This is a genomic window from Paraburkholderia sp. BR10936 (assembly GCF_040965735.1).
Classification (GTDB): domain Bacteria; phylum Pseudomonadota; class Gammaproteobacteria; order Burkholderiales; family Burkholderiaceae; genus Paraburkholderia; species Paraburkholderia nodosa_A.
This window is the reverse complement of record NZ_JBFRCM010000002.1, coordinates 113,334-227,866: the sequence shown is the minus strand read 5'-3', so window position 1 is coordinate 227,866 and position 114,533 is coordinate 113,334. Positions and strand designations below refer to the sequence as shown.

Genomic DNA, 114,533 nt, shown 5'->3' with positions numbered 1-114,533 from the left:
ACCACGCTCGTGCGTCCGTCGATGCTCACCGGCACTTCGCCGCGCACGGTCGCGCGCCGGACGACGCGGCGCGCGTCGCCGTAGTCGTTGATCGCATAGTGTTGCGTGGCGCGGTTGTCCCAGATCGCGACGTCGCCTTCCTGCCAGTTCCAGCGCACCGTGTTTTCGAGCCGCGTGACGTGCTCGTGGAACACCTGCAGCAGATGCGCCGAATCGGACGACGAGAGACCTTTGAGCCGCTGCACGAAGTGGCCGAGCACGAGCGTGCGTTCGCCCGTTTCCGGATGCACGCGCACCACGGGATGTTCGGTTTCGTACACCTTCGACGTGAAGACTTCGCGGTAACGCTTGAGCTGCGCGCTGTCCGCGTTCGTGTGCGTGGACGCGTAGTCGTAGGCGTTGGTGTGGAGCGCCCAGAGCGTATCGGCCAGCGCGCGCAGCGGCTCGGGCAGTTGCGCGTAAGCGGTGGCCGTATTGGCCCACACCGTGTCGCCGCCAAATGGCGGAATCACCACGGCGCGCAGGATCGAGACTTTCGGGTAGGCGTCGACGAAGGTGACGTCGGTGTGCCACGAGTTGGCGCGCGCGCCGTGCAGCGAATCGAGTTCCAGCAGGCTGCCGCCTTCCACCGAGGGCACCGTAGGGTGCGCGACCGTTTCGCCGAAGCGCCGCGCGAAGGCTTCCTGCGCGGTATCGTCGAGATGCTGCTGGCCACGGAAGAACAGCACCTTGTGGCGCAGCAGGGCGGCGTTGATCGCGTCGAACGTGGCGCTGTCGAGATCGGCATGAAGACGCACACCGTCGATGCGCGCGCCAATGCGGCCCGCGACCTGATGGAGGTCTAGCGTGGTACCGGCGTGTTGCTGCGTGGAGGAATGCAGATGCGCAGACGGAACGGAAACGGCGGGGCGCTGCGTGTGAACGTCGGACATCGAAAGTCTCCTCGGCTGGACGTGGAACGTCCATTCAAGCAGGCTTGCGCCGCGAGAAGAACTGACGATTTCTGCGAAGCTATGCGAGCGTTAGTGCGCTATGGATAGCTGCGTGTGTGATTAGCGCGCACCAAAAGAAAATGACGCAGACCCGCGAGGGAATGCGTCATTCACAAGATGCTGCAAGGTACAGCTTCTTTACTGCATGTTCGTTGGTAGGCTCGATTGGATTCGAACCAACGACCCCCACCATGTCAAGGTGGTGCTCTAACCAACTGAGCTACGAGCCTGTCGAGGCGCGAATTATAGAGACACTCGCGCGCGCTTGCAAGCGCTTTTCTCGAATCGGGTGAAACGCCGTGTTTTCGGGTGTGCGCCTAGGCGAATTCGCGCGCCAGATTGCGCAGGTTATGCGTGGGATCGGCGAGCGTTTCGCGGGCGATGCGCGCGCGCTTGCCGATCAGCGCTTTGGCGCTGCGCATGTCGCGACCCTGATTCACGGTGATCGCGCCAACCAGCGCGCCTTCGCCGTCGAGGCCGAACAGAACGCAGGGCGGCGCTTGCAGCGAACCACGCGTGAGCCATTCAGGCGCAGTCATGTCGCCCGCGAACTGGATGTTGAGGCCGCATTGATCAGTCCAGAACCAGGCCGCTTCCCAGGCTTCGGGTTCGAGGCCGAGCATCGCGCGCGCCGCCGTTTGCGCCTGACGGTTCGCGTTCTCCCACGTTTCGCGGCGCTGGTGGTGGCCGCTTGCCTCGTCCCACTGGCTGGCGGCGTCGCCGGCTGCGTAGATGTGCGCGTGCGAGGTGCGACACCGCGCGTCGATCACGATGCCGTTGTCGATTTGCAGGCCTGCTTTGCGAGCGAGCGTGGTTTCGGGTTCGACGCCGATGCCGTAGATCACCGCGTCGCCGGTAATGCGTGTGCCGTTTTCGAGCGTCAGCACGAGTTCGCCGTTCTCGCGAGTGGCTGACGCGAGCGGCGAGCCCAGATGCAGTGTCACCCCCCGCGCGCGATGCACGTCGCACAGATGCTCGGTAAGCAGCGGCGGAGCGCAACGCGCCATCGCACGCGGCGCCTGTTCGATCACGGTGACTTCCGCGCCGAGATCGACCGCGCTCGAAGCGAGTTCGAGACCGATCACGCCCGCGCCCACCAGCAGCACGCGCTTGCGCGCTTGAAGCACGGGTATAAGGCGTTGCGCGTCCTCCAGCGTGCGCAGCGTGTAGACGTTCTCGCCCAGCGCGTCGAGCATCGGCAAGCGTCGCACGCGCGCGCCCGTGGCGAGCAGCAGTTCGTCGAAGGCGATCGATTCGCCGTTCGCGAGCGTGACGATGCGCGCCTGTGCGTCGAGCGCGGTCACGGCCACGCCGAGCTTCAACTCGATGTTCCGCTCCGCGTAGTAGCCCTCGCCGTGAATCGCGCAGCGCGCCGTTTGCGGTTGCAGCAGCACGTCCTTCGAAAGCGGCGGCCGTTCATAAGGCGCGTGCGCTTCCTCGCCGATCAGTACGACGCGGCCCGCATAGCCTTGCTGGCGCAATTCGGCGGCGGCGAGCGCGCCCGCCTGGCCCGCACCGACGATGACGATAGTCGAGACGTTCATGATCTGTTTCCCGTTACAGATGCAGGCCGCCCGCCGCGTGACGGATGCCGCGAATGCCGAGGCCGGCGTCCGCATTGATCATCACGCCGCTCAGCACGCGATTGTTCGCGCGCGAAGCGAGCATCACGTAGGGCCCGGTGAAATCCGCAGGCTGCGGGAAGAACTGCAGCGGCAGGATCCCCGCAATCGCTTCGGGCGAACGCGAATCCATGATGCGCAAGTCCTGCTGGCCGAGCGAAGCGGGGCCGCGCAAATCGCTCGCCATGCCGCAAGGGCCGACGCCGTTCACACGCACCTTGGGCGCGAGTTCGTAGGCCAGCTGGCGGATGATGCCCACGGCCGCATGCTTGCTCGCCGTGTACAGGGGACCGCCGCCGCCCGGATAGAACGAAGAGTTCGAGAGCGTGAAGATCATGCTGCCTTCGCTCGCGATGAGCGCGCGAGCCGCCGCTTTCGCGCCGAGCAGATAGCCCTTCACATTGATCGAAAAAAGCTCTTCATAACCGCTGTCGAGCTGCGCCGGCGAGAGATCGACGAGGCTCGAAGCATGATCCCAGATCGCTGCGTTGCCGATGAAGATGTCGAGCTTGCCGAACGCTTCGACGGCGGCGCTCACGGCGCGCTCGTTGTCGGCGTACGAGGTCACGTCGCCCTGCACGGCGACGACGTTTTGCGCACTGAAGCGCGCTTGCAGCGCCGCGACTTTCTCTGCCGAACGTTCGAGCACCGCCACGCGCGCGCCTTCTTCGAGAAAGCGTTCGACGAGTGCAAGGCCGAGTCCCGAGCCGCCGCCCGTGATCAGCGCGACTTCGTTATCGAGCCAACCCATTACGCGGCCTCCGGAACGTCGACGAAAACCGCGCCGTCAACGCACGTGACAGGGAACGTCTTGAGCGCTTCGGTCGCAGGCTGGCACAGGGCCGTGCCGGTCTTCAGACAAAAGCGTGCGGCATGCAGCGGACATTCGACGGTGCCGTCGTCTTCGATATAGCCTTCGGACATCGAGGCATTGCCATGCGAGCAGCGGTCGTTCAGCGCGAAAAGCTCGCCGTTCACCTTGAATACGGCGATCGCGGCGGACGGGCCGTCCACCTTGATCGCTTCGCCATCGGACAACGCGTCGTCCTGGCAGACAAAAATATGGGCCATGATCAGAAAAGCACACTCAGGTTATGGGAAGTGAGCACCGCCTGGTCCAGCGTGATCTCACGGTTGCACACCTGCCAGCCTGGCGCGCCCTCCACGCGGCGCACGCGGTCGATGCGGCGGCCCACGTAGAACGTCTCGTCGCGTTCCTTCTGCGAGCGGTAGAGCGCGTAGTTCACGTATGCCTCGTATTCGCCGGGCGTTTCAGTGGTGAACGCTCGCAGGTTCGTCACCAGATGGCGGGTGCGCGAAGGCGGTTCTTCCGCCCACGCCATGCCGGTTTCGAGGCGCGCCACGCGGCGCTCGAGCTGGAAATGCGTGTCGTTGAAGATCCACGTGGTGGGCGGCTGCACGCCGCGCCGGCGGTCGCGCGTTTGCGCGTTGACGGTCGTGCGCATGGTGTAGCGAATGTCCTTCGCCATGAGATCGAGCCATGCGCGAAAGCGCCAGCCGTCGAGCAGCGCCGCTTCGTCAAAGAGGAATTGCTCGATTTCGTGATGCAGTTCGAGACCCACGCGCGCGGGCGTGAAAACCGGTTCGGCGACTTCGCTCATTTGAGCACCTCCGCTTCGTAGCGCGCGGTGCGCTCGTTCACTTCGTCCCACGTTTCGGCTATCAGCAGGTCCGCCCAGCGCCGATACATGCCGCGCGCCGCCGTCTCCGAAAAAATGTAGTTCGTCATGCCAGGTATGCCGTCTTCGCGTACGCGCTCGTTGCCGAGGCCCATTTCGAGGCATAGCTTCGTTTTGCGCGCGCGGCTGCCGCGCAGCACCTTCTGCACTTCGGCCCAGTTTTCCGAGTCGTCCTGTTCGAGAAAGCCTGCGGGCCCGAACGCGCGCGTCGCGCTGCGCTCGAAGGCGGCCTTGACTTCATCGGACGCTGCCTTGTCGGCAATACAGAACGCCCACACTTCCACCTGGTTCGGCCCGCGCGGGTGCCAGACGCGCAGCGTGGCCGTGCCGTTGAGCCACGAAAGCGTCGGGAACATGTTGTTGTGGCCCGCCAGACGCATTGCGCGCACCTTGCCCAGGCGCGCTTCGGCTTCGGCATAGGTGTCGCGGAAGTACTGCGAGACTTCGCCGTCCACCCACACGTTCGCGTCGGGCTGCTCGGTGAAGAAGAATCCGCTGCCATGGCCCGCCTGGCCATACTGCAGCGCGTCTTTCGCGGTCTCCCACACGGGGCGCGCCGTTTGACCCGCGCCCAGCGCCTTGTCGGCCGCGCCTTCCTTCGCGCCGAGCACTTCAATGGCGGACGCGTGTGTGAAGAGTGCGTGATACTGATCGCTCGCAAACTGCTCGGCCGGGAATTTCCAGTTGCAGTCGATCACCCACTTGTGCACGCCGCCCACGATTTCGGTCCCGCCTTCGCGTCGGTCGAGCACGCCGTCGAGATACCAGGCGATGTCGCCCATATAGGTTTCGAGGTCGGGCGCGTTCGCGTCCCAGTTGCCGAACACGAGGCCCTTGTACACGGCCACGCGCGTGACTTCCTGCAAGCCCCATTGCTCCTTGCACAGGCCCTGCGGATAGGCGCGCGATTCGAGCGGCACGTCGATGAGCGCGCCGTCCACGCCGTACGACCAGCCGTGATACGGACACGTGAACGCGCGTGTGTTGCCGCAATCGGCATGGCTCACGCGCATCGAGCGATGGCGGCACTGATTGAGGAAGGCCTTGATCGAGCCGTCCTTCTGGCGCACCACGACGATGGGGTCTTCGCCCATGTAGGTATTGAAAAAGTCGCCGGCTTTCGGTATTTGACTGACGTGGGCGAGAAAGAGCCAACAGCGGCCGAAAATGCGCTCGAGTTCGAGCGCGTAAATGTCGGGGTCGGTATAGATCGACGACGTGACGCGACCATTTTGCGCGTCGACGAGTGCATCGATGTCGATGATTGCGGACATGCGAGTCTCCTCCGTGGCAGCATTCCCCTTTTGGCGGAGAACGCAGACGGATGATCGTTGCTCGCTTTGCCGATGTGAAATATTTTGTTTGTTGCCACTAAGACTTCAAAACGATAAATCGAGCATGGAACTGAGACACCTGCGCTACTTCATTGCCGTTGCCGACGAGCTGAGCTTCACGCGCGCGGCGCAGCGCCTGCATACGGCGCAGCCATCGCTGAGCCAGCAGATCCGCAATCTGGAAGACGAAGTGGGCACGCCGCTCTTCGAGCGCACGCGCCGCAAGGTGGAATTGACCGACGCGGGCAAGGTGTTTCTCGCCGAGGCGCGTCTCGTGGTGGCGCAGGCCGACCGGGCAGTGGCGCGTGCACGCCAGGTGGGGCAGGGGCGCGCGACGGTGACGATCGGTTTCGTGCCCGCCGCGGAGATCCGGGTTTTCCCGGTGATTTTGCCGCGTTTGCGATTGCGCTTTCCCGAGGTCAATGTCGAGTTGCGCAGCCTGCCGACGGCCGAGCAGGAAGACGCGCTGCTGCGCGGCGATATCGACGTGGCGTTCATGCGGCGGCCCGTTTTGTCGCCTGAATTGCGCAGCGAAGTCGTGCTCACCGAGCCGCTCGTGGTGGTGCTGCCGAGCGGCCATCCGCTCGCGAAGCAAGCGCGCATCGCACCGGCGCAGCTGAGCGGCGAGCCGTTCATCAGCACGCATCCGCAGTTCTCGGGGCAGGTGCACAGCGTGGTCGAGGCGTATTGCGAGGCGCACGGAATCGAGCGCAAGGTGGCTCAGGTCGCGACCAATATTCTGCTCAATCTGAATCTCGTGGGGATGGGGCTCGGCTATGCGCTCCTGCCTGCGTATGTCTCGTCGCTTACGAGCAGCGCGATCTGCACGCGCCCGCTGGAAGGCGAGCCGCCCACCATTGACTTGCTGATGGTGTCACGCAAAGAACCGCATGCTGCGGAGCTTGAAGCGCTATTCGAACTCGTGCGCGAGAACGAAGCTTAACGCTTCGTGTGGTCCTCCTGCGCCTCGAGCGCCGTCACCATTTCCTGCGCGGCGCGCTGCAACTCGGGCACGAAGCGGCGCACGGCCTCTGCCGGATTGATGGCCTGCTCGAGGTAGATCACGTTCAGGCTCGCGAGCACGCGCCCGTGCGCCTCGATGGCCGTTGCGAGCGCACCGATCTTGCGCTGGTCGGCCCAGTCGCCGTGGTTCGAGCCGAAGCCGTCGGCGCGCGTCTGGCGCACGAGATTGCGGATATAGGCCGCGTCGCCGGCGAGTTTTTGCTGCTGCTCGCCGCCCGCCCCCGCGCGTAACAGTTCGAGAATGTCCTCGCGCTCGGCCTCGGGACACATCGCAAAGTACACGCGGCCAGCCGCCGTGAGCAGGATCGGCAGGCGGCGGCCCACCATCGCGCGGTGAAACGAAAGCGGGCTGAAGCGGTGCGTGGTCTCGCGGATCACCATGGAGTCGCCGTCGGGCGTCGTGAGATCCGATGGCCACACGGTGCGCTGGAGCATTTGCGCCATGATCGGCGGCGCGATGGTCGCGATCAGCTCGTCGTCGGTGAAGCCTTCGCTCAGGCCGCGCACGTTCATCGTCAGACGAAAGCTGTCGTCGGAAGCGCTGCGGCGCACGAACTTTTCCTCTACCAGGGTTTCCAGCAGGCGCCTCACCGTCGTGCGATGCAGGCCCGTTGCCTCGCTCAACTGCTGGCTCGTGGCGCGCCCGTTCTCCATGGCGTTGAGCGCCTGGAGGACCTGCAGGCCGCGCGCCAGTCCCCGCACGTTTGCATACTTCGTCATCAAAAACGCCTTAAAAATCAAGTGTGTGCATTCTATGCACATTTCTCTAAAAATGTTGAGCGCGCATCGGGCGGAACCTAGACTCGCTTCCATTCACCACACTGTGACAAAACGTCCACCCGGGTGATCCGTTTTCAGGCACCACCTGTCAGCATCCGCAGCGGCTCCATAAGCCGCGCGAGAAGGAGACACATGAACACCCCCCTCGCCCAGGAGGCGGATACCGTCCGCCCTCGCCAGATTGCCACCGACGTCGCCATCATCGGCGCGGGTCCGGTCGGCCTCATGATCGCCAATATTCTCGGCCTGCAAGGCGTGCGTGTCACGCTCGTCGAGAAGCTCGACCAGATCATCGACTACCCGCGCGCCATTGGTCTGGATGACGAAGCATTGCGCGTGTTCCAGTCCATTGGTCTTGCCGATGCGCTGCTGCCGCATACCACGCCCGACCACTGGATGCGCTTCGTCACGAAAGACGGCCATTGCTTCGCCTCGATCGAGCCGCGCACCGACGAATTCGGCTGGCCGCGCCGCAACGCGTTCATTCAGCCGCTCGCCGATCGCGTGCTGTATGAAGGGCTCGCGCGCTTCGAGCACGTGGATGTGTTGTTCGGCCACACGGTCAACGCATTCGAGCAGGACACGCAGGGCGTGACGATCGACGTGAGCGACGCGAACGGCGAGCGCCGCACGATCCGCGCAGCGTACCTGGTGGGCGCGGACGGCGGCAACAGCTTCGTGCGTCGCGCGCTGAACGTGCCTTTCGAAGGCCGGACGAAGCCGAATCAATGGATCGTGGTGGACGTGCGCAACGACCCCATCGGCTCGCCGCATATCTATATGCATTGCGATCATCAGCGCCCGTATGTGTCGGCTGCGCTGCCGCACGGCATTCGCCGCTTCGAATTCATGGTGATGCCGGGCGAGACGGAAGAAGAACTCTCGAAGCCCGAGAACATGGCCGCGCTGATCCGCAAGGTGGTGGCGGACCCCGACAAGGTCGACTACATCCGCAAGCGTGTGTACACGCACAACGCGCGTCTCGCCGAAACGTTCCGCGTGGACCGCGTGCTGCTCGCGGGCGACGCGGCGCACATCATGCCGGTGTGGCAGGGCCAAGGTTACAACAGCGGCATTCGCGACGCGAACAACCTGGGCTGGAAGCTCGCGATGGTCGCGAAGGGCCAGGCTGATGGGCGCCTGCTCGACAGCTATACGGTGGAGCGTCGCGCCCACGCGCGCTCGATGATCCACCTCTCCGAAGTGGCGGGCGATATCTTCGCCCCCACCACGCGCTTTGGCGCGCGCTTTCGCGACACGTTCGTGCGCTACATGAATGTGTTCCCTTCGGTGAAGCGTTACTTCGTGGAAATGCGCTTCAAGCCGATGCCGCGCTACGAAGCGGGCATCGTGCTGCTGCCGCCGCCGCAAAAGACGGGCGGCTGGTTCGCCAGCCTGCTGGAGCGCTCGGGCAACTCGGCGCCGGGCCGCCTGCTCGGCCTGATGAGTCAGAAGCGCGACTCGCTGATCGGCCGCCTCGCGTATGGCCGCGATCCGCTCGCGGCGTCGCCCGTGGGCCGCATGTTCATCCAGCCGCGCGTGCGTCTTGCCGATGGCCGCGTGGTGCGCCTCGACGACGCGATCGGCAACGGCTTCGCCGTGCTGGCCTGGGGCGCGGACCCGACCTTCGGCCTCACGCCGCAAGCCCGCGCATTGTGGGAGCGCCTGGGCGCACGCTTCATCTTCGCGAAGCCCGACGTGCAGCTCGAATACGCCGACGACGTGCCCGAGGGCGTGCTCGCGCTCGGCGACGTGCAGGGCCGCCTCAAAGAGTGGTTCAGCCGTCTGCCCGAATCTGTCGTGCTGTTGCGCCCGGACCGCTTCGTCGCGGGCGTCTGCACACCGCAGCAGGTCTCGGACGCGATCGTCGAACTCGCGGGCAAGCTCGGCATGGCCGAAGCCGCCTTGCATGGGGCGAGCGCCGCTGCCCCGCAAAACCGTCCCGTGCGCGGCGTGGCCGTTGCGCGCACAGCAGGAGCATGAGCATGCCGATTCATCTCGAATGTCTGTCGCATACGCCGTTGCATGGCTATTTTGATCCGCTGCCTGACGTGGTGGCGGAAGTCGAACGGGTCGGCCGCGCCGCGCGCGAACGCGTGGAAGCCTTCAACCCGGACGTGATCGTTGCGTTCGCACCGGATCACTTCAACGGTTTCTTCTACGACGTGATGCCGCCGTTCTGCATCGGCGCGCGCGCGGATGCGATCGGCGACTTCAAGAGCATGGCCGGTACGCTGCCGGTGCCCGAAGCGCTTGCGCACAAGCTCGCCGAAAGCGTGCTCGCCGCCGATATCGACGTGGCGCTCTCGTACCGCATGCAGGTCGATCACGGCTGCGCGCAGGCGCTGGAAGTGCTCACGGGCGCTCTCGACCGTTATCCGGTGATTCCGGTGTTCATCAACTCCGTGGCGCCGCCCATGGCGACGCTGCGCCGCGCGCGACTGCTCGGCGACGCGATTGGCCGCTTCTTCTCGCGAAGCGACACGCGCGTGCTCGTCGTGGGCTCGGGCGGCATTTCGCACGAGCCGCCGGTGCCGGAGCTGTTCGGCGCGACGCCGGAAGTGGCCGAACGTTTGATCGCGGGCCGCAATCCCTCGGCGGATTCGCGCGCGGCACGTCAGGCGCGCACCGTTGCCGCGGCGAAATCGTTCACGGCGGGCGACAGCCATCTGCATCCGCTCAATCCCGAATGGGACCGCGCGTTCCTCGCGCGCCTTGCATCGGGCGAGTTGACTTCCGTGGACGGCATGACGAACGCGGCTATCACGCGTGACGGCGGCAAGTCGGCGCACGAGATTCGCACATGGGTCGCGGCATTCGGCGTGCTGGCCGCTTACGGCCCGTATCGCGCTTCGCTCGACTACTACCGCGAAATTCCCGAGTGGATTGCGGGTTTCGCCACCATGCATGCCACGCCCGACGCGGCTTGATAGGACAGTACGGACTCCGGAGAATCAACATGTCAGAACCGAAACTCGTCGCGGCCCTGGCCGCGCGCCTCTACGAAGCCGAAGCCTCGCGCAAGGTGATCGAGCCGGTGCGCGGCGAGATCGCCCTGGACGATATCGCCACCGCCTACGCCGTCCAGCAAGCCAACGTCGATCTGCGCGTGGCGACCGGCGAGCGCATCGTGGGCCGCAAGATCGGTCTCACGTCGCTTGCGGTGCAAAAGCAGCTGGGTGTCGATCAGCCTGACTTCGGCGCGCTGTTCGCGTCGATGGCTTACGGCGACGCGCAAGCGATTCCACTCTCGCAACTGATCCAGCCGAAGGTGGAAGCGGAAATCGCGCTCGTGCTGGAGCACGACCTCACGTTCGAAAAGCACACCTTCGTCGATATCCTGCGCGCCAGCGCCTATGCGCTCGCAGCCATCGAGGTGGTGGACAGCCGCATCCAGAACTGGGACATCCGCTTCGTCGATACGGTGGCCGACAACGCCTCGAGCGCGCGCTTCGTGGTGGGCAGCCGCCCGGTGCCGCTCTCGCAGATCGACTTGACAGGGTGCGCGATGGAACTCTCGCGCGACGGCGAAGTGCTCTCGCGCGGCAACGGCGCCGCCTGTCTCGGCAACCCGCTCAACGCCGCCGTGTGGCTCGCCGACCGCATGGTGCAGCTCGGCACGCCGCTGCGTGCGGGCGACGTGGTGCTTACGGGTGCACTCGGACCCATGGTCGCCGTGAAGGAACCCGGCACGTACACCGCGCAGATCGAAGGCCTCGGCAGCGTTCGCGCGACTTTTTCCGCCTGATACAGGAATTCATATGGCTTCCGAAAAACTCAAGGTTGCGATCATCGGCTCCGGCAACATAGGCACGGATCTGATGATCAAGATCATGCGCAACAGCAAGCATCTGGAGATGGCGGCGATGGTCGGCATCGACCCGAACTCCGATGGTCTCGCGCGCGCCGCGCGGCTTGGCGTCGCGACCACGCATGAAGGTGTCGAAGGCCTTACGCGCCTGCCGGTGTTCAACGACATCTGCTTCGTGTTCGATGCGACTTCCGCCGGCGCGCATGTGAAGAACGACGCGCTGCTGCGCACGCTCAAGCCGTCGATCCGCATCATCGACCTGACGCCCGCAGCCATTGGCCCGTACTGCGTGCCGGTCGTGAACCTCGACGCACACATCGAAGCGACGAACGTCAACATGGTGACGTGCGGCGGCCAGGCCACGATTCCGATGGTTGCGGCCGTGTCGCGCGTCGCGAAGGTCCACTACGCGGAAATCGTCGCCTCGATCAGCAGCAAGTCGGCGGGCCCTGGCACGCGGGCCAACATCGACGAATTCACCGAGACGACGTCGAAGGCGATCGAAGTGGTTGGGGGCGCGGCGAAGGGCAAGGCCATCATCGTGCTGAATCCGGCCGAGCCGCCCGTCATGATGCGCGACACGGTTTATACGCTTTCTGAGGCGGCCGACCGCGAGAAGGTCGAGCAGTCCATCGAGGAGATGGCCGCGAAGGTGCACGCCTACGTGCCGGGCTATCGCCTGAAGCAGAAGGTGCAGTTCGACGAGATTCCCGCGAACGCGCCCCTGAATATTCCGGGCCTTGGCAAGTTCAGCGGTCTGAAGACCTCGGTGTTCCTCGAAGTGGAAGGCGCCGCGCACTATCTGCCCGCTTACGCAGGCAATCTCGACATCATGACTTCCGCCGCGCTCGCCACCGCCGAACGCATGGCGCAGACGCTTCTGAGCGTGGAGGGATAAGACCGTGAGCAAGAAACTCTATATCTCCGACGTGACGCTGCGCGACGGTAGCCACGCCATCCGCCATCAGTACTCGATCCAGAACGTGCAGGACATCGCCCGCGCGCTGGACAAGGCGAAAGTGGACAGCATCGAAGTCGCGCACGGCGACGGCCTGCAAGGCTCCAGCTTCAACTACGGCTTCGGCGCGCACAGCGACCTGGAATGGATCGAGGCGGTGGCCGACGTCGTCACGCACGCGCAGATCGCCACGCTGCTCCTGCCCGGCATCGGCACGATTCACGACCTGAAGGCCGCGTACAACGCGGGAGCGCGCATCGTGCGCGTGGCCACGCACTGCACGGAAGCCGACATTTCGAAGCAGCACATCGAATACGCACGCGAACTGGGAATGGACACGGTTGGCTTCCTGATGATGAGCCATATGACTACGCCGGAAAACCTCGCCGTCGAAGCGAAGAAGATGGAAAGCTACGGCGCGACCTGCATCTACGTGGTGGATTCGGGCGGCGCACTCACGATGAACGACGTGCGAGACCGTTTCCGCGCAGTGAAGGCCGTGCTCAAACCCGAAACGCAGACGGGCATGCACGCGCACCACAATCTCTCGCTGGGCGTGGCGAACTCGATCGTGGCGGTGGAGGAAGGCTGCGACCGCGTCGATGCCTCGCTCGCGGGCATGGGCGCAGGTGCAGGCAACGCGCCGCTCGAAGTGTTCATTGGCGCTGCGGAACGCATGGGCTGGAACCACGGCACCGACCTCTACACGCTGATGGATGCCGCCGACGACATCGTGCGCCCGCTGCAGGACCGCCCGGTTCGCGTGGACCGCGAAACGCTCGCGCTCGGCTATGCAGGCGTGTATTCGAGCTTCCTGCGCCACTCGGAAGTGGCCGCGAAGAAGTACGACCTGAAGACGGTGGATATTCTCGTCGAACTGGGCAAGCGCCGGATGGTGGGCGGCCAGGAAGACATGATCGTCGACGTGGCGCTCGATCTGAAGAAGCGCCAGCAAGCATTGCAGTCCTGATCAAGCACGCCGCGCATCGCCTTCGGGTGGTGCGCGGCGTTGCCACTTATAGCCGCCGGTAAGAGCGGCTCGCATATACCTATGGAGACTTTTTATGACGTCGCGAAACAGTAGTGCTGGAGGAAGTGGAACGAGCGGCAAGGCAACCATCGCCCTGTGTCTGGCGATTGCGCTGCTCGAAGGGTTGGATCTGCAATCGGCGGGCGTAGCAGGGCCGCGCATGGCGAAAGAGTTTCATCTCGCCGTCGCGCAAATGGGCTGGGCGTTCAGCGCGGGCGCGATCGGCCTGCTGCCGGGCGCGGCGCTGGGCGGGCGGCTTGCCGATCGCTTTGGCCGCAAGCGCGTGCTCATGTGGTCGGTGGCGCTGTTCGGGCTTTTCTCGCTCGCCACGACCATGGTGTGGAATTTCGAGAGCCTGCTCGTCGCGCGTCTGCTCACGGGTCTCGGTCTCGGTGCGGCCATGCCGAACCTGATCGCGCTGTGCTCGGAGGCGGCGGGTGAGCAGCAGCGCAGCACGGCAGTGGGCGCGATGTACTGCGGCATGCCATTCGGCGCGGCGATTGCCGCCGTCATCGGCATGCTCGGCACGGGCGACGCAAGCTGGCGCCACGTGTTCTACGTTGGCGGTCTCGGCCCGATCGTGATGGTGCCGCTGCTTGGCCTGTTCCTGCGCGAGTCGCAGCAGTTCGTCGCCGCGCAGGCTTCGAAGGTCGTGCAGGAAGGCGCGCCGAGCGTGTCCCAAGCGCTCTGGCAAGAAGGCCGCGCGCGTACCACCATCGCGCTGTGGATCAGCTACCTCGGCACCTTGATCGTGCTGTACTTCCTGATGAACTGGCTGCCCTCGATGGTGCTCGCACGCGGCCTCACGCGCGTGCAGTCGAATCTCGTGCTGATGCTGTTCAACATCGGCGGCGGCATCGGCGCCGTTGCGATCGCAACGATCATGGATCGCTTCGGCCGCCGCGGCACGGTGATCGGCATGTACATGGGCATCGTGGTGGCGCTCACGGTGCTCGCAAGCGCGGGCGGCGCAAGCTCGACGGCCGTAGGCGGCCTGCTGTGCGGCTTCTTTATCGTGGGCGGCCAGTCGGTGCTGTACGCACTCGCGGGCCATGCGTACCCCACTGAAGTGCGCGGCACGGGTGTGGGCGCGGCAGTGGCCGTGGGGCGTCTGGGGTCGATTCTCGGGCCGCTCGTGGCGGGTCAGCTGTTTGCACTCGGCCAGAGCCCGTCGATGCTGGTGGGCTCGAGCATTCCGCTCGTCCTGATCGCGGCGCTTGCCGCGCTCAGCGTGGTGGGTGCTTTCAGGCAGCGCAGCGCGTTGGGCGCACAGGGCGCATGAATGTGAAGGGGAGAAGGCATGCGCCTTCTTCCGCATGGGTTAATACGTTTTAAAGGATGGTCATCATGACGGATACGGCACAAGCAATCACCGAAGCCTCGACGAGCAAGTTCGCGCGCGTGAAGGACGGCGAGGTCGAGTTCCAGATTCACTACAACGACGCAGGCGCTGGCGCCGAAACCGTCGTGATGCTGCACGGCTCGGGTCCGGGCGCGAGCGGCTGGGCCAACTTCAACCGCAACGTCGAACCGCTCGTCGCGGCCGGCTACCGCGTGATCCTGATGGACTGCCCGGGCTGGAGCAAGAGCGACCCGATCGTCTGCACGAGCTCGCGCTCGGACCTGAACGGCCGCGTGCTCAAGGGCCTGCTCGATGTGCTCGACATCGAACGCGTGCATATTCTCGGCAATTCGATGGGCGGCCATAGCGCCGTTGCGTTCGCACTGGCGAACCCGCAACGCGTGGGCAAGCTCGTGCTGATGGGCGGCGGCACCGGCGGCCCGAGCAGCTTCATGCCGATGCCCACCGAAGGCATCAAGCTGCTGCAAGGTCTCTATCGCGATCCGACGATCGAGAACCTCAAGCGCATGATGAACGTGTTCGTGTACGACGCGAGCGCGCTCACCGACGAGCTGATGCAAACGCGCCTCGACAACATGCTCGCGCGCCGCGACCACCTGGAAAACTTCGTAAAGAGCCTCGCGGCCTTCCCGAAGCAGTTCAGTGACTACGGCCCGCGCCTTGGCGAAATCGCCGCGCCCACGCTCGTCATCTGGGGCCGCGACGACCGCTTCGTGCCGATGGACATCGGCTTGCGCCTGCTGGCGGGCATGCAGAACGCGCAACTGCACGTGTTCAATCGGTGCGGCCACTGGGCGCAATGGGAGCACGCGGAAGCCTTTAACCGCATGGTGATCGATTTCCTGAAGCACTAAGTCACAAAAGCCCTCACGGTAACGAAGCGGCACACCTCGCGGTGGGCCGCTTTTTTATTGGCGCGCGCACATTGCGTTTCGAACCGGCTTTTGTGTGACGAAAGCGTGAGCCGATGCGCCATCAACCGTGTCATGTAAAGACAAACCCGCATTAGCGTAAAACGAACCGATTCGCCATTGACAAATTAAACCTGCCCCACCTATGATCGGCGTCACTGCCTGGAAATTCGCGAACCACGTGTCCGGGCGAGCCGCGCAAGGCGCGCAAGACGCCGCGCATCGACGGTCTGCCCGGGCCCGCCCAGGTGAACCGGAGTCATGTTTGGAGACAGGCAGATGCCCCAATCGATTGCCCCGGACCGGCGGTCCGAAGCCGCGCGCGCGTACGCTACGTCCGCGCAGCATTCCTCGCAGCAAGAAGACGCGCTCTATCGCAAGGTCTCCGCGCGCGTCATTCCGTTCCTGTTCGTTTGCTACGTCGTCTCGTTCCTCGACCGCATCAACATCGGCTTCGCGCAGTTGCAGATGAAGCATGACCTGGGGTTCAGCGACGCGATGTACGGCCTCGGCGCCGCCGTGTTCTACGTGGGCTACGTGCTGTGCGAAGTGCCGAGCAACATGCTGCTTGCGCGCTTCGGCGCGCGTCGCACGTTCATGCGCATCATGCTGCTGTGGGGCATTGCCTCCACCAGCATGATGTTCGTGTCGAGCCCCGCGCAGTTCTATGCGCTGCGCTTTTTGCTGGGGGTATTCGAGGCGGGCTTCTTTCCCGGCATCGTGCTCTATCTCACGTACTGGTATCCGGCGCGGCGCCGCGCGGCCGTGTTCTCGATCTTCTTCGCGGGCGTGGCGGTGGCGGGCGTGCTGGGCGGCCTCATCTCGGGCTGGATCATGCGCGACATGGCCGGCGTGGCGGGCCTTGCCGGCTGGCGCTGGATGTTCCTGATCGAAGGGCTGCCGGCCGTGCTGCTCGGCCTCATGGCTGCGTTCTGGCTCGTGGACGGGCCCGAGAAGGCGCGCTGGCTGACCGATGCGGAAAAGGCCCACCTCCTCGCGCAACGCGACGGCGAAGGCGATCACGCGCATTCCACGCGTTCGTTCGGGGCGGCGCTGCGCAACCCGCGCGTGTATCTGTTCGCGTTTATCTACTTCTCGCTGACCTGTGCGTCGCTCACGCTGAACTTCTGGATGCCGCTCATGATTCGCGACTTCGGGGTGCATGACGTGCTGGCGATCAGCCTCTACACCGTCATTCCGAATGCGGTGGGCGCGGTGGGCCTCATGGTGATCGCGCGCCGCTCGGACCGGCGTGGCGAACGGCGCTGGCACTTCGCGGCTTGCACGATAGGCGGCGGCATTGCCTTGGCGCTGCTCACGCTGCATCTCGCGAGCTTCGCGGCGATGATGGCGATTCTTTCGATCGCTGCGGTGCTGATCTTTGCCGCGTTGCCGATTTTCTGGGCGGTACCTTCGGCGTATCTCACGGGCAAGGCCGCCGCTGCGGGCATCGCGCTCATCAGCAGTATCGGCATTACGAGCGGCATCGTGAGCCCGTGGGCAATCGGGCTCATCAAGACGCATACGGGCAGCATGGATAACGCGCTGTATCTGCTCGCGGCGTTGCTGGTAGCGAGCGGCGCGGCGCTGGTCGCGGGCGTGCCGGCGGTGAAGGCCGGTCGCTGAACTCATACACTTGCGCGTTGAAAACGTCGGCGGTGCGCCCGGCCGAGCGTCCGCCCAGCAGCATCGGCACGCGTATGCAGCGGCCCCGATGCAACCTTGACGTCACGACTGCCCGGAAAGCTCCTCCAGCAGCCAGTCGCGAAACGCCACCAGCACGGGGTGGCGCTGAGCACGCTCCGGGTAGACGAGGTAATACGAGCGTGAGCTCGGCACCGCTTCGAATGGGCTGAAAAGCCGGTTTTCCTTCAATTCGTCTTCCACCAGCATGCGCGGTACGAGGCCTACGCCGATACCGGCCACGACTGCCTGGATCAAATGCGAGGTCAGTTCGAAACTCGGGCCCGGCCGCAGCGCGTCGTGAGGCAAACCGAAATGCGCGCACCATTCGCGCCATGCGTCGGGAAAGCTGCGCACGCGCAGCAGCGTGAGTCCTTCGAGGGTTTCGATGGTTGGCGCGGCGGCCCTGCGCCTCGGTTTTCGCGCGAGGGGCAACGCGGCAGGGTTGCCGACCAGCACCAGCTCTTCCGCATAGAGCCGGTGTGCCGTCACCCCTGGCCAGCGGCCGTCGCCCACCACGATGGCAGCGTCGAGGTCCTGGGTCGAAAAATCGGCGGCCTCGATGCGCGAGTCGAGGTCGATCTGCAGATCGGGGTGCGCCTGATAGAAGCGGTGCAGGCGCGGCAGCAGCCACTTGGCGCCGAATGTCGGCAGCGTCGCGACGCGCAGCTGCGTTTTTGGCGCGTTCGAGGTGAGCGCCTGCAGCGTCGCGCTGCGGATCAGCATGAGCGCGTGCGAGATCTCGGCCATATAGGCGCGGCCGATGTCCGTCGGGATGATGCGCTTGCCCTCTCGCGTGAAGAGTGCAAGATCGAGCATCGCTTCGAGCGCCTGAACCTGACGGCTCACGGCGCTTTGCGTGAGCGACAGCTCCTCGGCGGCACGCGTGAAGCTCTCATGCCGCGCGGATGCCTCGAACGCGAGCAGCAGCGACATGGACGGCGTGAGCTTGCGGAAATTCATTCATAAACCTCATGATCAACCCAACGAATATACGTTTGCCCGGTGCCGGGGCGGGGCGCGACAATCCCTGCCAGAAAGGGAATAGTGCGCCTAAGGCGAGACTTCGAGAACGATATGACAATTGCCCCGCTTCCCATCGGCGAATTCAACCATCCGCTGATCCATCGATTTTTGCATGAATTGGAGAGGTCGGGTTTCGAAGGCGAGGTGGATGCGACTCACGCGACGCGCACGGTGCTGGCCACGGACAATTCGATCTATCAGCGTTATCCGCAAGCGGCGGTGTTTCCGCGCCACGCGGATGACGTCGCACGCCTCGCGAGCCTGCTCGGACGCGAGGCGTTTCGCGGCGTGGCGGTTGCGGCGCGCGGCGGCGGCACGGGCACGAACGGGCAGTCGCTGACCGAAGGCATCGTGGTCGATATGTCGCGCCATATGAACCGGATCCTCGACATCGATCCGGTTGCGCGCACGGCCAGAGTGGAAGCGGGTGTCGTCAAGGATCAGCTCAATGCCGAACTGAAACGGCACGGACTCTTTTTCGCGCCGGAACTGTCGACGTCGAACCGCGCGACCATCGGCGGCATGATCAGCACGGACGCGAGCGGGCAGGGCAGCTGCACCTATGGGAAAACGCGCGACCACGTGCTCGCGCTGGAAACGGTCCTGGTCGGCGGTGAGCGCCTGTCGAGCGCGCCGGTCGATGAGGCCACGCTCGTGGCGCTCTGTGCGCGCAAAGACAAGGTCGGCGAAGTGTTCCGCACCGCGCGAGACATCAGCGAGCGCGAAGCTGACCTGATACGCGAGCGCTTTCCCAAGCTGAACCGCTGCCTGACGGGTTACGACCTCGCCCATTTGCGTGACGGCGAAGAGCGCTTCGACATCAATAGCGTGCTGTGCGGCTCGGAGGGCACGCTCGGCTTTATCGTCGAGGCGACGCTGAACGTGCTGCCGGTTCCGACGCACGCCGCGCTCGTCAATATCCGCTACGAGAGTTTCATGGACGCCCTGCGCGACGCACGCGCGTTGATGGCCCATCGTCCGCTCTCGATCGAAACCGTGGACTCCACGGTGCTGCGGCTGGCGCGCGAAGATAGCGTCTGGCAAAGCGTGGCCGAATTCTTCCCCGACGACGAAGGCGTCGAAGGCGGGGCGAGCGGTATCAACATGGTCGAATTCAGCGGCGACGATGTGGACGAATTGCGCGCGCGCGTGGCCGCGTTCGCCGAGCACCTGGGCGCCGACGCGAGCGTCAAGCGCCTGGGACATACGATCGCCGAGGGCGAGGCGGCGATCCAGCGCGTCTATACGATGCGCAAGCGTGCGGTGGGCCTGCTGGGCAACGCCCGCGGCGCGAGCCGCCCGCAGCCCTTCGTGGAAGACACGGCCGTGCCGCCCGAAAATCTCGCCGACTACATTGCGGAGTTTCGGGCACTGCTAGACGGTTTTGGTTTGCGTTACGGCATGTTCGGCCACGTCGATGCCGGCGTGCTCCATGTGCGCCCTGCACTCGACATGCGCAATCCCGACGAGGTCGCACTCGTGCGCCCCATTTCGGATGCGGTGACCGCCTTGACGATGAAGTATGGCGGCCTGCTGTGGGGCGAGCATGGCAAGGGCGTGCGCTCGGAGTACGTGCCGGAGTATTTCGGGCCTTTGTATCCTGCTCTGCAGCGTCTCAAGGCGGCATTCGATACGCACAATCAGCTCAATCCCGGCAAGATCGCCACGCCGGCGGGGGCGAGTGCGGCGCTGTTGAAGATCGACGCGACGACGCTGCGCGGCGAACTGGACCGGCGCATAGACGAGCGCGTCTGGCAGGCCAATGCCGACGCCGTTCACTGCAACGGTAACGGCGCCTGCTACAACTTCGACCCGAACGACGCCATGTGTCCGTCGTGGAAAGCCACACGCGAGCGCGTGCATTCGCCGAAGGGCCGGGCTTCGCTGATGCGTGAATGGCTGCGTCGGCAACAGGATGCCGGAGCGGATCTCACGGCTGTGCCAACCGCGGCGGCGTTGCCGGTGCGCATGATCAATAGCCTGCGCAAACGCAAGGGCGAGCAAGACTTCTCGCATGAGGTGTATGACGCCATGGCGGGTTGCCTCTCGTGCAAGTCATGCGCGGGGCAGTGCCCTGTGAAAGTGAGCGTGCCCGAGTTCCGCGCCCGCTTTCTGGAGCTGTATCACACGCGCTATTTGCGGCCGCTGCGCGACTATTTGATCGGCGCGCTCGAATTCACGGTGCCGCGCGTAGCGGCGGTGCCTGGAGCGAGACCCGTCTACAACGCGGTGATGGGCGCGGGTCCCGTCAAGTCGTTGCTTGCGCGCTGTCTTGGCCTTGTCGATAGCCCGTTGTTGAGCCCGGTGTCATGGCGTGCCGCTCTGCGCGGCTCGGGAGCGGAGATCGCAACGCCCGAACGCCTCTCGCAGCTCGCCGTTGCCGAGCGCCAGCGCAGCGTGATCGTGGTGCAGGACGCGTTCACGCGCTACTTTGAAACGCCGGTCGCCGCCGCGTTTTTGGAACTCGCCGCGCGGCTCGGGTTCAAGGTCTTCGTCGCGCCTTATCTGCCGAACGGCAAGCCGCTGCACGTGCAGGGGTTTCTGCCGCAGTTTCGCCGGGCAGCGCAGCGCAATGCGGCGCAACTGACCGCGCTTGCCAGATCGGGTGTGCCGCTGGTGGGCATCGATCCGGCGATGACGCTCGTGTACCGCCAGGAGTACCGCAAGGTGGAAGGCATCGAAACTGTGCCCGACGTTCAGTTGCCGCAGGAATGGCTGATCGGCGCATTGCGCTCGTGCGCCACAACGCCGCGAGTGTCCGGCTCGTTCAGACTGCTGCCGCATTGCACTGAGCGCACCAACGCGAGCGCCGCTACGCTCCAGTGGAAAGACGTCTTCGCGGCGGCCGGCCTCGCGCTCGCGACGCCGGCCAGCGGCTGCTGCGGCATGTCGGGCACGTACGGCCACGAGGTGCGCAATCGCGCGACCTCGGAAACGATCTTCGAGCAATCGTGGGCGCGACATGTCGATGCGGCATTGACGTCGGCGCAGGGGGCGCAAGAGCTGCTCGCCACGGGTTATTCGTGCCGCTGCCAGGTGAAGCGCCTGCGCGGGCGCCAGCTGCGCCACCCCATTCAGGCGCTGCTGGACGCCCTTCGCTGACCCGGGTCAGTAGTTCCAACGGTCCCGGTCGTGCCATTCGCGTTCGCGCCACTGCCGCTCGCGCCATTCATGCTCACGCCGTTCGTGCTCGCGCCATTCGTGTTCCCGCCAACGCCGCGCGCGCCAGTCGTCGTCGCCCCGCCAGTCGGTCTGGACGGGAGCCGCCGCATAGGCCGCGCCTGGCACGCCAACGCCCACGGCCACATCCACCTGGGCCAATGCAGCGGTAGAAGCCGCCAACGCCGTTGCGCCCAGGACCAGGCCGAGAATCGTCCTCTTCATATCGCCACTCCTTCGCACGCTGCGTGCGTTTTTTGATGAGCACGGTTCCGAGTCTAGGCGCCCCCCTCTGACACAGGTGCAACGGCGCTGCGAGATTGGTAACAACGAGTTAAGCACTTGCCGCGTTGTCGCGGAGCAAAGCACATTGCTCAGTACAACGAGGAAATTCGCGTGATGGAGCATGCGGGACTCCGACCCTGGCGTGAGATGGCGCGGGCGCTTGTCATAGGCGGAATCCGGGTACACTCGAAGGCGAATCGCGGTGCGGGTTCTGCCTGTGTCGCGCTCACTCTCCTGCCATTTTTTTGTGCCCGATGCCAAAACGAATCTTGCTGGTCGATGACAACCGCGACGTCGCAGATGCGCTCGCGGCGCTCGTCGAGTTCGAAGGTCATCAAGCCCGATGCGCCGCCGATGGACAAGAGGCCCTGCTCGTTGCCGGGTCGTTCCTTCCCGAGCTCGCTCTCGTGGACTGGAAGCTTCCCGACATGAGCGGCGGCGAACTGGTGGGGCAGCTTCGGCTCAACCCCGCTCTGTCACATACCCGGTACGTTCTGCTATCGGGACACGTCGACCCGGATATCACGGCCAGGGCGGCGGCAGCCGGTTTCGAAAAATGTCTGACGAAACCGGTGCGGCTCGAAGACTTGCTGGCCTGCCTGTGACGCCGCTCTGACCGACTGCCGCTTTGGCGCCGGCTACCCTTTGTGGCGGTCCAGGCTCCCGTCGGGAGCCGGAACAATAATTGCGCGCAGCGTCTGACTCGTGCGCAGCCTCGAATTTCCACGAGCCTCGCAGTTCCGATCTCCACCAGCGTCTCCTGGGAGCCGAGTCGCGTCATGAACAAGGAAGTTCCACCGCCAATCGCGCGCCCCTCGAACCGCTGGCCGGGCGAAATGGCCGAGCGCATCGCCGCATTCGACTGGAGCGACACGGCGCTCGGCCCTCGCGAAACGTGGTCGGCGAGCCTCGTCGCCGCGATCAATATGCTCCTCGCCTCGCCTTCTCCGCTCGTCATGCTTTGGGGACACGAAGGCACGATGGTCTATAACGACGCCTACGCGGTTTTCGCGGGCAGCCGGCATCCGTTCCTGCTCGGCAAACCGGTCGAAACCGGCTGGCCGGAGGTGGCGGCGTTCAACCGCAATGTCGTCGATACGTGCCTCGCCGGCGGAACGCTGGCCTTCCAGGACAAGCAACTCGTGCTGTATCGCGAGGGGCACGCCGAAGACGTCTGGATGGACCTGAGCTACAGCCCGGTTTTCGAAGATGACGAACGGCCGGCCGGCGTCATTGCGATCGTGTTCGAAACGACCGCGAAAATCCTGGCGGAGAGGCAGCGCAAGGTGGCCGAAGACGCGCTGCTGCAACTGACCCAGACACTCGAGCAGCGCGTCGCCGAGGAAGTGGGGGCGCGCGTGGCAATGGAGGAACGGCTGCGTCAGGCGCAAAAGCTGGAAGCGATCGGCAGTCTCACGGGCGGCGTGGCGCACGACTTCAACAACGTCCTGCAGGTCATCTCCGCCAATCTGCAGCTCATCGAGCTTTCGACGCGCGGCAACGCCGCGCTCGAGCGGCGCGTGGCGGCGGTCAGCAACGCTGTGTCGCGCGGCGCGAAACTCGCCGCGCAACTGCTGGCCTTTGCACGCAGACAACCGCTCGCGCCGGCCGTTCTGAATCCCGTCCGGCTGGTCGAAGGCATCGCCGAGATGCTTCACCGTACGTTGCCGGAGACGATCGAACTCGCCATCGTGCCTGCGCAGGAAAGCTGGAATATCTGCGCCGACCGAAGCCAGCTGGAAAGTGCGCTGTTGAATCTGGTCATCAACTCGCGCGATGCGATCGACGGACCCGGACGCATCTGCGTTTGTCTCGCAAACATCGATGCGGGCAACGACGAACTGGCGCTGCGCGATGGCGTCCCGGCGGGCGAATATGTACGCCTGCAAGTCTCCGACTCGGGAAGCGGTATGCCCGATCACGTGAAAGCGCGCGTGTTCGAGCCGTTCTTCACCACGAAGGCCGAGGGCCAGGGAACGGGACTGGGCTTGAGCATGGTGCACGGATTCGTGGCGCAGAGTTCCGGCCACGTCTTCATCGAAAGCGAAGAAGGCCAGGGCACGACCGTCAACCTCTATTTCCCGCGAAGCGAGGAAGCGGAATACGACGCTTACAAGCCGACCGTTGCGAGACAGGAGCGAGGCGGCGAGACGATTCTCGTCGTCGAAGACGATGCCGACGTTCGCATTGCCGCGATCGAAATGCTGGCCCAGCTCGGCTACAAGGTGGTCTCCGCGCAAGACGGCGAAAGCGCGCTCAAGCTGATCCAGAGCGGCCAGCGCTTCGACCTGCTGTTCACGGATGTCGTGACGCCGGGCACGGTGCGAAGCAGCGAATTAGCTCGTATCGCGAGCGGGCCGCCGTATTACGCCGAAGTCCTGTTTGCCTCCGGCTATACGCGCGACGTGATTTTCCACGACGGCAAGCTCGACGAAGGTGTCGCGCTCATCAGCAAGCCCTATCGATACGACGAGCTTGCCGTTGCGGTACGCAATGCGCTGAACAAGACCGATTGACCCATGGTCAGGGCTTCAGCCCGATCTGCACGCGTCCGAGCGGCGTCAGGTCTGCCACCGTCGCACGCCCGACGAAATCGACTTCGAAGTGATCCGTCGGGAAATCCGGCGGGCTCTTGCCTTCGAGGAAGTTCGGTAGCTGCCGCGCGAGATACGCGTCGTTCTTGGCGCAGGACGGCGCCGAAGCGATGTACATCACGTTGCTGTAGCCCTTGCCGCGGTGCGCGTCCTCCACGGCATGAATCACGTCGCTATGCCAGAACACGGTGTCGCCCGGTTGCATCAAGGGAATCGAAGAAAGCGCGTGGAAAAGCGGCGCATGATACTCCGGCTTGATCGAGAGCGCCCGGCCCGGCATCGCGCCGCACAGGTCGTCGTCGGGGATGTCGTCCTGCAGGGCGCGCAGCAGGATGTAGACCATCGCGTTCGCGATGGGCACGAGTTGCAGCGTGCCGTCGCCGGGCCCCTGCTGCGTGAGCGCCGTCCAGCCCTGAAACGTACGGAACATCGAACAAACAGCGGGTGACGGAATCTCCTCGACCGCGGTGCGCCACGCCGCATCGAACGCGTCATAGTCGCGCCAGTTTCCGGTGAACACGTGGCGGTAGACCTTGCGGAAGTTCGCTTCGATCCAGCGCTCGACTGAGCCGCCGTCGCAGTGCGCGGAAAGTCCCAGCGACCCGGAGCCGGGCGGCCGGCGGCGCAGCCGGTCTGCATAAACCGGCACGTGATCCGGGTCGAAATGCACGCGGCCTTCGCTCTCGGTACGCCACAGCCGGTTCAGGAACACGCGCGCCTGCGTGAGTTCCGGCGACTGGCGCGCCAGCACTTGCGGCTTCGACCAGTAGACGCCGTAGATCTGCGGCTTGCTCGAGGCCAACTGGCCGAAGTATTTGTCTTCGGCGCGATGCAGCAGCTTGCGGTCGAGATCGTTGCGCTCGACGTAGTCGGCAATGTCGTTGTCCCACCGCTCCACGAGCGAGCGGTCGAAGACCTTGCGGATGACGCACGCGCCGCGCGCCTTCACGTGCGCGATCTGCTCCGCGCTCACGCGGTTGCCGACGATGTCCGCGAACGCGATTTCGGGGATGACGGGCTCACCCCGGTCGCGAAGCTGGGCGATGCGATGCGCCTCTTCGTGCATGGCCGATTCGACCTCGGCGAACACGGCCTGATAGTTGGGCAGCATTTCCCGCAATTCCTGCTTGGCCTTGCGGATAGCCGCGGGCAGGTCGTCGATATGCAAAGCCATGTCGTTGTCTCCATCCTGGTGATTTCGAATGATGCGAGCGTACGCCGGCGCAGCTTTGGCCGGTGATATTATCAAGTCAATGTTTTTGTAGATTCGGCCATGAAAGCAGCGTACGAGCACGTCGACTTTGGTAGCCGCTGTTCGGTGCGGGTTTACCACCGGCGCTTGCCGCGCATTCCGTTCGAGTGGCATCACCACCCGGAATACGAACTCACGCTGACGATGAACAGCCAGGGCAAGCGCTATATCGGCGACTCGGTCACCGTTTATGGCGCCGACGATCTCGTCCTGGTCCCGCCGGACATGCCGCACACCTGGTCGTCCAATCGCTCGATCGACCCGGCGGACTCGCAGGTTGCCATCGTCATCTGGTTCGAAGGCGGCTGGGTTCAGCGCCTCGCCGACGTTTGCCCGGAATACGCGAACCTGCGCAACCTGCTGCGCCGCGCGGCCTGCGGACTGGTCTTCGAAGAAGGCGCCGGCGCGCAGATGCGCGGCTATCTGGACCGTCTTTTGTCTGCGGACCCGCGCGGGCGTCTGGCTGCCGTGCTGGAGATCCTCGTCTGGCTGACCGACGTGCCTGCCACCCAGCTGGCGACGCCCAGCGCGTTCGAAGGCCGCGTTGGCGCGTCGTCGGGCTACGAGCCCGAGCAGCTGAACCGGGTGCTTGCGCTGATCGAAACGCAGTTCGCGCAACCCTTGCGGCTGTCGACGCTCGCCAAAGCCGCGGGTCTTTCCGAACGCACGCTGACGAGGCATTTCGTGCAGCACACGGGCGAAAGCGTGGGGCAGTACATCGCGCGGGTGCGAATCGGCCATGCCTGCCGGTTGTTGACCGACACGCAGATGCCCATCTCGGTGATCGCCACCCGCTCGGGGTTTCCCAACGCCGCGAATTTCAACCGGCAGTTCAAGGCCACGAAAGCGTTGACGCCCGTGGCCTATCGACAGCAATTCAAGGGCGCAAAGCTCGACGACGATCATGCTGCGCCGGCGCTGACCGAGCGCTCGCCTTCTCTCGAGCCTGCGCGGCGGATGGCGGGCGGCAAGCCCCGGTTGCGCCGGGCCTGAGGTCCCGAACGCGCGCTTGAGCGATCGCCAACGGACCCAGGCTAACCGTAAGCCAGTCGCAATGACTCGCTATGCCGGCTCGCGTCAGCGATTTCCCTGGAGTGCTGTCATTAGCGTCTGGAATGTGGTGATATAGCGAAAAATCGCACGGTCGGACAGAAAATTCACGCTCGATAAGCAATGCCCAAACAAAGGAGACAGTCCATGAGGATGTTGCGCTCGTTGCTGGTTGGTGCGGTGGTATCGTCGGCGTTGTTAGCGGGGGCCGCGCAAGCGCAAACGGTCAAGATTGCCTTCATCGATCCGCTGTCAGGCTTGATGGCGTCGCTCGGAACGAATCAGCTGCATAGCTGGCAATACACGGCCGAATACGCCAACGAGCACAACTGGGCAAACGGCACGAAGTTCGAGGTGGTCGGATTCGACAACAAGCTCTCGCCGCAGGAGAGCCTGACCCTGCTGAACCAGGCCGCCGACCAGGGCATCCGCTATATCGTGCAGGGCAACGGCTCGTCGGTGGGCCTCGCGCTGGAGGATGCGGTCGCCAAGTACAACTCGCGCAATCCGGGCAAGGAAATCGTCTACCTGAACTACGCGGCGGTGGACCCGGCCATGACCAACGCGAAGTGCGACTATTGGCACTTCCGCTTCGACGCCAACGCCGACATGAAGATGGATGCGCTCACCACGTTCCTCGCGCGCGACAAGGACATCAAGAAGGTCTACCTCATCGATCAGGACTACTCGTTTGGCCACGACGTCTCGCGCGTGGCGCGCGAGGACCTGAAGAGCAAGCGCCCCGATATCGTGATCGTCGGCGACGATTTTCATCCGCTCGCGCGCGTGAAGGACTTCTCGCCTTACGCCACCAAGATCAAGGCGTCCGGCGCCGACACGGTGATCACGGGCAACTGGGGCAGCGACCTCGCATTGCTCGTGAAGGCGAGCAAGGACGCGGGCGTGACGGCCAACTTCTATACCTACTACGCGGGCACGACCGGCGTGCCGACCGCCATGGGCGCGTCCGGCGCCGACCACGTGAAGTACGTGGGCGTGTTCGGCCCGAACACGGCGAACAATCCGCCGGTGGTTGGGCAGATCATCGAGGGCTACAAGAAGAAGTACAACGACGACTACTACCTGGCCACGGCCTATGCCGGCATCGAAATGCTGAGCAAGGCGATCAACGCGACGAAGTCGACCGATCCCGTCAAGGTGGCCAAGGCCATGGAGGGCATGACGGTCGACGGCATGAACGGTCCGGTCGCGATGCGCGCCGCCGATCACCAGGCGCAGCAATCGCTCGTGATCGCGACATGGACCAAGGCGGACGGCAAAACGGTAAAGTACGACCAGGAGAACACCGGCTATGGCTGGCGCACCGACGTCCAGCTTGGGCCGACCGCGGCAACGCAGCCGACCACTTGCCAGATGAAGCGCCCGGGCTGAACGTGCTCTCGCTACGACACTTCACAAGGATCATCGGGCAGTGGAATTCCTGACCATCTCTCTGTTGAACGGCATCGGCTACGGGCTGCTGCTGTTCATGCTTTCCTCGGGCCTCACCTTGATCTTCAGCATGATGGGCGTGCTCAATTTCGCGCACGCCAGCTTTTACATGCTCGGGGCCTACTTCGCCTACACCATTGCCAGCAAGATCGGTTTCTGGCCCGCGCTCGTGGCGGCGCCGGTGCTCGTGGCGTGTGTCGGCGCGCTCGTCGAGCGTTTCGGCTTGCGCACCGTGCACAAGTTCGGGCACGTGGCGGAATTGCTGTTCACCTTCGGCCTGTCGTATCTGATCGTGGAGGGCGTCAAGCTGGTCTGGGGGCTGGCCGCGGTGCCGTACGCCATTCCGCCCGAACTGAACGGGGCGCTGTTCAAGGTGTACACGTCGGAGTTTCCGAAGTATCGCGCCTTCATGATGCTCATCTCGATCGCCATGCTCGTGGCGCTGTATCTGGTACTGACGCGCACGCGCATCGGCCTCGTCATTCAGGCGTCGCTCACGCACCCGGAAATGGTCGAGGCGCTCGGGCACAACGTGCAGCGCGTTTTCATGCTCGTGTTCGGCGGCGGCGCCGCGCTGGCGGGCCTCGCCGGCGTGATCGGCGGCAACGCGTTCGTCACGTCGCCTTCGATGGCCGAGTCGGTCGGCACCATCGTATTCGTGATCGCCGTGGTGGGTGGCATGGGCTCGCTGCCGGGCGCGTTCATCGCCTCGCTGCTGATCGGCATCATGCAGACCTTCGCCGTCACGATCGATGCCTCGCTCTCCGATCTGTTCTCACTCGTCGGCGTGACGGTCACGGACAGCACGACGCTCTCGTCGCTGTTGCGCATGCCGGTCTCGCAGGTCGCGCCGATTCTGCCTTATCTGCTCATGGTGCTCATGATGATCCTGCGACCGCGCGGGTTGCTCGGCAAGCGGGAGGGCTGACCGATGAAACCGCTCATTCAGGCCAGCGCCGGTTCGGCCATGCAACGCCACGGATGGCTGCAGTCCGCGCATTCGCTGCGCTGGATCATCTGGGGCGCCACGGTGCTCATCATGCTGGTGCTGCCGCTCGTGTTTTCCAGCGGCTTCGCGATCGCGCTCCTTTCGCAGATGGGCATCATGATCATCTTCGCGCTCTCGTACAACATGCTGCTCGGGCAGACCGGCATGCTCTCGTTCGGGCACGCGGTGTACTCCGGGCTCGGCGCATTCGTGGCGGCGCATGTGCTCAACCAGATCGGCGCGAACCATTTCCCGTTGCCCGTTTCGATGTTGCCGCTGGTCGGCGGACTCGGCGGCATGCTGTTCGGCGTGCTGTTCGGCTACGTGACCACGCGCAAGTCGGGCACCACCTTCGCGATGATCACGCTCGGTATCGGCGAAATGGTGGCGGCGAGTTCGCTCATGTTTCCCGGCTTTTTCGGCGGCGAAGGCGGGGTGCCGACCAATCGCACGGTTGGCCATGCGGTGCTCGGCATCACGTACGGCCCGGCGATCCAGGTGTACTACCTGATCGCGGTGTGGTGTCTCGTGTCGATGATCGCCATGTACGCATGGACGCAGACCCCGCTCGGCCGCATCGCCAACGCCGTGCGCGACAATCCCGAGCGTGCGGAATTCGTCGGCTACAACACGCAGCGCGTACGTTTTTTCGTGATGGTCCTCTCGGCGTTCTTCGCGGGCATTGCGGGCGGCCTCTCGGTGATCGACTTCGAAATCGTGACGGCGGAGAATGTCGGCGCCGCACAGTCCGGCGGCGTGCTGCTCGCGACGTTCATCGGCGGCGGGGCGTTCTTCTTCGGGCCGATCATCGGTTCGATCCTGTTCGTGCTGTTCGCAGTCGCGTTATCCAATCTCACGCCGGCATGGTTGCTGTACCTCGGCCTTTTCTTCGTGCTGGTGGTCATGTACGTGCCGGGCGGCGTGTCGAGCCTGCTGATGAAGCAGGTCCCTCTCATTGCGGCTCGCAAGCTGCATCGCATGCTGCCGTCCTATGCGGCGGCGCTGGGCGCCGGGATGATTCTGCTTGCGGCGCTCGTGCTGACGGTCGAACTCGTCTACAAGGTGCAGATCGATAGCGACAACGGCACGGCCATGGCGTTCTTCGGCCTGAACTTCGATGCGGCTTCGTGGAAGCCCTGGGCCGTCGCCGCGGTGCTGTGGGCCGTGGGCGCACAGGCGGGACGCCTCGCGGGCGCGCGGGTGCGCGACGCGTGGGAGGGCGTGCAACGAGAAATCGCGGGGAGCAACGTATGACGGCCGCACTGGAATTGCGTGACGTGCGCAAGAATTTCGGGCGTACCGAGATCATTCGCGGCGTCGACCTGAGTATCGCGCAGGGCGAGCGTCATGCGCTGATCGGTCCCAACGGCGCGGGCAAGTCGACCACGTTCAACCTGATTTCGGGGCGCATGGCGCCGAGTTCAGGCACGGTCAAACTCAACGGCGTCGAGATCGGCGGGCTGCCGCCGTACAAGATCAACCGCATGGGGCTCTCGCGCAGCTTTCAGGTGACGAACATTTTTCATCGCCTTTCGGTGTTCGAGAATGTGCGCTGCTCCGTGTTGTGGTCGCTCGGCTACCGGTATTCGTTCTGGCATCGGCTCGAGCAATTGCGCGACGCGCGCGAGCGCGCCGAAGAAGTGCTCGAACTGATCGGCCTGCAGGGCCGCCACGACACGCTTGCCGGACTGCTGACCTACGCCGAGCAGCGCGCCCTCGAAATCGGCATCACGATCGCGGGCGGCGCCGAAGTCATCCTGCTCGACGAACCCACGGCGGGCATGAGCCGCTCGGAGTCGGATCATGCGGTGGAGCTGATTCGCCGGGTCACCGTCGGCAAGACGCTGGTGATGGTCGAGCACGACATGAGCGTCGTCTTCGGCCTCGCCGACCGCATCTCGGTGCTCGTGTACGGCGAGGTGATCGCCACGGACACGCCACAAGCCATCCGTAACAACCGCCGCGTGAAGGAAGCCTATCTGGGCACCACGCTGGACGAACCCGCAGGTGCACATTGATGGCGACCGCGAATTCCATGCTTCAGGTGCGCGACCTGCATGCCTACTACGGCAAGAGCCATATCCTGCAGGGCGTCGAGATGCAGGTGGGCGAGGGCGAGATCGTCGCCTTGCTCGGCCGCAACGGCGTGGGCCGCTCGACGCTCGCCAAAGCCATCATGGGGCTCGTGCGGTGCGAGGGGCAGATTCTGCTGCGCGGCGAGGAAGTGCGCGGACTGCGCACCTTCGAGGTTGCGCACCGGGGCATCGGCTACGTGCCGGAGAACCGCGATATCTTCCCGACGCTCACCGTGCGCCAGAACCTGATGCTCGGCGAAAAGCGCAGCCGTTCGCGCCAGAAGCCGCGCTGGCAGTTCGACGACATGTACCGGATGTTCCCGCGCCTGAAGGAGCGCGAGGACACGCCAGCGGGCCTGCTGTCCGGCGGCGAGCAGCAGATGCTGACGCTGTGCCGCACGCTCATGGGCGACCCCGACCTCATCATCATCGACGAGCCGACCGAAGGGCTCGCGCCCCTCGTCGTCGCGCAGGTGGGCGAGTACCTGAAGACGCTGAAGGCGCGCGGCATTTCGGTGCTGCTCGTCGAGCAGAAGCAGGCCATCGCGCTCGATATCTCGCAGCGCGTGTACGTCATGGGGCACGGCCAGATCGTGTTCGAGGGGACGCCGCAGCAGTTGAAGGCCGATGTGCGCGTTCGCCAGGAATGGCTCGAAGTGTAGGGCGCGCTTCGAGCGTTCGGTCTGCGGAAGACATTGCGCTTAGCGTGCGGGCAAGTTACCCGGTGAGTAGTTGGGCTGCTGGCCGTTGGCTCCAAAAAGATCTTCGGGTTGACCGTTCATCCGCTGCCGTATGTTGTCGTTGACGACCATGCCTGCCGGGAATGCCCGCGGTCCCACTCCGGCGGCCAGCCAGGCACGGTCCTCTACCCATTCGCGGTGTCGCGGCCCCAAGGGGTTGGACTGCACGGCAACGGGCGGATGAAGGGCGAACTTCAATCCCACGTCAGTGTGCTGCAACCTGTCGACGATCCAGACTAGCGGGCCGTCGGAGAGGCCGTGATCGGGGTAGCCGCCGCCGACATCGCAATGACCGCCGGGAAAGAGCGCTTGCGTCACGTTCGGGTTGGGATTCCACAAGGTCGGTTCGAACGGTCTGCGTTGCTCGTCGAGCGAAACCGCGTGCACGCCGAGGCCAATGTCCGGGTTCAACGTCAGATCGCAGAACCGGAACAGATCGATGGCGGAACCCTCGTAGTAGATGGGAATGCCGAGCGAACCGACCGTATCCCAAACCGCCACGGCGGTGACTTTTGCGTTCACGAACGAGTTGGCGTCCAAAGGCTTCGGGTTGGAGAAGGCGCGATGGATCGTCAAGAACTCCGTCACGCCGTCTGCGATCTTCTGGAACGTCGTTTCGTGGCCGTGTCTCCATCGATACCACGCTGCCACCGCGGTGTCGTAACGTTTCTGATCGTCGATCGCGGCGAGATCCGGCCGAAGCAGACCCTGTCCCGCAATCAGTCCCGCAAGGGCTCGCGCAGTGTACGCGCCGCGGCTGAATCCGACGATCACGATGCCGTCGCCGGGCTCGAAATTGCGCGAAATATACGTATAGCCGCGCGCGATTCGAGCGACGACGCCGACCCCGAATGCGCCGCCAGCGACTTTATCGAGCAGTTGCTGGGAATTTCCGACGCCGTGAATGTATTTCGCGATCTGTACGGGTGTGCCGTTGGCGTCTGCAAGCGCCTTTTCCATCTCGAGGCCACCCCAGTTGCTTCCTTCGGGCATCAGGTTTCCATCGAGCCACGCGAAAAGCTTGCATACGTTGGTCAGTCCCGGCTGGCACCCTGCCGCGGCGTCAGGCGCGGCACCGTCGCCTTTTCCTGCCGGATCTTCGGGGCCGTTCCACGTGCCGTCTGCGCAAAAGACTATCGTTTTGGACATCGCCGGCTCCTCACAGGCAATTCAGTCGCTATCCACGGAACATTTGTTCGCTATCCTGATTATTGTCCGGTGCGTTAACTCAGCCGATGCGGCATGGCGTGCGATGCGCGTGCCGAACATCAGGTCTACAAATATAGCTTCTGCGTTCCGGATTGCGAGGTCAGGAATGTACGAAGGCGCACGTACGACAGGGGCGGCAGTGCTGAAGTGGGCCGCAGGGGCCCCGGCGGGTCAGCTGAACTGCTCTGAGGGCGCTTTCGCATGGGGGAAGCAAGCTTCCGCGCTTCGGGGGAGAATGCATGTCGACGCGCCCTCGCAGACGTGCGAAAGGCGGGAGCGCGGTTTTGGCGGCGAGCTTCGAAGGGCTGAGCAGCAGGCCTGTTCGAAGTCACTAGTCGGAAACGAATGCAGACGTTAGCAGATGTTCTGAACTGACCGACAGTCGCCGTACTCGGCGGCGGCACGAGTCCCCACAGAGTGCCTGGCGGCCGCCAGCGTAGCCGGCATTATCGCAATGCCATTCGCGGTAACCGGTAATCCGTGAGGCGCCGTTGACTGATCTCTCCCACTACGTCAGGACCTCGCCATCATGCAAGACGAATCGGAAGATGTTGTCGCTCGTCGCGACTTCATGAAGAAGGCCGTTGCGCTGGTCGGCGCAACATCCGCATTGGTCTCGCAAAGCGAGGCCGCAAATGCCCAAGGCGCCAATGCGCCGACCGCCGGGGGCCCGCAAGGGACGGGGACGGTTTATACCGGCGATGTGATCCAGGCAAAGAAGGTCATCAGCGCGCTCGACGTCGGCGACCTCGAGCGCGGCAAGACACACAAGTTCTACTTTCAGGGCGTGCAAATGCCGACGGGGCAGAACTGGTATGTGTCGGTGATCGTTGTCCACGGTGCGAAGCCGGGCAAGCGCGTCGCGCTGATCAGCGGGGTGCATGGCGATGAAATGAGCCCCGTGCATACCATCCACAGCGTGATAAGCCAGCTCGACCCCGCGCAGATGTCAGGCACCGTGCTGGCAGTGCTCGACGTATCGCGCCCCGCGCTCGAGGCCATGGAGCGCAGATGGCCCAATTCCGCACTTGGAATCGGCCTCATCGACATCAACCGCGAATGGCCGGGCAACGAGAATGGCGGCAGCGCGCCGAGCCGGCATGCGGGACTGCTGTTCAACCGGCTGTTGAGGCCGAACACCGACTACGCACTCGATTTTCATACGGCCACGACCGGCATGGATTTGACGTCCTTCAATCTGGCCAGAATGGAATTGCCGGAGGCGCGAGCCATGGCGGAGCTTTTTCCGATCAAGCAGATCTTCGACAACCCCGCCTATCCCACGCTGCTTGCCAATGCATTCATCAACGTGGGGATTCCCGCAATCACGCCCGAGATCGGTTCCGCGCGCGTTTTCGATTTCGACATGATTCCGTCGTTCGTCGAAGGCACGATGAACGTGCTCAAGCGCTACAACATCGTATCGGGTCCGATGGGGCGCACTGGGCGAGACGTCGGGACCTTCGTCGGCAACAGCGGCCACTCAGTCATGTCGACGCACGGTGGATTCGTCGAACTGCTGGTCAAAGTCAATGACAAGGTCAACGCGGGCCAGAAAGTGGCAATCCAGCGCAATACCTTTGGCGAAGTGGTCGCGGAGTATACGACCGAAGTCACGGGCGAGGTGACGGGACGACGAACCGACGCCACGGCAGAGCCCAGAATTCCGCTCGTGATGATTCTTTATCAGAGCGCGGCAAAGGAAATTCCGGAGGACTTTTCTGAATGAAATCGGGGCGGGCAGGGCGGCACGGGTTTGCCGCCCTTGTTTCAGAAGATATGGACACGCTGCAACTTGAGTTTCCGGAGAAAGAAATTCAAACAATCCCCGTCGCATAGTACACGGCGATGACGAAGAAGACGGCCAGCGTCTTGATCACCGTCACCGCAAAAATGTCCCGATACGACTCGCGGTGCGTGAGCCCCGTAACCGCGAGCAGCGTGATGACCGCGCCATTGTGCGGCAGCGTGTCCATGCCGCCGCTGGCCATGGCCACCACGCGGTGCAGCACTTCCATCGGAATATGCGCTGCCTGTGCGTTTTTGATGAAGAGATCCGACATGGCCGCGAGCGCGATGCTCATGCCGCCCGATGCCGACCCCGTGATACCCGCGAGCGCGCTCACCGAAACGGCGGCGTTCACGAGCGGATTCGGAATGCTCTTGAGCGCATCGCTCACGACGATGAATCCGGGCAGCGCCGCAATCACACCGCCGAAGCCGTATTCCGAGGCGGTATTCATCGAAGCCAGCAGCGCCCCGGCCACGGCCGCCTTCGTGCCGTTCGCGAAGCGGTCTTTCACGCGGCCGAACGCCGTGACGATCACGAGCACGATACCCGCGAGCAACGCGCCCTGAACCGCCCAGATCGCCACGACCTGCTTGACGGTGGCCGTGACCGGCGTATGAATGCCGGGCAGCACTTCGGGCGGCACGGTCACGGTGTCGCCGTACCAGACGGGAATCCAGTGCGTGAGCAGGAAGTTCGCCACGCCCACCAGCACGAGCGGCGCGACGGCGAGCAGCGGGTTGGGCAGGTGTTCGGTCTTGACGTGTTCCGGTTCGTTCAGGAGCGAGGTGCCGTAGCCTTCGCCTTTCGACATCGCGCTGCGGCGGCGCCATTCGAGGTACGAGAGGCCCACCACGACGATGAAGAGCGAACCGGTCACGCCGAGCGCAGGCGCGGCCCACGCGGTGGTCTTGAAGAACGTCGTGGGAATGATGTTCTGGATCTGCGGCGTGCCGGGCAGCGAATCCATCGTGAACGAAAAGGCGCCGAGTGCGATGGCACCCGGCATGAGGCGCTTCGGAATATCGCTCTGGCGATAGAGTTCGGCGGCGAACGGGTAGACGGCGAACACCACTACGAAGAGCGAAACGCCGCCGTACGTGAGCAGCGCGCAGACGGCGACGATCACGGCGTTGGCGCGCGAGCGGCCGATATAGCGGATGGCGGCGTGCACGATTGCCTCGGAAAATCCCGATAGTTCGATCACCTTGCCAAATACCGCGCCGAGCAGGAACACAGGAAAGTAGAGCTTCACGAAGCCCACCATCTTTTCCATGAAGATGCCCGAAAAGACGGGTGCAACAGCGGCGGGTTCGGTGAGGAGGACCGCGGCGAGCGCGGCGATGGGCGCGAAGAGAATCACGCTGTAGCCGCGGTACGCGGCAAGCATGAGGAACGCGAGGGCGGCGAGAACGATAACAAACGACATGGAGTCTCCTGCGGATCGATCGCGTTGCGCGATTCAGCTTGCTGCGTGTGTGATGGCTTTCGCTGCGTCCTTTCGTGCGGCGAGGCCGTGGTGCGTCGCAGCGATTGTAACGAAAGGATTTATCTCGTTATTGCGAGCGTGGCCGCTCGGTCCTATCGTTGCGCAGAAGAGCGAGCCGCAGAGGTGCCAGTCGATGAGTGCAATCGGTAATGGCGGGCCAGGTGCGTGGCGCGTGCGGGCGGTGCAGACAGCGCGGCTTGCGGCGGCGCTTGTTTGCGTGGGCGTTTTCGCGGGCATCTGGGCGGGCATTTGGGCGGGCGCAGCGTTCGCACGATCGCAAGCCGGCGCTTCCGCGCCCGGCTCAAAGGCCGAGAACACGACGAACGCGCCGGATACCCAGCGCAAGAACTGGTACAACGACCCGTTCTTCGCGCTGTCGAACGCGATCAGCGCCTGTCCGCAGCCGCTCGGCCCGCTGATGACGAAAGCCGAAGCCGACGACGACGCCCACTATCGCGTGGAGCGCGGCACGACCTGCTGGCTCGCGCACAAGTGCTCGAAGCCGAACTCGTATCTTTACGATGCGGACATTGCAGCGGCGATTCGCCAGCAACTGCAAGGCGATGCCCTGTTTGCGGGCACGAGCATCTGGATCACGGTGCAGCGCCGTTTCGTCTACGCGGAGGGCTGCGCGGGCCCCGGCTTCGACAGTGCGGCGCTCGAGCGCCGGCTCGCCGCGATTCCCGACGTCGAGCAGGTCTTCGTACGCGTGAGTTCGGACCCGCAGGGCGCGCTGCCGTACAAGACGCTCTCGACCGCGCCCTGAGCGCTTGCACGCGGCGCTCGCGGCGATGCATCGCACATGGCTCGCGGCGTGGCACAATCGCAACGTCGAAAAACTAGAAGCCCGTTGGGGTGCTCCAAATGACTCGTCCTGGTTCGTCGTTGTTCCGTTTGCACAGATTGCCGTTCGCGGCGTGTGCGTTGACCTTGATCGCAGGGCTGGCTGCGTGCAGCAGCGGCCCGCCGCTGTTCCTGTCGGACGGCCGTCCGACGATCCAGGTGCAATGCCCGGCCTCGGGCGATCGCGATTCCTGCGCGCAGCAGGCGCGTGCCCGCTGCGCCGGCGCAGGCTACGACACCGTCGCGACCTCGACCGACAACGGCAACTACACGCTCGTGTTCGCCTGCCGCAAGGCCCAATAAGCCTCTCGCGCCCCGCTCAGCCCTCGGCGGCGGCGCTCGGTCCGCGCGCCGGCAGGTTCAGCAAAAGGCGCAGCAGGTCGGGCTGGCGGCGCGTCGCCGTCTTCTGAAAGATCGATTGCAATTGTTTGCGCACGGTGTCGTGCTTCACGCCGACGTGCGCGGCGATTTCCTTTTGCGTGAGACCTTCCGCAAGCAGCAGCGCAATACGGCATTCGGCCGGCGAGAGATCGAAGGCCGTCGCGAGTACCCGCTCGTCGACCAGCGGCGCGGAGCGCGGGTGATAGAAGGTCAGCGCCGCGAAAGCGCGCAATTCCGCGGCCGAGGCGTCGTCGGCCGTCACCACGTTGTAGAACGCGTAGAGCACCTCCTGCTGGCTCGCCGAGGCCTGCGCGCGGCCCCGCCCATCATGGGTTTGGCCGTGCGGGTCCGTTGCGGCCGCAGCATCGGGCGCATCCGGCGCGAGCGTGCCGTCGGCGGCCCCTACGATACGCAACGCGCGAAAGCGCGCCGCCGCAGCCCGCGCGCCGCTCATGCGGTTGCGCAGGCGCGCCTCGCTCACGGCGATGTCCTCGAGCAGGCGCGCGTGATAGGGCGCCGCGAGCGTGATGCGCCGACCGCGCACCCGCACGAGCGAGGTCGCCTTCAGGAGCCGCTGGGCGGCCTCGTTGCTATGGAGCACCTCGCCCAGCGCGCTCACGAGCATGGCTGGCGGACGTGAGCGGTTTGCAAGCGTGTCGGCGTTCAAGGCAAAGCGGCGCAGGTACAGGCGCACCGCGCGCACGAGGTGCGGCGTGAGCCGCTCGAGCAGTTCGCGGTGCTCGCCCGGGAGCGGCCCGGCCTGGGCGTCCACGCGGCACGCGAGCATAACGGCGAGCCCGTTCTGTTCGATCAGCTTGCACAGCGCCGCGTAGCGATGGCCTGCCTCGAGCGGGCAGAGCTCGAACCCGGCTGAGCAGTCGCCGTCCGCGCAGTCGAGCTCGATGCCGCAAATCAGCCACTTGCCCGGCGGGTAAGCGCGCAGCCATGCCAGGCGCGCATCGTCGCGGTACAGCGGCCGGATGCGCTCCAGCGGTTCCGCGCCGGTGAGTGCGAAACCGTCGCTCCAGGAAAATAGATCGCGCTGCCGGTCAAAGGCATACAGATGAACTGACGCCACTCCAGTCGCTTCGCGCAATTGCGCGCAAAAATCCTTCCAGGCGCAAGGATTATCGAGGGTGTCGTAAATAAGGTGCAGCAGGCGATCGTATTGTGATTCGTTTGTTTTCACGCCATTCTCGTTGTTCGTATTGTGAAAGACTGATGGCAGCAAAATGCGCTCCGCATAGCGTTCCACAATTGAGGAATATACAGGCGCAATAGCCCCCGTTAATCTGCCTTTCGATATGGATGCGGATACAACCGCGAGCGTGGACGAGCGGCCTCTGGAATTCCGTGCGGTATCCAACGGATAGCCGGTCGCGCTGGCTTTATTCTGGTCTGACAGTACGAACAAAAGCAGTCAATCCGCTGCGGCGTGCATTTAGCACGGTCAGCCGGCGCGATTACCAAACCGACCGATTATCCGCGGCGTGCGGAAAAGCGGCGATGCGACGAAAGTGAGTGCGCGCTATTTGTGCGCGCTCGATAAAACTTGTCATTACCGGGGGCAGCGATGAATCATCACCAACTCGAAAAGGACATTGAGCATCTCGAACATATCATCGGGCGGCTCTCGGGGCGCGACCGTATTCCGCTCTCTTATTGGCGCGGCCGGCTCGAGTCGGTTTCCGGCGAGAACCTCGTGCCTTCGCAGGTGCAGCGCGTGAAGCGGCTCAACGAAGCGCTGCGCGCGCTCGAAAGCCGTCTGTCGCACGAATCGCTTGGGCAACGCGAACGGTAACGCCAACGTTTGCGATAGCGTTGTAAAAATGCGCGCCTGCATCGTCGCACGGGCTCCAAACCGGTCACAATGGCACTCTCTTGACCGAACTGGAGATGCGTTTTCATGCCGAGCTACAAGCAACTGACCGCCCAGCTGGAGAAGCTTCACAAGGAAGTGGCTGCGGCGCGTGAAAAGGAAATTGACCAGGCGATCGCCGAGATCAAGGAAAAAATCGCGGAGTACGACATCACCGCGGAAGAACTGGGCTTCACGAGCCGACGTGCAGGCCCCGCGCGCAAGAAGGCGCTGCCGGCCCGCTACATGAACCCGAAAACCGGCGAGACCTGGAGCGGCCGTGGCCGCGCGCCGGGCTGGCTGGCGGGCAAGAACCGCGAACGCTTCCTCATCAAGGAATAACGGGCCAATTCCTGCCAGGCCGTTGCACCAGGGGATGCGCAGCACCCGCCGAGACGGCCGCACCGTATCGAGTCCCGAAAAAGCTCACCTCAGGTCCCGCGCGGCGCGCAGCGGCATGCCGCAACGAGCGGGACCAGGACGCTCACGCAGCGCTTGCATGTCTGTGGCGAAAGGAAATTCTCGTGAAAACGGGGGCGTCTCGCGAGCGCGGCGGGTGCACGAAGCTGTCGACGGTGCGCTCGCATCGAGGTCCTGTAAAAGCTCACCTTTGCCAACGCGGCGCGAACCAGCGCGTCTAACCCGTTCGAACCCCATCAAACCTTTAGTCGGCGGGGCGAATGCCGTGTATCATTCGGTCCCGGCGCCTTTTCGCTTTTTTGCGCGGGCATCCGCGGGACATTCCCGATCGCTCGTGCTATTTGCCGTGCGTCGCAGGCAGCGCACTGCTCGCCGCACGCGCCGTAAGCGTTGCTTGAAAACGCGCCCGCAAGCGCCGCCGCGCTCGCCGCAACCCCCGCCGCGCGGCCCGGTTGCCCGAATTCATCTGTGATACCCGCCCTATCCATGTCAGTAGCCGAACTCAGACGCCGCCGCACGTTCGCGGTCATTTCTCACCCGGACGCGGGCAAGACCACGCTCACCGAAAAGTTGCTGCTGTTTTCGGGCGCGATCCAGATCGCGGGCACCGTGAAGGGCAAGAAGAGCGGCCGCTTCGCGACCTCCGACTGGATGGAGATCGAAAAGCAGCGTGGCATCTCGGTCGCCAGTTCGGTCATGCAGTTCGAGTACGGCGACGCGGTCATCAATCTGCTCGACACGCCGGGCCACGAGGACTTCTCGGAAGACACGTACCGCGTGCTCACGGCGGTCGACGCCGCCGTGATGGTGATCGACGGCGCGAACGGCGTGGAAGCGCAAACGCTCAAGCTGCTCGAAGTCTGCCGCAGCCGCAAGACGCCCATTCTCACCTTCATCAACAAGCTCGACCGCGAAGTGCGCGAGCCGCTCGACCTGCTCGACGAAATCGAGCAGCACCTGGGCGTGGCTGCCGTGCCGTTCACCTGGCCCATCGGCATGGGCAAGGAGTTCCAGGGCGTGTACGACATCCAGCGCGACCAGGTACGCGTGTTCCGCGCGGGTCAGGAGTCGCTGGGCGGCGCGGTGGAAACGCTGCAGCACATCAGCGACGCCGATGGCGAAGCGCGCTTCGGCTATCACTGGAAGCGCACCAAGGAAGAAGTCGAGCTGATCACGGGCGCGACGCCCACCTTCGATCGCGACGCCTTCCTCGCGGGCGAGCAGTCGCCGGTGCTGTTCGGCTCGGCGATCAACAACTTCGGCGTGAAGGAAATTCTCGACGCGCTGGTCGATCTCGCGCCGCCGCCGTCGCCGCGGATGGCCGTGCAGCGACCGGTCTCGCCAGAAGAGCCGAAGTTCACGGGCGTCGTGTTCAAGGTGCAGGCCAACATGGACCTCGCGCACCGCGACCGCGTGGCGTTCATCCGCGTGTGTTCGGGCCATTTCGAGCGCGGCATGCAGCTGAAGGTCACGCGCAACAACAAGACCTTCCGCGCGAACAACGTGGTGAGCTTCCTGTCGCAGCGCCGCGAGACCGTGGCCGAGGCGTACCCTGGCGACATCATCGGTATTCCTAACCACGGCACGCTGAGCCTCGGCGACACGCTCACCGAAGGCGAAGACCTGCAATTCACGGGTCTGCCGTTCTTCGCGCCGGAAATCTTCCAGACCATCGAAGTGGTCGATCCGATGCGCGCGAAGCAACTGGGCGAAGCGCTCAAGCAGCTTGGCGAAGAGGGCGCGATCCAGGTGTTCCGCCCGATCCACGGCGGCGCGACGATCCTGGGCGCGGTCGGCCAGCTGCAGTTCGAAGTGGTGTCGCACCGCCTCGCGGCCGAGTACAAGGTTGCCGTGCGCCTGATGCCCGCGCGCTATCGCCTCTCGCGCTGGGTGACCTGCGACGATCCCGCCGAGCTGCGCCGCTTCACCGATTCGTACGAGGCCCGCATGGCCTACGACGCGTCGAACGCGCCGACCTATCTCGCCTCGCACGTCTCCGAAATCGAGGTCGCGCAAAAGGCGTGGCCGAAGATCGTGTTCAACGAGCTGCGCGAGCATTCGGGCGCGCCGTTCCGCAAGTCGATGTAACACACACGGCGCGCTCGCGCCGCGTTCACAAACCAGGCAAAGTCCTTCTCGCGCATCGTGGTGCCACACGCCCAGGGCGGCGTGCGGCGCCATGCCGCCGCATCTGCGCTCATAGGCGCCGGGCGAAATACGCGCAGCGCCTGCGCGCTTGCCCTATCCTCTTCTCGTAACGGTAAAAGACGACAAACCGGCGTTCGCCTCTATGGCAAGCGCCTGTCCGACCGACGAGGAGTGCCTGTGACCGTACGCAATCTCGATGCAGTGTTCCAGCCGAAATCCGTGGCCGTGATCGGCGCTTCGCAGCGCCCCGGCAGCATCGGCAGCATGGTATGGCGGCGGCTGATCGAAGGCGGCTTCACGAGCCCGCTGTGGGCCGTCAATCCGCGCCATGCGGGCGACTTCGAAGCCTTCGACGGCCGGCCCGTGCTCGCCGACGCAAGCGACCTGCCCGAGGCGCCCGGCGTCGCGATCATCTGCACGCGGCCCGCCACGTGGCCTGCGCTCGTGCATCGCCTCGGCGGCATGGGTACGCGCGCGGCGATCATCGTCGGCGAGGCGAGCGACGAGGCCGATCAGGCCGACCTGCGCCACGCACTGGCGGCGGCGCGCCCGCATCTGCTGCGCATCGTCGGCCCCGGCAGTCTCGGCGCGCTCACCCCCGCGCTCAACGCGCAGCTGGGCGCGGCAGCGTCGATTGCGCGCAAGGGCGGCGTGGCCTGGGTGTCGCAGTCCAACGCGCTCACCAACGCGGTGCTGCGCTGGGCCGCGCCGCGCGGCCTGGGCTTTTCGCACGTGATCGCGCTCGGCGACGAAGCCGACGTCGACGTGGGCGACGTGCTCGACTACCTCGCGAGCGACCCGAGCACGCGCGCGATCCTGCTCGAAGTGGACACGATCCGCGCGGCGCGCAAGTTCATGTCGGCGGCGCGCGCGGCGGCGCGCAACAAGCCTGTGCTCGCGCTGAGAAGCGGCCGCGACGACAAGGGCGATGCGCTCTACACGGCGGCGTTCCGGCGCGCGGGTCTCGTGCGCGTCGACACGCTCGACGACCTGCTCGACGAAATCGAAACGCTCGGCGTGGGTCGCGTGGCCGCGAGCGACACGGCCACGCTCATCACGAGCGACCGCGGCGTGGCGACACTTGCGCGCGACGCCTTCATGAAAGCCGGCGACACGCTCGCCCGCTGGAACGACGAAGCGCTGGCGGCCGTCCAGGCCGCGCTGCCGCACGCGCAGGCCGGCAATCCGCTCGTGCTCGGCGACACCGCGAAGCCTGAGCACTTCGGCCTCGCGCTGCAAACGCTCGCCACGCACCGCTCGAGCGGCACGGCGTTCGTCGTGCACGCGCCCACCCACAGCGCGCCGGTGGACGCGGTGGCGCGCACGCTGATCGAGCAACAGCGTTTCGCGTATCGCGGCATGCTCGCGTGCTTCTTCGGCGGGGTGGACGAAACCACGCGCGACGAACTGCACGCGCACGGCATTCCGGTACACACCACGCCGCGGCGCCTGGCGCGCGCGTTCGCCCGTCTCGTCGATTACCGGCTGGGCCGCGAGCTCTTGATGCAGACGCCGGAGACGATGCCCGCGCAGGGCCCGGCTGCGATCGAGGCCGCGCAGGGCAAAGCGCGCGCGGCGCTGGCGGCCGGGCGCACGGAACTGAAAGGGGAGGAGGCGGGCAGACTGCTGGCCTTGTTCGGGCTTGTCACGCAGGCGCAGGACGAACCGGGTGTGAAGCCCGTGGTGGATGTGTCGGTCGAGTTTCGCGACGACGACAACTTCGGCCCGGTGTTCCGTTTCGCCGCGCCTTCGCCGGACGACTTTTCGCCGCCGCTGCGCGTGTACAGCCTGCCGCCACTGAACCCCGTGCTCTCGCGCGACATCGTCGCGCACTCGCCCTATGCGCGCTACGCGGCGCCCGAGCCGACGCTGGCCGCGCTCACCGAGCTATCGCAGTTCGTGTGCGAGGTGCGGGAAATCGTGGGCTTGCGTCTGACGCTGCGTGTGCTGCCCGAGGCGGTCGTGGTCGTCGCGCCCTGCCTGCAGCTCGCGGAAAAGCGCAGCCGCTTCGCGATCATGCCGTATCCGCGGCGGCTCGAAGAAACCATCGACTGGCACGGCGAGCGCCTCACGATCCGCCCGATCCGTCCCGAAGACGAGGAGATGCACCGCACGTTCGTCGAGTCGATGACACCCGACGACTTGCGCCTGCGCTTCTTCTCGGCGGTGCGCAGCTTCGATCACACGCAACTCGCACGCATGACGCAAATCGACTACGACCGCGAGATGGCGCTGATTGCGGTGGTGCATGGCGAGGACGGCCAGCCGCGCACGCTGGGTGTGGTGCGCGCCGTGGCCGATCCGGACAACGAGACCGCCGAGTTCGCGGTCGCGATTCTGTCGAATCTCAAGCGCGGCGGCCTTGGCCGCTTGCTGATGTCGCGCATCATCGAGTACGTGCGCTCGCGCGGCACGCACTGGTTGCTCGGCGAGGCGCTGCGCGAGAACGCGCCGATGATCGGCCTCGCGCGCGCCTGCGGCTTCACCGTCACGCCCACGGAAGACCCGGGCGTGGTCGGCTTTCGCATGCCGCTCGACTGAGCCGGCGCACCTCGCTGCTTAGGCGGCCAGCTTCGCGAGCGCGTCGTCGATCTGGCCGCGCGTGAGTGCGAGCTCTTCAAGCCAGGCCTCGCCGTACTGCGCGCCGGTTTCCTTCTCCAGCCGCGCGATGGTTGCAGCGCAGCGCGCGGCGTCCTTGGGCGTGGCGATGAACGCCTTCACCGACTGGCCGCCCTGGAACGCCTCGAACAGCGGCATGCGGATTTCGTCGGGCAGCGCGCGCGTGGTCCACTGATGCGTCTTGCCGTTGAAGGTGAGCGACGGCGGCAGCACGCGCTCCTTGCGCGTGGCCGGAATCAGGCCGAAATTGCGCGCGGCTTCGGCGATCTGCTCGGCCGTGAACAGCTCCTCGGGAGCGATCTCGAATTGCGCGATGGCGGTTTCGACGGTCTTCATCGCGTCGGCGCGGTCGTCGCGCTTTTTCTGCGCGCGCGCGACGATATCGCGCAACTCGTCGGCTTCGTCAGCCGAGATCGTGAAGCTCGCCTGTTTCTGCTGAAGCTCGGAAAAGCGCTGGAATTCTTGATCGGTCAGGAGTTTCGCCATGGGTTTCGAATGCGCGTGAGCCGCTTGCCCGCCGGTTTGCGGCAGCGCGCGCGGCGCACAGGTTTTTTTGAGAGGGCCGCCATTCTAACCGTTTTGCGTGGCCGGCTTGAGTCCACCGGGCGTCAGGCTGCGCCGTCCTCGCGGAACATCGACAAGGTCTGCACGGTCGCGCTCAGCATTTGCGTCGCCTCGTCGAGCGAGGGCGCGACATAGTCGTCGATGCGCTTGAGGAACGGGCAGGTGAGCGCCGCGATCGCCTGACCCGAAGGCCCGAGCACCGGAAACGTCACGTCGGTCACGCCGAAAATCTGCTGACTGTCCTTGCGCGAGAAGCCCGCCTCGCGCACCTGCTCGCACGCGGCTTCGAGCGCCGCGTGATCGATCGCCACCTCGCCCTTCACCTTCGTATGCTCCGCGAGCATGTGCGCGCGCTGCTCCGGCGTTTGCCAGGCGAGCAGCGTGCGGCCCGAACTCGTGTCGACGAGACCCACGCGCGAACCCAGCCGCACCGCGATGCCCCATGTGCCCGGCCCGTCCACCTGGGCGATCACGAGCAGGTTGCCGCGGTCGTAGACGGTGAGATGGCACGACTGCTCGGCTTCGTCGGCGAAGCGCTGCATGAGCGGCAGCGCTTCCGAGATCAGGCGCTCCATGGGCGGGTGACGATGCGCGAGCGCGAAGAGTTTCAGGCTCAACGCATAGCGGTCGCCGCCTTCCGAACGGATAACGTATTGCCGCGCGACGAGCCGCTCCAGCATGCGGTAGATCTCGCTCGCGTTGCGTCCCAGCGCCTTCGTGATCTCGGCGCGCGTGAGGCCGGCGCGCTGTTCCGCAAGCAGTTCGAGGATGTCGAGCCCCTTGTCCAGCGCGGGCGCGCGATAGCGATCGGCGTCGTCTTTCTCGTCGGCTTCCTCGGGCACGTTGTCCATCTGGCTCTTCTTCGTGTTCTTTTCCATTCGATCGTCCCCAGGGAAATCACGGACCCATGCTGCACTGCACATCGCTTGACCTTGGGATGTGCGTATATGAATAATGCATTCACTGGTGAATAAACGCCAGCGTCGTCAGGTTGGGAAAAGGCAGTTGCAACAGGTCGCGGGCGCGGCGGCATTTCGCTCGATGGCGACAAGGGCGCAGGATTAAACGCGGAGACGATCTGTGAACGGCAACGCACCCCATACCGATGCACGCCTGATTCTGCTCGCGCCCGAGGACAACTGCCTGATCGCGGCAGCGCGTCTGGCAGCGGGCGAAACGGTAGAGATAGAAGGCGAGCGTGTGACGCTCGCCAGGACGATCGAACTCGGTCACAAGGTGGCGCGCCGCGCGCTCGCACAAGATGAGAAGGTGCTGCGCTATGGCGCGCGCATCGGCCACGTAAGCGAGCCGGTGGCGCGCGGCGAGCATCTGCACACGCACAACCTGGAAAGCGATTACTTGCCGACCTACACGCACGACGCGGGGCACGAATTCGTGCCGCACAAGTAACGCCACCATGATGCGGCACGCGCCGCGAGCAGGATTCATGTTATGAGCGATAGCAACGTCACCCCTTCACGAGCCGCCGCGCCCATGCTCCAAGGCTGGCTGCGCAACGACGGACGCAAGGGCATACGCAACGTGGTTGCGGTGGCCTATCTCGTGGAATGCGCGCACCACGTGGCGCAGGAAATCGTCGCGCAGTTCCGCGAACCCCTTGGCGCGTTCGACGATCCGCCCGCGCTGCAGCAGCCAGAAGCGCCGCCGGTGCATCTGATCGGTTTTCCGGGCTGTTTCCCCAACAGCTACGCCGAGAAGATGATGAAGCAGCTCACCACGCATCCGAACGTGGGCGCGGTGCTGTTCGTTTCGCTCGGCTGCGAGAGCATGAACAAGCACTATCTCGTGGAGCAGGTGCGCGCGAGCGGCCGTCCGGTAGAAGTCCTGACGATCCAGGAAAAGGGCGGCACGCGCAGCACGATTCAGTACGGTCTCGACTGGGTGCGCGAAGCGCGTGCGCAACTCGCCGCGCAACAGAAAGTGCCGATGCGCCTCGATGAACTCGTGGTCGGCACGATTTGCGGCGGCTCGGACGGCACGAGCGGGATCACCGCCAACCCGGCTGTGGGCCGCGCCTTCGATCAGCTGATCGCAGCGGGTTCGGCCTGCATTTTCGAGGAAACCGGCGAGCTGGTGGGCTGCGAATTCCACATGAAAAGCCGTGCCGCAAGACCTGAACTGGGCGAGGCGATCGTCGCGTGCGTGGCCAAGGCGGCGCGCTATTACTCGATTCTGGGCCACGGTTCGTTCGCCGTCGGCAACGCGGACGGCGGCCTCACCACGCAGGAAGAGAAGTCGCTCGGCGCGTATGCAAAAAGCGGCGCCTCGCCGATCGTGGGCATCGTGAAGCCGGGCGACGTGCCGCCCACGGGCGGTCTCTATCTGCTCGACGTGGTGCCCGATGGCGAGCCGCGCTTCGGCTTTCCGAATATCAGCGACAATGCGGAAATCGCGGAGCTGATCGCGTGCGGCGCGCACCTGATCCTGTTTACGACAGGGCGCGGGTCGGTGGTGGGCTCTGCGCTTGCGCCGGTCATCAAGGTGTGCGCAAACCCGCTGACCTACCGCAACCTCGCCGGCGACATGGACGTGGACGCGGGCCGCATTCTCGAAGGGCGCGCGACGCTCGACGAAGTGGGGCGCGAAGTGTTCGACCGCACGCTGGCCGTAGCGGGCGGCGAGCGTTCGAAGTCGGAAACGCTCGGGCACCAGGAGTTTATCCTCACGTACAAGCGCTTCGAGCCCGTCGGCCCCGCATGCCTGCCCGCCAGTGCGCGCGTGCCGATCGTCGAAGCCGCGAACTGAACCGCGCAGTCGGATGATTTCGTTGTGGAAACAACCATCTCCAGGAGGAGACGAGCCATGGCGCAAGAACAGCATCCCAGGGTGGCGCGCAGGCGCCGTATCGGCCGCACGGCGCTCGAAGTCAGCGCATTGGGTCTAGGCACCGCGCCGCTCGGCGGCCTGTATCGCGACCTGTCCGAAGAAGAGGCGCAAGCCACCGTCGACGCCGCGTGGGAAGCCGGCATCCGCTTTTTCGATACCGCGCCGCACTACGGCCACACCAAGGCCGAGCACCGGCTGGGCGCGGCGCTGCGGCGCTATCCGCGCAACGAGTACGTGATTTCCACGAAAGTGGGCCGCCATTTCGTGCCGCGCACGCACGAGTACGACGGCAGCGAGGGCTGGCAAAACCCACTGCCCTTCGAAGCGATTTTCGACTACACGCGCGACGGCATTCTGCGTTCGTTCGAGGACAGCCAGCAGCGGCTCGGCTTAGTCGATATCGATATCCTGCTCGTGCACGATATCGGCCGCTACACGCACGGCGAGCGCAACGAGCACTACTGGCGGCAACTGCGCGACAGCGGCTTCAAGGCGCTCGACGAATTGCGCAAGGCGGGCGCGATCAAGGCGATCGGCTTCGGCGTGAACGAGCGCGAAGTGATACGCGAGGCGATGCAGGAATTCGACATCGACTGCGCTTTGCTGGCGGGCCGCTATACGCTGCTCGAACAGGCTCCGCTCGACGACCTGCTGCCCGAGTGCGAGAAGAAGGGCGTGAGCATTCTGCTGGGCGGCGCGTTCAACTCGGGCATTCTCGCGCACGGACTGCTCGGCGAACTCAAATTCAACTACGCCGACGCGCCGCAGGACGTGGTCGAACGCGTGGCGCGGCTCGATACGATCTGCCGGACCTACGACGCCCCGCTCGCGGCGGCGGCGCTGCAGTTTCCCTATGCGCACCCGGCCGTGGCGACGGTGCTCAACGGCGCACGCAGCCCGCAGGAGGTGCGCGAGAACGTCGCCTCGTTCGAGACGAATTTGCCCCGCGAGTTGTGGCTCGCGCTGCGCGACAAAGGTCTCCTCGATCCGCGCGCGCCGCTTCCGCAGGCTTGAGCCATGACTACCATCTCTACGATCGAACGGATCGACGCCCATCAGCACTATTGGGACCCGGCACGCGGCGACTACGGCTGGCTCACCCCTTCGATGACCGCGCTGTATCGCGCGTTCGGACCCGCCGATCTCGCGCCGCTGCGCGCGTCGTGCGGCGTGGCGCGCACGGTGGTCGTGCAGGCCGCGCCGACTATCGAGGAAACACGCTGGCTGCTCGATCTTGCACGCAACGAGCCGTCGATTGCGGGCGTGGTGGGCTGGGTCCCGCTGGACGATCCGCACGTCGCCACGCTGATCGCCGAACTCGCGCGCGAGCCCAAGCTGCGCGGCGTGCGCCCGATGCTGCAGGATCTGCCCGACGACGACTGGATCGCGAAAGCCGATACCGCGCGCGGCGTGCAAGCGCTCATCGCGCACGATCTCGCTTTCGACGCGCTCGTGTTCACGCGCCACGCGGATGCGCTCGCGACGTTCCTCGCGCGGCATCCCGCGCTGCGCGTGGTGATCGATCACGGCGCGAAGCCGCCGATCGCGGCGGGCGGCGAGAGCGGCTTTGCGGCGTGGGCGCACGCCATCACGCGCTTCGCGCAGTTTGCGCACGTGCACTGCAAGCTGTCGGGGCTCGCGACCGAAGCCGCGCCCGGCTGGGACGACGCTACGCTGGCGCCGTGGGTCGCGCATCTGCTTGCCGAGTTCGGGCCGCAACGCCTCATGTGGGGCAGCGACTGGCCGGTGCTGAACCTCAATGGCGATTACGCACGCTGGTACGCGAGTGCGCAGCAGCTTACACAAGCACTTTCCGCAGACGAGCGCGCCGCCGTTTTCGGCGGCAACGCTGCGGCTTTCTATCGGCTTGAATCCGGGCTCGGGGACCATCCAGCCGGTTAGAAAAGGTCCGTCGAACGCCACGAGGCGCGCCTGCGTCGCCATAATGGCCGTTTGCGTCATCCCAACTTCTTCCCGCGATTTCTTCGCTCGATCGCGGCATGGGGGCCTGCTGCAATACGGGGTATCGCCGTGCCGCGCTTCCAACTGGAGTGGCAGATGGTACAAAGACTGGCCGGCAAAACGGCCCTGATCACCGCGGCGGGCCAGGGCATCGGCTACGCGGCCGCCGAACTGTTCGCGCGCGAAGGCGCACGCGTGATCGCCACCGATCTGCGCATCGACGCGCTGGCAGCGCTGCCGGTCGAGGCGCGCAAGCTCGACGTGCTCGACGGCGCGGCCATCACGGCGCTCGCGCAGGAACTGGGCGCGATCGACGTGCTGTTCAACTGCGCGGGTTTCGTGCACGCGGGCTCGATCCTGGAAGCGAGCGAAGAAGACTGGGACTTCGCGTTCGATCTGAACGCGAAGGCGATGTACCGGACCATCCGCGCCTTCCTGCCGGGCATGCTGGCGAAGGGCGGCGGGTCGATCATCAACATGTCGTCGGCGGCGTCGAGCGTGAAGGGCGTGCCCAACCGCTTCGTGTACGGCGCCTCGAAAGCCGCTGTGATAGGGTTGACGAAGGCTGTGGCCGCGGACTTCGTGACGCGCGGCGTCCGCTGCAATGCGATTTGCCCGGGCACGGTGTCGTCGCCGTCGCTGGAGGAGCGCATCGCCGCGCAGGCGGCGGCGCAGGGCACGAGCGTGGACGCGGCGCGCGCCGCGTTCGTCGCGCGCCAGCCGATGGGGCGCGTGGGCAAGCCCGAGGAAATCGCGGCGCTCGCGCTCTACCTCGCTTCCGACGAATCCGGATTCACGACCGGCCAGGCGCATGTGATCGACGGCGGATGGTCGAACTAGTTAGCCCGAACCATCGCCCCAGGCGATTCTGACCGACTGCAACGCACAGACACACGAGGAACACAGACGATGAAACTGCTTCGCTACGGCCCGAAGGGCCACGAGAAACCGGGCCTGCTCGACGCCGAAGGCCGCATTCGCGCGCTCTCGGGCAACGTGGCCGACATTGCGGGCGACGTGCTCTCGGACGCCGGCCTCGCGCAACTGCGCACGATCGACCCGGAAACGCTGCCGCTCGTCGAAGGCAATCCGCGTATCGGGCCCTGCGTGGGCCACATCGGCAAGATGGTCTGCATCGGTCTGAACTATGCCGATCACGCCGCCGAGTCGGGCATGCCGGTGCCGAGCGAGCCGGTCGTCTTCAACAAGTGGACGAGCGCCATCGTCGGCCCGAACGACGACATCGAGATCCCGCGCGGCTCGAAGAAGACCGACTGGGAAGTGGAACTGGGCGTGGTGATCGGCAAGCACGCAAAGAACGTGAGCGAGGCCGATGCGCTCAACTACGTGGCGGGCTACTGCGTGATCAACGACGTGTCCGAGCGCGAATGGCAGATCGAGCGCGGCGGCCAGTGGGACAAGGGCAAGGGCTTCGACACCTTCGGCCCGACCGGCCCGTGGCTCGTCACGCGCGACGAAGTGGCCGATCCGCAGAACCTCTCCATGTGGCTCGAAGTCGACGGCCATCGCTACCAGAACGGCAGCACGCGCACGATGATCTTCACGGTCGCGAAGCTGGTTTCCTATCTCTCGGAGTGCATGAGCCTGCAGCCGGGCGACGTGATCTCCACCGGCACGCCGCCGGGCGTGGGCATGGGCGTGAAGCCGAATCCCGTGTTCCTGAAGGCGGGGCAGACGGTGCGCCTTGGCATCGAGGGCCTGGGCGAGCAGCAGCAGAAAACGCGCGCGGCAGAGTAAGCGCGCCTGACGCACGAAAAAGCGCGCGAGGGGAGGCGGGACAAACCCGCTTCACCTCGCGCGCTTTGTTTGCGGCGCAGACTTTTCAGTTCGTCGGACTTTTGTCTTCCGGCCCGCTGCCTTCCGCGAGCCGGTTCACCGTCCCCTGCGCCAGCGCCACGAGCTTTTCGTCGCCGTTTTCCATCACGTACACGCTGCACTGGCAGGTGGCCTGGTGGCGCCCCGCGTGCACTACACGGGCGCGCGCCATCAGCGTGCCCTTGAGCGCCGGGCGCAGATAGTTGATCTTGTATTCCCCCGTCACCACCCGCGGCCCAAGGGCCAGCGCGCCGGCAAAGGTCAGCGCGTTGTCGGCGAGATAGCTGATCACGCCGCCATGCACGTAGCCGTGCTGCTGCTTGAGGTCGTCGCGTACCGGCAGGCGCAGGGTCAGCTCGTCCGCTCCCACGTGTGTCAGTTCCGTTCCGAGCAGCACGCTGAACGGTTGGGCATGCAAAGCGCCGCGTGCGCGGTCCACAAGATCTGTCATCGTCGCATTCCCTGGGTCTATCCCCGAGTGGTTTCCTAACCACTCTAGGAAGCCTTAGCGTCGAGTCAAGGTGAATCGAATCGAGCTGCCAACTTACATTAGTTGCGTATACAAAAAGGGCTCAATTACGTATACGAACGACTCCCCTGTCAGCAAGCATTTGATTGCAAAATGTATACGGAACTAGCCCATTTGGCGCCATTTTCCCATCTTGGTCGTCAATTCTTTGCAAACACGGCGTGATTTTCGCTGGTCGTCAGGCCGTCAGCCCGTCAGCTCAAGCGCTGCCATCCTCCTTGCGAGGAACATGAAGCCCTGCGCCCCAACGCGCTAAGGTGTTGAAAGAGTGGAGACAAAAATGGGACCAGCCGACTTCGGCGCATTCGAGCACGAAGGTTGGGAACGTGTCGCGCAGGCCTATCAAACGTATTTCGGCGATTTGACTGCCCAGTCGAACCGCGCGATGCTCGAGACGCTTGGCGTGGGGCGTGGCACGCGCTTTCTCGACGTCGCATGCGGGCCTGGCTACCTCGCTGCCGCAGCCAGGCGCCGTGGTGCGGACGTCGCCGGCGTGGATTTCTCGGTCGCGATGGTCGACAGACGTATCGGCGCGATGCCGGGGAACTTCGGATTCCTGTGTGCTGTGTCTTGGCTTCCGCACTCAAGGCATAGGTGCAAGATTGTTTGCGGGAGGTCCGAGCGACAGCCCATCATCGTCCATCGAGGACGGGGCGCCTTACCGACACTGAGCATACTAGCGGCATGCAACTGCGAGACCGTCGAGTGGGCGAGTGCCATGCCCTCCCATTGACGCGCATAGTGGCTGCCCCCGCTCCATCGCGGACTGCTGACAGCGGCCCGGATAGCGTTGACGAAGATTCGGAAGACTTGCTCGTAGAGCGGCCAGACGCCAGCTCGCCGGCATGCCCGGCACGGGAACCCTGTCGCTCCGCTGTCGCGCTTGTGCGCCGCGGCGGGCGGCAGACCGTTTGCGCAGACAATTCAAGAGTATCAGTATCCTCTGCTTCCATTGTGCAATGGCCTCGATTCATCCTGGTTGATGACGACCCGAACATCCTTCCTCCGCTTCGGATACTCCTCGAGGCGGAGGGCTATCGTGTGCTCACGGCGCTGAACGGCCTCGCGGCCATGCCTGTCACGGCAGCCGGACGCCCGGACGTCATCGTCACCGACTGGATGATGCCGGCGGTCGATGGCGTTGCCTTCTGCCGGTGGCTGAAGGCCGACCCTGCGACGGCAACCATTCCCGTTGTGATGCTGTCGGCTGCGCTACCGCCCTGTCCGACAGGCAACCTATGGGACGTCCTCCAGATGAAGCACACGCCGATAGGGCGCCTGCTTCATGTCATCGGCCGGCTACTGGACGCGCACGGCACCGCGACCTGACGCCGACGCGCCCGCGATGGGCTAAGGTCCCGGTTACGCGCGGCGCCGGGCTTTTTCAACTTCTGCGTCTCAGCGAATCGATAACCGTCGCAGCCTGGCTATCTGCGCAGGATGTCGGCCAGCCGCCACCGGACGCACCGCGTCCACTGCCTGCGCTTCGCGGTGCCGGGCTCGTGCAGCTCAGCGCGCAGGGCGAAGTCATGCGCGTGACGACCGCCCCTCGTGCAGAGCCCGACGGGGTCGTGCTGCGCAAGGGTACCGTCATCAAGCTGGCGCCTGACCCGGCGCAGCAGTCCACGAGCCTGTTGCGCCTAGGCGCGAGCGTCGCCGCTATACGCCGCGAAACGTTCTTTTGAGCGCCGCAAGCGCTTGTCTGCACGGGCACACGCTACCCGTGCGAGTCCACCCACGCGCAAGCCTAAGCCAGTCCCGCCACCTGCGCGTCGTCTGGCGTGCCGAAGATGCCAAGTATGACGGAAGCCTCGACCGGTCTGTGCTCCCGAGTAATCGGGCCGCTTGCGGCATAACGCACCGGGGCAAGGAGTTCTGTTGCGCGATGGCGTGCCCCCATAGCACGTAACCTTTGTACTCTTCCTGCTCCATGTGCAAACGGCCTCGCCCGACGTGGTAACCCAACGCCGATTGTATGAGAACCTTCAGCACCGGCTGTCACGCTGCGCAGCTCGGCATACCATCCGCCTCCAATCCACGTCGTCGCGCGTTCGCAGGACTTCAAACACGCGTGCAAACGATTGTCTGCGTATTCGAGCAAGCTAGATGTCTACCGACGCCTCGTCAACTCCATCTGCCACGCAGGTGCAATTGCGACCTTGTCGTTTGGCGGCATAGAGCGCCCGGTCCGCTGCAGCCACCAGGAGCGTCGGGTCGTGACCATCGCTCGTGTGGAGGACGGCGACACCGAGGCTGATGGTAACAATCCCGGAATTGCTCCCCCGGTGCGGAAGACGGAGGCTTTCTACCGCCTGTCGGATTCGCTCGGCTACGACTAGTGCGCCATCCCGGTCGGTGTCGCGCAATATCAACGCAAATTCTTCGCCGCCATATCGCGCTACGGTGTCAGTAAAGCGCGCGGCCGACGATGCAATTGTTCCGGCAACGATGCGCAGGCATTCATCGCCGCGTTGATGGCCGTAGAAGTCGTTATAGCTCTTGTACGCGTCAACGTCCGTCATGATGACGGCCAGATATCCCCGCTTGTCGGCACGCGACTCCTGTTGCCAGTGATGCGCCAGCTCGCGGTCGAAATGGCGCCGATTGAACAGTCCAGTCAGTCCATCCCGGAAGGCGAGGCCGCGTAACTCGGCTCTTTCTTCAGCGGCACGTTTCTCCAATAGCGTTCGTTCAGTGATGTCTCTGACCGTAGCGGTCAGAGAATCGGGCTTTCCCGAGAACGGTTCGATTACGCAGCGCAGGTGGGCCTCCATCCATAGAACGCTACCGTTCATGTGTCGGAGGCGACTGGTTTCAGAAGCTTCGACCTCACCCGAGGCTGCTTTCGCTATGGCCGCTGCGAGCGCATCGCGGTCATCGGCTAACGCCAGGTCGGTCAGGTGTGTACCGGTGAGGTGCTCGGGCGAGTGCCCCAACAATGAGGTGATACGCGGGGACACGTAGGTCAGCCTGCCGTCCAACCCGAGACTCATGACGATATCAGTCGCGTTTTCGGCGAGCACCCGATATCGACGTTCGCCGTCACGCAGCATCATGAAGAGCCGGTTGCGCTGGGCCTGGGTGGCGGTGATGGGCAAAGCGATGCCCAATGCGGCGACGAGGAAAAGCTGCAGGCCGAAGATACGACCTTGCATCGTTTCATAGGGGAAGACCCATAGCGGGCCCGTTCCGCGCAGGGTGAAAGAGACGGCGATTGCGAGGCACAGAAGCAGGCCAACCATGACACCTGCGAGGTCTGCCTGAAATGCGAGCAGGACAATGGGCGGGAGCGCCCAATACAGGAGCGGAAAACGGCTTTGGCCGAACACGCCTACCGTGGCAATGCAAACCACCAGTAACAGGAACGCAGTCTTGCGGCGCTGGTCGGCGCGCAGCAAATGAGCCACGTCACCAGTCCAGAAAACAAGCGCGGCAGGCGTGAAGATGGCGAGACTCAGGGCATCCGAAATAAACCAGTTGGCGAGGTCAGGCAGCAGCCGCCCACTTAGTCGTCCATGCAGTAGCGTCATCGCAAGGACGCCCGACACCGCAGGCGCAAGCAGTACGCCGCCCGCCACAAATCTCGTCAGCGGCCTCGCCCGAACCATCTCGGAAACGGTCGAGATGCGTGGTGCAAAGGCAAGGGCGATAAGTACCTCAACGATGTCGGCAGACGAATAGGACGCAGATACGCCGAAACTCTCGCCCACGAAAAGATTGGCAGCCAGATTGCCAAGCACACCGCCGGCGAAAACCGAATACCGTCGCCGAGGCGGTGCAACCATCAGTTGTGACAGCAGCACCGCGTTGGTTAGCCATATTGGCGCGATTTCTCCCGCCATGGTTTTGAGCGCTCCGCTGGCGAGACAGGTGAGCGTTGTTACCATGAACGCTAGCAATAGGTGCCAGACGTCCGCAGGGTGGCTGGCAAGACTTGACGACCGCGAATCTGCTCGCAAATCGGGCGAGCGGCGAGCAGCCGAATTCCCCATCTTTATCTCTCTGTATTCTTGATCTTCGCTTGCATCCCGGATGGATGCGCGGCGCCCATGTGCATGTTAGGAAGGCACGTTAAGCAAGACGCCTTGCTGCCTCACGAATCCATTTATCGGCCAGGAACGGCGAAACTTTACGGGGCACCATGCTGGACGGCTCTAGTTCTGTGGACCGTCTGCGGAAAATACCTGTTTGTGCCGCCAATGCAGGCACCCCCGCAAGCGGACCGCGAGGAGAAGGCCACGGAAGTCCGTTCTGCTCAATCCGAACTCTTCCAAAACTGATTGCGAAAGTGTCTTGAACAATAGTCAGAGTGTATTACGTCACGCGTGCAACCGATGTAGTTGCGTGAACAACTATTAGGGATTTAATTCTAAAACTTGCACTCGACGACGTTGAGAAACATTTGCGTCCTGGTTCCCCCCGTATGAACGCAGTCTTCGCCGCTGCGCTGGTTCGCTGGGCCGTTTGTGTTCCTCGGTTTGGTGCCCGCGCAAGCATATCCCGCCCGGGGTGCGCGTCTTCGACACGATGAACGCTCGGTCGGAGAGCGTTTCTCACCTTGCTCAGGACACGAGCTTCATTTAAATGGCTTGCCGCCGTCAATTACACAAACTTACACTATTTGGACAAAACGGCCGGGCTCACGCCTGCAGTTGCACAGCTTGCGGTTAAAGTCTGCTGCCACGAGTCTAGGTGTCCACAAGCTCGTCGACCGCGTGAACTGCATGCGCTCTTCGCGTCACACACCCATTTTGGTCTTGAGCCTACTGGGGCGCGAAGCATGGCCCGAAACTATTGCTGCGGTGCCGACCATAAACCCGGTCATGATGACTCGGATGGCTGTGCCAGGACAGCGAGCCAGCAAACCGCGCCCCAAAGATGCTCGGTAGCCCATCAGAGTCGATAGACGCGCTCTGCATTGTCGTGGAACAGTGCACGACGCTCGGATTCAGAGAAGTCCTTCGTAATTGCCTTGAAGGCATCAAAGACCGCATCGTAACTGCTGAACAACTTGTCGACAGGAAAGTTACTCGCGAACATGCATCGCTCGACGCCGAATGCATCGATTGCATCGAGAACAAACGGCCGAATGCTGTCGACTGTCCACTTCCAGTCCGCCATCCCGAGCCCCGAAATCTTGCACGAAACGTTTGGCGCGGATGCCAGCATCCTCATCCCTTTTCTCCAGCCTTCGACTTCGGCGGGCGTACGGTCCACCGGCATGCCAGTATGGTTGAGAATGACAGGAGTATCGGGATAAGCCTGGGCCAGCGCCGTCGCTTCTTCCATCTGCGTGCAGTACAGTTGCAAATCGAAGGACAGGTTGTAGCGTCGCAAGAGGGAGTAGCCCGCTCGCCATTGCGGGTCGCTCATGAGGTGCGGACTGTCAATGAACGTCTTGACTGGGTCACGATGGAAATTAAGACACTGTCGGATTCCGCGCACGTTCGGATATTCGAGATGTGCCTCCATGACCTCCTGGACCTTCGGTGACGACAAGTCTGCAAAGGCGACGATTCCGTGCGGATAACCGTGCTTGTCTGCCACGCCCTGGAGCCACCGCGTTTCCGCCACCGGGTCATTATGGTCATATTCGACCTGTAGGTGGACCGTCTTGACGACATTCTGGTTCTTGATGTCGGCCAGAAAGTTTCCAATCAGATAGTCCTCACGAATCGCCGAGTAATCACCGAAAACGCGCTCAAGCATGGGCCCCTGAAGCCACGGATAGTCGCCGTTCTTCAGGTCATAAAGATGATGATGCGGGTCAATGATGGGAAGGTTGTCCACAATGTCTCCGAATACGTTTGAATCAAGGCACGTGGCCGCCCGTTCGTCCACAGGCGGCTGTCGCACGAGCAAATGCGCTTAGTAGCTGCCGGCCGACGGCGGATAAACGCGCTTCACAGTAGCCTGGGTGGTGGGCTGGTCAATCGTTTCCTTCGTAACGAGCGGCTCTTTAAGCGCCAGCTCCTGAGTCGTTGGCTTCTTGTTCAAAGCGTTGTTCACCTGAGTGGTGGCGTCGATACCCTGGCCAACGGCTTCCTGCAGGAAAATTCCCTGGACGGCACCATCACGCAACAGCTTGATGGTGGTCGGGCTTCCATCCGCCGTCACAACGGCAACCTTACCTGTGAGTCCCCGCGTTTGAAGCGCTTTGGCCGCGCCCGTCGCCGCCTCATCGTACATCCCGTAGATGGCCTTAACGTCGGGGTGGGCGGTCAGAATGTCGTTCGCCTGCGAAACGGCCTCGTTGACGGTCAGACCGTGGGTCTCAAGGACCTGAACCAGGTCGCAACCGTCCGCAGCAAACGATTCCTTTGCGCCCTTCATATATTTTTGCGCGTTCTCGCGGTCTTGCGGAAGCGACAGCATCGCAATTTTGTTACCGCCGCGCTCCTTCGCCAGCTTGCAGACATACGAGCCCTGTGCCTTGCCGGTTTCATAATTATTGGCGGTGACCGCCGACGTATAGTCGGTCTGTCCAGCCTGTGGACCGATGCCAGCAAACGCGATGGGGACAGACTTTTCCTTTAGCAGCCTCAATACCGGAGGCGTGCTCGTCGAACTGACGGGCCCCATGACAATAGCGGAGACGCCTCGCGTCAGCGCCGTCTTTACGTTGTCCATCTGCTTGGCAGGAGAATTCTCGGAGGTGAATTCCACGTAGTTCATGCCCAGTTCTTTCGCGCGCTCTTTCACTCCGTACGCGACCCATTGCCAGTACGAAATGTCCAAGGACGGTGCGATGTACGCAACCGTCTGTTTGGCCTGCGCGAGCGCCGACTGTGATGCCATCGCGACGCAAGCCAGCGCGCTACAGACAGCCATCGTGGTCAACGGCTTCCCAAGGTGGTGAAATTTGGCGAGTCGAAAGACGTTCATCATTGTCTCCTTGCTGAGTGTTGTGCCGCCGGCTTATCGCCGTGCTTTGGTGACGCGGTCGACAAGCACCGCGATGAGAATCACGACACCTGTCACGGTGCCTTGCCAGAAACTGTTCACGCCAATGAGATTCGCGCCGTTCTGGATAATCGTTATCATCAGCGCGCCGAGGAGTGCACCGATTGCGGACCCGGTGCCACCGAAGAGGCTTGCGCCTCCGATAACCACCGCCGCGATTGCCTGAAGCATCAGGCTGGACCCTGCCGTTGCCTCTGCATTGCTGATATACGAGATGCTCACGATGCCCGCGAAAGACGCAAGCAACCCAGAAATTACGTAGGCGGACAGACGAACGCGGTTGACAGGGATACCGATGACACGAGCGGAAGAGCTGCTGCTACCCACCGCATAGAGCCATCTCCCTGCTACAACCTTGCGCAGGCAGAACTCAATAGCAATCAGCAGCAGCGCGCACCACAGCACGTAATTCATGACGCCAGGAATCAACGTCCCAGAATTGAGAATCCAATAGTTCGGGTCGTTGATAGGAAGCGAGTGGCCGTCGGTGACGATGAACGACAGACTTCCAGCGATGGCATACGTACTAAGCGTGACGACGAATGGCGCGAGACCTACGAAGGTCACGAGTGCGCCATTAATCGAACCGATGATGAAACCGACAGCCAGGCCTGCGATGCTGCTGACGACGGCGCCATAGCCATGTGACATCGCGAGACCGGTGACCATGCCTGTCAGGGAAAAGACTGAGCCGACTGACAGGTCGATACCACCCGTGATAATCACGAGGAGTACACCGAACGCCATGATGACGAGCGGTGCCGCAGCCTGGGTAACGTTCGCTAAGTTTCCCATCGATAGCGCAGCCGGAACGACCATGCCGACAGCAAATTCGATGACAACAATGGCAATCGCGATAGCAATTTCGGTACGATAGGTCGACAGTATGCGCCGGATACCACCGCCAGAATCCTTCGAGCCGCTCCGTATTGAATGCGTCACTGCTTTCATGCTTTGTCTCCTGACTTAATCTTCGATGTCCGAAACGTTCAATGTTTCAGGCGGCCATTCCTGTAGCGCTAGCAAGGCTCTCTTCACTAACGTCTGTGTGACGAAGAATGCCGGTCGGCCGCCCGGAAAGGTCAAATGCGAGCACCGTGTCACAAAGTTCGACCAGTTCCAGGTACTCAGTCGACCACCAGACGACTGCCGTACCCTGTCTGGCGAGCTTGCGAACGAGTGCGTAGATTTCCCGCTTTGTCCGAATGTCGACTCCGCGCGTGGGTTCCTCGAGCACCAGCAGTTTCGGTTTCAGATTCAGCCAGCGCGCAACGAGGATTTTTTGCTGCGTGCCACCGCTCAAAGTTGAAGGGAGGTGCCATAGGGAACCAGCACGTATCTTGAGCGCGTCGAGGAGGGCTTGCCCCTGCCGAAGCTCTTCGTCACGAGCTATCTTTTTTCGCTCGACGATGCGCCGCGCTGCCATCAGGTTGTCGATGATTGGAAGCGTTGCGAGAATGCCCTTATTTGCGCGGTCGCCAGATATATAGCCGACCCCGGCGCGAGCCGCGCCTGACGGCCCGCGATGCTTGACCGGTTCGCCAGCGCGCTCGATATCCCATCGAGATTTTGGCCCGAGTCCCGTTAGGGCCTCAATGAGAGCCAGAGGACCGGTCGGAGCGCCCGCGAGTCCCACAATGGCCCCCGGACGTATTTCGAGTTCGATATCGTCGAGGCGGACAATGATGGGCCTTTCCGCGGTGCCACCGTTGTCGTGACTTGTGTCGTGACCTTCCCGCAAATCCGATGCAGCTTCCAGGCTGACCTCGGTTTGTTGGACAGGCTCGACGGATTGCCCCATATAGTCGACGATTTCGCGGTCCGTGATGGCATTGAGAGGCGCACGGTCGACGGCTGTTTTTCCGTCGCGAATGATGGTGCAAACGTCAGCAATCTGACGTATCTCGCGCATGCGATGAGATACGAACAGGACGGCAAGACTTGTCTCCGCTACCAGCCTTCGAATGACCGCAAAAAGACGCCCAGTCTCGGCAGCAGTGAGGTTCGCTGTCGGCTCGTCAAGCAGTAGCAGCCTCGCGCCAGAGCGGAGTGCTCGAGCGATTTCGACGAGCTGTCGCTCGTGAAGCGATAGCTCACCCACCAGACGGATAACCGATTCCCGTGCGAACTGCGGGTCAATCAGCGATAGAGCATCAATCGCGAGAGCACGTGATGCTCGCTCGCTATAGGTCCCGAGCGCGCGTTGCATCCGGGGCATGGCGATATTTTCCGCGACCGACAGATGCGGCAGCAGTGCCAGCTCCTGGTTCACAACCGCAATCTCCCCTGTGTCAGCGGGCGATGCAGAGGAGCCACCGAGGTCGCGTCCGGCGAATTGAAGCGTGCCCCCGTCCCGTTGATGCTGGCCAGAGATAATCTTGATGAACGTCGACTTCCCGGCTCCGTTCCCACCAAGGAACGCGTGCACCTCTCCAGGACGGACAGACAGGTCGAAGCTCTTGAGGACGCTGGTAGCCCCGAAGCTTTTGACGATTGACTTCGCGAGCAACAACGTAGGTTGTTCAGACATTGCGCATCTCCGTCGCGAAAACTGCGAACGAACGGCTCCAACCGCAGGTTGCGAGAGCCGCCTGCAGTGAGTGACAAATTTCGGAGGCTTAACTGAGTGGCTACAAATGCAGCGAGCCGAACTCAGTGCCGGTCGCGCTCCTTAGCTGGGGGCGACCAAGTAGCGACGGACGCATCGCTTGCTGGGAGGGGAATTCAGGGTATTCATCTACGTCTCCTGTGCGGTTGCTGCACCGCGCCATATTTATATGAGGCAATGTTTTAGGCCACTGGGTGACCTGACACGGGGTAACATTTCAACTGTTTTCCTGTCCGTATCGTTGATGTCGAGGATGGCAGCGACCACCGTCCGAAGGCAATGCAGTTTTGTTCAATCGCGACTGAAAAAAATTTGACCATGCGAATTCCTCCGTTGAAGGCCATCATTGCTTTCGAGAGCATTGCACGCACGAAGAGCGTCAACCGGGCAGCGGAAGAGCTTGACCTTACGGCGTCGGCCGTCAGCCATCAGTTAAGCAACCTCGAATCAATGATTGGCCAATCCCTGTTTCAACGGACAGGTCGTGGTCTCGTCCTGACACCGACCGGGGAGCGATATCTTGCCGATGTGACGGGGTCGCTGGCAGACCTCAGCCGGGCAACTGAGCGTGCCTCGAGCCAGAAGGAAGTCGACATCCTGCGCGTGCATTCGAGCCCGAGTTTCGGCCTGATGTGGCTATTGCCGCGGCTATCCTCGTTTCAGGAAGCAAATGGCGACGTTCAGTTGAACGTCGCCTGCTCATACGAGAACGTATCGTTTTCGAACGGGTATTACGACATCGACATTCGTCATGGCTATGGAGAATGGAGCAACCTTGAAGTGCGCACGGTCCGGGGCGAATTCATTGCCCCGCTGGCGTCGCCGGCCTATCTCGAGCGGCATCCGGTGAAGACTCCAGATGACCTGCTGGCCCAGCGGCTGGTCTATTCGGAGACGCCTCTCGTTCAGTGGCGGCAATGGTTTGGGCGGGCCGGGGTTGCTGGTGCGAACAAGACGTTCGACTTCTCGTTCGACCGTTCCTACATGTCCATCGAGACAGCTTCGCTAGGGCTCGGAATTGCTCTGGAAAGCGTGATGATGGCTTCGCAAAAGATAAAGGACGGCGCACTTGTGCAGGTCTTCGACAATAGCCATTCGGTCGAGGTTGGCGCACATCATCTCGTTTACCCTAGCCAGAACGCCGAATTGCCCCGAGTTGCAAAATTTTTGACCTGGATTGAAGAGGAAATTGAACGCTGCAAGGTGGGCTCACAGGGATAACCCTGGGGGCTGAAAATTTCTCAGCTACGGTTGAGGGGAACTGCGTTGATGCAAGGTTCGCCGGCGGACAAACTTCGCCTACACCTAGTTCATCAATGGAGACACCCACATGTTGCTCGGGAATCAAGTCGTTATCGTCACGGGCGCGGCATCGGCACGCGGCATCGGTAAAGCGACGGCAAAGGCGATGGCAGCACACGGCGCGCGCATTGCAATTCTGGACCTGAACCTGGCGGACGCGGAAAGCGCTGCGCGTGACCTCGGGGAAGGTCATCTCGGTCTGGCGTGCGACGTCACCGACAAGGAAGCCTGCGTCGCCGCAGCAGATGCTGTCGCTGCTAAATACGGCCGAATCGACGCGTTGATAAACAACGCCGGGATTACGCAGCCCATCAAGACACTCGAAATCTCGAAGAACAACTTCGACGCAGTCGTCGGCGTGAGCCTGCTGGGGACGCTGTATATGTCACAGGCCGTCATCCCGCACATGAAGAAGCAGCAGCGTGGCAGCATCGTTTGCATGTCTTCCGTTTCCGCGCAACGCGGCGGCGGCATTTTCGGCGGCCCGCACTACAGCGCAGCGAAAGCTGGCGTTCTCGGGCTTGCCAAGGCGATGGCTCGTGAATTCGGCGGCGACCATATCCGCGTCAATTCCATTACGCCCGGCCTTATCCAGACGGACATCACGGGCGACAAGCTGACCCCTGAGATGCGCGCAGACATCATCAAGGGCATCCCACTGGGGCGTCTCGGCGAGGCAAACGACATCGCCAATGCCTGCCTGTTCCTGGCAAGCGACCTCTCCACCTATCTGACCGGCATCACTCTCGACGTCAACGGCGGCATGCTGATTCATTGAAGTGACGTGCCCTCTTTCGCTTCCGACATTGCATAAACATACGACGCACTTGGCCTAGCCGGGGCGTCTTGCCGCCAAAGCGGCACAGAGACATGGCGCTGTGCCCGTCACCGTGACGAGCTCAGATGACAGGAGACAACCCATGAAATCCAGACTGGCCACACCGGGAATCGGTGCAGACCTCTCGGCTTCGAGCGACTCATCAGACTTTGAGGCGCGAACTTACGCAAGAGTCGCCCGTCGCCTCATTCCCTTTCTGATGCTTTGTTACCTCGGCGCGTATCTCGACCGGGTGAACGTGGGCTTTGCAAAGCTGCAGATGCTCAACGACCTGCGCTTCTCTGAAACCATTTATGGCATCGGTGCAGGCATTTTCTTTCTGGGCTACTTCCTCTTCGAAGTCCCGAGCAATCTCATTCTGCACAAAGTTGGCGCGCGAAATTGGCTCGCGCGCATCATGCTGACCTGGGCGGTGATTTCCGCAAGCTTTTTGTTTGTGAAGACGCCGACCACGTTTTATGTACTGCGCTTCCTGCTCGGCGTCGCGGAAGCGGGGTTCGCGCCGGGCGTGATTCTGTACATGACCTACTGGTTCCCGGCCGCCCGGCGCGCAAAAGCGCTCTCGATGTTTTTCATGGCGATTCCAATGGCTGGCATCCTCGGTGGCCCGCTTTCCGGCTGGATTATGCATTCCTTCCAGGGAGCCCAGGGACTTGCAGGATGGAAATGGCTTTTCATGCTGGAGGCACTCCCGTCGTTGCTCCTTGGCATCGCAATTCTTCTGTATCTCGACAACGGAATCGCCAGTGCGAAATGGCTGTCCGATGACGAAAAGGCACTTCTCAAGCGCAACGTGGAAAGCGACCGTACGGCGGCCACCGAGCACGTGTCCATCCGTGCGTTTGTCCGCGACCGTCGTCTCTGGCTAATGGCTGGAATCTACTTCTGTGTAGTTCTCGGTCAATACGGCCTCACCTTCTGGCTGCCGACAATCATCCGTCGCACAGGTGTCGCGGACCCGCTGTGGGTTGGTGTCCTGACCGCGATTCCGTACATTTGCGCCATCATCGCGTTGCCGTTACTCGGAAGTAGCGCCGATAAGCGCCGCGAACGCCGTTTGCATCTGGCGATTCCGATGCTGGTTTCTGCCGCCGCTTTCGCCACACTGCCGATGCTCGGAAGCGTGGGTCCCTCGATTATCTGCGTGAGCATCGCTGCTGCCGGCATCCTCGCGTCGTCGTCATTGTTTTGGGCGCTTCCTACTGCTGTTCTCAGCGGTATGTCCGCTGCGGCCGGAATTGCCGCGGTCAACTGTTTCGCGAATCTGGCCGGCTTTTTCTCGCCCGCCATTGTCGGATGGCTAAATGACTTCACCGGCCACGCGACAGCAGGCCTCATCTTCATTTCGACGGCTGTCGTTCTGGGCGCGGTTCTGGTGTTCTTCGTGCCCGCAAAGACTGTCAATCGCTGAACGAACTCTTTCCAGGAGACGAGTAAATGAGTACAACCGTCATCGAGGATGTGTCGCTCGCTGAGCGCGCATACCGCATCCGCCGTAACGCTTTGCTAATGGGCGAAGTACAGGGCCAGGGTTATATCGGCCAAGCGCTCGACATCGCTGACGTTCTGGCCGTTTCATATTTCGGCGCGATGAACTACCGCGCGGCGGAGCCAGACTGGGAGGACCGGGACCGATTCCTGTTGTCGAATGGTCATTACGCGATCGCGCTCTACGCTGCATTGTTCGAAGCGGGCATTCTTCCCGAAGAAGAACTGGAGACCTACGGCAGCGACGACAGCCGTCTGCCCATGTCCGGAATGGCGAGCTACACCCCGGGGATGGAGATGTCCGGTGGGTCGCTCGGCCAGGGGCTAACGATTGCCGTGGGCCGGTGTCTCGGACTCAAGCGCAAAGGCTCTAAATCGTTCGTGTACACGCTCTTCTCCGACGGTGAACTTGACGAAGGAGCCATCTGGGAAGGTCTCCTCTCGGCAGCGCACTGGAAGCTGGACAACCTGATTGCGATGGTCGACGTCAATAACCAGCAGGCCGACGGCCCGTCGACGCAAATCATGGCCTTCGAGCCGCTCGTTCCGAAGCTCGAAGCGTTCGGCTGGTACGTGCAACGCGTGAACGGGAACGACATCAATGCCGTGAAGGCGGCATTCGACAACGCTCGAAACCTGAAGGAGGCAAAGCCGCGAATCGTCGTGTGCGACACGAAGATGGGCTGCGGCGTACCGTTCCTCGAGCAACGGGAGAAGAACCATTTCATCCGGGTGGACGCTCATGAATGGAAGCTGGCGCTGGATGCACTTGATGAAACTTTTGCAAGGAGCAAAGCATGAACTCGGTCGTCGATAAAAAGCCTCGTCTGAAGACCTCGGCGATGATTGCGTCCATCGCCGGCGAAGGCCAGGTGACACGCTCCGCGCCGTTCGGGCATGCACTTGTCGAATTGGCTCGCGCGAAGACGAATGTCATTGGCATGACGGCCGACCTGGGCAAGTACACCGACCTCCATATCTTCGCGAAGGAGTTTCCGCAGCGGTACTACCAGATGGGCATGGCAGAGCAACTTCTCATGGGTGCCGCCGCTGGCTTCGCCCACGAAGGAGCGCAGCCGTTCGTCACCACCTATGCAGTATTCGCGACGCGGCGGGCGTACGACTTCATTCACCAGACCATCGCGGAGGACAACCTCGATGCCAAAATCGTTTGCGCCTTGCCGGGCCTGACGACCGGCTATGGGCCAAGCCACCAGGCCGCCGAAGACTTGGCACTCATGCGAGCAATGCCGAACATGACGGTGATTGACCCCTGCGATGCACTTGATATCGAGCAGATGGTACCGGCCATCGCTGCACACAAAGGACCTGTGTATGCTCGTCTCCTGCGGGGCAACGTGCCGGCAGTGCTCGACGAATACAACTACCGGTTCGAACTCGGCAAAGCAAAAATGCTGCGTGACGGAAACGACGTCCTCATCATCTCGTCGGGCATCATGACAATGCGTGCGCTGGAAACTGCGAAAGCGCTGGCGTCGGACAAGGTGGACGTTGCAGTGCTGCACGTTCCGACCATCAAGCCGCTCGACACGGAGACCATCATCCGCGAGGCGAAGCGGACGGGGCGCATGGTCGTCGTCGCTGAAAACCATACGGTTATAGGAGGTTTGGGTGAAGCTGTCGCAACCACGCTCTTGAGCGCTGGCGTTTCGTGTACGTTCAAACAGGTCGCGCTGCCCGACGAGTTTCTCGACGCCGGTGCACTGCCGACGCTCCACGACCGCTATGGCATTTCGACAAATGTCATGGCGGCCAACATCAAACAGTGGCTGACTTAAACGTCAGCTGGTCAGCAGGCGTTCGCGTGTAGGAGATGCGTACGCTGGCGATACTCGCTTTTCAAGCGTCTCCTCCATGTATCACGTGGAATGGACTAGGCCCACTACCGGTGGGCCATTTTTTATCCAGGTCTCGCGCCGCGGGAAAGCGATGTGACGGCATCTATAGCCCGTGGTGACCTCGCCGTGTTTCTTGCGAGCGTCAGGCACCAGCCAACATGGATTGAACTCAGGGCTCAAGAGACGACCTCGGACTAGCGTATTCGCGGCAGGGTTCGCATACTGCGTTTGACGGGCCGTGCACCGGTTTCTGCACAGCTAGGTTTGCGAAGGCGGTGCCTTGGCTGCGTACTGAGGAGGAGACAAAACGAGCTCTTCTCTCGGTACGCATTCCGCCTCGTTATTTTTTGCCCTTGAGGGTGAACGGAGCGAGGAGCGACTGAATGTCGACCTGTTGTCCCTGAAGCAAAAGCAGACGAGCGTGGAGCACCGTGTTCTCGAGAACAAGCTTCGCGGTGCTCAGCAGGTACATCGCATGGAGGTCCGAGTCCGACATCGCCGCCTCTACAACGTGGTGCCGTTCTACCAGCGAGCACATGACAAGGCGTCGTAGCTCCTGTTCGCCGAACGGTAGGTCCGCATAGTCGATTGGGTCTTCTGCCTCGACTTCACACAGCATCTCAACAAGCGCTTCGGTGCTCACTTCCATGTGCCAGCTCCTTGACGGTGGTCAGACTGTTCATGAAGTGCTTCCAGATTAACGTCTTCCGTGTGGAACGTCCAACGTTCTCTGCAACGCGATAGCTCCTTGTATAAGTCATGATGTAAGCGCTACCGAGCGATTGACCGACTAGCACGAGGGGGGCGCGTTCCCCAGCGACCTGCAATGCGCGATGCAAATCTTCAGCAACCGATTTGGCATCTTGTGCTTCTGAGCTGCGGTCGCTCCACATGATTCCTGCGCGACTATATGAACAGGCGCGGGTGACCTTCGAAACGGATGGCTGGACGGCCGACCAGTCCAGCGAACCGCTAATGCCCAAGCCGGATTCGAACACCACCGTCGGAGAGCCATTGCCAGTGCAGTTGAGCTGTATGCGCCGGTCGCCGATGTTCACCATCTCACCCGGCGGTTGATGGTTCTTCGCCGCGAGGTACCGCTGGAGCGCTTCGTAGCCTGTTCCCGCAACAACTAGCGCGGCGAGTACTGACAGCAAGATTAGGCCAATTCGGAAAATCAGGCGCACGGTCCAGTTCCTGGAAGTTAGATTATGGCTGTGTGATGGACTTGCAAAGTACGGGAATAGTTGCGTCTCCGGGTGATTATTCAAGGGGGAAGACGAAAATGAAGAAATCTGAGGTGCTAGCGAGATGCGGTGATTTTTCAACGCGTTCCATCACTGCCGTGTGCCCCAATTCAACCGCTCTTACATCGACGAGTGCCGCCATATCAAAATGACCGTGCGAAGCTGGTTGAGGCGTGCCAATCAACGCGTGGCGTATGGCGATACATCAGGCAAGACTGCAGAAGATTGCCCGCAGGTGAGCGCGGCGGTCATGACGCTTTCATCAGGGAGTGTTAAATGCGGAGAGTCTCAACCAGCCGGAATTGTCGAGCCGGAAAAATCCCCTTATGATTTCGGTCGACTTTAAGGGATGCCCCGACAAGGAAAATCTAAATGGGAGCGCAGGACATTATCTCATTTATGCAGTCTGCATTATTTCAGACTGACCGGCTCGTAAAACTCGACTCCCCTGCGGGGGCGAATGCGCTATTGCCGCAAACCGTGATGGGCACATCACGCCTTGGCCGCAACTTCGAATACGTCATCGACGCTGTATCGACGAACGGTTCGCTTGAGCTGAAGTCCCTTGTTGCGCAACCGGTCACGCTCTGGCTTCAGCGTGCCGACAAGTCCTATCGCCCGCAGCATGGCTACGTGCATACCGCGCGCCGGCTTGGCGCCGACGGGGAGCTAACGAGTTACCAACTGGGCTACTCCTCATGGTTGCATTTCCTCAAGTTCCGCAAGGACGCGCAGGTTTTCCAGGACAAGTCAGTAGAGGCTATCCTCGAATCTGTTTTTCAGATGCATCCGCAGGCGGCCGGGGCGTTCCGGTTTGACATTCAAAACGCATCACCGGTTCGGTCATTCTGCGTTCAGTACGAGGACGACTGGACTTTCGTGCATCGGTTGCTCGAGTCCGAAGGCTGGTTCTACTACTTCGAGCATGCCGACGATGGTAAGTCGCACACGCTTGTCGTGACCGATGACCTCTATTCGCTCAAGGCCATGTCGCCCCAGGAGGTCGACTTCTACCGTGCCGGCAGCTCCAGCCAGACGGAAGCGCTTGTGCAGTGGTCCGGCACGCGCACGCTTCAAAGCACGAGCTACAGCTCGCGCACCTTTGACTACAAGAATCCTGGTACCACCAAGGAGACTTCGTTTCCGACTGTCGCGAATCAGGGCGACCTGCCGGAACAGGCGGAGGTCTACGAATACACAGGCGCCTATAGCTGGCAGGAAAGCGACCGTGGCGACAAGCTCACCAAGCTCAAGCTGGAAGAGTGGGAGTCGCGCGCGAAGCGCTTTTTTGGCGTCGGAGGCCTGCGCAGCATCGACGTCGGCCGCTGGTTCTCGCTGGATAACCATCCTGCTCACGAACAGGACGACGGCGAGGACCGGAAGTTCGCGGTCATCGAAGCCTCGTGGTACATCCGGAACAATATCCCCGTTAGCGAGACTCACGCGTTCCCGCATAGCCTCTCTGAACGTCTGGCGGCGGTTCGCGCTACCTATGAGCAGTGCGCAGCTACGTTCTCGGTCGAAGATTCCGTCGGCGATGGCAGCGATGGCTTCTTTCTCGTCGAGGTCGAGGCGCAGCGACTGAAGGTTCCGTTTCGCAGCCCGTTCGAACACCGCAAGCCGGTCATGCACCTTCAGACGGCAACGGTGACGGGCCCGGAGAACGAAGAGGTCTACACCGATTCGCTCAACCGCATCCTCGTGCGCATGCACTGGGACCGACGTGAGGCGTCCGCCTCGACATGCTGGGTGCGCGCCGCCTTCTCGGACACCGGAAGCGGCTACGGTAGCGTCCACGTGCCCCGCATCGGCGAAGAAGTGACCATCGACTGGGTCGGCGGTGATTGCGACCGGCCCATCGCGACAGGGCGTGTCTATAACGGCGCGACGCAGCCGCATTGGCACTCGAATGGCATCCTCTCTGGCTTTCGGTCGCGAGAATACGGTGGCGCGGGCGGCTACAACCAGCTCGTCATGGACGACGCAACAGCCCAGAATCGGCTTCAATTGCTATCGTCCCAAGGCAACTCCATGCTGCACATGGGTTACCTCATTGCCCAGGACGGCAACACGCGTGGCAGTTATCTCGGCAGCGGCTTCGAACTACGCACCGATGCCTACGGCGCGCTGCGCGCGAACCGCGGGCTGTTCCTCTCGACTCACGCAGCCGCAGGCACGAACGCGCAGCAACTTGACGTAAGCGCCGCACGAGGGCAGTTGTCAGGCGCAGGCAACCTTCTCGAATCGCTCAACAGCGCGAGCACGACGCATCAGGCCGAAAGCTTGCAAGCAGGCCAGGACGCGCTCAAAGCCTTCACCGCAGCGTCGACTGATAGCGCCCAGGGCCAGGCAAGCAGCGGGCGCACAGCCGGCGGCGGCACTGGCTCCGCCAATGCGTTCAAGGAGCCCATTCTCCTGGCGGCGAGCCCGGCGGGAATCGGCGTCTCGACGCAGCAATCATTGCACATGAGCGCGGACGAGCAGCTCACCCTGGTCAGCGGTCAAAGCACGCACATCGCCACTGGCAAGTCGCTGCTTGCGAGCGTGACCGACAAAATCAGCCTCTTCGTCCAGAACGCAGGGATGAAGCTCTTTGCCGCGAAGGGCAAGCTCGAGATTCGCGCGCACTCGGACAACGTCGAGCTGACCGCGCAGAAGACAGTGAAGGTGCTGTCGGCCTCCGAAAACGTGGAAGTGGCTGCGAGCCAGGGCGTCCTGCTGACCGCCGGGGGCGCGTACATCCGTATCAAGGATGGCAACATCGAGATTCATGCTCCCGGGCAGATAGACATCAAGGGTGCGCAGCATGCATTCAACGGCCCCACGAGCAGTCCCTATGACCTGCCCACATTGCCGAAGGGCGACCTGCACAACAAGCTCGAGCTGAACCTGATGGACGACAACCTGAAGGCCGTGCCCAATGCACCCTACAAGGTGGCGTTCGAAAACGGCACGACGATGGCGGGCAAGCTCGACGGCAACGGGCATGCCCTGCTTCGGGACGTGCCCGACGGGCCCGCCAAGGTCTTCTTCGGAGAAGACGCGCGACCCTTCACCCTGCAGCCCGTGCAGGCTGCGAAGGCGCTTGAGCAGGAAGACATCCTCAAGGAACTCCACGCAGGCGGCCATGAAGGCATCACGGACGAAAACCTCTTCAGCCTGTTCAACAAATTCTCTGGCCGACCGGACGTGACATGAACGCAAACGACCAGCAGGCAATCGAAGATGCGGCCAAGGAGATTGGGCTGTCGATGGCGTCTAACGCCTTCCCGCTTTTCTACGTCGCGCAGAACGTCTACGACACGACGGAAAGTGTCTGGACCGTCTGGAACGCTCGCGAAAGTGTGGACGAGATAACGAAAATCGAGGCCGGCATCGACCTGGTATTCGCCGTCGTGGGTTGGGTTCCTGTCGTCGGCGCCGGCGTCAAGCGGACGTTTCGCCTGGTCAACCACAAGTCCGAAATATATGGCCCACTGCTGTTCGACATTCTGCGTCTGGTGCTTCAGCGTGCGCACCTCCAGACCAGCCCGGATGCGCTCATCGACAAGCTGTTCGATGCAACGGGCGTCAAGACGTACCTCACGGAGGCTCGTGAACATATCCAGAAGTCCTGGCTGTATCGCGAGATGCCTACGAGTGTTCAAGCCACGTTCATGCAGGCACTGGCCTTTGTAGAAACTAACCTGCCATACTGGCTCGCGCAGTTCGTCCAGCGCAAGCTGCTTCATTGGCGCAAAAAGCAGCCGAACTCGTCAGCCGTCAGCACGCTCGAGGAGCACCGAACGACTGACAAGCCAGGTGCAAAGGGCGAAGAAGCCAAAACAGGCCAGGACCGACCTGTGCCGACGCCCTCGCGCGGCGTCGTCAATGCCAAGCTCGCTGTCACCGACATCACGACGAATATCACGGGCATTCTGGGTGAGCACATCGGCGACTATTACTGCTATGAAAAGCTTAAATGGGGAAATGGCTGGAAGGACCACGACAAAGGCCTGAGCGGCAAGTGGAGTGAGCAGCCGGGGCTGCGGGTTATGGGCAAGCTCAACGATAAGGGCAAGCTGAACAAGCTTTTCGACGTCAAGGCACGTGGTCACGGCATCGACGGTGTTTGGCGTGCCGCCCCTTTTAGCAACCAGATGAAGGACTTCGCCATCGTCGAAATGAAATCGTCGACGACAACGCGAAAGCTGCAAGACCCGAACGCGAAGCACAATATCGCCAGCAAACTCGGAACGATTAAGGAGGCGGTGCGCCCTCCTGCTCAGGACCTGCTTGAGCCGCCGGACGACGCGGGACCAGCGTTGCCGACCAAAGGTGGCGGCAAGCCTGGCGGCGGTAAGCCCGCTCCTGGCGGTGGAAAACCAACACCAGGTGGCTCCGCAAATGAGAGCAGTCCTGCGAGAAAGCAGCAAGCCGACTCCGCACCGCCGACAGCGGACACAACGCCGAAGGACAAGACCACCGCGACCGGACCGAGCAGTGCAAAAATCGCCCGGGTCCAGATGAGTCACGAGTGGATTGAAGCCAAGCTCTCCGGAGCCGTTTCGGACCAAGGCCTGGTCAACACGATTTTGAGGTCCGGGTACTCGCGACATCTGCTGTACGTCCCGTTCTACCTTCCGTCCGCCGTGCAACACGTCGAAGCGCTCACGACGGGCGCTGAACACGACCATACTGACCACGACCTTCCCTTCACCCATCACTACAAGGAGGGAGAGGTTGAAGAAGCGGTCAAGCTGAAAGCGAGCAGGATAAGATAGCCTAGGGCTAAGAGATTATGGATATGAACGAAGACTTCGATTCGACACGGCGGCAACGCTTTCTTGGCGAGGACTACTTCAAGTGGCGTTTGGACCTCCTTGATGACGGCATCGCGTACTGGTCCGAAAATACTGCGCCAACCGGCAGCAATGAGAACGAGCGGAAGGCGCTGACGCAGCGCTACCTCGTTTCCGATGTCTATCGACGCTTCCTACTCCTGTATACAGGTGGAGCGGACCTCAAGCTGCTGCGTGGTGAACTTGAGCCGGTTCTCGAAGCCTTTGAACGGTACGCGAAAGCTCAACGGCTGAATCGACAGGATGCCGGCGAACCGCCATTGGTCTTTGAAGAAATTGGCGAATATGAAACGGCGATGCAGCTCATCGGCTTTTGCTACCTGCTGCATCGACGTGACCTGCTGCCGCGCATCGTCGAGATGTTTGACCCCTCCTATCGGGGGAAGGACACGTTGTATGAGGACCTGCTGGCTTACGAACTCGATGGTCGAATCAACGTAGATAGCTGGTATCACGACGTGCCGTATCGGCCCCTCGTGTTCAGTCTCTATCGCGAGACGAAGAAGGAATCTGTCGACGACATGACGGAATACCTCGAAGCCTGGTATCCGGGAATGGCCGCAGCTCCATGGCACGACGGACATCTGGAAGCCCAGAAGAATGGCAAGGGTACCTACGTCGGCTACTGGGCAGTTGAGGCGGCAGCGGTCGCATTTCTGCTGCAGCTGGACGACAGCTCTTTCCGCGACCATCTGCTGTATCCGAAGGACCTCGCTGATTTCGCGCGCAACTTCGATGCAGCGGAAGACGGCGCGCCAATACGCCGGGATAGTGGACCAATGACGGTACGAACGGGGCAGACGTGTCCGGAAACCGGCGTTTGGAAAGCACGAGGCCACAACGTACCTGGTGTGCTGGTAAATCAGGGGGATGCGATGCCGGATGTCTTCGCACCCGACCGGAATGGCGCGTACCGATCACAGCCGGCGCTGTGGGAGTTCGAACGTAAAGCCTGAGGTCTAGGTGAGTTCAGTCAGCAAGGGCACGCTGCGTACGGAAGTAGATTTCTGGGCGCGTCAGCAAATCAACGGAAGATTATCCGCGTGCTGACTGCGTGAAATCGCAGACACCCCGCCCACGCGCGAGCGGGAAGCGATTCAAAAATGACCCGAATCCTGATACAGAGGACTGTCTCGACCCTCGCCGTGGCGGTCCCGGCACTTGCGTCCGCCGTTGGCACGAGCCAGGCCAAACCTGTCACGTACCGATGCACGGCGGACCGGAATATTGTTAGCCATTACCTGCATGTGACCGTCGACGACGAGAAGGTGAGCAAGTTCAGCTACACGGCAGGCACTCCGGCCGAGGAGAGCATCAACTCGTGCTCTGTCGACTCCAATGTAGCGACGGTGTCTGACACTGCACCGGGCGTTCAGTCTTTCTCCACGAGCGCTGGCGAGATTCTGGTGACAAGGAAGGGGAAAAAGTTCGTCTTCGACCTTTCCAAGCTTAAGGTGACCGACCTCTGCGGGCAATCCTCGACCATTGCGAAGCACATCGCTATTACGCCGGGCTCCCATCGCTGCTCAGACGTCGTCAACGTCGAATAGCCAACGGGTCGACAGTGAAACACTCCGTGCAGATCGCGACCAATGAAGTTTGGATGCGTGAGCGTCCACTCAAGAGGAAGCTGGAAGAGCTCTTCGAGACCACCGATTTCCTCTCTGAACGATGAGCGTGCTCCGAAGCCACCTCGCACGAGACGCTACGCACAGTTCTTACGCGTGAAGTGGCTCGGGCCGGACCGTGGCCAGTCTGGTACCCGCAAACGGGTCCTGTCGCCAGTCTACGTCAGCGCGCTTGCCCGATTGTGGTTCTACCGGCGCACGGATTGCAAAATGCTCGAGCGATTGGCCCGCGCTCGTCGCCTGCACGACCCACTGAGGGGTATTGCCCTTGCCGTCCCAGGTGTTGCCAAATGCGTCGTGATACTTTGCCGCTCGCATTCTTTTCTGGTTTTTCTGGTCCGCGGCAATCGACGCGGCGACATCCTCTGGGTCGATTTCGAGCTCAGCCATCTTGCGCCGAAGATAGGGCACTATGCTTTCGCGTTTTCGTCCGTCCATCTAGTTGTGCTCGCCCTGAATGCAATCCTTGAGCAGGTAATCGCAGGTCGCCAGGATAACACAGGCTGATTACGACGCGCTCAGGGAGTCACCCGAGACATGAACGCGCTCGCCGACCTGGACCGGCGGCTGCGTTGAATAGTTGAAGTTCCGGTAGCTACCGTCCTGCATTCTGACCTGCACCTGGTAACTCGTCGCCTTGCGAACAGCATGCTCAATGCCATTGCCTGCAAGGCCACCGCCGACGGCGCCGGCAATCGTTGCCAGAACGCGACCGCGCCCTCCGCCGACCTGATTTCCCAACAGCCCGCCGGCGACTGCACCGCCTACGGCTCCGAGACCCGTTGTCGGCTCGGGTTCCTGGACCGTATTGACTGCGACGACTTCTCCGGCGTACGGGTCAACGGCGACTGGTCTCGGAGCCGGTTGTGCCGACGATTGATATGTGTCGTTGTTTGCATACCGCGGGGGCTGCTCAACTGGCACGCTATGGTGATGATGGACGCGCGGCTGGGCGGGCGCTTCCTCCCTGGTCACGCGCTGCTCCGCGCTCGATTGCGGTGAAGCGACCGGTGTGCTCGCGACTTGTGCAGCGACCGGAATAGCTTGCGTCGGAGGAGCGGTCACAGCTCGGGATGTCGGAAGCACGCCTGTCATCGCCGCGATACCTGTAGCGCTGGCCAGGATGACTGCCACGGCTGCGCCAGCAACCAAAGGATGAATGCGACTACGCTGCGGTGAACCGGAATTCAGATTGGTGCTCATGTCGCGCTCCGTTGAGGTGTGTCAGCAAGAACGCCGCAATCGACACAGCGGTGCACCGGGCCAGTGTGAGATTTGTAAGCAGTTGTAGTGCTCTACGGAGGGGCAAGGGAAAGCGTCTTCGAGGGCGGACCGTTAAAGCGTCAAGGACGTCAGCTCTGTCTCCGAGTCCTGATAATTCTCTGGTTGCGTCGCCCGTCCGTGGTACTAATCGTCCAAAGAGGTGACTTGGCTGGGTACGTGCCTCGCACTGCCCCAAGTGAATTGCGGCCAGAGGGTAGCCCAGTCGCTCGACTCACGCCGAACGACTGGCGCTAACACGGCGATGCAAGTTACCTTTGCGAGGAAACACCAGGTCGCTTTTCCCCGATACGGCGAAAATTTTTCGACCGTGGTCCACTCGAATCCGACCTGAAGCGTTCATTCCGAGCTTCCAGGCTGATGGTTTCGAATTGCGCAGCAAAGTCGCGATGATGCTCATATAGCCAACGGCTCACGCGCTCATTGCTGAGGAGTGTTGCAATATAAGCGGCTGACACCGTGAGATGTAGCTGCTCGATGCCATGGCGTTCATCGGTCTGTGCTACACCAGTTTGAAGCGTTGCGAGTTCACGGTCGAGATGAGCGAGCTGCTCTGACACTTCGTTGCCCAGTTTCCCACGAGTACCAGCATCAATTTCGAGTTGCTCCGGCGGAGTGGCAGCAACAATCGCCCGCGCAAAGGCTGCCGTTAAGTTTCCCTGCCCACATGAGCTCGACAGCCTCCATTTGCCCAGACGGCTTCATCTGCTTCAGCGCCTTGAAAGTTGTCGCCGGGCAGGCTTTGTCGGCATGCAGCACGGCGGCCTCATCCGATATGCCGTAAGCGTCCAGCCGGCATTCTATTGTTGCGAGAAATGCATGGAATGACCGTGTAACCATTGCCGAAATGATCCGTTGCGCATTTTGGGGCATTTTTTCACCGTTTAGGGCTCAAAAACCGGCTTTGCGTGGCCGTAAACGCAGTGCGGGCCCGAGCGATCACATGCTCGCGCCTCACTCATTCACTGCCATCCAGGTGTCCCGATGTTCAGCAAGATCAAGGTCGCATCCGGCCTGTTGTGTGTCCTCGTCGCGTTCTGCGTACTACAGCTCGTGACGGCAGGACTTGGTTACTGGTCGCTTACGCGCACGCACGACGACGTGGCGGACCTCTCGAAAGTGGCGTTGCGGCAGGCTAGCGCCGCCAACGTCATCACCCAGCAGTTGATGGACGCCCGTATCAATCTCTCGCGCGCGGGCACGCGCATGGTCCGCGGCGGCACGGTGCCGACCGATATGGTCAATCACGCGCGCGACCAGCTGGCCGCCGCCGACACCACGTTCGCGGCGCTCATGGCCGTCCCGCCGATCAACGACGACAATCGCGCGCGCGTCGCCGCGCTCGGCGAGCGCTATCAGGTGTACCGCAAGGCGCTCGGCGAGCTGATCGATGACCTCAACGGCAACAATCTGCAGGCCTTCCTCGATCAGCCGACGCAGTCGTACCAGGACGCCTATCTCGCGGAGCTGCACGCTTTCACGCAGTTCAACGCCGCGGCGAGCCGCGCTTCGCTCGATTCGATCGACTCGCGCCTCGCGCTCTTCCAGATCGTCGGCATCGTCATCCTGGTCCTGCTGATCGCACTCGCGACCGGCGTGCACCTCGCGCTGCGCCGCGGCGTAGTGGAGCCGCTCGAGGAAGCGGGCCGCCATTTCGAGCGCATCGCGCGCGGGCGCCTCGACGAGCGCATCGCCGCGCGCGGCGAGAACGAGATCGGCCGGCTGTTCCAGGGCCTTGCGCTGATGCAGTCGAGCCTGGCGCGCACGGTCCACACCGTGCGCGAAACGGCGGGCTCGATCAACGTGGGCGCCGACGAGATCGCCACCGGCAACGCCGATCTTTCGGCGCGCACCGAATCGCAGGCGGCGTCGCTGGAGCAGACGGCGGCGAGCATGGAGGAACTGACGGGCACGGTGCGCAACACGGCCGACAACGCGCGCGAGGCGAACGCGCTGGCCGAGGCGGCGCTCGACGCGACCGCACGCGGCGGCGCCGTGGTGGGCGAGGTGGTCGAGCGCATGCGCGGCATCGCGCAAAGCTCGGACAAGATCGCGGAAATCATCGGCGTGATCGACGGCATCGCGTTCCAGACCAACATTCTCGCGCTCAACGCGGCCGTGGAAGCGGCGCGGGCAGGCGAGCAGGGCCGGGGTTTCGCGGTCGTGGCGGGCGAGGTGCGCGGGCTCGCGCAGCGCAGCGCGCAGTCGGCCAAGGAGATCAAGACGCTGATCAGCGAGTCGGTTTCGCAGATCCGCGGCGGCTCGGAGCTGGTGGAGCGCGCGGGCGAGTCGATGCGCGAGGTGTCGAACTCGATTTCGCGCGCCACGCAGATGATGGCGGGTATCAGCGCCTCGTCGCTCGAGCAGAGCACGGGCATTGATCAGGTGAATCAGGCCGTCTCGCAGATGGACCAGATGACCCAGCAGAATGCGGCGCTCGTCGAGGAGGCCGCGGCTGCCGCGGCTTCGCTGCATCAGCAGACGCGCCAGCTTTCCGAGGCCGTGGCGGCGTTCGAGATTTCGCCGGCGGTGCTGGCGGCCTAAGCGACTCGAGCGGTCTGGGCGCCTTGGCGGCGGGCTTGCGCCCGTCTGCCTCGGCGCTTCGCGTGGTTGTGCCTCAAACGCCCATGCCCTGATAGGCCGTCAAGAGGTGATACGGCGTCGTGGACGGCATGTCCGCGCGCGCCACGTCACCGTTTGCGCTGCGGCATTCCACCCAGCCCTGCGGCGTGAGAAAGCGCGGCGCGAAGCGCCCGATCTGCGGCGCGAGCGCGGCGCGCACCGCGGCGTCGCCGTGCGTGGCGAGCGCGCGCAAGTATTCCGTTTGCGCCCAGATACGCTGCGTCGCATCGATCACCCGGCCCTGCTCGTCGAGCGCGGCCGCCACGGCGCCCGTTTCCGGGTCGACGCCGTGCTTCTGTGCAAAGACGAAGGCGCGCGCGAGCGCTTCGTCCAGTCCCGACGCGCCCAACCGGGCGCCCGCACGCGAAGCCAGCCAGAACCATTCGAACTGATGACCGGGCTCGAGGCGGTTGTCCGCCGCGCCGACCGGCAATTCGGCGATGCAGCCCGTCGGCGCGTGCAGGAAGCCGCGCGCGAGGGCCTCGACGAGCCGCGTGATCGCCGTGTCGAACGCGCTGTCGCCGGTCGCCTCGCTCGCCGCGAGCCAGGCCTCGGTGAGGTGCATGAGCGGATTCTGCAGCGGGCCGCCGGTAACGCTCGCGAAGGACCCGTCGAGCGCCGCGTTGAGCAGGCCGTCGCGGGCCGCGAAGCGGTCGACGATCAGCGAGGACGTTTCGCGCGCGACGTCGAGCGCCTCGGTCGCGCCGAAGCGCTGGCCGTAGGCCGCAGTGGCGAACACCACGAAGGCGTGCGTGTAGAGGTCCTTGGTGGTGTCGAGCGGCGCGCCGGCTGCGTCGACGCTATAGAACCATCCGCCGTGCTGCGGGTCCCGATATGTGTGGCGCAGCGTTTCGAAGAGCGTTTGCGCGTGCGCGGCGTCGCCGGCCTGGGAGAAAACGAAGAGCTGGCGGGCACACGCCATCGCGCGGTAGCGCGTGACGGGCAGCGGGGTCGCGCCGGCCGCATCGAGCGCCTCGTAGGGCAGGCGCAGTTCGGCATTGAAGCCGGGGCCGCGCCACATCGGCAGGACGACGCGGTCGAAATGCTCGCGCAGGCTGGCTGCGCTCGTAGGTGTGTTCATGGCGAAAAGTTGCGGCGAAGCGCGTCGCATCGAAAGAGCAATGCCGGCGATTGTACGCATTCGCAAACTACGCGGGACATTCCAGGCGGCGCAGCACGCTCGCCCACGACTGCGCACCTGGCTGACCTGCGCGGGGTGTCGGTCGATGCCGGCTGGGTAAGTCGGGGAAGAGCCCTTGGCCGTGCGTTCCGGCATGCGACAATGCGCGTTCGAACCAGAACACGAGGACGTCGCCAAGCGGCCGTGACCGGCCGGCGCGCGACGCGAACCGCATCGCTGACACATGGCTGATTACGCAGATACCGCATCCTTGAGCTCTTCGCATCCCGAACGCAACGCGCCGTGGCAGCCCCACGCGACGTCCGCGCCGTCCGACGTGACTGAATCCCCGCTTGCTGTCGAATCCGATGCTCCGCACGCGCTTGCCGTCGACGGGCCCGCGGCCGTTGCCGAAGCGGATGCCGCCGTGCGTCAGGGCACGCTGAGCGGCTTCGAAAGCCCGGAGTCGGCTCAAGCGGTGGCAATGCCCGTCGACGAAGCCAGCGCGACGAGCCCTGTTGCGGCTGCAACGACTGCGCGCCGCGCGCCGCGGGCGAAACGAGTTGCTGCTCCTGCCGTGGCCGAAGCGGTGGAGCCGGGCATTGGAGTGGTGCAGGAACCGGGTCCCGCAGCCTTTGTCGCCGAGCCGTCGTTTGCCGCCGGCCCCGCCGAGGGCGTGGAGCCCATCGGGTTCGCGTCCGAAGCGGCTCACGCGGCCCCCGAGCCGGACGCGCTGACGCAGCGCCTCGACGCGCTCCAGGGCGCGCTCGCCGAGCAGCGCCGTATGGCGGTCGCCTCGTCGCGGCAACAAAAGTGGATGCTCGCCGCCGCGTCGATGGCGGTGCTCGCATCGGTCGGGTTCGGGATCGCGCAGTCGGTGCGGCTCGACAGCCTCGCAAACGAATCCCGCGCCGACGAGGCGCGCCTCGAGCAATTCATCCTGAAGCAGCAGTCCACGCTCGACGACCTGTCGCAGCGCGTGGCCGCGCAAACCGCCGCCGCCGCGGCTGCTGCGGCCGCTACCGCCGCCGCGGAAACCCCGGCGCCGCCGCCCGCACGTATGTCTTCCAAGGCGGTGGCCGCCAAGGCCTCGCCCGCGCCCGCGCACCGCGCAGCGGCCCATTCCACGCGTGCGGCTCACGCGAAAAGCGCCCAGAAAGCCACGCGCTGACCGGCTTCGCCCCGCGATCCTGCCCCTGTACCCGAAATTTCGATGCGTTGTATTGCTGCAACGCATCGATTGCGCTCGACCCCGTGCGACGGCGCGTCGCAGTTTTTTTGCTGCGCTGCACTAGCGCTGCTCTAGGGAAAACCCTATAATTCGTTCTGTCTTAGGGAAAACCCTGAACCGCAGCCTAACTGGGAGTCGCCATGAGCTTCATCTTTGCCCTGTTCCAAAAGGTAAGCGACCTCTTCGCGTCGCCGTATCTGCCGATGGATTCGGAATACTCGTACGAAGCGCGCCACCGCGAAGCCGAGCGCGTTCGCCGTTCGCACTACATGCCGTTCGGCATGCCGCGTGACTGATCGAAGCTGAAACGCTTCGGGCGGCGCGCGCCGTCCAACGCGTTTCTCCGGTCAGACCGCGAGGTCTTCAGCAAGGCCGGCTCTCGCAAGAGAGCCGGCCTTGCTGCGTTTTGGGGCGGCTGCAAGCCACTGGCTTGTCGGCAGTCGCGCGCGGCTCGTGTCATAGTGATGCCGCCTCGAAATCGCTAAGCCTCATCATGTCCAATACCTACTTCTACGACCCCGCCCAGGGCCATGGCCTGCCGCACGATCCATTCAAGGCGATCGTCGCGCCGCGCGTGATCGGCTGGATTTCCAGCCGCGCAAAAAGCGGCGCGCTCAATCTCGCGCCCTACAGCTTCTTCGGCGCGTTCGCCACGTTTCCGCCGATCATTGGGTTCTGCAGCGAAGGCCGCAAGGACAGCATCGGCAACATCGAAGAGACCGGTGAGTTCGTCTGGAATCTCACGTCGAAGGCGCTGGCGCCGCAGATGAACCGCACCTCCGCGCCGGTCGCCGCCGACGTCGACGAATTCGCGCTCGCGGGCCTCACGGCCGCGCCGGGCCGCAGCGTGGCGGTGCCGCATGTGGCCGAGTCGCCTGCCGCGCTCGAATGCAAGCTGCTGAAGGTCGTGCGGCTCAACACGCTGGACGGCGCGCCCATGGACAACTGGCTCGCGCTGGGGCAGGTGGTGGGTGTGCACATTCGCGAGGAATTCCTGAAGGACGGCCTGTTCGATACGCAAGCGGCCCAGCCCGTGATGCGCGCGGGCTATCGCGCCGACTACGCGCAGATCGGCGAGATGTTCCAGATGGTGCGGCCGAGCGCGTAAGCCGCTGCGGGCGTGCGCTTCGGGATGAACGGGTCGCGGCGTTGCCGCGTGCTGCCCGCCCGCCGATAATGGCCCGACAGCGCGAAGCGCGCAGGGAGGCAATCCATGCAATCTCCGACGGGATCGGTGGTGGCGCTCAGTTCTGCCGCCTCGACGATGTTTTCGATCGGCCTGATCGCGCTGGGCTACTGGGGACTGCACGAGCCGTCTGCCTGGCGCATCGGCGACCGGGTGGTCGTCGGCATCGCGCTCGCGGGCTTCGCGTGCCTCGGCAGCGTGCCCTGGCTCGCCACCTCGCCCGCGAAGCCCAACGACGAGTCGCGCTTTCTGATGGCGCGCCGCGCCTTTCTCTGCGGCGCGGCTGCCGTGTGGGTGTCGATCGCGCTGTCGCTCGTGTTGTGACGAGAAGCGCGATCAGAAGCGGGCGCGCAACCCCACCGTGCCCACCACTTGATTGGCCGTCGTCGACGCGCCGCCCGCCGTGTTGATGAACGCCACATAGTTGTGTCCCGAGGCGTGCTGGTACATGGCCTCGCCGTAGAGGTCGGTGCGCTTCGAGAGGCGGTACACGACCTGCGCGTCCACCTGATTCCACTTCGGATCGGCGCCGTAGGTCGTCGTGTTGCTCACGTGGCCGTCCGTGAAGGTGTAGGCGAGACCGAGACTCCACGCCGGGTTCAACTGATACTTCCCGTTCACTTCGTAGTTGTTGAAGCTCATGTCGCCGCCCTGCGAGCCGAACGAGCTGGTGCCCGCATACTCGCTGCGCGTGAAGACGAAGCCCGCCGTCGCCGGCCCGAAGGTGTAGTTGATACCGCCGCCGAACGAACGCAGGCGGTCGGCGCCGAGCGCGAAGCCGCCCTTGCCGTTGGCCGTCGATTCCGCGAGATCCACCGCGCCCGGGCTGCTTGCCGTCGCGCCCTGGGTGCCGTTCAGCTGCAGATAACCGGCCGCGATGGCGAGCGGCCCGTTGATGTAGCTGGCGCCGAAGCTGTAGGCGCGGTTCACGGCGAAGTCGGTCTGGTTCGAGAACGCGTACAACGCGCCGAATTTCAGGCCGCTATACGTGTTGCTCGTGAACTTGACGGCGTTGCTCATGCGCAGCGAGTGGTTCAGGTTGTCGTTGTCGAACGGATGCGCGAAGCCCGTGTCGCCGAAGGTGCCCGCCGTGGCCGAGAGCGGCGCGACGAAGTCGACCAGCGAGTCGTACTGGCGGCCGAGCGTGAGCGAGCCGAACTGGTCGCTCGCGAGGCCCACGTAGGCCTGGCGGCCGAACATGCGGCCGTCCTGGCCGAGCTTGCCGTTCTGCACGTTGAAGCCGTTTTCGAGCACGAAGACCGCATGCAGGCCGCCGCCCAGGTCCTCGCTGCCGCGCACGCCGAAGCGGCTGCCGTTCACGTTGCCGCTCGTTGCTTGCCAGAGCGCGCCGCCCGACTTGCCGCTCGCGACGTTGTTCGTGTACATGATGCCGGCGTCGATCAGGCCGTAGAGCGTGACCGAGCTTTGCGCGTGGACGGCGGGCGCGGCGAGCGTGCCGAGGGCGCCGATCACGGCGGCAGCGGTGGTGAGCGAGAGGGTGTTCTTCATTCGAGGTTCCTGTAGCGTTGTTGTTTCGCGGCGTATGCAAAAGCGGGTTTGCAACAGCGACAGGAGTGTAGGCAGTGACAGGCGCCGGAAAAACCGGCTGTGACTGGAGAGGATTCTTCCTCGATCTGGAAGGATGATTTCATCTCTCTGTCATAAATCGACTCGGCATCGACTTGGGCGATGCTGGGCTTGCGCCCGGCCCGAAGCAGGAGCGGCCTTGCGAGTTTGGTACGATTCACGCTTTGCCAGCCGACCCTACCTGCCGCGTGAAGCGTTACGTGCCGTTGATCCGCGATCGAATCGCGATGTCGTTGTCCCGCCTGAGGCCTGCCGCCGCGCGGCTGGGCGGGTTTGTCCGTCCCGCATTCGCGCGTGCGCTCCACCATCTGCGACATCCCACGCGGCGCGGTGTGCTCATGACGATTGGCGCGTTGCCGGCGCTCGTCGTGCTCTACGTGCTCGTGCTGATTCCGTTCACGCCGGGCATTGGCGACATCCGCAAGGCGCGGGTGGACGAACCGGCCCAGATTCTGTCCGCCGACGGCAAGGTGCTCGCCGAGTTCAAGCCCTCGAATCGCGAATGGGTGCCGCTCGCGCAGATCTCGCCGCACATGGTCGATGCGCTGATTTCCACCGAGGATCACCGCTTCTACGAGCACCACGGCATCGACTTCAAGCGCACGGCGGGCGCGGCGCTGCACACGTTCTCGGGCGAGCGCCAGGGCGGCTCGACCATTACGCAGCAGCTCGCGCGCAATCTCTATCCCGATGAAATCGGCCGCGCGCCCACGCTCACGCGCAAGATCAAGGAAGCGATCACGGCGTTCAAGATCGAGGCGGTGTACAGCAAGCAGCAGATTCTCGAGACGTATCTGAACACGGTGCCGTTCCTCTACAACGCCTATGGCATCGAGATGGCGGCGCGCACCTACTTCGGCGTGTCGGCGGATCAGCTCGACATCCTGCAAGCCGCGACGCTCACCGGCATGCTCAAGGGCAACGCCTACTACAACCCGGTGATCAACCCCGAGCGCGCGCTCGCGCGGCGCAACACCGTGCTCGGCCAGATGGTGAAGTACGGCAAGCTCAGCGAGGCGCAGTACGCCACGCTTTCGAAGAAGCCGCTGCGCCTCGACTTCGAGCGTCAGACCGAGCCGCCCGGCCCCGCGCCGCACTTTGCGCTGCAACTGCGCAAGTGGCTGATTTCGTGGGCCGACCGCAACGACTACAACATCTATTCGGATGGCCTCGTGGTGCGCACCACGATCGATTCGCGCCTCCAGCAAATGGCCACCGCCGCGCTGCGCCAGCACACGAACCAGCTCCAGGGTATCGCCAACGGCGCATGGAGCGGACGCAACGGCTGCATGGCCGGCAACGACCTGTTCGCGACCTTCATGCGCGAAACGCAGGATTACAAGAGCGCACGCGACGCCGGTGCGAACGACGCCGACGCGCTCAAGCGGCTCGCTGGCGACCGCACCTTCATGCGCAACCTCTGCAAGAGCAAGACCGCGGTGGAGGCGGGCTTCCTCGCCATCGACCCGCGCAGCGGGCAGATCAAGGCGTGGGTGGGCAGCCGCGACTTTACCGACGAACCGTTCGACCACGTGCAGCAGGCACGCCGTCAGCCGGGCTCGACGTTCAAGCCGTTCGTGTACGGCGCGGCCTACGCGGCGGGCGCAAAGCCGAGCGACACGTTCATCGACCAGCCGGTGGAAATCCCGCTGGCGGGAGGCGAAATCTGGAAGCCGACCGACGACGTGCCGCCGAGCAATCGTCCGATGACGCTGCGCGACGCGATCGCGTTCTCGCGCAACCGCATCACCGCGCAGCTCATGCAGACGGTGGGCCCGGACAAGGTCGCGCGGCTCGCGCGCGCGATGGGCGTGCGCGACAGCCAGCTCGCCCCGGTGCCGTCGCTCGCGCTCGGCACGAGCCCGGTCACGTTGAAGGAGATGGTCTCCGCGTACAGCACCATCGCCAACGACGGCGAGTACCTCGAACCGCGCATGGTCACGAGTATCGAGGACCACAAGGGCAACGTGCTCGCGCAGTTCGAGAGCGCTTCGCCCGAGCGGGCGCTTTCGGCAGAGGCGGACCGCACGCTGCTCGACACGATGCGCGACGTCGTGAACCGCGGCACGGGCTCGGCCATCCGCACGCGCTTCGGCATACGCGGCGACGTGGCAGGCAAGACCGGCACGACCCAGGGCAACACGGACGGCTGGTTCATCCTGATGGACCCGCAACTCGTGGCGGGCGCGTGGGTGGGCTTCGACGACGGCCGCGTGACGCTCGACGACTACTGGGGGCAGGGCGCACGCAGCGCACTGCCGATCGTCGGCGACTTCTTTCAGCGTGCGCTGCGCTCGCGCCTCGTCGATCCGCGTGCGCGCTTCGACACCGAGGTGAGGCCGGGCGCGTTCGAAACCTTCCGCGAGAACCTGCGGGCGTGGATGGACAAACTGTTCGGCAAGCACGAAGCGCTGCCTCCCGCCCCGCCGGTGCGGCATGCGCCGCCGCCGCGCGTCACTGCGCCGGCACCGGCATCCGTGCCGGCTGCGGCTTCCGAGGCGGGGGCATCGGTGCCAGCGGAGGCATCGGCGCCGTCTGCAGCGTCGGCGGCGGCTGCGGAATCGGCCGCGCGCGCGATCATGGGCCTGCCACCGATCATCGGGCCGTCCAGCGCGCCGGCGGCGCAAGCCCCGCAGCCCTCGTATCCGGCGCAGGCGCCGGCGCTTGCACCGACTCCGACGCCCGACGAGGCGGACCCTGACACGCCGGGCGCGAGCGCGAGCTACACGCCGCCCGTGGCCCAGCCGCAGCAGGGGCAATGAGCGGGGCGTCGCGCGGCCGGCTCAGCGAGTCGCGCGCGCTTCTCCCGCGCCGCTAGCGCCAGGGCGCGCCGCGTGCCGCGCGCGCAGGTGAGCGAGCAGCGCCCGGCGCACGGGCGCGTCGTAGTAGCGACTGGCGACCCACGCAAGCAGCACGATGCCCGGTACGAGCACGGCGGCGATGACCCGAGACGGATGGCTCAGTGTGTGAATGCGCGACACGAGGTCCTGAACGATGAATCCGAGCGGCACATGAAGAACATAGATGCCGTAGGAAACGAGGCCGGAAAAGGCGACAAGCGGGAGCAGGCGCGCCGGCGGCTCCACGCGGGACGCCACCCATACGATTCCAGGAAGGACCACCAGCGAGAGAAACAGATCGATCGCGTTTTGATGCGCTGCTGGCCAGGGGATGCAGAGCAGTGCGATCGCCAGCACGATGACCGCGAGCGCCGCAGGATGTCTGCGCTCGCGCACGGGGCGGCCGAATCGATAGAGCAGCAAGCCAGCGGGAAAGGCGTAGCCAAGGCGGGCGAAGCCCGAATCGAAGGTGTCCCAGGCCACTCCGCCGCTGATGGAGGACGTGCAGGCGAGGTACACGAGACAGAGGCCGGATACGCACATGATGGCGACGAGCGTGCGCGTCGTCAGATCGCGAAAGAACACACCGTAGGCAAGGCTCGCCACCAACTCGAAGAACAGCGACCAGGCCGGAAAGTCGAGCGGGTAAATAAAATTCCAGACCGTCGGCCCGGGATAGAACGTAGGCAAGCCGACGTGTGACGGCAGCATCAGCACGCTTGCCGGCAGCGCCGAAGCGATCTCGCTCCAGTTCGATACGGGCAGACGCAGCCCCATGGCAACGAGACCGAGCACGAGGCCAGCGCCGTAAAGCGGGTACAGGCGAACCAGTCGCAGTTGAGTGTATTGACGGCAACTCAAGGCGCCCGACGCGAGTTTACAGTCGTAAGCACTCCCAATGACGAAGCCGCTCATGATGAAAAAGAGATCGACCGCCAGATAGCCGTGCTCGATGGCACGCACGTGGCACAGCATTGGAAAGTGTACGAAGACGACAAGCAGCGCAGCAGCGCCGCGCAGGCCGTCTAGCGTGGCGTATCTCGATCCCGGCTGGGTACCCTGCATGACTCGTTCCCCTTGCGATTTTCTTATCGCTTGTGCTCGCAAGGGTATCGGCCCTGGGGATGGGGGGTGTGTTCGGTAACGAGCATATCCAGTGGAAACCGGGCTCAACGATTTCCGCCGACGCAGCGCGCATTGGGGTCAGGAATCTATTCGAGCGCGGTCGAACGCATTGAGCCGCGTTACAGACCGCGCCGAAGCATACGCGTGCGTTACTCGCGCACCTTGAACACGGAGACGAGTTCGGCGAGCGCCGCTGCATGATCGTTGAGCGCGGCGGCGGCGCGCTCGGCGTCGCCCACCAGCGCGGCGCTCTGCTGCGTCGCCGCGCCGATCTGCGAAACCGCGATATTGACCTGCTCGATACCGCCCGATTGTTCGCGAGAGGCCACGCTGATCTCGCCGATGATCGAGCGCACTTCATCCACGCGCGCGACAATGCCGCGCATGGTCGTGCTCGCTTCGCCGGCGATCCGGTAGCCCGTTTCGACCGTCGACGACGATTCGGTGATCAGCGCCGAAATTTCCTTCGCGGCCGCCGCGCTGCGCTGCGCGAGCGCGCGCACTTCGCTCGCGACCACCGCGAAGCCCTTGCCGTGCTCGCCCGCACGCGCGGCTTCCACGGCCGCGTTGAGCGCGAGGATGTTGGTCTGGAACGCGATGCCGTCGATCACACCCGTGATCTCGGCGATCTTCTGCGATGCGCGGCTGATGTCGTTCATCGTTTCCACGACGCGGCTCACGGCGCGCCCGCCGTCGAGCGCGGCTTCGGCTGCGCTCGTCACCACGGTGTTGGCACGCGTCGCGTGATCGGCATTCTGCTGCACGGTGGACGTGAGCTCTTCCATGCTCGCCGCCGTCTCCTCCAGGCTGCTCGCCTGGCTCGCGATGCGCGAAGCGATCTCGCCGCTGCCTTGCGCGATGCGCGAGGTGTCCTCGCTCATCTGCGCGGTGGCGCTGCGCACTTGCGCGACGATCTGCGCGAGGCCCACGCCGATGCCGTCGATGGCGCGCGTGAGGCGGCCGATCTCGTCCGCACCCGCCGTGCCTTGCGCGTGCGCTGCATCGCCTTGTCCGATGCCGTTGCGGCTGTCGTTGCCGATGCGCACCGTGAGGTCGCCCGCGGCGAGCTGGCCGGCGGCGTGCGCGGCGGCGTCGAGCGGCCGGCTCACGAGGCGGCGCGCCGCGTAGATCGACAGCGCGGCGAACAGCGCGACCAGCACGAGGCCGATGGCCGCGAAGCGGTCGCGCGTGGCGTTCACGTCGGCCATGATTTCGTCGCGCACGGCGACGCCGCCCACGAGCCATTGCCACTGCGGCACGCTCACGAACGAGACGAACTTGGCGCGCGCGTCGCCTTCTCCTCGCGTCGAGTCGGCGGAGGTGTAGTCGAGCGTGCCTTCGCGCGTTTCGAGCATGCGCGACCAGGGCGCGTCGGCGTCGTCGTAGTGTTTGCCGACGGCGCTCGGGTGGACGAGGAAGGTGCCGCGCGTCGGGCCGTTCGAAGCGTCCATCACGAAGTAGTAGCCGCTCTCGCCGATCTTGAGCTTGGCGATCTCGCTCTTGAGCGCATCGATCTGCGCGCCCACATCCACGCCGACGAACAGCGCGCCGATCACGTGGCCGCTGGCGTCGAGAATCGGCTTGTACTGCGTGATGTACTGCTTGCCGAACAATTGGGCGAGGCCGGTAAAGGTGCGGTTGGCCATCACCGGGCCATACGCCGGGCCCTTGCGGTCGAGCAGCGTGCCGATCGCGCGCGAGCCGTCCTGCTTCTTGAGCGACGTGGTCACGCGCACGAAGTCGTCGCCGCTGCGCGCGAAAACGGTGGCGATTTCGCCGCTGCGCGCGAGAAACTGGTCGGGGATCGTGAAGTCCAGATTCAGCACGTGATCGCCGGACTTGAAGACCGGCGTGGCCTTGCCGGCAATGTCGACCGTTTGCATGGGGTCGAGCGTGAAGGCGCCGGGCAGGAAGCTCTCGAAGAGCTGCATGGCACGGTCGACTTCGGTTTCGAGCGCGCCGTTGATGAGCGAGATCGACGAGGCGACCGCCTGATCCTTTTCGGCAATGCGCGAGCGCACCTGGTGGCCGACCTGCGTCGCCGCCGAATGCGTGATCGCCCACGTGAAGGCGGCAAATATGGCTGCGACGAGCACGCACGATAGCAAGGCGAGGCGCACGCCGACACTCGCGCGGCTTGATAAGCGTGAAAGCATGGATTCGGTTCCGGAAAGAGCTTGTAAAGAAGGAACCTGCGCCTTCGAGGCGCTGGCATGACGCATTACGGCGCGCGCGCGCGATCCTTTAGGGCTAGAACCGAAAAACCTTACAATCGCGTAAAGATTACCGATGGATTACGCCATTTTCGGTGTGCAGATTGTGGGATATTTCGGAACCCAAAATAACGCCACCACAAAGAAAGGGTGCATGAAGCGCCCTTTCGTTATGTTTCTCACGATACGTCGCTCGCGCTGTGCAATCCTCTGCGCGGCCGTCAGCGGCGGGCTCGCCACGTTCTGAGCAAGAGCGCGTTGGTCACGACGCTCACGCTGGAAAACGCCATGGCCGCGCCCGCGAGCATGGGGTTGAGCAGGCCGAAGGCGGCGAGCGGAATCCCGATCAGGTTGTAGAAGAATGCCCAGAACAGGTTCTGCTGGATCTTGCGCCACGTGCGCCGCGAAATATCGATTGCGGCGGCAACGAGCGTGGGGTCGCCGCGCATCAGCGTGATGCCTGCCGCGTGCATGGCGACGTCGGTGCCCGTGGCCATGGCGATGCCGATGTCGGCGGCGGCGAGCGCCGGCGCGTCGTTGATGCCGTCGCCGGCCATCGCGACGATACCGCCGCTCCTGATCTTGAGGTCGCGGATCGTGCGCGCCTTGTCGTCGGGCAGCACTTGCGCATGGACTTCGCGGATACCGAGCTGCGCGGCCACGGCCGCCGCGCTGCCCGCGTTGTCGCCGGTCACGAGCACGCTGCGGATGCCCATCGCCTCGAGGCTCGCAATGGCTTCGCGCGCCGTGGGCTTCACGGTGTCGCCGAAAGCGAGCAGGGCGAGCACCCCGCCGTGCGGCTCGAAGAGCCACGACACCGTATTGCCCGCCTCTTCGAGCGAACGCGCGCGGTCCGCGAGCGCGGGCGGTACGGCGAGCGCCAGTTCGTCGAGCCAGCGGCCGCTGCCGATGGCGAGGCGCCGGCCGTTCACTTCGGCCTCCACGCCGCGCCCCGGCACCGCGCGCGCATGGGCGGCGACAGCCAAAGCGGCTGACGCCTGGGCTTCGGCCTGGGCGTCATACGCCTGCACCACGGCCTTCGCGAGCGGGTGATCGCTGTGCCGCTGCACGGCGGCGGCGAGCGCGAGCGCCTCGCCATGCTCGAGGCCTTCGGCCGCATCGAACGCGGTGAGCGAGGGCTGGCCGAGCGTGAGCGTGCCGGTCTTGTCGAAGGCGACCACGCTCACGTTGTGGGCGGTCTCCAATGCTTCGGCGTCCTTGATGAGCACGCCGTGGCGCGCGGCCACGCCGGTCCCGGCCATGATCGCGGCGGGCGTGGCGAGGCCGAGCGCGCACGGGCAGGCGATCACGAGCACGGCTACAGCGTTGAGGATCGCCGTTTCGGCGCTCGCGCCCGCGAACAGCCAGCCGCCCAACGTGATGGCCGCGATCACGAGAATCGCCGGGACGAACACGGCGCTCACGCGGTCGACGAGACGCTGGATCGGCGCCTTTTCGGCCTGCGCGCTTTCCACGAGGCGAATGATGCGTGCAAGCGTGGTTTCCGCGCCGATGGCCGTGGTGCGCACGGCCATCGCGCCTTCGCCGTTGATCGAGCCGGCTGTGACGGGATCGTCGGGCGCTTTCGGCACGGGCAGGCTTTCGCCCGTGATGAGCGATTCGTCGATGTGGCTGCGGCCTTCGAGCACGACCCCGTCCACGGGCACACGCTCGCCGGGGCGCACGACCACCACGGTGCCCACGCGAACCTGGGCGAGCGGCACTTCGCGCTCCTCTGCGTTGGCGCCATTTGCGCCATCGACGCGGATGCGCGCGCGATCGGGCCGCAGCGCGTTGAGCGCGCGGATTGCGTCGGTGGTCTGGCGCTTCGCGCGCGCTTCGAGCCACTTGCCGAAGCGCACCAGCGTGATGACCACCGCCGAGGCCTCGAAATACAGATGGGCCATGTCGCCGGGGTGAGCGAGCATCGCATAGACGCTCACGCCATACGCGGCCGAGGTGCCGAGCGCGACCAGCAGATCCATGTTGCCCGCGCCGGCGCGCACGGCCTTCCACGCGGCGCGGTAGAAGCGCGCGCCGAACACGAACTGGACGACGCTCGCCAGCGCCAGCTGTGCCGCGGCGGGCAGCATCCAGTCGAGGCCGAGCCAGTGGCCGAACATCGGCAGCACGAGCGGGGCCGTGAGCACGGCCGAAATCAGCACGGCGCGCCATTCGCGGCGCGCTTCGTCGCTGGCGGCGGCGCCTTTCTGCGGGGCGGCGGCGCCTTCGTCGGCGGCGAGTGGCGTGGCTTCATAGCCGGCCTTCTTGACGGCGGCGACGAGCAGGTCCTGCAATTCGCCCGTGAGCGGCGAGCGGGTGTTGACGGTGGCCTGCTCGGTGGCGAGGTTCACGCTTACGCCAGCCACGCCGGGCACGCGCGCGAGTGCCTTCTCGACGCGGTTCGCGCACGACGCGCAAGTCATCCCGCCGATGGCGAGCGTCGTGGCTTCCGTGGCGACGGGCACGGCTTCATAGCCGGCCTTTTCGACGGCGGCGACGAGCGCGGCGGGCGCGACGCCGCCGCTGGCCTCGACGGTGGCCTTTTCCGTGGCGAGGTTGACCGAGGCGCGCGTGACGCCCGGGACCTTGGCAAGCGCTTTCTCGACGCGCATGGCGCACGAGGCGCACGTCATGCCGTGGACTTCGAGTTCGGCCACGGCGGTATCGGTGCGTTCTGCTACGAGGGGTTCATTCATGATGGGGTGCGAGCACTGGCTGTCATCGATGTTACGCAGTATCTACGTTCCCATCATGGGAAGGTCAAGGGGCGCGACACTACGCCCCTTTCGTTTCAGAGGGAAGTCCTGAGCGCAAGCTCTCTGCCTGTAAGGCAATATTCCACGCCACAGTCTTTTCAGGCCCATGCGCGAGCGATACGATACCAACCGGCGGCATTGGCGCCTTGCCGCGTGCATTTCACTACGGCCCTGGGGGGGCCGCGCGGAGTGGCCAGCCGGTCGACGTCACTTCATGGACCGCCCGCACCGAATACAACCAACAAATGACAACAATACATCGAGCATTCTCTACGTACCGTAGCTGCTCCGCGCTCGCCTGCCTTGCCCTGATTGCCGGATGCGCCTCGGCGCCGGGCGACGTTGCGCCGAAGAGCAACGGCTGGATGAAGGACGAAGTCTCCGACTCCTATGTGTTTGGCTATCCGCTCGTGCTGATGGACGTGGCGCGCGAATCCGCCACCGGCAGCGGGCCCGGCCAGGCCGCGCCGAACACGCTGCGCCACGCGCAGTCGCTGCCGCCCGTCGGGGCCTCGAGCCCGCTCGAACCCAACCTCGACACGCTGACTTCCAGCGGCTGGCTCGACGTATCGAGCGAGCCGGTGCTCGTCACGCTGCCCGACACGCACGGCCGCTACATGGACGCACGCGCGCTCGACATGTGGACGAACGTCGTCTGGTCGACCGCCGCCGCGCAGTCGGGTGAACGTGTCAGCGGACTGAAAGCGCAAACGATTGCATTTGTTCCGGCCGGCTGGAAGGGCACGCTGCCCGCGCGCGTGAAGCGCGTCGACGTGTCGACGCGCTACGTGTGGTTCCTCGCGCGCATCCAGACACGCGGCGGCGCCGACCTCGCGGCCGTGCGGCGGCTGCAGCACGGGCTGCAGGTCACAGCGCTGTCCGGGTGGGACGAGCGCGGCGCGCGCGGCAAGGCCGGCGCTCGCGGCGGCCGCGGCAACGAGCCGACCGGCGCCACGCAGAGCGGCGATCCGGTGGCGCCGGGCACACCGTCCGCCCAGGTCGCGGCGCTCGACGCGCACGGTTTCTTCGACCGGCTCGCCCTGGCGCTGGAAGACAACCCGCCCACGGCAGACGACGCGCACGCGCTCAAGATTCTCGGCGACATTGGCGTACACCCGGGCGACCCGGCGCAGCTGCCCTCGGGCGCGAAGGACGCCGCGGTCATCAAGGCGGGTCTCGCCGATGGCCGCACGCGCGCCGCGACGCCGCCGTCCAACCTGCTGGCGGGCAACGGCTGGCTCTGGGTGGGCGACGACGCAGGCAACTACGGCCCCGACTACTCGCTGCGCGCCTACGCGGCGTACACGTCGCCGGGTCTGCCGACGACCCGCGACGAAGTGCGCGCCCGCGTGAGCCAGGACAGCGACGGGCATGCGCTCAACGGCGCGAACCGCTACACGATTCACTTCACGGCGAAGCAGCTGCCGCCGGTGCGCGGCTTCTGGTCGATCACGGCCTATACCACCGACGGCGCGCTCGACGCCGACGCGCCCGTGCGCGTAGCGTTCGGCGACCGCAGCGGCGCACGGCGCAACCGCGACGGCTCGCTCGACGTGCAGGTGAGCGCCGAGCGGCCGCGCGGCGGCGCGAACTGGGTGCCGGCGCCGCATGGCGACTTCCGGCTCGTGATGCGCCTCTACGCCGCGAAGCCGCAAGCGACCGACGGCAGCTGGCAGCCGCCCGCCGTCGAGCGGCAGTAATCGCTGAACCGGCCTGAACGAAGCGTTGGCGGGGCGCTGTCCCGCCAACGTTTTTTTTGCGCCGTATAAGCCCGCTCGAGCGCGCCACGCCCGGCTTTTCCGCCCGCGTTTTCATGCATCGCGCAATACGCGCGGCGCACGTTACGCAATCGCCGGGCCATCGCCTTTGCGCTGTTACTTCTTGTTGCGCAATACCTGCGCCGCGGGCGGCGTTTTCCCGTCGTCCGATCTTCTATCGGACCTATACTTCCGGCTGTCGGCATCCCCGGATTTCCGACATCAGACCCACATCCCGCGGCGGGCCTGTTGCCGCCTCATCCGCAAGCAAGCATGGCAAGCCTCAACAAAGCGTCGCTCAACTCTTCCTTGCAGTCGGTGCGCGCGGTCGCGCGTGCGCCCCGCACCCGGCACATCCTCACGGGTGTCGTCATCTTTCTGATTGTGTTCGGTCTGGTCGGCTTCTTTGCCGCGCCGCCGATCATTCGCCATGTTGCCGAGCAGCAGTTGAGCAAGCAGCTCGACCGGCCCGTCACGATCGGCCGCATCGCGCTCAATCCGTACACGCTGCGTCTCGAAGCGGACCGTGTGCATATCGGCGAGCGCGGCGGCAACGGCGACTTCTTCGATGTCTCGCGCGCCGTCGTGCAGGCGTCGTGGTCGTCGATCTTTCGCGCGGCACCCATCGTCGACGAACTGCGGCTCGACTCGCCGCGCGCCACGATCGTGCGGCTCGACGCGCAGCACTTCAACTTCTCGGACCTCATCGAGAAGTTCTCGACGCCCTCGAAGCCCGGCAGCAAGCCGACGCAGTTTTCGGTTTCAAACATCCGCATCGAGAACGGCCAGATCACCTTCGACGATCGCCTGCTCAACGAAAAGCACGTGATCGACCGCTGGTCGCTCGGCATTCCGTTCATCGCCACGCTGCCTTCCAAGACCGATATCTTCGTTCAGCCGATGCTGCGCGCGCGCATCGACGGGGCGAGCACGCTCGCCATCGACGGCAGAACCAAGCCCTTTTCCGCGACGCGCGAGTCGGAAGTGGAGCTGCGCCTGACCGACCTCGATGTGCCGAAGCTCCTCACCTACGCGCCGACGAAGCTGCCTGTCACAGTGAAGAGCGGCAAGCTCTCGACCAACCTCAAGCTCGATTTCGTGATGTCGGGCGAGAAGCCCACGCTGCGTGTGGCGGGCACGACCGATCTGAACGACTTCGACTCGACCGACAACGCCAATGCGCCGTTCTTCGGCGCGCGCAGTCTGCACGTGGCGGCGGCCTCGCTCGAACCGTTCAGCAACGTCTATCGTTTCGACGACATCCATCTCGACGCGCCCACCGTGTGGGTCGCACGTGACAAGCAAGGCGTGCTGAGCATCGAGAAGCTGATGGGCGCGCCGGCCGCGCAAAACGCGCCGGCCGCGAACAAGGCCGCGAGCGCCGCGCCGGCCTCGGGCGCCCAGAGCGCGCAGGCGGCGCCCGAGGAAGCGAAGCCCGCGCCGCTCGATGTCTCGATCCGCCAGTTCGCGCTCACGAACGGCACCGTGCACATTGCCGACGATCTGCCCGCGCGGCCGGTGAACGTCGAACTCACGCAGCTTTCCACCACGCTTACGAACTTCTCGACGACTGCCAAAGCCGGCGCGCCGTTCACGTTTGCGACGAATGCGACCGACGGCGGCACGATCAAGGCGTCGGGCACGGTGAGCCTCGCGGGCAAGAACGCCGAAGCCAACATCGCGCTCGAGCGCGTGGGTCTGCCGCAAGCGCAGCCGTATATCGACAACCTCAGCAGCGCGCAGATTCTGGACGGCAGGCTCAATCTCACGTCCACGCTCAAGGCCGACTGGGCGCAGCAGCCTGCCGTCGTGCAGGTCGGCCAGAGCACGCTCGGCCTCGAATCGCTCAAGCTCGCTGCGCGCGGCGCGAAGGCGCCTGCCATCGCGCTCGACCGCGGCACGGTGCAGGTAAGCGGTATCGACCTCAATGCGCGCAAGGCGCAGATTGCATCGGTCGACGTGACCGGCCTCGTGGTGAACGCCGAGCGCCAGAAGGACGGCAAGGTCGACCTGGCGCAACTCGCCTCCACGCAGCAGGCGGTGCCCGAGCGCACGGCAATTCGCGCCGCGCAGAAGTCGGTGCAGGAAGGGCCGGCCTGGCGCTACACGATCGACGCTTTCACGCTGAACAACGGCACGATCAACTTTACGGACAATTCGACGCCGCGGCCGGTAAAGCTCGCCATTACGCCGTTCGACCTGAAGATCCAGCAGATCAGCGACGACCTGAGGCACCCGCTGCCGATCGACCTGAAGGCGACCGTCAACCGTAAGGGCACACTCGCGCTGAGCGGCAAGATCAACCCGACGCCGCTCACGGCGCAGCTGAAAATCGACGCGAACCGGCTCGACGCCGCCGCGTTCGAGCCTTATTTCGGCAATCAGCTCAACGCGGTGATCGCGAGCGCGCTGCTCAACATGAACGGGCAACTTTCTGTGGAGCAGGGCAAGGCGCTCAAGGCGAACTATCGCGGCGATGCGGCGCTCGTGGACGTGCGCATGCTCGACAAGGCCACATCCGGCCCGTTCGCGGGCTGGCGCTCGCTCGCGCTCACGAACCTGAAGGCGAACTACGACGACGCGCGCGGCACCGACGTGGACGCGAGCCGCGTGACGTTCGCAGGCTTCTATGGCCGCGTGCTGCTCGACGCGCAAGGCAAGCTCAATCTCAAGGACGTAGTCGCGCATCAAACGGGCGCCGCGCAGTCGCTCACGCAGGACAAGAGCGGCAAGCCTGGCGAGCGCGAGCCGGTGCCGCTCACGCCGCAGGCGGCGAGCGCGCCCGTGCAGACGGCTTCCGCACCGGTGCCGGCTTCCGCGCCGGCAACGGTCGTGGCCGCGCAGCCGCCGAAGAACCCCGTGCGCCTGCACTTCGGTGAGCTCGTGCTGCAGGACGGCCGCGTGAACTATACCGACAACTTCATCAAGCCGAACTACTCCGCCGATCTCGTGCAGATCCACGGCACGGTGGGCGCGTTCGGCACGCAGTCGACCACGCCTGCGCCCGTGGATGTCTCCGCGAAGCTCGCGGCGAACGGTCCGCTCTCGATCAAGGGCACGGTGAATCCGCTCATCGACAAGCCGTCGCTCGACCTCACGGCCAGCGCGCACGATATCGAGCTCACGAACCTCACGCCGTATTCGGCGAAGTACGCGGGCTACCCGATCACGAAGGGCAAGCTCAACGTCGATCTGCACTACCAGCTCGCGAACGACGAGCTCACGGCGAACAACCATATCTTCATCGACCAGCTCACGTTCGGCGATCACATCGACAACGACACGGCCACCAAGCTGCCGGTGCGGCTCGCGATTTCGCTGCTCAAGAACCGCAGGGGCGAAATCGATGTGAACATCCCGGTGTCAGGCTCGCTCTCCAACCCTGAGTTCAGCCTGGGCGGCCTGATCTGGAAGGCGGTGCTCAACCTCATCGCGAAGGCGGTGACCGCGCCGTTCACGCTGCTCGCCAATGCGTTCGGGGGTGGCGGCGAAGACCTGGGCTATGTCGAGTTCGCGGCCGGCACGGCAACGCTCACCGATGCCGACCAGAAGAAGCTCGACACGATCGTGAAGGCGCTCGACGACAAGCCTTCGATCAAGATCGATCTGATCGGCCGCGTCGATCCGGCCGTGGACACGCCCGCACTGCGCGAGCAATACGTGGATCGCCTCGTGCGGCTCCAGAAGGTGAAGGACACGGTGGGCAACGGCGAGAGCGTCGATACCTCGCAGGTCAAGGTGGACGACAAGGAGTACGAGAAGTACCTCGCCAAGGCCTATAAGGATGCGGACTTCAAGAAGCCGCACAACATGATCGGCCTCACGAAGACGCTGCCCGTGGACGACATGAAGCAGGCGCTGGCCGACCACGCACCCGTTGACGACGCCACCTTGCGCAATCTCGCTCAGGATCGTGCGCAGGCGGTGCAGCAGTACTTCGAAGGCAAGGTCGATCCGAGCCGCGTGTTCATCGTGGCGCCGAAGCTGGACGCCAAGGGCATCGACGACAAGGGCGCGACGACGCGAGTGGATTTCGGGCTGAAATAAGCCGTGGTTTGGCGATTCGATGCAGCGGCGCGTTTCGGTCTAACCGGCGCGCCGCAGCTTTTTCGGGCTCGCGAACGCGTGTTCCTCGATGACCTGCGCGAGCGTCGCAAAGGCCGGCGCGATCTCCTCGTGCGGCACGCACGCATAACCCGTTAGCAATCCTTTGCGGTCCTGGCGCACGCTATAGTAGGCCGCAAGCGGCCGCACGATCACGCCTGCGTCGTAGGCGGCCGCAGCGACGGCGCGGTCGTCGGCATGGTCGGGCAGGCCGAGCACGAAGTGCAGGCCCGCTTCGTCGCCCATAACGGGCAGCGCATCGCCGAAGTGGCGCGTGACCGCGTCGATCAGCAACTGGCGCCGCTCGCCATAGAGCGTGCGCATGCGGCGCACGTGCGAAGTGAGATAGCCATCCATGATGAATTCGGCGAGCACGGCCTGCTGCATGAGCTGGCCTTCGCGATACAGCTCCGCCACGCCCGTGCGGAATGTGGCGGCGAGCCGCTCGGGCACGACCATGTAGCCGATGCGCAGGCCGGGAAACAGCAGCTTGCCAAGGCTGCCCACGTAGATCACGCGGTCCGATTCGTCGAGACCCTGCAACGAGGCGAGCGGCCGGCTGCCGTAGCGGAACTCGCTGTCGTAGTCGTCCTCGATGATCCACACCTTGTGCTGGCGCGCGTATTCGAGCAGCGTGCGGCGGCGCGCGAGGCTCATGACCATGCCGAGCGGATATTGATGCGAAGGCGTGACGAGCGCGATGCGCGGCGGGTCGCGCAGGTCCTGCTCACGCGGATTGAGCCCTTCGTCGTCGACGGGAATCGGTGCGAGCTTCAATCCCGAGGACTGCAACACACTGCGCGCGCCCCAGTAGCACGGTTCTTCGACCCACGCCGTGTCGCCGTGGTCGGCGAGCAGCCTCACAGCGAGATCGATGGATTGGTGAATACCCGTAGTGATGATGATCTGGTCCGGCGTGCAGCGCACCGAGCGCGCCACCCGCAGGTAGTCCGAAAGCGCGCGCCGCAGCGGACGGTAGCCGCCGCCGGGAGCGTAGGTAAGCAAACCATGATTCGCCGATTTCCACAGGCGGGCTTGCAGGCGGCTCCACGTGCGCGCCGGAAACTCGGCCACGTCGGGCACGCCCGGCATGAAGGCGCCCCACTGCCTGGCGGACACGCCCGCCTCGTCGATGAGCCGTTGGCCGCGCATCGACATGTCGCCGCGCGGGGAGGCGCCGTTCTCCTCGTCGTCCTCGCCGGCGGGGGCGGCCGCTGGCGTCGGCGTGCTCACGGCGGCCGAGTCGGGGCGCGTGTCGGCGACATAGGTGCCGCTGCCCGTGGTCGAGATCACGTAGCCCTCGGCGCTCAGCTGGTCGTAGACGTGCAGCACGGTGTTGCGCGCCACGCCGAGGTCGACCGCGAGCGTGCGCGAGCTGGGCAGCTTGGTGCCGGGCGCGAGCCGACCCGTCAGGATGGCCTGCTGCATGAGCTGGAGCAGCTGACGGTAGGCGGGCTCGGCGCTTTCCTTGTCGAGTTGCGCAGCGAGCCATTCGGACAGGATGACCATGGGCCAAGTGGTTCCATCGATAATAATGAAATGGCTCCATTGAATAGAGCCGGGACCATCTATAGTAATTCGCACGTCAGGTTCGGTTAATGCCTGTGACGTATTTATTTAATCGCGTCAGAAGGCCGGCCGGGAAAAGAGCAAGCAAAGGAGACAGGGCGAATGAAGACCTCGGATGTGATCGTCAGCTTTCGCGGCGTGCGCAAGACCTACGACGGCGAAACACTGGTCGTCAAACAACTTGACCTTGATATCTACCAGGGAGAGTTTCTCACGCTGCTCGGGCCGTCCGGCTCCGGCAAGACCACCTGCCTGATGATGCTCGCCGGCTTCGAGTTTCCCACCGGCGGCGAGATCCGTCTCGAAGGCAAACTGCTCAACAACGTGCCGCCGCACAAGCGCGACATCGGCATGGTGTTCCAGAACTACGCGCTCTTCCCGCATCTCACGGTCGAGCAGAACGTGGCCTACCCGCTGGGCGTGCGCAAGGTGCCGACCGCCGAGCGGGCGCAGCGCGTGAACGACGCGCTCAAGATGGTGCGCATGGAAGGTTTCGCCAAGCGTTATCCCGCGCAGCTCTCGGGCGGCCAGCAGCAGCGCATCGCGCTTGCCCGCGCGCTCGTCTTCCAGCCCAAGCTCGTGCTGATGGACGAACCGCTCGGCGCGCTCGACAAGCAGTTGCGTGAACATATGCAGTACGAACTGAAGTCGCTGCACGAGAAGCTTGGCGTCACATTCGTCTACGTCACGCACGATCAGGGCGAGGCGCTCACGATGTCGGACCGCGTGGCGGTGTTCGACAAGGGCATCGTGCAGCAGCTTGACAGCGTGGACCGGCTCTACGAGTCGCCGTGCAACGAGTTCGTGGCGAACTTCATCGGCGACAGCAACCGGCTGCGCGGCACCATTGCCGCCGTGGATGGCGAGTACTGCGAAATGCATCTCGCCGACGGCACGCGCCTGAAGGGCCGCAATGTGGCGGGTGCGCAGGCGGGCGCCTCAGCCATCGCCTGCATTCGCCCCGAGCGCATGAAGCTCGCGAACGGCTCGAGGGGTAACGGTGCGAACGCGCTGGCGGGCGAAGCGCGCGGCCTGATCTATTTCGGCGACCACGTGCGCATGCGCTGTGGCTTGCCCCAGCAGGACGAGTGCTTCGTGAAGGTGCCGCTCGGCACCGAGGCGCTCGACGGTTTCGCGCCCGGTCAGCCGGTCGCACTCGAATTCGCGCCGGAGCATCTGCGCGTGTTCGCTTGAGGCGTGCGGGCGCGGCGCGCAATCTCGCGCGCCGTCGCCTCGCGAAGCAGGCGTCTCGACGATCGGGCCACGTTTCTCGCATCGAAGGGCCCGGCAAGACAAACCACCAAGGAGAAGGGACTCAACCATGAAGCAGATCGGCAACATGCGCGTTGCAGCGGTCGCGGCCGCGCTCGCACTCTCGTTCGGCGTGGCGAATGCCGCGGAGCTGACCGTCGTGAACTTTGGGGGCGCCAATGGCAATGCGCAGAAGGCGGCGTTCAACGAGCCGTTCCAGTCGCAGACGGGCAACAAGATCACCGCCGTCGAGTACAACGGCGAGCAGGCCAAGGTGAAGGCCATGGTCGACGCGAAGCACGTGGACTGGGACGTGGTGGAAGTCGAAACCGGCGACATCGCGCGCGGTTGCGACGAAGGTCTCTACGAGAAGCTCGACTGGGCCAAGCTCGGCAACAAGGGCGACTTCATGAAGGCCGCGCAGCAGCCCTGCGGCGCAGGCTTCTTCGTGTGGTCCACGGCACTCGCCTATAACGCCGACAAGCTCAAGACCGCGCCCACGAACTGGGCCGACTTCTGGGACGTGAAGAAATTCCCGGGCAAGCGCGGCATGCGCAAGGGCGCACGGTACAACATGGAATTCGCCCTGATGGCCGACGGCGTAGCGCCGCAGGACGTCTACAAGGTGCTCTCGACGAAGGCCGGTCAGGACCGCGCGTTCAAGAAGCTCGATGAGCTGAAGCCGAACATCCAGTGGTGGGAAGCCGGCGCGCAGCCGCCGCAGTTCCTGGTCGCGGGCGACGTGGTGATGTCCACGGCGTACAACGGCCGTATCGACGCCGCGCAGCGCGAAGGCAAGAACCTCAAGGTAGTGTGGACCGGCAGCATCTACGACCTCGACTACTGGGCGATCCCGAAGGGCGCGCCGAACAAGGCGCTGGCCGAGCAGTACATCGCTTACACGCTTTCGCCGAAACCGCAGCAGGAGTATGCGCAGCACATCGCGTATGGCCCGGTGAACGCGAACGCGATCAAGGCGCTCGATGCGAAGACGCTCGCCAACCTGCCGAATTCGCCGGCCAACGGCAAGAACGCCATCCAGGAGAACCTCACGTTCTGGACCGACCACGGCGACGAACTGGAGCAGCGTTTCTCCTCGTGGGCCGCGAAGTAAGGGTGGGCTAGACGCTCCGGCGTGCGAGCGCCGGAGCGTTTTGTAGCATGGCAGGGGGAGACCAGGTGTGACTACGATGACGACCGTGACCAACGTTGCCGGCGCGGCACGCGAGGAGACCGCGCGGCTGAAGCGCGAACTGCGCGTGGCGCAAGCGAAGAAGCGCACGATGGCGCTCATGCTGATCGCGCCGCTCGCGATCTTTCTGCTGCTGATTTTCGTGGTGCCGATCGCGGCACTGCTCACGCGTGCGGTGCAGAACCCCGAAGTGGCGACAGCGCTGCCGCATACCATCGCGGCGCTGCGCGGCTGGGACCGCAAGAGCGCGCCACCCGACGCGGCTTACGCTGCGCTTGCGCAGGACCTCACCGTCGTAAAGGAAGGTGATGCGATGGGCGCGCTGGCGCGCCGCCTGAACGTGGAAATCGCGGGCTTCCGCTCGCTCGTCGCGAAGACGGCGCGCGCCATGCCGCTCGCCGACGACGACGGCAAACCGCTTACGCTCACTCCCGCGCAAACGCGCGCCAAGATCGTCGAACTCGACGACCGCTGGGGCGACGTGACCTACTGGCAAGCCATTGCGAAGAACAGCTCGCGCATCTCGCCGTTCTATCTGCTCGCCTCGCTCGATCATCGTCAGGATGCGTTCGGCCGCATCGTGGCCGCCGATCCCGAGCAGCAGATCTATCTCGACGTGTTCGCGCGCACCTTCGTCATCAGCGTGTTCGTCACGGTGTTCGCGCTGCTGCTCGGTTACCCGCTCGCTTACTGGATCTCGACGCTCTCCGAGCGCCGCGCGAATCTCGTGATGATCCTCGTGCTGATTCCGTTCTGGACGTCGATTCTCGTGCGCGTGGCGGCGTGGATCGTGATCTTGCAGGGCGAGGGCCTCGTCAACAAGGCGCTGATGGGCTCGGGCCTCATCTCGCATCCGCTCGCGCTGCTGTTCAACCGCGTGGGCGTCTACATTTCGATGACGCACATCCTGCTGCCGTTCATGGTGCTGCCGCTCTACAGCGTGATGAAGTCGATTCCGCCGACTTACCAGCGCGCGGCCGTATCGCTCGGCAGCCATCCGTTCGCGGCCTTCTGGCGCGTGTATGTGCCGCAGACGTACCCCGGCGTGGGCGCGGGCGTGCTGCTCGTGTTCATTCTCTCGATCGGCTACTACATCACGCCGGCGCTGCTCGGCGGCCCGGGCGACCAGATGGTCAGCTACTACGTGGCGTACTTCACCAACGTGTCGATCAACTGGGGCATGGCCTGCGCGCTCGGCGCGCTGCTGCTCGCGGCGACCACGGTGCTCTATTTCGTCTACGGGCGCTTCACGCGCACGCAACTGAGCCTTGGCTAAGGGAGGCGCGATCATGAAATTTGCCAAGCCGCTTTTTGCGCCGCATACGTCGGCCGTCGAACGCGTGTGGTACTTCGCGCTGCGCGCGCTCGTCGTGCTCACGCTGCTGTATCTGATCCTGCCCGTGCTCGCGATCGTGCCGCTGTCGTTTTCGTCGAGCACGTTCCTCGTCTACCCGATTCCGGGCTGGTCGCTGCGCTGGTATGAAAACCTCGTGATGTCCGACGAATGGCGCATGGCCGCGAAAAACAGCTTCATCGTGGGCCCCGCCGCCACAGTCGTGGCGACCGTGCTCGGCACACTCGCGGCCATCGGCATCACCAAGGCCGATTTCCGCGGCAAGACACTGCTCATGGCCGTGCTCATTTCGCCGATGATCGTGCCCGTGGTGGTGGTGGGCGTGGGCATGTATCTGTTCTTCGCGCCGCTCGGCCTCGCCAATACGTATCTCGGCCTGATCCTCGCGCACGCGTCGCTGGGCGTGCCGTTCGTCGTGACGACGGTGGCGGCAACGCTGCAGGGGTTCAATCACAATCTCGTGCGTGCGAGCCTTTCGCTCGGGGCCAATCCGGTCACGACGTTCTTCCGCATCACGCTGCCCGTCATCGCGCCGGGCGTGATTTCGGGCGCGCTGTTCGCGTTCGCCACGTCGTTCGACGAAGTCGTCGTGACGCTCTTCCTCGCGGGCGCCGACCAGACCACCTTGCCGCGTCAGATGTTCACGGGCATCCGCGAGAACATCAGCCCGACGATCGCTGCGCTTGCCACGATCCTGATCGTGTTCTCCACGTGTCTGCTGCTCGCGCTCGAATGGCTGCGCGGCAGGAATGCAGCGCGCGCGGTGAAGGCGTGATGGCTTGAGATGTCGATGAAAAAAAGGCAGCGCCGTGGCGCTGCCTTTTTTTGCTTCTGCGCACTACGTCTGCAGCAGCGGCGGCACACGCCGCTTGACCCACGGCGTGGCCTGATCGTACGCGTGGGCGAGTTGCAGCACCGAGAGGTCCGCCTGCGGCTTGCCGATCACCTGCAGACCCATCGGCAGGCCTTGCGCATTGAAGCCCGCGGGCACGCTGATGACAGGCAGCCCCGCGAGGCTGCCGCCGATCACGACTTCCATCCAGCGGTGATAGGTATCCATCGTGCGGCCCGCGATCGACTTCGGCCAATGCTCGCTCGCGTCGAACGGGAAGAGTTGGGCGCTGGGCAGCACGAGGTAGTCGTAACGCTCGAACAGCGCGAGCAGCGCGTTGTACCACTGGCTGCGCGTGACCGAGGCGTTCCACACGTCTTCGCCCGAGAGCTTCAGGCCGCCTTCCACTTCCCATTGCGCTTCCGGCTTGAGCAGCGCGCGCTTTTCCGGGGCGCGATAGAGCGCGCCCAGCGTGCCCGCGCACGAGAAATGGCGCAGCGTGACCCACGTTTGCCACACGCGCTCCATGGCGAAGTCGGGGCGCGCGGCTTCGACCTTGCAGCCTAACGATTCGAAGTCCTTGAGCGCCGTTTCGCAGAGTGCGAGCACGCCGTCTTCCATGGGCAGATAGCCGTCGTAATCGCCGAGCCAACCGATGCGCGCGCAACCAAAGTCGCGCTCGAGCGAGCCCGCGAACTGCGCGGGATCTTCGGCAATGGAAAGCGGCGCGCGCGCGTCGTAGCCCGCCTGGGTAGAAAGCAGCATCGCGAGGTCGGGCACACTGCGGGCCATCGGTCCCGCGTAGCCGAGCTGGTGGAAGAACAGCTCGTGCGCCGGCACGGAGGGCACGCGGCCCTGCGACGGACGAAAGCCGAACACGTTATTCCAGCCCGCGGGATTGCGCAGCGACCCCATCATGTCGCTGCCGTCCGCCACGGGGAGCATGCGCAGCGCCAACGCCACGGCCGTGCCGCCGCTGCTGCCGCCCGCGCTGCGCGTGGGATCGTAAGCGTTGCGCGTGGTACCGAAGACCGTGTTGTAAGTGTTCGAGCCCAGGCCGAACTCCGGCGTGTTCGTCTTGCCGATGAAAATCGCGCCCTGTGCGCGCATGCGCGCGGCCATCAGGGAATCCGCTGCGGGCACTTCGTTGCGGAACAACGGCGAGCCTTGCGTGTACGGGATGCCGGCCGTAGGCGTGAGATCCTTCGGCGCTTGCGGCATACCGTGCATCCAGCCAAGGTACTCGCCTCGCGCGAGCTGGGCGTCGCGTTCGCCTGCTTCAGCGAGCAATGTGGCGCGCTCGCGTAGCGAGACGATGGCGTTCGCCGGCGTATTCACGCGCTCGATATGGTCGAGAAACGCCGTCATCACTTCGCGGCAGGACACCTTGCGCAGGCGTATCCATTCCGAAAGCTCAAGCGCGTCGGCCGCGACGAGATCGTTGGGGGACAGACTTGCGGGGGACAGCGATGCCTGGTTCATACGTGTCTCTCGTTTGCGGATGGAGCAGGGGAGGTCATTGTCGCGCAGGCGCGGAGCAAGCGAAAGGAAACGAATGGTTGCCGCCGCGGGTTGATGGTTGCCGCGTGGGGCGGCCAGGTTACCGGACGGTCGCGGCAGGCGCCGATGTGTCGTTGCCTTGCCCTGGCGGCGCGGTGCCGGGGAGCGGGGCGCCACCGAGGGCTTGATAGAGCGCCGCGGTGTCGGTCAGGCGATCCGCATGAACGCGCGAGCGGTCGAGCGTGGTCTGGAGTGCCTGGCGTTGCGCATCGATCAGCGAAAACTCGCTCACGCCGCCCGCGTTGTAGCGCGTTTGTGCGATCGCCGCGTTGGCCTGGGCCTCGCGAGCGGCGTCGTCGCGCGCCTGCAGTTCGGTCGCATCGTTCTGGAGCGCCTGCAGCGAGTCGGCGACCTGCTGCAGCGCCTCCAGAACGGTCTGCCGATAGTCGGCGAAAGCGGCTTCATAGGCGGCTTCTGACGCGCGTTTCTTCGCGCGCAATTCGCCGCCATGGAACAGCGGCTGCGTGAGGCCGAGCCCGACGTTCCAGATGTTCAGTCCGCTGATGACGTCCTCGATACGCGTGCGCTCCGACCCGATACTTGCCGAGAGCGAGATCTGCGGAAAAAGATTCGCCGTCGCTACGCCCACGTTCGCGCCGGCCTGGTGCAGCAGCGCCTCGGCGGCGCGTATGTCGGGACGCTCGCGGGCCAGCGTGGAAGGCACAATGAGCGAAACCGTATCGGGCAGATGCAGCGTATCGAGAGAAAGGGCATCGAGCGGCGCGGCGAACTGCGCGGGCGCGACGCCCAGCAGGGTGGCGAGCTGATGCTCGGCAGCCGCGCGCTGCGTTTCGAGCGGCGGCAGCGAGGCGCGCGTTTGCGCGAGCAGGGTGCGCTGGCTGCGCAGGTCGATCTGCGCGACGCCGCCGGCCGCGTAGCGTGCCTGCATGATCGCGAGCTGGCGCGCCTGCGTCTGCGCGAGTTGCGTGGTGAGATCGATCTGACGTTGCAGCGATGCGCGGCGGATGGCGGTGGACACCACGTTGGCGGCCACCGAAAGTCGCGCAGCCTCCATTTCGTACGCCTGATAATCGACCTGCGCGAACGTGGATTCCAGCGCGCGACGGTTGGCGCCGAACAAGTCGAATACGTACGAGACGCTGACTGAAGCGTTGTAGAGCGTAAACGGCGGCGGATTCGGCACTTGCGTAATGCCGAAAGCGGCGAGATCGACTTTCTGGCGCGTGCCGGAAAGTTTCAGATCGACAGAGGGAAAGTTCGTCGCGCCTGCCTGCGCGTTGTAGTTTTCGCGCGCCTCCACGAGCCTGGCGCGCGCCGAGTCGAGCGTGGGACTCGCGCGCAAGGCCTGATCGACGAGTTCATTCAACTGCGCGCTGCCATATTGTTTCCACCAATCGTTTGAGGCGTGTTCCACGGCCGTGAAGGTCTGCGCGCCGCCGCCGGGGCCGGTGGCGCTGGCGGTGGATGCCGGCACGGGCTCGCGCGTCCAGCCCGTGGCATCGGGCGCGGCAGGCGGGTGGAAATCGGGGCCCACGGTGCAGCCCGCGAGCATGAGCACAAGCAGGAGGGCAACGGTGGCGTCGCGCGTCATGGTCGTGTGCCTCGCGCTAGTCGAGCGTGCGCCGGTAAAAGCGCACGGCGATCGCCATGACCGCGACCGTAAAGACGGCGAGCGGCCAGACCGCCGGCCACAAGTCGGTCCAGCCGTTGCCCTTGAGCAGGATGCCGCGCACGAGCCGGTTGAAATACGTGAGCGGCAGCAGATTGCCGAGCCATTGCGCCCAGCGCGGCATGCCGCCGAACGGGAACATGAAGCCGGAGAGCAGCAGGCTCGGCAGGAAATAGAACATCGTCAGCTGCATGGCCTGCAACTGGTTTTGCGCGAGCGACGACAGCGTGATGCCCACCGTGAGATTCGCGGCAATGAACAGCAGCGCCGAAAGATAGAGCGTGACGAGACCGCCCGCGAACGGCACGTGAAAGACGTAGCGCGCGGCGAGCACAATGATGGTCGCCTGGATCAGCCCGATCGCCACGTACGGAATGATCTTGCCCGTCATCACCTCGATGGGCAGCACAGGCGTCGCGAGCAGGTTCTCCATCGTGCCGCGCTCGCGCTCTCGCGTGATGGCGAGGCCCGTCATCATCACCATTGTCATCGTGAGGATCACGCCCATCAGCCCGGGCACGACGTTGTATTGCGTGATGCCCTCGGGGTTGTAGAGCCGGTGCACCTGCACGTCGAACGCGGCGGGGGTGCCGTTCAGATGCGCGAGCGGGCCGGTGAGGTCCTTCGCGGCCACCGGCGCGACAAGCCCGGGCAGCGCCGCCAGCGCGGTGGTGATGGCGGTGGGATCGCTCGCGTCGGCTTCGACGAGCAGCGAGGGTCGTTCGCCACGCAGCAGGCGCCGCGAGAAATCGACAGGAATGCTGAGCACGAACTGCACCGTGCCGCGCGCGAGCGCATGACGCGCCGAGGCTTCGTCAGGCAGCGTTTCGATCACGTCGAAATAGGCGGAGTTACGCATGCCCGCGACGAAGCTGCGCGCGAACACGCTGTCTTCGCGCACGACGATGGCCGTGGGCAGATGCTTGGGGTCGGTGTTGATCGCATAGCCGAACAGCGTGAGCTGGATGATCGGCAGGCCCACGATCATCGCGAACGTGATGCGGTCGCGCTTGAGCTGCAGGAACTCCTTGAGCACGATGCTCCACCAGCGCGCCACGGAAAACGGGAACGAGGCGCTCACGACGTGACCCCGTAATTGTCCTGAGCATGGCTCATCAGGTAGATGAAGACATCTTCGAGACCAGTGTCGATGCGTTCCGCGCGCAGCGGCTGGCCTTCTACGGCACGCTCGACCGCCTTGGCGAGCGCTGCGTGATCGCGTCCGCTCGCATGCAGCGCGGAGCCGAACACCACCGTCTGGTCGATGCCCGGCGCGTCGCGCAGCTGCGCGGCGAGTGCGCTGAGCCGCTCGCCATGAATCGCCCACGTTTCGAGGTTCTGTTCAGCGATCACCTCGGCCGCGGTGCCCTGCGTGAGCAGCTTGCCGTAGGCGATATAGGCGAGCTTGTGGCAGCGCTCGGCTTCGTCCATGTAATGCGTGCTCACGAGTACCGAAATGCCCCGCGCGGCGAGCCGGTGCAACTCCTCCCAGAAGTCGCGGCGTGCGGTGGGATCGACGCCCGCTGTCGGTTCGTCGAGCAGCAGCAATTCGGGCTCGTGCAGCATGCAGGCCGCGAGCGCGAGCCGCTGCTTCCAGCCGCCCGAAAGCGCACCCGTGAGCTGGCTCGCGCGGCTGGCGAGCCCGAGCGATTCGAGCGCGCGGTCGACGGCTTCGCGCCGGTTCGGCATCTCGTAGATGCGCGCGACGAAGTCGAGGTTCTCGCGGATCGTCAGGTCTTCCCAGTACGAGAATCGCTGCGTCATGTAGCCGACGTGACGTTTGATTTGCGCGCTCTCGCGCAGGATGTCGTAGCCAAGGCAAGTGCCCGAACCCGAGTCGGGCGTGAGCAGCCCGCACATGAGCCGGATCGACGTGGTTTTGCCGCTGCCGTTCGGGCCGAGAAAGCCGAAGATCTCGCCGCGCGCCACACGCAGCGACACGTCGTTGACGACATGCTTGCTGCCGAAACGCTTGTTGAGATTGCGCACGTCGATGGCGTAGTCGCCGGCGGATCGAACTGGTGTGCTCATTGAAGCGTCACCTCGACCGGCTGGCCCGGATGCAGCTTCACGGCGTCTTCTGCGGAAGGCCGCGCCTCGATCATGAAAACGAGCTTCGCGCGGTTCTCGTTGCTGTAGATGACGGGCGGCGTATATTCGGCGGCGTTCGAAATCCACGTGATGGTGGCGGGCACCAGGGCGGCGCAGCCGTCGCAGCGCACGTTCACCTTGCGACCTGGCGCGAGCGATCCGACGATCGTTTCCGGCACGAAGAAGCGCACCTTCACGTTCTGAGGCGGCAACATCTGCACGACGGGGTTGCCCGCCTGCACCCACTCGCCTACACGAAATAGCGTGTCGTAGACGAGGCCGCCGCTCGGCACACTCACGCGCTTCTGGTCGAGCCGCCACTGCGCCTGTGCGAGCGAGGCGCGCGCGGCCTCGACGTCGGCGGCCTGGGCGGCGATTTGCGCGCTACGTCCCGGCAGATTCGCCACGCGCACCTGGTTTTGCAACTCGCGCACCTGGGCGGCCGTGGAGGCAGCCTGCGCGCGCGAATCGTCGAGCTGTGCCTGCGCAATACCGCCCGCGCGAAGCTGTGTTTCGTCGCGCGTGAGCTGGAGCGCGGCCTTGCGCGCGTTCGCCTCGGCCTGCGCGAGCTGTGCCTCGGTCACGCGCACTTCGGGCGGACGCTTGCCCGTCTGGAGGTCGGCGAGCTGCTGCTGTGCGGCCGTCAGCCGATGCTGCGCCTCGTCGCGCGCAGCCGCTTCCTCGACGGAGTCGAGCGCGAAGGCGGGCGCATTGGCGGCGACAGTCTGCCCGCGTTGCACTTCGAGGTGTGTGAGCGTGCCCGGCTGCGAAGAAGCGAGATAGACGTACTCGCCTTCGGCATAGCCCTGCCAGCCAGCCGGTCCATGCCTGGAACACGCGGCTAACACGAGCAACGCAGTGCATATGACGGCAATGAGGCGCTTCATGACGCGTCCCCCTTGCGGCTCCCCGTCGAGCCCGTCGCGCGGCGCGCACGCGTGGCCTGCGGCGCGGGCCGCAAGGCCGCGCTCAACAGCGCGCTCACATGCCGATGCAGTGCCTCGCGCTCGATCTTCGGAAAGCCGCGCACACTTTGCCAGAGCTTCGAAGTGGCGAGCGGCAGCATGACGAGCGCGAGAATCGAGATGAACAGCAGCGGAGCTTCGAGTTCGGCGTTGACGCTGCCATCGCGCTGCGCCTCGTTGACGCGCGCGGCAAAACGTTGCAACTGCTCGGTGGGCAGACGCTTGAGCATGCGCTCGCGCAGCAGGCCGCCTTCGTTGACGATTTCGCGCAGCCAGAGCGGCGGCAGCCAGGGCATGCGCGCGGTGACGTCGAAGAGCCGCGCGACCAGTTCCTCCACGAGCGCGTGAGGATCTTGCGAGAGATCACTGTCAGCGCTATCCACACTCTCCCACACGAAGGCAATGGAGCGCGCGATGCGCTCCTCGACCACGGCGTCGAGCAGCTTTTCGCGATTCGTGAAGTAGTAGTGAACCATCGCGGACGTCACGCCGGCGGCCTCGGCGATCTGCGCCATGGTGGTGGCCGCGATGCCCTGCTCGCCGAACAGTTGCGTGGCGCTGGCGAGCAGCCGCTCGCGCATGTCGAGGTCGGCGGCGGCGGGGCGCCGGCCTCGCGGGCGGGCCGCAGCAGCAGCGGTGCGGGTGCGCGTGATCATCGTTCTACTTTAATTCACGCGTTAGTTAAATTCAAACTATGAGAGCAATGGGTTAACCCTGCGACAGTTTCTTGCGGGTTCTTTCAGAACTTTCCTATACACAATTGCCGCCAGATCGTTCAGGCTGTGAGATTCACGCTGAAGGGTCAAACGAATACGCCACCATGGAACAAAAAATGAAACGCGTCGTCGTCATCGACGACCATCCGATCGTGCTGAAGATGCTCGCCAACGTGCTCAATACGGAGTACGAACTGGTCGGCGAGTGCAGCGACGGCGAAGCGGGCCTGCGCCTCGTCCAGCAACTGCATCCCGATCTGGTCATTCTCGACCTCGAGTTGCCAAAGCTCGACGGCCTTTCCGTGATCCGCGGCGTTCGCACGACGCAGCCCGGCGCACGCATTCTCGTGCTCTCTGCGAAGCCCGAGCTGGTCATGGCCAATCACACGCGCGTCGCGGGCGCGAACGGCTATGTCAACAAGAATCGCGGTGTGGAGGAACTGTGCGGTGTGGTCAAGGCGGTCTTGCTCGGCTACGACTGCTTCCCGGCGGGTAGCTGCGGCGGCGGACGCGACGTCGCGCTCAACGGGCTGTCGCCTCGCGAAGTCGAAGTCCTGCAGTATCTAGCGCGCGGTTTGAGCAACAAGGGTATCGCGGCACGGCTTGGGCTTTCCGATAAAACCGTCAGCACCTACAAGACCCGCGTACTGGACAAGCTCGGCGTGTCGTCGCTTGCGGCGCTGATCGAGTTTGCGACGTTGAACAAGCTGATCGAATAGCTCGACCCGGAGCCCAGTCGAAAAAAAAGCCCGACTTGCGTCGGGCTCCAAGTGTGACCGCACCCGTTGCCGGGCGCGGCACCTGCAAAAAACTGCGTACTTACGCCGCGAGCAGCGAGCGCAGCACGAACGGCAGAATACCGCCGTGCTTGTAGTAGTCGACTTCGATCGGCGTGTCGATGCGCAGCAGCACCTGCACGCGCTGGTCCTTGCCGTCCTTGTGGTGGATCACGAGCGTCAGGTCCTGTTGCGGCTTGAAGTCGTCCGTCAGGCCTTCGATGTCGAACGTTTCTTCGCCGGTCAGGCCGAGCGACTGAACGCTGTCCGAACCCTTGAACTGCAGCGGCAGAACGCCCATGCCAACGAGGTTCGAGCGGTGGATACGCTCGAAGCTGCGTGCGACCACGGCCTTCACGCCCAGCAGCTGCGTGCCTTTGGCTGCCCAGTCACGCGACGAACCGGTACCGTACTCTTCGCCTGCGAACACCATGGTCGGCGTGCCGGCGTCGATGTACTTCATCGCTGCGTCATAGATCGAGAGCTGTTCGCCGCTCGGCTGATGGATCGTCAGGCCGCCTTCCACGCGCGTGCCGTCGGCCTTCGCCGGGATCATCAGGTTCTTGATACGCACGTTCGCGAAGGTGCCGCGCATCATCACGTCGTGGTTGCCGCGGCGCGAGCCGTAGCTGTTGAAGTCGGCCTTCTGCACGCCGTTTTCCTTCAGCCACTTGCCTGCGGGCGAGTCTTCCTTGATCGAGCCAGCCGGGCTGATGTGGTCGGTCGTGACCGAATCACCGAAGATGCCCAGTGCGCGCGCGCCCTTGATTTCGGGCACGCCCGAGGACGGCGTCATCGAAAAATCGCTGCCGAAGAATGGCGGCTCGGCGATGTAGGTCGACTTCGGCCAGTCGTAGACCTGACCTTCTTCGCCTTCGATCTTGCTCCACAGGTCGCCCTTCTTCGTGAGCTGGCTGTAGTTCTTCTGGAACGCGTCCGGATCGAGCGCGAACTTGAGTAGCGCGTTGACTTCGTCGCTCGTCGGCCAGATGTCGCCGAGGTAGATGTCACGGCCGCCGTTGCCCTTGCCCACCGGTTCCGTCATCAGGTCGCGCGTGATGTTGCCCGCGATCGCGTATGCGACCACCAGCGGCGGCGAGGCCAGGAAGTTCGCGCGGATGTTCGGGTGGATACGCGCTTCGAAGTTGCGGTTGCCCGAGAGCACCGCAGCCGCGACGACATCGTTCTTGACGATCGATTCGTTCAGTTCGGGCGTCAGGTCGCCGGCGTTGCCGATACAGGTCGTGCAGCCGTATGCCGCGAGTTCGAAGCCGAGCTTCGAGAGGTACGGCAGCAGGCCCGTTTTCGTCAGGTATTCGGTGACGATGCGCGATCCCGGCGCGAGCGACGTCTTGATGTGCGGCGCGACCGTCAGGCCCGCTTCCACGGCCTTCTTCGCGAGCAGACCGGCGGCCAGCAGCACGCTCGGGTTCGACGTGTTCGTACACGACGTGATCGCGGCGATCAGCACGTCGCCGTTGTGCAGCTTGACCTTGTCGCCCGCCGCGTATTCGGCGGAGAGGTCGGCGGCCTTCTTGTTGAAGCCGTTTTCCGCGACCGGCTTCGAGAACAGGTCCGTGAAGGTCGACTTCACGTTGCCGATTTCGATGCGGTCTTGCGGGCGCTTCGGACCGGCCAGCGACGGTGCGACCGTGCCGAGGTCGAGGACGAGCGTC

General features: G+C 64.2%; 95 protein-coding genes, 1 tRNA gene and 2 pseudogenes (2 of these 98 cut by a window edge). 56 read left to right on the top strand and 42 right to left on the bottom strand.

Going from position 1 to position 114,533, the window contains the following annotated elements:
- The 7 genes from AB4Y36_RS04440 to hcaE all read right to left on the bottom strand — a co-directional run.
- Positions 1-932, bottom strand: partial view of a TauD/TfdA dioxygenase family protein gene (locus AB4Y36_RS04440; RefSeq protein ID WP_368682407.1) — the 5' portion only. Its footprint begins 31 nt before the window's first position; the window shows 932 of its 963 coding nt (coding positions 1-932); it begins with the start codon at positions 930-932; its stop codon lies beyond the left edge, outside the window.
- 213 nt (positions 933-1,145) lie between these two features.
- Positions 1,146-1,222, bottom strand: a tRNA-Val gene (locus AB4Y36_RS04435).
- A gap of 87 nt (positions 1,223-1,309) precedes the next feature.
- Positions 1,310-2,536 (bottom strand): 3-phenylpropionate/cinnamic acid dioxygenase ferredoxin--NAD(+) reductase subunit, encoded by a 1,227-nt coding sequence (gene hcaD, locus AB4Y36_RS04430; protein WP_368682406.1) that lies wholly within the window; start codon positions 2,534-2,536, stop codon positions 1,310-1,312.
- A gap of 13 nt (positions 2,537-2,549) precedes the next feature.
- Positions 2,550-3,365, bottom strand: coding sequence for a 3-phenylpropionate-dihydrodiol/cinnamic acid-dihydrodiol dehydrogenase (hcaB, locus tag AB4Y36_RS04425; RefSeq protein WP_368682405.1), 816 nt, complete (start codon positions 3,363-3,365; stop codon positions 2,550-2,552).
- A complete protein-coding gene (gene hcaC / locus AB4Y36_RS04420; RefSeq protein ID WP_368616528.1) occupies positions 3,365-3,685 on the bottom strand; it encodes a 3-phenylpropionate/cinnamic acid dioxygenase ferredoxin subunit in 321 nt (106 codons plus the stop codon). Before hcaC ends, hcaB begins: the two co-directional genes overlap by 1 nt.
- 2 nt (positions 3,686-3,687) lie before the next feature.
- Entirely contained in the window at positions 3,688-4,236 is a 549-nt protein-coding gene (hcaF, locus tag AB4Y36_RS04415) for a 3-phenylpropionate/cinnamic acid dioxygenase subunit beta (protein WP_368682404.1), read from the bottom strand.
- Positions 4,233-5,588: a 3-phenylpropionate/cinnamic acid dioxygenase subunit alpha gene (hcaE, locus tag AB4Y36_RS04410; protein WP_368682403.1), complete on the bottom strand. Its 1,356-nt coding sequence runs from the start codon at positions 5,586-5,588 to the stop codon at positions 4,233-4,235. Before hcaE ends, hcaF begins: the two co-directional genes overlap by 4 nt.
- Before the next feature lie 124 nt (positions 5,589-5,712).
- On the opposite strand from hcaE, the gene hcaR reads away from it, so the two are divergent.
- Positions 5,713-6,591, top strand: a complete 879-nt coding sequence (gene hcaR, locus AB4Y36_RS04405; RefSeq protein ID WP_368604976.1) for a DNA-binding transcriptional regulator HcaR — start codon at positions 5,713-5,715, stop codon at positions 6,589-6,591.
- Here the strand turns inward: hcaR and AB4Y36_RS04400 are convergent.
- Positions 6,588-7,391, bottom strand: a complete 804-nt coding sequence (locus AB4Y36_RS04400) for a DNA-binding transcriptional regulator (RefSeq protein WP_069261472.1) — start codon at positions 7,389-7,391, stop codon at positions 6,588-6,590. The genes hcaR and AB4Y36_RS04400 overlap by 4 nt on opposite strands.
- A 192-nt stretch (positions 7,392-7,583) precedes the next feature.
- Between AB4Y36_RS04400 and AB4Y36_RS04395 the strand changes: the two genes are divergently transcribed.
- The 8 genes from AB4Y36_RS04395 (at position 7,584) to AB4Y36_RS04360 (ending at position 17,150) form a co-directional block, all read left to right on the top strand.
- Positions 7,584-9,434, top strand: coding sequence for a bifunctional 3-(3-hydroxy-phenyl)propionate/3-hydroxycinnamic acid hydroxylase (locus AB4Y36_RS04395; protein WP_368682402.1), 1,851 nt, complete (start codon positions 7,584-7,586; stop codon positions 9,432-9,434).
- Positions 9,435-9,436: 2 nt separating this feature from the next.
- Positions 9,437-10,381: a 3-carboxyethylcatechol 2,3-dioxygenase gene (locus tag AB4Y36_RS04390; RefSeq protein ID WP_069261470.1), complete on the top strand. Its 945-nt coding sequence runs from the start codon at positions 9,437-9,439 to the stop codon at positions 10,379-10,381.
- A 29-nt stretch (positions 10,382-10,410) separates the two neighbouring features.
- The gene (gene mhpD / locus AB4Y36_RS04385) at positions 10,411-11,199 is read left to right on the top strand and encodes a 2-keto-4-pentenoate hydratase (RefSeq protein WP_069261469.1); all 789 of its coding nucleotides are present in this window, start codon (positions 10,411-10,413) and stop codon (positions 11,197-11,199) included.
- A 13-nt stretch (positions 11,200-11,212) separates the two neighbouring features.
- On the top strand, positions 11,213-12,160 hold the full coding sequence (locus AB4Y36_RS04380) for an acetaldehyde dehydrogenase (acetylating) (RefSeq protein WP_368682401.1): 948 nt from the start codon (positions 11,213-11,215) through the stop codon (positions 12,158-12,160).
- A gap of 4 nt (positions 12,161-12,164) precedes the next feature.
- Entirely contained in the window at positions 12,165-13,190 is a 1,026-nt protein-coding gene (gene dmpG, locus AB4Y36_RS04375; protein WP_069261467.1) for a 4-hydroxy-2-oxovalerate aldolase, read from the top strand.
- 94 nt (positions 13,191-13,284) lie between these two features.
- Positions 13,285-14,532 (top strand): 3-(3-hydroxy-phenyl)propionate transporter MhpT, encoded by a 1,248-nt coding sequence (mhpT, locus tag AB4Y36_RS04370; RefSeq protein ID WP_368682400.1) that lies wholly within the window; start codon positions 13,285-13,287, stop codon positions 14,530-14,532.
- Positions 14,533-14,597: 65 nt separating this feature from the next.
- A complete protein-coding gene (locus AB4Y36_RS04365; RefSeq protein WP_368682399.1) occupies positions 14,598-15,467 on the top strand; it encodes an alpha/beta fold hydrolase in 870 nt (289 codons plus the stop codon).
- A 336-nt stretch (positions 15,468-15,803) separates the two neighbouring features.
- Positions 15,804-17,150: an MFS transporter gene (locus tag AB4Y36_RS04360; protein ID WP_368682398.1), complete on the top strand. Its 1,347-nt coding sequence runs from the start codon at positions 15,804-15,806 to the stop codon at positions 17,148-17,150.
- 102 nt (positions 17,151-17,252) lie between these two features.
- Here the strand turns inward: AB4Y36_RS04360 and AB4Y36_RS04355 are convergent, their stop codons facing one another.
- Positions 17,253-18,170, bottom strand: a complete 918-nt coding sequence (locus tag AB4Y36_RS04355; protein WP_368682397.1) for a LysR substrate-binding domain-containing protein — start codon at positions 18,168-18,170, stop codon at positions 17,253-17,255.
- A 114-nt stretch (positions 18,171-18,284) separates the two neighbouring features.
- On the opposite strand from AB4Y36_RS04355, the gene AB4Y36_RS04350 reads away from it, so the two are divergent.
- On the top strand, positions 18,285-21,335 hold the full coding sequence (locus AB4Y36_RS04350) for an FAD-binding and (Fe-S)-binding domain-containing protein (RefSeq protein ID WP_368682396.1): 3,051 nt from the start codon (positions 18,285-18,287) through the stop codon (positions 21,333-21,335).
- A 6-nt stretch (positions 21,336-21,341) separates the two neighbouring features.
- Here AB4Y36_RS04350 and AB4Y36_RS04345 read toward each other — a convergent pair whose 3' ends face one another.
- Positions 21,342-21,617, bottom strand: a complete 276-nt coding sequence (locus tag AB4Y36_RS04345) for a hypothetical protein (RefSeq protein ID WP_368682395.1) — start codon at positions 21,615-21,617, stop codon at positions 21,342-21,344.
- 329 nt (positions 21,618-21,946) lie between these two features.
- Between AB4Y36_RS04345 and AB4Y36_RS04340 the strand changes: the two genes are divergently transcribed.
- On the top strand, positions 21,947-22,282 hold the full coding sequence (locus tag AB4Y36_RS04340) for a response regulator (protein WP_069261462.1): 336 nt from the start codon (positions 21,947-21,949) through the stop codon (positions 22,280-22,282).
- A gap of 174 nt (positions 22,283-22,456) precedes the next feature.
- Positions 22,457-24,193 carry an ATP-binding protein gene (locus tag AB4Y36_RS04335; protein WP_368682394.1) on the top strand — a complete coding sequence of 579 codons (1,737 nt, stop codon included), beginning with the start codon at positions 22,457-22,459 and terminating at the stop codon, positions 24,191-24,193.
- A 7-nt stretch (positions 24,194-24,200) separates the two neighbouring features.
- Here AB4Y36_RS04335 and AB4Y36_RS04330 read toward each other — a convergent pair whose 3' ends face one another.
- Positions 24,201-25,445: a DUF1479 domain-containing protein gene (locus AB4Y36_RS04330; protein ID WP_368682393.1), complete on the bottom strand. Its 1,245-nt coding sequence runs from the start codon at positions 25,443-25,445 to the stop codon at positions 24,201-24,203.
- Between the two features lie 99 nt (positions 25,446-25,544).
- On the opposite strand from AB4Y36_RS04330, the gene AB4Y36_RS04325 reads away from it, so the two are divergent.
- The 6 genes from AB4Y36_RS04325 to AB4Y36_RS04300 all read left to right on the top strand — a co-directional run bounded on the left by AB4Y36_RS04325 (position 25,545) and on the right by AB4Y36_RS04300 (position 31,750).
- The gene (locus tag AB4Y36_RS04325) at positions 25,545-26,516 is read left to right on the top strand and encodes an AraC family transcriptional regulator (protein ID WP_069261459.1); all 972 of its coding nucleotides are present in this window, start codon (positions 25,545-25,547) and stop codon (positions 26,514-26,516) included.
- 204 nt (positions 26,517-26,720) lie between these two features.
- Positions 26,721-27,965 carry a branched-chain amino acid ABC transporter substrate-binding protein gene (locus tag AB4Y36_RS04320; RefSeq protein ID WP_342946916.1) on the top strand — a complete coding sequence of 415 codons (1,245 nt, stop codon included), beginning with the start codon at positions 26,721-26,723 and terminating at the stop codon, positions 27,963-27,965.
- A gap of 40 nt (positions 27,966-28,005) precedes the next feature.
- The gene (locus AB4Y36_RS04315; RefSeq protein WP_368682392.1) at positions 28,006-28,953 is read left to right on the top strand and encodes a branched-chain amino acid ABC transporter permease; all 948 of its coding nucleotides are present in this window, start codon (positions 28,006-28,008) and stop codon (positions 28,951-28,953) included.
- 39 nt (positions 28,954-28,992) lie between these two features.
- Positions 28,993-30,267, top strand: coding sequence for a branched-chain amino acid ABC transporter permease (locus AB4Y36_RS04310; protein WP_368682587.1), 1,275 nt, complete (start codon positions 28,993-28,995; stop codon positions 30,265-30,267).
- Positions 30,264-31,031, top strand: a complete 768-nt coding sequence (locus AB4Y36_RS04305; protein WP_368616514.1) for an ABC transporter ATP-binding protein — start codon at positions 30,264-30,266, stop codon at positions 31,029-31,031. The genes AB4Y36_RS04310 and AB4Y36_RS04305 overlap by 4 nt, the downstream gene beginning before the upstream one ends.
- On the top strand, positions 31,031-31,750 hold the full coding sequence (locus AB4Y36_RS04300) for an ABC transporter ATP-binding protein (RefSeq protein WP_368682391.1): 720 nt from the start codon (positions 31,031-31,033) through the stop codon (positions 31,748-31,750). The genes AB4Y36_RS04305 and AB4Y36_RS04300 overlap by 1 nt, the downstream gene beginning before the upstream one ends.
- 39 nt (positions 31,751-31,789) lie before the next feature.
- Here AB4Y36_RS04300 and AB4Y36_RS04295 read toward each other — a convergent pair whose 3' ends face one another.
- On the bottom strand, positions 31,790-32,977 hold the full coding sequence (locus AB4Y36_RS04295; RefSeq protein WP_368682390.1) for a DUF2235 domain-containing protein: 1,188 nt from the start codon (positions 32,975-32,977) through the stop codon (positions 31,790-31,792).
- 589 nt (positions 32,978-33,566) lie between these two features.
- Between AB4Y36_RS04295 and AB4Y36_RS04290 the strand changes: the two genes are divergently transcribed.
- Positions 33,567-34,766 carry a succinylglutamate desuccinylase/aspartoacylase family protein gene (locus tag AB4Y36_RS04290; RefSeq protein ID WP_069261453.1) on the top strand — a complete coding sequence of 400 codons (1,200 nt, stop codon included), beginning with the start codon at positions 33,567-33,569 and terminating at the stop codon, positions 34,764-34,766.
- Between the two features lie 88 nt (positions 34,767-34,854).
- Here AB4Y36_RS04290 and AB4Y36_RS04285 read toward each other — a convergent pair whose 3' ends face one another.
- A complete protein-coding gene (locus tag AB4Y36_RS04285; protein WP_368682389.1) occupies positions 34,855-36,255 on the bottom strand; it encodes a GntP family permease in 1,401 nt (466 codons plus the stop codon).
- A 193-nt stretch (positions 36,256-36,448) separates the two neighbouring features.
- On the opposite strand from AB4Y36_RS04285, the gene AB4Y36_RS04280 reads away from it, so the two are divergent.
- Entirely contained in the window at positions 36,449-37,081 is a 633-nt protein-coding gene (locus AB4Y36_RS04280) for a BON domain-containing protein (RefSeq protein ID WP_368682388.1), read from the top strand.
- A gap of 158 nt (positions 37,082-37,239) precedes the next feature.
- Complete coding sequence (locus AB4Y36_RS04275) at positions 37,240-37,461, top strand: hypothetical protein (RefSeq protein ID WP_368604959.1); 222 nt, start codon at positions 37,240-37,242, stop codon at positions 37,459-37,461.
- Between the two features lie 16 nt (positions 37,462-37,477).
- Here the strand turns inward: AB4Y36_RS04275 and AB4Y36_RS04270 are convergent, their stop codons facing one another.
- Complete coding sequence (locus AB4Y36_RS04270) at positions 37,478-38,728, bottom strand: helix-turn-helix transcriptional regulator (protein WP_368682387.1); 1,251 nt, start codon at positions 38,726-38,728, stop codon at positions 37,478-37,480.
- 384 nt (positions 38,729-39,112) lie between these two features.
- On the opposite strand from AB4Y36_RS04270, the gene AB4Y36_RS04265 reads away from it, so the two are divergent.
- The 4 genes from AB4Y36_RS04265 (at position 39,113) to AB4Y36_RS04250 (ending at position 44,506) form a co-directional block, all read left to right on the top strand.
- On the top strand, positions 39,113-39,340 hold the full coding sequence (locus tag AB4Y36_RS04265) for a hypothetical protein (protein ID WP_069261448.1): 228 nt from the start codon (positions 39,113-39,115) through the stop codon (positions 39,338-39,340).
- A gap of 105 nt (positions 39,341-39,445) precedes the next feature.
- Complete coding sequence (locus AB4Y36_RS04260; protein WP_069261447.1) at positions 39,446-39,739, top strand: H-NS family nucleoid-associated regulatory protein; 294 nt, start codon at positions 39,446-39,448, stop codon at positions 39,737-39,739.
- A gap of 564 nt (positions 39,740-40,303) precedes the next feature.
- Entirely contained in the window at positions 40,304-41,905 is a 1,602-nt protein-coding gene (locus AB4Y36_RS04255; RefSeq protein WP_069261446.1) for a peptide chain release factor 3, read from the top strand.
- A gap of 237 nt (positions 41,906-42,142) precedes the next feature.
- Positions 42,143-44,506, top strand: a complete 2,364-nt coding sequence (locus AB4Y36_RS04250) for a GNAT family N-acetyltransferase (protein WP_368616508.1) — start codon at positions 42,143-42,145, stop codon at positions 44,504-44,506.
- 18 nt (positions 44,507-44,524) lie between these two features.
- Here the strand turns inward: AB4Y36_RS04250 and AB4Y36_RS04245 are convergent, their stop codons facing one another.
- Together AB4Y36_RS04245 and AB4Y36_RS04240 are read right to left on the bottom strand one after the other, a co-directional pair.
- Complete coding sequence (locus AB4Y36_RS04245) at positions 44,525-45,070, bottom strand: hypothetical protein (protein WP_069261444.1); 546 nt, start codon at positions 45,068-45,070, stop codon at positions 44,525-44,527.
- A gap of 122 nt (positions 45,071-45,192) precedes the next feature.
- Positions 45,193-46,026, bottom strand: coding sequence for an IclR family transcriptional regulator (locus AB4Y36_RS04240; protein WP_256094445.1), 834 nt, complete (start codon positions 46,024-46,026; stop codon positions 45,193-45,195).
- A 202-nt stretch (positions 46,027-46,228) separates the two neighbouring features.
- Here AB4Y36_RS04240 and AB4Y36_RS04235 point away from each other — a divergent pair, with 202 nt between their 5' ends.
- The 6 genes from AB4Y36_RS04235 (at position 46,229) to AB4Y36_RS04210 (ending at position 51,715) form a co-directional block, all read left to right on the top strand.
- On the top strand, positions 46,229-46,558 hold the full coding sequence (locus tag AB4Y36_RS04235) for a UxaA family hydrolase (protein WP_069261443.1): 330 nt from the start codon (positions 46,229-46,231) through the stop codon (positions 46,556-46,558).
- A gap of 42 nt (positions 46,559-46,600) precedes the next feature.
- Positions 46,601-47,914, top strand: coding sequence for a UxaA family hydrolase (locus AB4Y36_RS04230; RefSeq protein WP_342946926.1), 1,314 nt, complete (start codon positions 46,601-46,603; stop codon positions 47,912-47,914).
- Positions 47,915-47,971: 57 nt separating this feature from the next.
- Entirely contained in the window at positions 47,972-49,009 is a 1,038-nt protein-coding gene (locus tag AB4Y36_RS04225; RefSeq protein ID WP_368682386.1) for an aldo/keto reductase, read from the top strand.
- Between the two features lie 3 nt (positions 49,010-49,012).
- Positions 49,013-49,897, top strand: coding sequence for an amidohydrolase (locus AB4Y36_RS04220; RefSeq protein ID WP_368616504.1), 885 nt, complete (start codon positions 49,013-49,015; stop codon positions 49,895-49,897).
- Positions 49,898-50,053: 156 nt separating this feature from the next.
- Positions 50,054-50,797, top strand: coding sequence for an SDR family oxidoreductase (locus tag AB4Y36_RS04215; protein ID WP_069261439.1), 744 nt, complete (start codon positions 50,054-50,056; stop codon positions 50,795-50,797).
- 69 nt (positions 50,798-50,866) lie between these two features.
- Positions 50,867-51,715: an ureidoglycolate lyase gene (locus AB4Y36_RS04210; protein ID WP_028202870.1), complete on the top strand. Its 849-nt coding sequence runs from the start codon at positions 50,867-50,869 to the stop codon at positions 51,713-51,715.
- Positions 51,716-51,800: 85 nt separating this feature from the next.
- Here the strand turns inward: AB4Y36_RS04210 and AB4Y36_RS04205 are convergent, their stop codons facing one another.
- Positions 51,801-52,244, bottom strand: a complete 444-nt coding sequence (locus tag AB4Y36_RS04205; protein WP_069261437.1) for a PaaI family thioesterase — start codon at positions 52,242-52,244, stop codon at positions 51,801-51,803.
- Positions 52,245-52,602: 358 nt separating this feature from the next.
- On the opposite strand from AB4Y36_RS04205, the pseudogene AB4Y36_RS04200 reads away from it, so the two are divergent.
- The 3 genes and pseudogenes from AB4Y36_RS04200 to AB4Y36_RS04190 all read left to right on the top strand — a co-directional run.
- Positions 52,603-52,845, top strand: a pseudogene (locus tag AB4Y36_RS04200) (class I SAM-dependent methyltransferase); the annotation flags it as partial.
- Positions 52,846-53,006: 161 nt separating this feature from the next.
- Complete coding sequence (locus AB4Y36_RS04195) at positions 53,007-53,651, top strand: response regulator (protein ID WP_368682385.1); 645 nt, start codon at positions 53,007-53,009, stop codon at positions 53,649-53,651.
- Between the two features lie 173 nt (positions 53,652-53,824).
- Positions 53,825-54,007: a hypothetical protein gene (locus AB4Y36_RS04190; protein WP_368682384.1), complete on the top strand. Its 183-nt coding sequence runs from the start codon at positions 53,825-53,827 to the stop codon at positions 54,005-54,007.
- Between the two features lie 62 nt (positions 54,008-54,069).
- On the opposite strand, the pseudogene AB4Y36_RS04185 reads toward AB4Y36_RS04190, so the two are convergent.
- The 6 genes and pseudogenes from AB4Y36_RS04185 to AB4Y36_RS04160 form a co-directional block, all read right to left on the bottom strand.
- Positions 54,070-54,254 (bottom strand): annotated as a pseudogene (locus AB4Y36_RS04185) (hypothetical protein).
- Between the two features lie 170 nt (positions 54,255-54,424).
- Positions 54,425-56,209, bottom strand: coding sequence for a diguanylate cyclase (locus tag AB4Y36_RS04180; RefSeq protein ID WP_368682383.1), 1,785 nt, complete (start codon positions 56,207-56,209; stop codon positions 54,425-54,427).
- A gap of 1,006 nt (positions 56,210-57,215) precedes the next feature.
- Positions 57,216-58,112 (bottom strand): amidohydrolase, encoded by an 897-nt coding sequence (locus tag AB4Y36_RS04175; protein WP_368682382.1) that lies wholly within the window; start codon positions 58,110-58,112, stop codon positions 57,216-57,218.
- A gap of 78 nt (positions 58,113-58,190) precedes the next feature.
- On the bottom strand, positions 58,191-59,207 hold the full coding sequence (locus tag AB4Y36_RS04170; protein ID WP_368682381.1) for a substrate-binding domain-containing protein: 1,017 nt from the start codon (positions 59,205-59,207) through the stop codon (positions 58,191-58,193).
- Positions 59,208-59,240: 33 nt separating this feature from the next.
- Positions 59,241-60,236 (bottom strand): ABC transporter permease, encoded by a 996-nt coding sequence (locus tag AB4Y36_RS04165; RefSeq protein WP_368682380.1) that lies wholly within the window; start codon positions 60,234-60,236, stop codon positions 59,241-59,243.
- 46 nt (positions 60,237-60,282) lie between these two features.
- Positions 60,283-61,815 carry a sugar ABC transporter ATP-binding protein gene (locus AB4Y36_RS04160; RefSeq protein WP_368682379.1) on the bottom strand — a complete coding sequence of 511 codons (1,533 nt, stop codon included), beginning with the start codon at positions 61,813-61,815 and terminating at the stop codon, positions 60,283-60,285.
- Between the two features lie 396 nt (positions 61,816-62,211).
- Between AB4Y36_RS04160 and AB4Y36_RS04155 the strand changes: the two genes are divergently transcribed.
- From AB4Y36_RS04155 to AB4Y36_RS04135, 5 genes are all read left to right on the top strand, one after another.
- Positions 62,212-63,114, top strand: a complete 903-nt coding sequence (locus tag AB4Y36_RS04155; protein ID WP_069261846.1) for a LysR substrate-binding domain-containing protein — start codon at positions 62,212-62,214, stop codon at positions 63,112-63,114.
- Between the two features lie 109 nt (positions 63,115-63,223).
- The gene (locus AB4Y36_RS04150) at positions 63,224-63,973 is read left to right on the top strand and encodes an SDR family NAD(P)-dependent oxidoreductase (RefSeq protein ID WP_069261432.1); all 750 of its coding nucleotides are present in this window, start codon (positions 63,224-63,226) and stop codon (positions 63,971-63,973) included.
- A gap of 142 nt (positions 63,974-64,115) precedes the next feature.
- Positions 64,116-65,444, top strand: a complete 1,329-nt coding sequence (locus AB4Y36_RS04145) for an MFS transporter (RefSeq protein ID WP_368682378.1) — start codon at positions 64,116-64,118, stop codon at positions 65,442-65,444.
- Between the two features lie 26 nt (positions 65,445-65,470).
- The gene (locus AB4Y36_RS04140; protein WP_368682377.1) at positions 65,471-66,322 is read left to right on the top strand and encodes a transketolase; all 852 of its coding nucleotides are present in this window, start codon (positions 65,471-65,473) and stop codon (positions 66,320-66,322) included.
- Positions 66,319-67,320 (top strand): transketolase family protein, encoded by a 1,002-nt coding sequence (locus AB4Y36_RS04135; RefSeq protein ID WP_368682376.1) that lies wholly within the window; start codon positions 66,319-66,321, stop codon positions 67,318-67,320. The genes AB4Y36_RS04140 and AB4Y36_RS04135 overlap by 4 nt, the downstream gene beginning before the upstream one ends.
- 400 nt (positions 67,321-67,720) lie before the next feature.
- Here AB4Y36_RS04135 and AB4Y36_RS04130 read toward each other — a convergent pair whose 3' ends face one another.
- Together AB4Y36_RS04130 and AB4Y36_RS04125 are read right to left on the bottom strand one after the other, a co-directional pair.
- The gene (locus AB4Y36_RS04130) at positions 67,721-68,029 is read right to left on the bottom strand and encodes a hypothetical protein (RefSeq protein ID WP_069261428.1); all 309 of its coding nucleotides are present in this window, start codon (positions 68,027-68,029) and stop codon (positions 67,721-67,723) included.
- Positions 68,001-68,567 carry an alpha/beta fold hydrolase gene (locus AB4Y36_RS04125; RefSeq protein ID WP_368682375.1) on the bottom strand — a complete coding sequence of 189 codons (567 nt, stop codon included), beginning with the start codon at positions 68,565-68,567 and terminating at the stop codon, positions 68,001-68,003. Before AB4Y36_RS04125 ends, AB4Y36_RS04130 begins: the two co-directional genes overlap by 29 nt.
- Before the next feature lie 432 nt (positions 68,568-68,999).
- Between AB4Y36_RS04125 and AB4Y36_RS04120 the strand changes: the two genes are divergently transcribed.
- From AB4Y36_RS04120 to AB4Y36_RS04105, 4 genes are all read left to right on the top strand, one after another.
- Entirely contained in the window at positions 69,000-71,825 is a 2,826-nt protein-coding gene (locus tag AB4Y36_RS04120) for a type VI secretion system Vgr family protein (RefSeq protein WP_368682374.1), read from the top strand.
- Complete coding sequence (locus AB4Y36_RS04115) at positions 71,822-73,390, top strand: hypothetical protein (RefSeq protein WP_368682373.1); 1,569 nt, start codon at positions 71,822-71,824, stop codon at positions 73,388-73,390. The genes AB4Y36_RS04120 and AB4Y36_RS04115 overlap by 4 nt, the downstream gene beginning before the upstream one ends.
- Positions 73,391-73,413: 23 nt before the next feature.
- Positions 73,414-74,424: a PoNe immunity protein domain-containing protein gene (locus AB4Y36_RS04110; RefSeq protein WP_368682372.1), complete on the top strand. Its 1,011-nt coding sequence runs from the start codon at positions 73,414-73,416 to the stop codon at positions 74,422-74,424.
- A gap of 147 nt (positions 74,425-74,571) precedes the next feature.
- Positions 74,572-75,018, top strand: coding sequence for a hypothetical protein (locus AB4Y36_RS04105; protein ID WP_069261424.1), 447 nt, complete (start codon positions 74,572-74,574; stop codon positions 75,016-75,018).
- A 168-nt stretch (positions 75,019-75,186) separates the two neighbouring features.
- On the opposite strand, the gene AB4Y36_RS04100 is transcribed toward AB4Y36_RS04105, so the two are convergent.
- From AB4Y36_RS04100 to AB4Y36_RS04090, 3 genes are all read right to left on the bottom strand, one after another.
- The gene (locus AB4Y36_RS04100) at positions 75,187-75,534 is read right to left on the bottom strand and encodes an H-NS family nucleoid-associated regulatory protein (protein ID WP_368682371.1); all 348 of its coding nucleotides are present in this window, start codon (positions 75,532-75,534) and stop codon (positions 75,187-75,189) included.
- A gap of 69 nt (positions 75,535-75,603) precedes the next feature.
- Positions 75,604-76,299, bottom strand: coding sequence for a glycine zipper 2TM domain-containing protein (locus AB4Y36_RS04095; RefSeq protein WP_368682370.1), 696 nt, complete (start codon positions 76,297-76,299; stop codon positions 75,604-75,606).
- A gap of 329 nt (positions 76,300-76,628) precedes the next feature.
- Positions 76,629-76,973 (bottom strand): plasmid partitioning protein RepB C-terminal domain-containing protein, encoded by a 345-nt coding sequence (locus AB4Y36_RS04090; protein ID WP_368682586.1) that lies wholly within the window; start codon positions 76,971-76,973, stop codon positions 76,629-76,631.
- A gap of 388 nt (positions 76,974-77,361) precedes the next feature.
- Here AB4Y36_RS04090 and AB4Y36_RS04085 point away from each other — a divergent pair, with 388 nt between their 5' ends.
- The gene (locus tag AB4Y36_RS04085) at positions 77,362-78,921 is read left to right on the top strand and encodes a methyl-accepting chemotaxis protein (protein ID WP_368682369.1); all 1,560 of its coding nucleotides are present in this window, start codon (positions 77,362-77,364) and stop codon (positions 78,919-78,921) included.
- A gap of 73 nt (positions 78,922-78,994) precedes the next feature.
- On the opposite strand, the gene AB4Y36_RS04080 is transcribed toward AB4Y36_RS04085, so the two are convergent.
- Positions 78,995-80,080 (bottom strand): AGE family epimerase/isomerase, encoded by a 1,086-nt coding sequence (locus AB4Y36_RS04080; protein ID WP_368682368.1) that lies wholly within the window; start codon positions 80,078-80,080, stop codon positions 78,995-78,997.
- A 376-nt stretch (positions 80,081-80,456) separates the two neighbouring features.
- Here AB4Y36_RS04080 and AB4Y36_RS04075 point away from each other — a divergent pair, with 376 nt between their 5' ends.
- The 3 genes from AB4Y36_RS04075 (at position 80,457) to AB4Y36_RS04065 (ending at position 82,458) form a co-directional block, all read left to right on the top strand.
- Complete coding sequence (locus AB4Y36_RS04075; protein ID WP_368682367.1) at positions 80,457-81,290, top strand: hypothetical protein; 834 nt, start codon at positions 80,457-80,459, stop codon at positions 81,288-81,290.
- A 200-nt stretch (positions 81,291-81,490) separates the two neighbouring features.
- The gene (locus tag AB4Y36_RS04070) at positions 81,491-81,646 is read left to right on the top strand and encodes a hypothetical protein (protein ID WP_165822904.1); all 156 of its coding nucleotides are present in this window, start codon (positions 81,491-81,493) and stop codon (positions 81,644-81,646) included.
- Positions 81,647-81,843: 197 nt separating this feature from the next.
- On the top strand, positions 81,844-82,458 hold the full coding sequence (locus AB4Y36_RS04065) for a flavin reductase family protein (protein ID WP_368682366.1): 615 nt from the start codon (positions 81,844-81,846) through the stop codon (positions 82,456-82,458).
- Here AB4Y36_RS04065 and AB4Y36_RS04060 read toward each other — a convergent pair.
- On the bottom strand, positions 82,410-82,565 hold the full coding sequence (locus AB4Y36_RS04060; protein ID WP_368682365.1) for a hypothetical protein: 156 nt from the start codon (positions 82,563-82,565) through the stop codon (positions 82,410-82,412). The two genes, AB4Y36_RS04065 and AB4Y36_RS04060, sit on opposite strands and share 49 nt — an antisense overlap.
- On the opposite strand from AB4Y36_RS04060, the gene AB4Y36_RS04055 reads away from it, so the two are divergent.
- Positions 82,564-82,860, top strand: a complete 297-nt coding sequence (locus AB4Y36_RS04055) for a hypothetical protein (protein WP_028202877.1) — start codon at positions 82,564-82,566, stop codon at positions 82,858-82,860. The two genes, AB4Y36_RS04060 and AB4Y36_RS04055, sit on opposite strands and share 2 nt — an antisense overlap.
- A 12-nt stretch (positions 82,861-82,872) precedes the next feature.
- Here AB4Y36_RS04055 and AB4Y36_RS04050 read toward each other — a convergent pair whose 3' ends face one another.
- The gene (locus AB4Y36_RS04050) at positions 82,873-84,045 is read right to left on the bottom strand and encodes a porin (RefSeq protein ID WP_368616487.1); all 1,173 of its coding nucleotides are present in this window, start codon (positions 84,043-84,045) and stop codon (positions 82,873-82,875) included.
- Positions 84,046-84,350: 305 nt separating this feature from the next.
- Here AB4Y36_RS04050 and AB4Y36_RS04045 point away from each other — a divergent pair, with 305 nt between their 5' ends.
- Positions 84,351-86,885 carry a transglycosylase domain-containing protein gene (locus AB4Y36_RS04045; protein ID WP_368682585.1) on the top strand — a complete coding sequence of 845 codons (2,535 nt, stop codon included), beginning with the start codon at positions 84,351-84,353 and terminating at the stop codon, positions 86,883-86,885.
- Between the two features lie 21 nt (positions 86,886-86,906).
- Here AB4Y36_RS04045 and AB4Y36_RS04040 read toward each other — a convergent pair whose 3' ends face one another.
- The 3 genes from AB4Y36_RS04040 to AB4Y36_RS04030 all read right to left on the bottom strand — a co-directional run bounded on the left by AB4Y36_RS04040 (position 86,907) and on the right by AB4Y36_RS04030 (position 93,000).
- Positions 86,907-88,028 carry an acyltransferase family protein gene (locus AB4Y36_RS04040; RefSeq protein WP_368682364.1) on the bottom strand — a complete coding sequence of 374 codons (1,122 nt, stop codon included), beginning with the start codon at positions 88,026-88,028 and terminating at the stop codon, positions 86,907-86,909.
- Between the two features lie 209 nt (positions 88,029-88,237).
- Positions 88,238-90,244: a Cache 3/Cache 2 fusion domain-containing protein gene (locus AB4Y36_RS04035; RefSeq protein WP_368682363.1), complete on the bottom strand. Its 2,007-nt coding sequence runs from the start codon at positions 90,242-90,244 to the stop codon at positions 88,238-88,240.
- 278 nt (positions 90,245-90,522) lie between these two features.
- Complete coding sequence (locus AB4Y36_RS04030) at positions 90,523-93,000, bottom strand: heavy metal translocating P-type ATPase (RefSeq protein ID WP_368682362.1); 2,478 nt, start codon at positions 92,998-93,000, stop codon at positions 90,523-90,525.
- A 305-nt stretch (positions 93,001-93,305) separates the two neighbouring features.
- Here AB4Y36_RS04030 and AB4Y36_RS04025 point away from each other — a divergent pair, with 305 nt between their 5' ends.
- Together AB4Y36_RS04025 and AB4Y36_RS04020 are read left to right on the top strand one after the other, a co-directional pair.
- On the top strand, positions 93,306-94,760 hold the full coding sequence (locus AB4Y36_RS04025) for a DUF1254 domain-containing protein (protein WP_368682361.1): 1,455 nt from the start codon (positions 93,306-93,308) through the stop codon (positions 94,758-94,760).
- Positions 94,761-95,090: 330 nt separating this feature from the next.
- Positions 95,091-98,864: a DUF748 domain-containing protein gene (locus tag AB4Y36_RS04020; protein WP_368682360.1), complete on the top strand. Its 3,774-nt coding sequence runs from the start codon at positions 95,091-95,093 to the stop codon at positions 98,862-98,864.
- A gap of 39 nt (positions 98,865-98,903) precedes the next feature.
- Here the strand turns inward: AB4Y36_RS04020 and AB4Y36_RS04015 are convergent, their stop codons facing one another.
- Entirely contained in the window at positions 98,904-100,430 is a 1,527-nt protein-coding gene (locus AB4Y36_RS04015; protein WP_368682359.1) for a PLP-dependent aminotransferase family protein, read from the bottom strand.
- 162 nt (positions 100,431-100,592) lie between these two features.
- Here AB4Y36_RS04015 and AB4Y36_RS04010 point away from each other — a divergent pair, with 162 nt between their 5' ends.
- The 4 genes from AB4Y36_RS04010 (at position 100,593) to AB4Y36_RS03995 (ending at position 105,062) form a co-directional block, all read left to right on the top strand.
- Positions 100,593-101,684 carry an ABC transporter ATP-binding protein gene (locus AB4Y36_RS04010; protein ID WP_321925655.1) on the top strand — a complete coding sequence of 364 codons (1,092 nt, stop codon included), beginning with the start codon at positions 100,593-100,595 and terminating at the stop codon, positions 101,682-101,684.
- Between the two features lie 145 nt (positions 101,685-101,829).
- Positions 101,830-102,855 carry an ABC transporter substrate-binding protein gene (locus AB4Y36_RS04005; RefSeq protein ID WP_342918844.1) on the top strand — a complete coding sequence of 342 codons (1,026 nt, stop codon included), beginning with the start codon at positions 101,830-101,832 and terminating at the stop codon, positions 102,853-102,855.
- A gap of 76 nt (positions 102,856-102,931) precedes the next feature.
- Positions 102,932-104,209, top strand: a complete 1,278-nt coding sequence (locus tag AB4Y36_RS04000; RefSeq protein WP_368616723.1) for an ABC transporter permease — start codon at positions 102,932-102,934, stop codon at positions 104,207-104,209.
- 13 nt (positions 104,210-104,222) lie between these two features.
- Complete coding sequence (locus tag AB4Y36_RS03995; protein ID WP_069261408.1) at positions 104,223-105,062, top strand: ABC transporter permease; 840 nt, start codon at positions 104,223-104,225, stop codon at positions 105,060-105,062.
- Between the two features lie 63 nt (positions 105,063-105,125).
- Here AB4Y36_RS03995 and AB4Y36_RS03990 read toward each other — a convergent pair whose 3' ends face one another.
- The 6 genes from AB4Y36_RS03990 to AB4Y36_RS03965 form a co-directional block, all read right to left on the bottom strand.
- Entirely contained in the window at positions 105,126-106,601 is a 1,476-nt protein-coding gene (locus tag AB4Y36_RS03990) for an amidase (RefSeq protein WP_368682358.1), read from the bottom strand.
- Positions 106,602-106,719: 118 nt separating this feature from the next.
- Positions 106,720-108,231 (bottom strand): efflux transporter outer membrane subunit, encoded by a 1,512-nt coding sequence (locus tag AB4Y36_RS03985; RefSeq protein WP_368682357.1) that lies wholly within the window; start codon positions 108,229-108,231, stop codon positions 106,720-106,722.
- A 16-nt stretch (positions 108,232-108,247) separates the two neighbouring features.
- A complete protein-coding gene (locus AB4Y36_RS03980) occupies positions 108,248-109,390 on the bottom strand; it encodes an ABC transporter permease (protein WP_069261405.1) in 1,143 nt (380 codons plus the stop codon).
- Positions 109,387-110,340: an ABC transporter ATP-binding protein gene (locus AB4Y36_RS03975; protein ID WP_368616479.1), complete on the bottom strand. Its 954-nt coding sequence runs from the start codon at positions 110,338-110,340 to the stop codon at positions 109,387-109,389. The genes AB4Y36_RS03980 and AB4Y36_RS03975 overlap by 4 nt, the downstream gene beginning before the upstream one ends.
- Complete coding sequence (locus AB4Y36_RS03970) at positions 110,337-111,287, bottom strand: HlyD family secretion protein (RefSeq protein WP_069261403.1); 951 nt, start codon at positions 111,285-111,287, stop codon at positions 110,337-110,339. The genes AB4Y36_RS03975 and AB4Y36_RS03970 overlap by 4 nt, the downstream gene beginning before the upstream one ends.
- Complete coding sequence (locus AB4Y36_RS03965; RefSeq protein WP_368682356.1) at positions 111,284-112,021, bottom strand: TetR/AcrR family transcriptional regulator; 738 nt, start codon at positions 112,019-112,021, stop codon at positions 111,284-111,286. Before AB4Y36_RS03965 ends, AB4Y36_RS03970 begins: the two co-directional genes overlap by 4 nt.
- Before the next feature lie 176 nt (positions 112,022-112,197).
- Between AB4Y36_RS03965 and AB4Y36_RS03960 the strand changes: the two genes are divergently transcribed.
- A complete protein-coding gene (locus tag AB4Y36_RS03960) occupies positions 112,198-112,800 on the top strand; it encodes a response regulator transcription factor (RefSeq protein ID WP_069261842.1) in 603 nt (200 codons plus the stop codon).
- A 100-nt stretch (positions 112,801-112,900) separates the two neighbouring features.
- On the opposite strand, the gene acnA is transcribed toward AB4Y36_RS03960, so the two are convergent.
- Positions 112,901-114,533, bottom strand: the 3' portion of a protein-coding gene (acnA, locus tag AB4Y36_RS03955; protein ID WP_069261401.1) for an aconitate hydratase AcnA. Its footprint extends 1,085 nt past the window's final position; the window shows 1,633 of its 2,718 coding nt (coding positions 1,086-2,718); its start codon lies off the right edge, out of view; its stop codon occupies positions 112,901-112,903.

Excerpts from the sequence above, each read along its gene's own strand:
- hcaD (WP_368682406.1), bottom strand. The coding sequence starts at position 2,536 with ATGAACGTCTCGACTATCGTCATCGTCGGTGCGGGCCAGGCGGGCGCG.
- hcaB (WP_368682405.1), bottom strand. The coding sequence starts at position 3,365 with ATGGGTTGGCTCGATAACGAAGTCGCGCTGATCACGGGCGGCGGCTCG.
- hcaC (WP_368616528.1), bottom strand. The coding sequence starts at position 3,685 with ATGGCCCATATTTTTGTCTGCCAGGACGACGCGTTGTCCGATGGCGAA.
- hcaF (WP_368682404.1), bottom strand. The coding sequence starts at position 4,236 with ATGAGCGAAGTCGCCGAACCGGTTTTCACGCCCGCGCGCGTGGGTCTC.
- hcaE (WP_368682403.1), bottom strand. The coding sequence starts at position 5,588 with ATGTCCGCAATCATCGACATCGATGCACTCGTCGACGCGCAAAATGGT.
- hcaR (WP_368604976.1), top strand. The coding sequence starts at position 5,713 with ATGGAACTGAGACACCTGCGCTACTTCATTGCCGTTGCCGACGAGCTG.
- AB4Y36_RS04400 (WP_069261472.1), bottom strand. The coding sequence starts at position 7,391 with ATGACGAAGTATGCAAACGTGCGGGGACTGGCGCGCGGCCTGCAGGTC.
- AB4Y36_RS04395 (WP_368682402.1), top strand. The coding sequence starts at position 7,584 with ATGAACACCCCCCTCGCCCAGGAGGCGGATACCGTCCGCCCTCGCCAG.
- AB4Y36_RS04390 (WP_069261470.1), top strand. The coding sequence starts at position 9,437 with ATGCCGATTCATCTCGAATGTCTGTCGCATACGCCGTTGCATGGCTAT.
- mhpD (WP_069261469.1), top strand. The coding sequence starts at position 10,411 with ATGTCAGAACCGAAACTCGTCGCGGCCCTGGCCGCGCGCCTCTACGAA.
- AB4Y36_RS04380 (WP_368682401.1), top strand. The coding sequence starts at position 11,213 with ATGGCTTCCGAAAAACTCAAGGTTGCGATCATCGGCTCCGGCAACATA.
- mhpT (WP_368682400.1), top strand. The coding sequence starts at position 13,285 with ATGACGTCGCGAAACAGTAGTGCTGGAGGAAGTGGAACGAGCGGCAAG.
- AB4Y36_RS04365 (WP_368682399.1), top strand. The coding sequence starts at position 14,598 with ATGACGGATACGGCACAAGCAATCACCGAAGCCTCGACGAGCAAGTTC.
- AB4Y36_RS04360 (WP_368682398.1), top strand. The coding sequence starts at position 15,804 with ATGCCCCAATCGATTGCCCCGGACCGGCGGTCCGAAGCCGCGCGCGCG.
- AB4Y36_RS04355 (WP_368682397.1), bottom strand. The coding sequence starts at position 18,170 with ATGAATTTCCGCAAGCTCACGCCGTCCATGTCGCTGCTGCTCGCGTTC.
- AB4Y36_RS04350 (WP_368682396.1), top strand. The coding sequence starts at position 18,285 with ATGACAATTGCCCCGCTTCCCATCGGCGAATTCAACCATCCGCTGATC.
- AB4Y36_RS04345 (WP_368682395.1), bottom strand. The coding sequence starts at position 21,617 with ATGAAGAGGACGATTCTCGGCCTGGTCCTGGGCGCAACGGCGTTGGCG.
- AB4Y36_RS04335 (WP_368682394.1), top strand. The coding sequence starts at position 22,457 with ATGAACAAGGAAGTTCCACCGCCAATCGCGCGCCCCTCGAACCGCTGG.
- AB4Y36_RS04330 (WP_368682393.1), bottom strand. The coding sequence starts at position 25,445 with ATGGCTTTGCATATCGACGACCTGCCCGCGGCTATCCGCAAGGCCAAG.
- AB4Y36_RS04325 (WP_069261459.1), top strand. The coding sequence starts at position 25,545 with ATGAAAGCAGCGTACGAGCACGTCGACTTTGGTAGCCGCTGTTCGGTG.
- AB4Y36_RS04320 (WP_342946916.1), top strand. The coding sequence starts at position 26,721 with ATGAGGATGTTGCGCTCGTTGCTGGTTGGTGCGGTGGTATCGTCGGCG.
- AB4Y36_RS04310 (WP_368682587.1), top strand. The coding sequence starts at position 28,993 with ATGCAACGCCACGGATGGCTGCAGTCCGCGCATTCGCTGCGCTGGATC.
- AB4Y36_RS04305 (WP_368616514.1), top strand. The coding sequence starts at position 30,264 with ATGACGGCCGCACTGGAATTGCGTGACGTGCGCAAGAATTTCGGGCGT.
- AB4Y36_RS04300 (WP_368682391.1), top strand. The coding sequence starts at position 31,031 with ATGGCGACCGCGAATTCCATGCTTCAGGTGCGCGACCTGCATGCCTAC.
- AB4Y36_RS04295 (WP_368682390.1), bottom strand. The coding sequence starts at position 32,977 with ATGTCCAAAACGATAGTCTTTTGCGCAGACGGCACGTGGAACGGCCCC.
- AB4Y36_RS04290 (WP_069261453.1), top strand. The coding sequence starts at position 33,567 with ATGCAAGACGAATCGGAAGATGTTGTCGCTCGTCGCGACTTCATGAAG.
- AB4Y36_RS04285 (WP_368682389.1), bottom strand. The coding sequence starts at position 36,255 with ATGTCGTTTGTTATCGTTCTCGCCGCCCTCGCGTTCCTCATGCTTGCC.
- AB4Y36_RS04280 (WP_368682388.1), top strand. The coding sequence starts at position 36,449 with ATGAGTGCAATCGGTAATGGCGGGCCAGGTGCGTGGCGCGTGCGGGCG.
- AB4Y36_RS04265 (WP_069261448.1), top strand. The coding sequence starts at position 39,113 with ATGAATCATCACCAACTCGAAAAGGACATTGAGCATCTCGAACATATC.
- AB4Y36_RS04260 (WP_069261447.1), top strand. The coding sequence starts at position 39,446 with ATGCCGAGCTACAAGCAACTGACCGCCCAGCTGGAGAAGCTTCACAAG.
- AB4Y36_RS04255 (WP_069261446.1), top strand. The coding sequence starts at position 40,304 with ATGTCAGTAGCCGAACTCAGACGCCGCCGCACGTTCGCGGTCATTTCT.
- AB4Y36_RS04245 (WP_069261444.1), bottom strand. The coding sequence starts at position 45,070 with ATGGCGAAACTCCTGACCGATCAAGAATTCCAGCGCTTTTCCGAGCTT.
- AB4Y36_RS04240 (WP_256094445.1), bottom strand. The coding sequence starts at position 46,026 with ATGGAAAAGAACACGAAGAAGAGCCAGATGGACAACGTGCCCGAGGAA.
- AB4Y36_RS04230 (WP_342946926.1), top strand. The coding sequence starts at position 46,601 with ATGAGCGATAGCAACGTCACCCCTTCACGAGCCGCCGCGCCCATGCTC.
- AB4Y36_RS04225 (WP_368682386.1), top strand. The coding sequence starts at position 47,972 with ATGGCGCAAGAACAGCATCCCAGGGTGGCGCGCAGGCGCCGTATCGGC.
- AB4Y36_RS04220 (WP_368616504.1), top strand. The coding sequence starts at position 49,013 with ATGACTACCATCTCTACGATCGAACGGATCGACGCCCATCAGCACTAT.
- AB4Y36_RS04215 (WP_069261439.1), top strand. The coding sequence starts at position 50,054 with ATGGTACAAAGACTGGCCGGCAAAACGGCCCTGATCACCGCGGCGGGC.
- AB4Y36_RS04210 (WP_028202870.1), top strand. The coding sequence starts at position 50,867 with ATGAAACTGCTTCGCTACGGCCCGAAGGGCCACGAGAAACCGGGCCTG.
- AB4Y36_RS04205 (WP_069261437.1), bottom strand. The coding sequence starts at position 52,244 with ATGACAGATCTTGTGGACCGCGCACGCGGCGCTTTGCATGCCCAACCG.
- AB4Y36_RS04195 (WP_368682385.1), top strand. The coding sequence starts at position 53,007 with ATGCAACTGCGAGACCGTCGAGTGGGCGAGTGCCATGCCCTCCCATTG.
- AB4Y36_RS04180 (WP_368682383.1), bottom strand. The coding sequence starts at position 56,209 with ATGGTAACAACGCTCACCTGTCTCGCCAGCGGAGCGCTCAAAACCATG.
- AB4Y36_RS04170 (WP_368682381.1), bottom strand. The coding sequence starts at position 59,207 with ATGAACGTCTTTCGACTCGCCAAATTTCACCACCTTGGGAAGCCGTTG.
- AB4Y36_RS04165 (WP_368682380.1), bottom strand. The coding sequence starts at position 60,236 with ATGAAAGCAGTGACGCATTCAATACGGAGCGGCTCGAAGGATTCTGGC.
- AB4Y36_RS04160 (WP_368682379.1), bottom strand. The coding sequence starts at position 61,815 with ATGTCTGAACAACCTACGTTGTTGCTCGCGAAGTCAATCGTCAAAAGC.
- AB4Y36_RS04155 (WP_069261846.1), top strand. The coding sequence starts at position 62,212 with ATGCGAATTCCTCCGTTGAAGGCCATCATTGCTTTCGAGAGCATTGCA.
- AB4Y36_RS04150 (WP_069261432.1), top strand. The coding sequence starts at position 63,224 with ATGTTGCTCGGGAATCAAGTCGTTATCGTCACGGGCGCGGCATCGGCA.
- AB4Y36_RS04145 (WP_368682378.1), top strand. The coding sequence starts at position 64,116 with ATGAAATCCAGACTGGCCACACCGGGAATCGGTGCAGACCTCTCGGCT.
- AB4Y36_RS04140 (WP_368682377.1), top strand. The coding sequence starts at position 65,471 with ATGAGTACAACCGTCATCGAGGATGTGTCGCTCGCTGAGCGCGCATAC.
- AB4Y36_RS04135 (WP_368682376.1), top strand. The coding sequence starts at position 66,319 with ATGAACTCGGTCGTCGATAAAAAGCCTCGTCTGAAGACCTCGGCGATG.
- AB4Y36_RS04130 (WP_069261428.1), bottom strand. The coding sequence starts at position 68,029 with ATGGAAGTGAGCACCGAAGCGCTTGTTGAGATGCTGTGTGAAGTCGAG.
- AB4Y36_RS04120 (WP_368682374.1), top strand. The coding sequence starts at position 69,000 with ATGGGAGCGCAGGACATTATCTCATTTATGCAGTCTGCATTATTTCAG.
- AB4Y36_RS04115 (WP_368682373.1), top strand. The coding sequence starts at position 71,822 with ATGAACGCAAACGACCAGCAGGCAATCGAAGATGCGGCCAAGGAGATT.
- AB4Y36_RS04110 (WP_368682372.1), top strand. The coding sequence starts at position 73,414 with ATGAACGAAGACTTCGATTCGACACGGCGGCAACGCTTTCTTGGCGAG.
- AB4Y36_RS04105 (WP_069261424.1), top strand. The coding sequence starts at position 74,572 with ATGACCCGAATCCTGATACAGAGGACTGTCTCGACCCTCGCCGTGGCG.
- AB4Y36_RS04100 (WP_368682371.1), bottom strand. The coding sequence starts at position 75,534 with ATGGACGGACGAAAACGCGAAAGCATAGTGCCCTATCTTCGGCGCAAG.
- AB4Y36_RS04095 (WP_368682370.1), bottom strand. The coding sequence starts at position 76,299 with ATGAGCACCAATCTGAATTCCGGTTCACCGCAGCGTAGTCGCATTCAT.
- AB4Y36_RS04085 (WP_368682369.1), top strand. The coding sequence starts at position 77,362 with ATGTTCAGCAAGATCAAGGTCGCATCCGGCCTGTTGTGTGTCCTCGTC.
- AB4Y36_RS04080 (WP_368682368.1), bottom strand. The coding sequence starts at position 80,080 with ATGAACACACCTACGAGCGCAGCCAGCCTGCGCGAGCATTTCGACCGC.
- AB4Y36_RS04070 (WP_165822904.1), top strand. The coding sequence starts at position 81,491 with ATGAGCTTCATCTTTGCCCTGTTCCAAAAGGTAAGCGACCTCTTCGCG.
- AB4Y36_RS04065 (WP_368682366.1), top strand. The coding sequence starts at position 81,844 with ATGTCCAATACCTACTTCTACGACCCCGCCCAGGGCCATGGCCTGCCG.
- AB4Y36_RS04055 (WP_028202877.1), top strand. The coding sequence starts at position 82,564 with ATGCAATCTCCGACGGGATCGGTGGTGGCGCTCAGTTCTGCCGCCTCG.
- AB4Y36_RS04060 (WP_368682365.1), bottom strand. The coding sequence starts at position 82,565 with ATGGATTGCCTCCCTGCGCGCTTCGCGCTGTCGGGCCATTATCGGCGG.
- AB4Y36_RS04050 (WP_368616487.1), bottom strand. The coding sequence starts at position 84,045 with ATGAAGAACACCCTCTCGCTCACCACCGCTGCCGCCGTGATCGGCGCC.
- AB4Y36_RS04045 (WP_368682585.1), top strand. The coding sequence starts at position 84,351 with ATGTCGTTGTCCCGCCTGAGGCCTGCCGCCGCGCGGCTGGGCGGGTTT.
- AB4Y36_RS04040 (WP_368682364.1), bottom strand. The coding sequence starts at position 88,028 with ATGCAGGGTACCCAGCCGGGATCGAGATACGCCACGCTAGACGGCCTG.
- AB4Y36_RS04035 (WP_368682363.1), bottom strand. The coding sequence starts at position 90,244 with ATGCTTTCACGCTTATCAAGCCGCGCGAGTGTCGGCGTGCGCCTCGCC.
- AB4Y36_RS04030 (WP_368682362.1), bottom strand. The coding sequence starts at position 93,000 with ATGAATGAACCCCTCGTAGCAGAACGCACCGATACCGCCGTGGCCGAA.
- AB4Y36_RS04025 (WP_368682361.1), top strand. The coding sequence starts at position 93,306 with ATGACAACAATACATCGAGCATTCTCTACGTACCGTAGCTGCTCCGCG.
- AB4Y36_RS04020 (WP_368682360.1), top strand. The coding sequence starts at position 95,091 with ATGGCAAGCCTCAACAAAGCGTCGCTCAACTCTTCCTTGCAGTCGGTG.
- AB4Y36_RS04015 (WP_368682359.1), bottom strand. The coding sequence starts at position 100,430 with ATGGTCATCCTGTCCGAATGGCTCGCTGCGCAACTCGACAAGGAAAGC.
- AB4Y36_RS04010 (WP_321925655.1), top strand. The coding sequence starts at position 100,593 with ATGAAGACCTCGGATGTGATCGTCAGCTTTCGCGGCGTGCGCAAGACC.
- AB4Y36_RS04005 (WP_342918844.1), top strand. The coding sequence starts at position 101,830 with ATGCGCGTTGCAGCGGTCGCGGCCGCGCTCGCACTCTCGTTCGGCGTG.
- AB4Y36_RS04000 (WP_368616723.1), top strand. The coding sequence starts at position 102,932 with ATGACGACCGTGACCAACGTTGCCGGCGCGGCACGCGAGGAGACCGCG.
- AB4Y36_RS03995 (WP_069261408.1), top strand. The coding sequence starts at position 104,223 with ATGAAATTTGCCAAGCCGCTTTTTGCGCCGCATACGTCGGCCGTCGAA.
- AB4Y36_RS03990 (WP_368682358.1), bottom strand. The coding sequence starts at position 106,601 with ATGAACCAGGCATCGCTGTCCCCCGCAAGTCTGTCCCCCAACGATCTC.
- AB4Y36_RS03985 (WP_368682357.1), bottom strand. The coding sequence starts at position 108,231 with ATGACGCGCGACGCCACCGTTGCCCTCCTGCTTGTGCTCATGCTCGCG.
- AB4Y36_RS03975 (WP_368616479.1), bottom strand. The coding sequence starts at position 110,340 with ATGAGCACACCAGTTCGATCCGCCGGCGACTACGCCATCGACGTGCGC.
- AB4Y36_RS03970 (WP_069261403.1), bottom strand. The coding sequence starts at position 111,287 with ATGAAGCGCCTCATTGCCGTCATATGCACTGCGTTGCTCGTGTTAGCC.
- AB4Y36_RS03965 (WP_368682356.1), bottom strand. The coding sequence starts at position 112,021 with ATGATCACGCGCACCCGCACCGCTGCTGCTGCGGCCCGCCCGCGAGGC.
- AB4Y36_RS03960 (WP_069261842.1), top strand. The coding sequence starts at position 112,198 with ATGAAACGCGTCGTCGTCATCGACGACCATCCGATCGTGCTGAAGATG.